Below are 111,837 nucleotides of genomic sequence, written 5' to 3' on the forward strand. Positions count from 1 at the left end.
TCATCGGAGCAGCACCGCCGGTCTCCACCCCGTACACGTCGCTGACCTGGCAGGAACGGCGAATCGCCGACCTCGCCGCCAGCGGCCTCACCAACAAGCAGATCGGCGCACGGCTACGCCTGTCACCGCGTACCGTCAGCTCCCATCTGTACCGGGTCTTCCCAAAACTGGGTGTCACCACCCGCGCGGCCCTCCGGGACGCCATGAACCGCCGCGACCGCGTCACGGCGTCGAAGGACTGATGCGCCGAACCGCGGCCTCGGGCGTTCAGGTGGCTGAGCGCGGGAGAGCCGAGCCCGAACCGGAAGATCGGGCAACGGCTGTACCTTTCCACCGCGCTGTCGGCACCCACCTGCACCGGATCTTCCCCAAGCTGGGGGGGTGAGCTCCCGGGCCGATCTCGCCCGCATACTCAACAGATCAGCAACTCCCACAACCGCTCGCGATAGGGTTCCGCCGTCGCGCGCGTCAGTTCGGCGATCGCCTCGACGCCCAGCCCGGCCGTACCGCCGTCGGCCAGGACGCCGCTCGAGACCCTGATCCGCCCCAGCAACCCAAAGCTCACCCCGGACAACGACTCCTTGAACCTGAGTAGTGACCGACCCTACTGACACGCTCTGTATGGCTTGCGCCGCCGGGGACCAAGGTCGCGCATGACGTACACGCACAGCGTCATGTGACGGCAGCCAGGTTGAACCCGGCGGATCCGCCTTCTGCGATCCGGGCATTCTCGCGAAAGAAGCGCCACGGGCAGGCGGGTGCGTCACCTCCACAGCTCGGCCACCGCCCGAGCGCGCGAACACCTCCAGCAGTTCGCAGAAGAACACCCCGGCGCGATTCTCCTCATCGACTCCTTCGAGGAACCGGGACAGATCGAACCGTGGCCACGGCCGCGGCGCGGCACCGCGCTGGACGGGCTCACGGCGCAGGAGCGTCAGGTCATCCGGCTGGCCGCGCAGGGGCTGGGCACCACCACCCGCGCCCAGCTACACGCCTTCGACCACGGATCAGTACATGGAAGAAGTCAATTGACGCAAGAGCAACGCGAAGTCCCAGACCTACCCTCCTGGAGGCAGAGCAACTCCCGAGGAAAGGGACTCCGATGACGTCATACCGAAGATGTCGCAGAACGGCAGCGGCCTGGAACAGGCTTTCTCCGACTACGGCCAGGACGGCTGCTACGCCACGGCGGCCCTCACCTTGCCGGGCTACGTCGACCCGGGCCTGCACCTAGGCGGCGCAGCTACTTCGACAAGGATCGGACCGTGGACGGCTGCGGCCACCGCCACGACATCGAGCACATCGTCGTGTGGGTGCAGAACAACGCAGAACAACACCGTCCAGTGCGTCTTACACCCGCGGCACGACTGGTGGGAGACCTACGGCCGCTTCGACCCGAGCGGCACCCACCACACCGGCTTCGGCCGCGCCACCATTCAGATCGGCACCGAGGTCATGAACCGTACAGGCCGAAAGGGATGCCCGCAGGCTTGGCCGCCGCGAGCCGGCCACCTCAGTGCGGGCGTCGCGACCGCCGGGTGGGGAGGCGATCGCCCCGCCCGACCTGGTGGCGACCGCCGATTGTGGCCGAAAGGGCCACGCAACGCTCATCCGCACCCGTGCGACCCGTACTCAGGACCCGGGTGCCGGCCGGGGGTCGTCACAGGCTCGACCCGATCCGGTCGGTGCGACGGTGAGCACAGTCAGAGTCTTTCAAGAAGGGGGTATGGCTCGTGAGCGAATCACTGAGCTTCGGAGCGGCGGGAACCGCCAGGCGCGACCGGACGCACACGCTGTTCGCGCAGACGATGGGATACGTGGCGGCCACGGCCGGGCTGTTCGCGCTCGGCGCCTACGCGGGCCGCGGCCTGCCGGGCGGCCTCGGCATCATCGCCCTCATCGCCGCGGTCGGCAGCCTGATCGGCATGCAGGTCACCTACGGAAATCGACGCCGTGGACGGTGACGCTGCTGGCCGCGTTCGGCCTGCTGGTCGGGCTGGCAACGGCACCTGTGCTCGCCACGTACGCCGGCGCGGATCCGCGGGCGCTGTGGCAGGCGGGCGGGGCGACCGCGCTGTTCGTCGCCGGGTTCGGCGCCGTCGGATACGCCACCCGGCGCGATCTCGCGAAGATCGGTTTCTGGGCGTTGCCGGCCCTCATTGTCTTCGGCCTCGTGCTCGTGTTCGTCGACATCCCGGACGGTGACCTGATCTACTCCATCCTCGGGCTGGTGATCTTCGCGGGCCTCACAATGGTCGACTTCCAGCGGCTGCGCCGATCAACAGACATCGATTCCGCGCCGCTGCTGGCGGCGTCGATCTTCCTCGACGTCCTGAACGTGTTCCTGTTCTTCACACAGATCTTCTCGCGCAATGACTAGCAGGGAGAGCATGAGCGTCCCCATCGCAATCGAGGACAGCCGCGCCGAGGCCAAGCTGATCACGGGCCTGCTGCGCACCAACGGCCTGGCGGCGCTCGTCTCGCCCAACGCCGTCAGCCGCCTGGAACCGCAGCTCCAACTCCAGGGAGTCCGGGTACCGGCGGCCCGCTCGCAAGAAGCCGCCGCCCCCGAACTACTGGCCGACCGCGCGGGCGCGTCATGAAGTGGATCCTTCTCCAAGCAATGCTCATGGCGAACGTCACCCCGCCGGTGGAACTGACCGGCTGGTTCCTCGACGGCACGGGGCCGACCCACGCTGACCGCTGGCTCATCGAGATCGCCTATGAGGTCATCGCCGCGGACACGGCATGCGAGGCCTGCGGCGCGCCACTCGGCACGGTGGTCGTGCGGTCAGGCCACTGGCCGGTCAAGGTCATCGCCAACTGCACCAACCCGGGACGGCACCGTCACCGCGCCCGCGTCCGGCGGTCCAGGAAGGGACTCCTGCTGCAGCCCCTGACCGCGAGGTGAGCAGGTCAGGCCGACAGGATCGCCGGCTCGTGCCCGGCTGGCGCGACGCCGGGCTCCCGGCGGGAGGCGATGCCGAACTTGCCGAGATGCCACTCGACGATCCTGGCACTGATGAACACCTGATGCCGATCTCCGCGTCAGCGTGGGCGTCACAGGCGAGGCAGGAACTTCCTGGCCAGAAGGGATCTCGACGCGGCCCTTCTCCTCTGGGTCCCGTTATGTGCCGCTCCAGGGATTCGAACCCTGAACCTCCGCCTCCTGGACGTGCGTGCGCTCGGGGGGAGTCGAACCCCCACGCTCCTTGCGGAGCACTGGATCCTGGGTCCAGCGCGTCTACCGAAGTTCCGCCACAAGCGCCTGAACCGGCCTACGCCGGCCGTTCTTGTGCCCCCGCGTCTCCGTCAGCATGTGGCAGTTAGCGCACAGGATCCGCAGGTTATCCAGCTCGTTGTTCATCCAGTCTCCGTCGATGTGGTCAACTTGCAGAGGTGCTGGCTGACCACACCATTCGGTGATACCGCACTCCTCGCACTGGGCCCGCTTCAACTCCGCCTTGATCAGACGATCACGCAGGTGCCCGATGCGCGGCCCCTTACGGAGAAGCGGTCGAATGTCTGCCTCGAATTCCTCGGGACGCTTCGCGGTGCCCTTGGACCACCCCTGGCCCCTGAAATGCGTGGTGTCGAGCCTCAGGCGTGCGATATGTCGGTCGATACCTGTTTTCGTGCCTCCAGCGGCCTTAAGCCCGAGACGGCGATGAACTTCAGCGGCAGGCTTCGACAGCGCTACAGCTTCGATGAGCGCTCGTCCGTCCAAGTGCGGCGAGCAGGCATACCCTAATTATGGTGCATTTTTAATGACGGCGCCTCTGCCTGTTGGGCCAGAGCGGCTGGGCCCCGGGCTTGGCTGGCGTAGGCCGGCCCGGGGCGGGGGCCGGGTCCGGCCGGGGGGCGCCAATCCCGCCGGTCAGGCCGTGGCCCGCGGCCCTCTTCATTCAGGACCGCTGTCCGAGTGGCAGGATTCGAACCTGCGGTGCTCCTGCTCCCAAGGCAGGCGGGCTGACCAAACTGCCCCACACTCGGTCGTCAACAAATAAGCCGCCTCGGTGCACTCCGAGACGGCTTTCCGATAATCGGTCGGTTATCCGGAAAGCCCTCGCCACAGTCGGGGGTAGCTCACTTCGCTGCCTTTCTTTCGTGCGGCTGGACAAGTCCACGGTAAAGGAGTGATCGACGACCGTGCCACATATTTATTTCTGCGCGCGCGATTCCGGGGTCTCCACGCGGAAGTGGGGCAGGGACTCGGGGTAGTTGTCCCTGACGTGGTTGACCAGGAACTCGCGTACGTCGCACTTGAGGTCCCACGAGGACGGCGAGTCCGCGGCGCTCATCAGGGCGCGCAGTTCCACCAGGCCGTTCGGCAGCACGTCGGTGACCTGGAGCGTCCAGTCCTTCTGGTCCCACAGCGGGTTGCCCTGCAGGAACTCGTACAGCGCCTCCCGGAGTTTGGGCACCGGCACCGACCAGTCCACGCGCAGGAACACGACGGCGAGGACGCGGCTGCCGTGCCGGGTCCAGTTCTCGAACGGGTTCTGGGTGAAGTACGACACCGGCAGGACCAGGCGGCGCTCGTCCCACAGGCGCAGCACCACGTAGGTGAGCGTCAGCTCCTCGATCCGGCCCCATTCCTTCTCCACGACGACCACGTCGTCGAGCCGGAGCGCGTCGCTGAAGGCCAACTGGAGGCCGGCGAGGGCGTTGCCGATGGTGGGCTGGGCGGCGATGCCGACGATGGCGCCGGCGATGCCCGCCGAGGCCAGGATGCCCGCGCCGAGCGCGCGGACCGCCGGGAACGAGAAGAGCATCGCGCCGATCGCGATGACGATGATGACCGCGGCGGCGATGCGGCGGACCAGCCCGATCTGCGTCATGAGCCGCCGCGCCCGGCGGTTGCGCTCCCCTTCGACCCGCACCAGCCGCTCGAGCACCACGTCCGTCAGCGCGTACGTGGCCTGCACGATGAGCCAGGTGACGGCGCCGATGGTGACGAGGCCGAGCACCCGGTTCACGGTCGCCGCGACGGCCTTCGCGTCCGGGGTCGAGCCGAACATGCCCGGCGCGAACACCAGGTTGAAGGCCACCACTGCCGCCACCGTGAACGCGGCCCACGTGCAGTGCTCCACCAGGTGCCGGGCGAGCGACCATTTGCGTCCGACCCTGTTCAGCACCCTCCGTACCACCTCAACCAGGAGGATCGAGCCGATCACCGAGATCACGAGAATCGGCCAGCCTGCTGGAGACTGCACGCCTATGCCCCCAATGTCTAGAAAGTCTCGTCAAAGGTCACATTGCCCTCAACTGCCACTTGATACGCAGAGACCCGCCGTTCGAAGAAATTGGCCAGCTCCTGCACGTCCTGCAACTCCATGAACGCGAAGGGGTTCGCCGAGCCGTACCTCGTGGGCAGGCCCAGCCTGGCCAGCCGCTGGTCGGCGACGTATTCCAGGTATTGGCGCATCTGTGCGACCCCCATGCCGGGCATGCCGTCCCCGCAGAGGTCGTCGGCGAAGGCCAGCTCGGCGGCCACGGCCTCCTCCACCATGAGGGTAACCTGTTTGCCCAGCTCCTCGTCGAAAAGGTCGGGTTCCTCGGCCCGCACGGTGTCCACCACGCTGAAGGCGAACTCCATGTGCATGGACTCGTCGCGGAAGACCCAGTTCGTCCCGGTGGCCAGGCCGCCGAGCAGGCCCCGGGAGCGGAACCAGTAGACGTACGCGAAGGCCCCGTAGAAGAACAGGCCCTCGATGCAGGCGGCGAAGCAGATGAGGTTGAGGAGGAAGCGCCGCCGGTCGTCCCGCGTCTCCAGGCGCTGCAACGCGTTGATCGAGTCGATCCACTTGAAGCAGAATTCCGCCTTGTCGCGGATCGAGGGAATGTGGTCGATCGCGGCGAAGGCCTTCACCCTTTCGGCGGGATCCGGCAGGTACGTGTCCAGCAGCGTTAGATAGAACTGGACGTGCACGGCCTCCTCGAACAGCTGCCTGCTGAGATAAAGGCGCGCCTCGGGGGCGTTGACGTGCTGGTAGAGGTTGAGCACGAGGTTGTTGGCCACGATGGAGTCGCCGGTGGCGAAGAACGCGACCAGCCGGTTGATCAGGTGCCGCTCCTGCGGCGTCATCTTGGCCAGGTCGGCGAGGTCGGAGTGGAGGTCCACCTCCTCGACGGTCCACGTGTTGCGGATGGCCGCGCGGTAGCGTTCGTAGAAGTCCGGGTAGCGCATGGGCCGCAGGGTGAGGTCCATGCCGGGGTCGAGCAGCACAACAGTCTCCTTACTGGCAGGCTTCGCAGGTCTCGGGGTTCTCCAGGGAGCAGGCGATCGCCTGCGCGGCAGCCTCCGTGGGGGCCGCCTGGACGGTGGTCTGGGCGATGCGGGTGGCGGGCCGGGAGCGCAGGTAGTACGTCGTCTTCAGGCCCCGCTTCCAGGCGTAGGCGTACATCGACGAGAGCTTGCCGATGGTCGGGCTGGCCATGAAGAGGTTCAGGGACTGGGACTGGTCGATGTACGGCTGGCGCGCGGCGGCCAGGTCGATCAGCGCCTTCTGCGGCAGCTCCCAGGCCGTGCGGTAGAGCACCTTGAGGTCGTCGGGGATGCCGGGGACCGTCTGGACCGAGCCGTCGGCCCGCTTGATGTCGTCGCGCAGCTGCTGCGTCCACAGCCCGCGCGCCTGCAGATCGGCCACCAGATACCGGTTGACCTGCAGGAACTCGCCCGACAGCGTCTCGCGCTTGAACACGTTGGACACCTGCGGCTCGATGCACTCGTAGCAGCCGGCGATGGAGGCGATCGTGGCGGTGGGCGCGATGGCGATCATGAGCGAGTTGCGCAGGCCGGTGCGGGCGACCTTCTCCCGCACGGCGTCCCAGCGCCGCGTGCTCGTGACGTAGTGGTCCGGGTGCAGCACTCCCCCGGCCGCCCGCGTCTCCGCGTACGAAGGGTGCCGGCCGCGCTCGGCCGCCAGGTCGGCCGAGGTGTCGTACGCGGCCAGCGCGATCTCCTCGGCGATCCTGGTGGACAGCTGCAGCGCCTCGGGCGAGTCGAACGGCAGCCGCAGCGTGAAGAACACGTCGGCCAGGCCCATGACGCCGAGCCCGATCGGCCGCCAGCGCTTGTTCGCCGCCTCGGCCTCGGGAGTCGGGTAGAAGCCCAGGTCGATGGTCCGGTCCAGGAAGCGGACGGCCGTGCGCACGGTGGTGCGCAGCCGGTCCCAGTCCACGCCGCCGTCGAGAAGGCAGGCGGCCAGGTTGATCGAGCCGAGGTTGCAGACCGCGGTCTCGGCGTCGCTGGTGACCTCCAGGATCTCGGTGCACAGGTTCGACAGGTGGATGACGTTCCCGGGGCGGCCGGTCTGGTTGGAGGTGCGGTTGGCGGCGTCCTTGAACGTCATCCAGCCGTTCCCGGTCTGGGCGAGCGTGCGCATCATCCGGCCGTACAGGGTCCTGGCCGGGATCTGCCGGACATGTCGCCCGGCGGCCTCGTACGCGCGGTACGCCTGCGTGAAGGCGTCGCCGTACAGGTCGGTGAGGTCGGGCACCTCCTTCGGGTCGAACAGCGACCAGACCTCGTCCGCCTCCACCCGGCGCATGAACTCGTCGGGCACCCAGTTCGCCAGGTTCAGGTTGTGGGTGCGGCGGGCGTCCTCGCCGGTGTTGTCGCGCAGCTCCAGGAACTCCTCGATGTCGGCGTGCCAGGTCTCCAGGTAGACGCAGGCCGCGCCCTTGCGCCGCCCGCCCTGGTTGACGGCCGCGACGGACGAGTCGAGCGTGCGCAGCCACGGGACGATGCCGTTGGAGTGGCCGTTCGTGCCCCGGATCAGGGAGCCGCGCGAGCGCACCCGGGTCCAGGAGACGCCGATGCCTCCGGCGTACTTCGACAGCCGCGCCACCTGCCCGTACCGGTCGTAGATCGCCTCCAGCTCGTCGCGCGGCGAGTCGAGCAGGAAGCACGACGACAGCTGCGGGCGGCGCGCGCCCGAGTTGAACAGCGTGGGCGAGCTGGGCAGGTACGACAGCGTGGACATGAGCGCGTAGAGCTCGGCGGCCTCGGCGACCGACTCCGACAGCCCGCAGGCCACGCGGAGGAAGAAGTGCTGCGGGCGCTCCAGCACCGCCCGCGTCTCGGGGTGGCGCAGCAGGTAGCGGTCGTAGACGGTGCGCAACCCGAAATACTCGAACCGGTCGTCCGCCTCCGCGGAGACCAGCGCGTCCAGCTCGGCGGCGTGCGCGGCCACGAACTCCGCCAGCCCGTCCTGGATCAGCCCGGCCGCGTGGGTGGCGGCGATGGACTCGGAGAACGTCCGCACCCCGTGCGCGGCGGCCTCGTCGGCGATCTCCTCGGCCAGGAGGCGGGCGGCGACCCGGGAGTTGGCCGGGTCGGCGATGACCCGGGCGGCGGCCTCCTCGATGGCCAGACGGCGGTCGACCTCGATGATCTGCGTCACGTGCTCTCTCCTCGCGAGCTCGTCCCCCGTGAGGGCGCGCGAGAGCACGGCGGCACGGATCATCCCCAGGCCGTTTCGCTCCCCGGCCCTCCCGCGAGGCCATGGTCACTTCGTGCCGGGCGGGCGGCCCGGGCACACCGCTGGCAGGTCTTCGGGCTCGCGGGCGCACGCAAATCGCTCCTACTGGCCGTCGCTTCCCAGATCGCTCCAGTGCACTTGACGGCGGTCGTTCCCGCTCACCGCTGCGGGGCAGCCCCGGAATCACACCGGGTTCCCTTTTGCTCCGCCTCCGGAGAGGCGAACCAGCGACGAGCAGGATCCTACATCTAGTGGCCGTTCCCGCAACTACCCCAGCATGTTGTGGCCTTGGTGGTGTCGAGCAGACCGAGATCCCGCAGGACGGCGCGGGTGCGCTCGACCTCGGAGCCCAGCCACTGCTTGAAGTCGGCGCCGCTGAGCGGGATCGAGATCCAGCCCGCGGACCGGCAGGCCTCCTCCCAGTCGGCCGAGCCGGTCACGTCCTCGCACATGCGGATGGCCGATTCGCGGCTCTCGTCCGGCATGCGTTCGGGCCCGAAGGCCGCCGCCCAGTCCACGAAGTCGACCCGTACGCCGGACTCCAGCAGCGTCGGCACGTCGAGGCCGGGCATCCGCCTGGCCGAGGACACCGCGAGCGCCTTGGCCCGGCCGGCCTTGATGCTCGCGCGCCAGTCGGCCAGCGGGCCCGTGGCCGCCGCGGCCTTGCCGGACAGCAGCGCGGTGACGGCCTCCTGGCTGCTGGGGTAGCCGGTGTAGTCGAGCTGGCGGGTGTCGGCGCCGAGCCCCCTGGCGATCAGGCCGAACAGCAGGTGGTCGGGCTCGCCCTGGGGCCCGCCCGCCAGCTGCGTCTGGCCGGGACGGGCGAGCAGGTGCGCGCCGAAGGCCTCGAAGTCCCCGAACGGTGACGGGATGGGCACGACCACGACCTCGACCTCGCCGCTGAGCCTGGACAGAGGCGTCGTGGTGTCGAGGAGGGTCTGGCCGTTGTTGAGCTCGGCGGCGGCCAGTGCGGGCAGGCCGGTCAGCATGATCCTGGTGCCCCCGCTGGTCTCGTATCCGGCCGCCCGGGCCGCGCCCGCGAACGCCTGCCCGACGCGCGCCCAGCGGCGCCCCTGAGGATTGATCGAGAACCGAGTGCGCACGCCCGCCGCGCTCCCTGCGAAGCGCTCCGTCCCGCAGCCGGCCGCGCACGCGGCCAGGCCCAGCCCCCATGCGAAGAACCGCCGACGGCGCATGTGCCTCTCCCCCGAGCTTCGCGAGCCATCGCTTACTCTAAGTTATCGACACAATGCGCAGAGATACACATACTTCTCAAAGTGGCTTCTTGCCGACCCCGGCCATCAGGGACGACGGCAGCGACCAGTCCCCCACCAGCTTGGGCCGGTCTGGACGCCAGTCGACGGCCTGCACCAGGCCCGGCGGCTCCAGCGGGAAGTCGCCGAAGAAGGCGCGGATCTCGGCGGGCGTGCGGTCGGTGCCGCCGCCCGGATCGTCCGAGGAGGCGCCCCGGTAGCGCTGCCCGTCCTCCAGGCGGCCCATCGAGGTGGCGTGGGTGATCACCAGGTAGCTGCCCGGCGCCAGCCGCTCGCGCAGGGCGGCCACCGCCTGCTGCGGCCGCGCCGAATCCCGCAGGAAGTGCAGGATCGACACGAGCAGCACCCCGACCGGCTCGCGCAGGTCCAGGAATCCGCCCGCCCGCGCCAGCACCGTGTCGGGGTCCAGGAGGTCCGCCTCCATGAGCGCGGCCCTGCCCGAGCGTCCGGGCCCTGAACGACCGAGCAGGGCCGTGGCGTGTGCGGCGACGACCGGATCGTGATCTATGTAGACGACCCGGGCCTCGGGCGCGACCTCGTGCGCGCTGCCCTGGGTCGGCAGCCCGCTGCCCAGGTCGAGGAACTGCCGTACCCCGGCGGCGGCCACATAGCGCACGGCACGCTGCAGGAAGGCCCGGTTTGCGCGGGCCAGCGGGACCGCCTCCGGGATCAGCTCGGCGAGCTGCTCGATGGCCTGGCGGTCGACCGCGAAGTTGTCCTTCCCGCCGAGCATGTAATCGTACATGCGTGCGAGATTGGGCCTCTCAGCGTCGAACTGCCGCACGTATCGAATTTATGTCGTCCGCAGCAAGATAACGAGGTTTGAGGCCAAATTAGCCTGTTTATTCAACCGTGACGCTCTTCGCGAGATTGCGAGGCTTGTCCACATCCCGGCCGAGCGCCACCGCAGCGTAGTACGCGAGCAGCTGAAGCGGGATCGTGAGCAGGATCGGGTCCAGCTCGATCTCGTTCTTGGGGATCACGATCACGTCGTCGGCCAGCTTGGCGTCGGGCTCGCGGTGGCCGACCATGAGCACCTGCCCGCCGCGGGCGCGGATCTCGCCCAGCGTGGTGAGGTTCTTGTCGAGCAGCTCGTCGTCGGGGACGATGGCGACCGTAGGCATGTCCGGGCCGATCAGCGCGAGCGGCCCGTGCTTCAGCTCGCTGGCCGGGTACGCCTCGGCGTGCACGTACGAGATCTCCTTGAGCTTCTGCGCGCCCTCCCTGGCCACCGGGTAGCCGCGCACGCGGCCCACGAACATCATGCTCGGGTGCTTGGCGTACTTCTGCGCCAGCTCGGCGATCTTGTCGCTCTGGGTGAGGATCTCCTCGATCTGCCCCGGCAGCCTGCGCAGGCCCTCCACGATGCGCCGCCCGTCGGCGGGCGACAGGTCGCGCACCCGGCCCAGGTGCAGCGCGAGCAGCGCGAACGCCAGCGACGTCGAGGTGAACGCCTTGGTCGAGGCCACCGATACCTCGGGACCGGCGTGCAGGTAGATGCCGCCGTCCACCTCGCGGGCGATGGCGCTGCCGACCGCGTTGACGATGCCGATGACGCGGCCGCCCTTGCGCTTGAGCTCCTGCACGGCGGCGAGCGTGTCGTACGTCTCGCCCGACTGGCTGATGGCGACGTAGAGCGTGTCGGGGTCGACGACCGGGTTGCGGTAACGGAACTCGCTGGCGGGCTCGGCGTCGGACGGGATGCGGGCCAGCTCCTCGATGAGCTGCGCCCCGATCTGCCCCGAGTAGTACGCGGACCCGCAGCCGATGATCTTCACCCGGCGGAAGCCGCGCGTCTCGCGGGCGTCCATGTTGAGCCCGCCCAGGTGGGCCACGTGGAAGCGCTCGTCGAGCCGGCCGCTCATCGTACGGGTGATCGTCTCGGGCTGCTCGGAGATCTCCTTGAGCAGGTAGTGCTCGTAGCCGCCGGTGTCGTAGTGGCCGGCGTCCCAGTCGACGGTCAGCGGCTCCTTGGCGGTCTCGCGGGCGTCGCTGGCGAAGGTGTGGAAGCCGTCGGCCTTGAGCACGGCCAGCTCGCCGTCCTCCAGGTGCACGACCTGGCGCGTGTAGCGGACGAGCGCGGCCACGTCGGACGCGGCGAACATCTCCTTCTCGCCGATGCCGAGCACGATCGGGCTGCCGTTGCGCGCCACGACCACCTCGCCGGGCCGCTCGCGGTCGATGACCGCGATGCCGTACGTGCCGACGATGCTCTTGAGCGTCTTCCTGACCGCCTCCTCCAGGGAGTCGTTCTCGTCGGCGGCGCGGGCGATCATATGCGCGAGCACCTCGGTGTCCGTCTCGGAGGCGAACACCACCCCGTCGGCCTCCAGCTTCGCGCGCAGCTCGCCGGCGTTCTCGATGATGCCGTTGTGCACGACCGCGATGCGCTCGTCGGCGGACAGGTGGGGATGGGCGTTCTCGTCACTCGGCACGCCGTGCGTGGCCCAGCGGGTGTGACCGATGCCCAGGGTGCCCTTGAACCTGGCCGGCACGACCTTGGCCAGGTCCGCGACGCGGCCTTTGACCTTGCGTAGCTTGAGCCCCCGGTTGGACACCACGACCCCGGCCGAGTCGTACCCCCGGTACTCCAAACGCTGCAGGCCCTCCAGCAGGATGGGCGCCGCGTCCCGTGGGCCGACATAGGCCACGATTCCGCACATCGAGGTCTCCTCTTCATCCGTAGACGATCCTGCGCAGCTGCCGCAGGGACAGCTCCGGTGCCGCGACCCGTCGACCGCGTAATTCGGCGGCGATCCTGGGGAAGATCTCGTCGTTGGTGTGGCCGACCGTTTTCAGCTCGGCGTGCCGGCGGCGGACGTACTCCTCGACGGACTCGGAGAAGTACGACAGCACGTCGGCGACCACCTTCGCCGCCTCACCCGGGCCCAGTGGGGTGGTCTCCGTGAGGTGGACGATGAGGTCTTCGTAGGGATGTCGTGCCGGGGACACAGACGAGGACACTACGCATCTGGAACGAGACACTTCAACATCCTGCCCGAAATCGGGCAGGATTTAACTCGAACGCCTGTCTAGAGCATGCTGCCGCGGCCCCAGCCCTTGCCGAAGCGCCACCAGGCGAAGGCTCCGGCGGCGAGACCGAGCCCGACGAGGACGGCCGCCGGGCGGGCCGTGCCCGCGACGTCACCCCTGACGGCGGCCTGGAGCATGGTGGTCGCCCAGTAGCCGGGCGAGATCGGCGCGATCGCCTGCGCCCAGGCGGGCATCATCGCGTACGGCACCAGCGCACCGCCCAGCGCGCTGACCGACAGCGCCGCGATGTTGCAGAGCGTGCTGAGCTCCCCCTGGCTGCGCACCACCCCGGCCAGGGCCGTGCCCACCCCGAGCAGCGCGAAACACCACGCCGCCACGGCCAGGGCCAGCGGCCACACCGTCCCGGCCGGCCGCAGCCCTACCGCGACCACCCCGTACGCGAGCAGCACGACCTGCTGGAGGACCAGCACGGCCAGCACCGGCAGGGCCTTGCCGATCATGATTTCCGGGACGCGGGCCCTGGTGGCCTTGAGCCGGTCCCAGGTGTGCCAGGTGCGCTCGGCGAGGCTGGCGGTGGCGACGTCGGCCATCGACAGGACCGAGAACATGACCAGCAGGCCCGTCACGACCTGGGCGGGCTCGCCCAGCATCGACTTGAAGACGAGCATGAGGACCATGGGCATGACCAGGTAGCTGACCAGGTGGGCCGGGTCACGCCGACGCAGGAGCACGTTGTGCGCGGCCAGCACGGCGATGCGGTGCAACGTCTCACGAGGCATCTGCGGTCTCCTTACTGAGACCTTTGTAGAGGTCGTCGAGCGACGGCTGGCGGATGTCGATGCCGCGGACCGGGCGGTCGAGGTCGCGTAGCAGGGCGGCCAGGGTGGCGGTGGGGTCGGTGGTCGCGACCGCGATCTCGTCGTCGTCCAGGGTGACGCGGACCTCGCCCGGCAGCCCTTTGAGCAGCTCGGCGCCCGTGCCCCTGGCGATCACCCGCCCGCTCCGCGCGACGGCGATCGTGGCCTTCAGCTCGGTGAGCTCGGGAAGGTAGTGCGTGCAGTAGACGACCGCCGCGCCGCCGTCCGCCCTGCGGCGCACCGCCGCCAGGAGCGCGGTGCGGGTCTCGGGATCGGCGCCCGCCGTGGGCTCGTCGAGCAGGAGCACGTCCGGGTCCGGCAGGAGGGCGGTGGCGGCCTGCGCGCGGCGCTGCTGGCCGCCGGAGAGCACGCTCACCCGCCGGTCGAGCACCCCGGTCAGCGCCAGCTCCTCCGCCACGGCGTCGACGGCCCCCGCCAGGGCGTGCCGCCGCAGCCCGGCCAGCCCGCCGAACAGCCGCAGCGTCTCCCGTACGGTGACGCCGGGGTAGAGGGCGAGCTGCTGGGGCGCCATCCCCACCTCGCCCCGCACCACGACACGCCCGGCGTCCGGGCGTGCCAGCCCCGCGGCCATCTCGAAGAACGTCGTCTTGCCTGCGCCGTTGTGGCCGACCAGCCCGACGATCTCGCCCGGCTCCACCCGCAGGTCGAAGCCGTTCAGCGCGGTGACGTCGCCGTACCGCTTGACCAGCCCGGCCGCGTCCACCAGCCCGTTCGTGTGCCTCATCGGCCCTCAGCCCTCTCTCAGTCTACGATGTAGACTGCTCTACACTGTAGACTGACGCGGTGCGGAAGCTCAAGACCTCCCGGCAGCCGGAAATCCTCGACGCGGCCCTCGCCATCGCCGACGAGCGCGGCCTGGACGCCTTGTCCATGCGGGCCGTCGCCGAGCGGGTCGGGGTGACGCCCATGGCCCTGTACGGCTATTTCCGCAACAAGGATGAGCTGCTCGACGGCCTCGTCGGCCGCCTGCTCGACCGGCTCGCGCCCGACGATCCCGGGCAGACCTGGCAGGAGCGCCTGGGCGCGATCGCCTGGGCCACCCGGCGGCTGGCCCGCGAGCACCCGTCGGTCTTCCCGCTCCTGCTGCTGCGCACCTCGGTGACACCCGACGGGGTCAAGGTGGTCGACCAGCTCTACCAGGCGCTGCTGGACGCGGGCGTGCCGGAGGCCGAGGTCCCCCGGATCGAGCGGCTGGTGAGCACGTTCGTGATGGGGTTCGCGCTCTCCGAGGCGAGCGGGCGCTTCTCCGACGCCTCCCGCGACATCAGGCTCAGCCGCGGGGCCGACGCGCCTGCCCACCGGCGGTTGGCCGAGCATCTGACGCCCGATGACTGGGATGCCGAGTTCGCTGCCGATCTGACGGATCTCATGCGTATCATCCGACCCGTCTGACCCATCCCTTTCTGGGAAAGGTTACGGTGAGTAGTCGTATCGTGACCTTCCTGGGGGAGATGTCATGCGCCTCTGGCTCGCCGCCGCCCTGACCGCCGGCACGTTCACCACGCCCGCGGCCATGCCCGCATCCGGCCCTGCCCCAGGACACCCGCCCGGCCTCACCCACGCCGGCCCACCCGGCCTCTCCTCCCGGGGCACGCGGACCGCCGCGCTCTCCCCGAAGCCTTCCGGGCGCCAGGCCGAGTTCGCCGCGGCCGCCCGGGAGTTCGGGGTGCCGGAGAGCGTGCTGCTCGGCGTCTCGTACCTGCAGTCCCGCTGGGACGCGAACGGGGGGTTCCCGAGCACGGCGGGCGGCTACGGCCCGATGCACCTGGTGGACGCGTTCCCCGCTGATGCGCTCAGCCCTTTGACCGGCGCCGCCGCCCCGGACGCGCACGCCTCGACGACCGGCGGCGGGCACGTGTGGCCGATCGGTGACGCGCTGGGCGACGCCCGGGGGGACGACGCCCGCCCGATGCCCCGTACGTACCCCGAAGCACCTCCCGCGTCGGCGCTGCGCACGCCGGCGCCGCCCGCCACGCTGCCCGAGGCCGGGCGCCTCATCGGCGCGGACCCCGCCCTGCTGCGCGCCGACCCGGCCGCCAACATCAGGGGCGGCGCCGCCCTCCTCGCCTCGTACCAGGACCGCCCGAGCGGCAACCCCGCCGACTGGTACGCGGCCGTCGCCCGCTACTCGGGCGCGGAGGACGCGGCCGCGGCCCGTGACTTCGCCGACGAGGTGTTCTCGGTGATGCGGGAGGGCGCGCGGCGGCGTACCGACGACGGCCACCTGGTGCGCCTCGAACCCGTGCCCAACCTCCCTCACCCCGTGGCCGCCACCGCCAAGGACGCCGCGGGGCCCGCCGCCTCCACGAACTCTGCCGCCGTCACGGGCCCCGTCACCGCCAAGGACGCCGCCAGCGTCACGGGCTCTGCCGGCCTCACCGGCGAGCAGGCGGAACCCCACGCCCAGAGGGACCCCGCCGCACCACCCGCAGTCGACGAGCAGACCGACAACGACCCACCGCCCCCGTACAACGAGCAGTTCGACACCGACCCGCTGTCCTTCTCCGGGGATGAGACCGGGACGGACGATCAGACCGACTCGGACGGAAACTGGGCGGAGACCGGGAATGTGGAGAAGACCGGAAACGGCGGCCAGGCGGAGTGCCCCAGTTCGCTCGCCTGCGAATGGGTACCCGCCGCCTACGAGCGCTTCGGCAGGAAGAAGAACCGCGACTACGGCAATCACGACCGCCTGAGCCGGTCCCGTTCCGTCGACTACATCGTCATTCACGACACCGAGGGCACCTATCAGGGCGTCCCGTCCTTGATCCGCAACCCGAGGTACGTGAGCTGGCACTACACGATCCGCTCCCGAGACGGACATGTCGCCCAGCACGTGGCGACCAACGACATCGCCTGGCACGCGGGCAACTGGGACGTCAACACCCGTTCGATAGGGATCGAGCACGAGGGCTACCTGGCCAAGGGCACCTGGTACACGGAGGCGATGTACCGCTCGTCGGCCAAACTGGTCAGATACCTGGCCGGCAAGTACCGCATCCCGCTCAACCGGGCCCACATCCTCGGCCACGACAACGTCCCCGGCACCACCCCGAAGATGGTCGCGGGCATGCACGAGGACCCCGGACCGTACTGGGACTGGTCCCACTACTTCGACCTGCTGGGCAGACCGCTCAATGGGGTGCAGAGCGGCAACTCCATCATGATCCGCCCCTCGTACGCCACCAACCGGCCCCGCTTCACCGGCTGCGTCTCCGTCAAGCCGGACAAGGCGTGCCCGCCGCACGGCGCCTCCACGGTCTGGCTGCACCAGGAGCCGCGCGAGGCGTCCCCCCTGGTCAACGACCCGGGCAAGCACCCGGGCAAGCCCAGCACGCACAGCGTGTACGACCACAGCGCCCGCGCCTCCACCGGCCAGCGCTACGCGGTGGCGGACCGGCAGGGCGACTGGACGGCCATCTGGTACCTCGGTCAGAAGGCCTGGTTCCACAACCCGCCGTCCAACCCCACCTCCGTCCCCGCCAGGGGCCTGCTGGTGACTCCGCTCAGGCCGAGGACCAGGGTGTACGGCCGCGCGTACCCGGAGCAGTCCGCCTACAAGCTGGCGTCGTACCAGCCGCTGGCCCCGCTCCAGTACAAGATCGGCCCCGGCCAGACGTACACGGTGGGCGACACGATCACCGGCTCCTACTACTCCGCCGGCGCCTTCAGCGCGGCCAAACACGTCACCACAACCGGACAGACCCGCTACTACCAGATCCAACTCGGTCACCGAGTGATGTTCGTCATGGCCAAGGACGTGCGCCTGATCCGCTGAATTTCGCCCCGCGGGCCTCTCGGTGCGCACGGGCACTCCGGGAAGACGATATGGTTTTCCCGTGGCCCGGCGCACGTCGCCCGGGGTTCACGCGGAAGTGGCTCAGTGGTAGAGCATCACCTTGCCAAGGTGAGGGTCGCGGGTTCGAATCCCGTCTTCCGCTCGGAGCAAGACTCCAGGGTGGAGTGGCCGAGAGGCGAGGCAGCGGCCTGCAAAGCCGTCTACACGGGTTCAAATCCCGTCTCCACCTCGGCCGACCGGTGGACCCCTCGGGATCCGCTAAAGTAAAGGCAGCACCACGCGGAAGTGGCTCAGTGGTAGAGCATCACCTTGCCAAGGTGAGGGTCGCGGGTTCGAATCCCGTCTTCCGCTCTGAGTTCTAACTCAATATGGACGATTAGCTCAGCGGGAGAGCGCTTCCCTGACACGGAAGAGGTCACTGGTTCAATCCCAGTATCGTCCACCAGGCTCGCAGTTGAAGCCCCAGCTCACGGCATGTGCCGGGAGTCTGGGGCTTCTTGCCGTCCCGGCGACGACGTTGATCGGGAGCCGAGCTCCTGTCCGGCCTGACTTCCAGGATCCTCGAAATGGGTCACCCTCGTGCGCCGGGTCGGATATCTCTGAAAACGGAACGGAATCAGCCGAGCAATCGATGGGGGATCGAATGTCCGTAATCAAGCGCGGCCTCGGCGCACTGACCGTCGCGGCCGCGTTGTCGGCCGCCACGGGGGTGCTGGCGGCCATGCCGGCGAATGCCGCACCGGCCCAGGCGCAGGCGTGGACCTACGTCAGAAGCTATTTCCCGGCCAACGACGCGACCTGGCGGCAGTGCAATGCCGACGGCCAGTATTACGCCGACGGTTCCACCGGTTACGAATGCAGGTATTTCCCCAGCAGTTGGCAGACCCACACGCCGCACTACGAACTGTACGTGGGGCCGTAACCACCTGCCCGCCAGAATGACGGCCCGCACCGGCAACCGGTGCGGGCCGTTCTGTTCGGAGCCGTCACCGCGGCGCTCCCCCATGGCCGCCCTCACCCACGGCATCCCCGGAACGGCCAGGTGAAAGATGATCATGGTTCGAGTCGACGAGCGATCCCCCGCCTCCGGCCCCGCCGGCTGACCAACCCCACGCCCTGTTGCGTCAGAGCCGATGCTGCTCGAGACTTCCCAGGTCGTCCCGATCCGTCGAGGCGGCTCAACCAGATATGTACGTGATGGAGCCGGTCCAGCGGTGGGCGGCGTCCCGGTAGACCAGGAAGAGCTCGGTGTCGAAGTACGGCGAGATGCCAGTGTCGTACCGGTTGTCACCGTCGGTGTCGGCGACGCTGATCGTGAGGCCGTTGAGATAGCCGGTACGGGTGTCGCTCGCGTACCCGGTCACCCACGCCGACCCGAGCGAGCCTTCACCGGTGAACGGCGAGTCCACGCCGACGGGCCGGTCCGCGGGCAGGCCCGTCGTCTTTGTCGCGAACGTCGATCCGGCCGACCGTTCGAGCGTCCGGCCCGTGTAAGGGCCGGTGCCGTCGGGGTGGGTTCCGGCGGGGTAGCCGAAGACGTCGGCCGTTGGCGGGAGCGGCTGGTTGACCGCGAGGCCCTGGCAGCCGACCTTGTCGCCCAGCCTGCCGAGGTTCGTCAGCACGTCCGGGGAGGAGAGGACGACTCCGCTGTAGACGGTGACGAAGGCGTAGTCGCGATCGTAATCCCGGATGTCGTCGAAGTCGTAGTGGATGATGCCCTGTTTGCCGACGTACAGGCCGAACGGGGTGGCGCCCTCGGAGTAGGCCGGGACGAAGACCCACTTGCCGAGCCCGCCGGCCGGAGCCTCGGTGTCGAGCATGCAGTGACCCGCGGTGGCGACGAGGTTGCGGTACTGCGACTGCACGGAGGTGCCGGTGCACCAGTGCGGCCGGCCGTCGCCGCCGATGAAGAACACCTTGCCTGAAGTCATGGGCAGGTCCCCGGCCACCGGGTTTTCCGCCTCGACCGGCGGGACGCTGTGCGGAGTGCCGTCCGGGACGATCTCGGTGGACAGGCGTTCGCCGCCCGCCACGGTCCGCAGGGCGTACGGGGTGGCGTTCCGCAGGTTGGCGGCGTCGTCGGCGAGCCAGAACCTGGCGACCTCCTGAGCTGTCGCCACGGCGGGGGCCAGCGGGACCGCCACCACGGTCGCGGCCTGCGCGGGAGACGTGACGACAGTGGAGCTCAGCACGCTCAGGCCGACGCCTAACGCGATCATTGCACGCTTCAAGGGCATTCTCCGTCTGGTAGGGCCGGCTGATCAGCACGGCCGGCGAGTACCAAGATCGTAACCACGCCCCGAAGCCTGGAGCCACCATTTATAGATCACATGTTCGATACAAGGAGCCCGAGCAGTGCCGCTCGAATGCGGCGAGATACCTGTCGCCCCTCTCGCTCGCGCCGCTTCAGGGTCAGAATGCGACGGCGGCTGACGGGGAGGGCGACGCGGTCTCTTCAGGCATGGTGACGGGTACGGGTTGCGCCCGGGCGGCCCAGCGGCCGTCGTCGCTGCGGACGATGCGTACCGGGTGGTCGAAGCACGCGCTGACCAGCTCGCTCGTCAGGACCTCCGCGACCGGCCCGGCGGCCAGGCAGCGCCCCTCGCACAGCAGCATGGAGTGCGTCGTGGTGGCCGGCAGTTCCTCCAGGTGGTGGGTGACCAGCACGGTCGCCAGCGACGAGTGCCGGGTGCGCAGCGCGTCGATGCTGGCCAGCAACTGCTCGCGGGCGGCCAGGTCGAGCCCCGTGGCGGGCTCGTCGAGCAGCAGGAGCCGGGGCTGCGGCATGAGGGCACGGGCGATCAGCGCGCGACCGCGTTCGCCCTGGGACAGGGTGGGCCACGTCGCCTGCGCTCTGTGACCCATCCCGAGCATGGTGATCAGCCGATCCGCCCGCTCGGCCTCCTGCTCGCCGGGCGTCCAGCGGGGCACGAGTGCGGCGGTGTTGGTCAGCCCTGTCAGCACCACGTCGCGGACCCGCAACGGACCGTCGGGGGTGTGACGCGGGTTGACGTGCCCCAGGTACGAACGCAGCTCGCGGACGTCGACCCGGCCCAGGGTCCGGCCGAGCACCTCGACCACGCCGCGGGTCGGGTGGGTGACGGCTCCGAGCAATCCGAGCAGGGTGCTCTTGCCCGCTCCGTTGGCGCCGAGCAGCGCCCAGTGTTCCCCGGGACTGACGGTGAGCGAGATGTCCTGCAGCAGGTGACGGCCGTCGCGTACGAGATCCACGGCGTCGGCCCGCAACACGTGCCCTGTGTCGGCCGGACGGGAGATGACCGTCATCGGGCCGCCTCCGCGCACTCCGACAGCCGCGACCCCACATGCCCGTTCCGCAGCCAGGTCACCACATCCTCCTTCTCATCTTGCGGGCCACCAACTTATCAGGTTCTCAGACATCTGATGTCTGCGAAATACTCGTCGCTCGTCGGGTCAGCCTGATGAAGGCCGCAGCTCGGCCAGGCTGTCGAGGACGCGGTGGAGGAGCGGGTCGGTGTTGTCGGCCCGCCACACCAGGTGGAGCGTGGTCCTGGTGTCGGCCAGCCGGCGCGGCGTCACCCCGACGCGGCGCAGCACCCGGTGCGAGTCGGCCAGCACGGCGGCGCCGAACCCGGCCGCGACCAGTGCCAGCAGCGTCTGGCTGCTGCGGCCTTCGGCGCCGATGCGTGGCATGACGGCGGCCTGGTGGCACAGGGCGATGATCTCGTCGTAGGAGCGGGGCGAGACCTCGCGCGGCCAGATGACCAGCGGGATCTGACCGAGCGCGGTCAGCGGGGCGGGCTCGGGCCCGTACGCGAGCGGGTGCCCGGCGGGCAGGAACAGCGTGAGCGGCTCGTGCCACCACACCTGCGCGGTCAGGCGGGCGTCCCGGGCGGGCAGCCGCTGGACGGCCAGGTCGCACTGGCCGCTGAGCACGGAGTCGGACATCTCGGCGTCGTTGAAGCTCTCTTGCAGCCGCAGGTCCACGCGGGGCAGCTCGCGGCGCAGCCGCCCCAGCGCCGCGCCGAGCGGGCCGTTGATGCCGGAGCCGGCGAAGGTGACGGTGAACCGGCCCGACAGCCCCTGCCCGGCCAGCCGCGCGTCGTCGAGGGCGGCCTGCGCCTCGGCCAGGACCGTGCGGGCCCGCCGTACGAGGGCCTGACCTGCCGGGGTGGGACGCAACCCGCGTCCGGTACGCAGAAACAGCGCGCCACCCACCTGCCGCTCCAGCTCACGCAGCTGGCGGCTGAGGGTCGGCTGCGTCATGTGCAGCCGACGGGCGGCGCCGCTGAGGCTGCCTTCCTCCTCGATCGTCACCACGTACGTGAGCAGCCGCAGCTCCATGCCATACCTCCCAGGCATGGCAAGTATAAGGAAGATGCGCGGTCAGGCAGGCCTCGGCTGGTCTCGGTAGCAGGATGAAGTCATCCGATCCACCCCAGAGAGGAAGAAAGCCGATGAACCGCCACGAACGCTACGAACACGGCATGAAGGTGCTGGAGCAGGTCGACGGCGAGGCCGGGCAGCGGGTCGTGGACTCGCTCGCCGACGTCTCCCCCGAGCTGGGCCACCAGGTCGTCGCGTGGGCCTTCGGCGACATGTACGCCCGCCCCGAGCTGCCGCCCCGCGACCGGCAACTGGTCACCCTCGGCGTGCTGACCGCGCTCGGCGGCTGCGAGATCGAGCTGGAGGTGCACGTCAACGCCGCGCTGAACGTCGGGCTGACCCCGTCGGAGATCTCCGAGGCGCTCCTGCACTCGGCCGTCTACTGCGGCATGCCGCGCGCGATCAACGCGACCCTCGTGGCCAAGAAGGTGTTCGGCCAACGCGGCCTGCTGCCGATCACCAACGCCGGCTGAGGCGCTCCCACGGAACGGCCGGAACCGGCGTTTCAGGCGTGGGCGGGTTCGATGACACCGAACCACCGCTGCAAGGCTGCCCGGAGTTCTTCCATTTCCGTGGGATCTGGGTGGGGCGATGCGGAGGCCCAGGCCACGTAGCAGTCCGGTCGAAGGAGCAGGGCGGTGAGCGCTGAGGTCGGGGGCCGCGCGGTGACGATATCGACTCGGTCGTGCCGCAGGGCGGGCGACTTCGCCAGCGACGCTTCCTCGGTCAGGTCAAGCAGCAGGGGACGTGCGGTTCTGGTCAGCTCGGCCAGCCGGACCGGCCCGGCCGGAGTGTGCAGTTCCATGTCCGGGGCGAACCGGCCGATCAGCGGGTGCGCCGCAGATTCGCCCATGTCGTAGCGGACGTCGGCGCCTGCGACGAGTTCGGCGAGGCGCTGCACGGTGCCCTGGTCGCGGAGCAGTTCGGTGAACAGTTCACGCAGTCCGGTGACGTCGCCGCCGGGGGCGATCAGAGCCGACTGCGCCTGCGCGTTCAGTATCATGCGGCGGGCGGCCCGCCGCCGCTCCGTCTCGTAACTGTTCAGCAGTCCGGGCGGGGCGCTACCGCGGATCACGGCGGCGAGTTTCCAGCCGAGATTGACCGCGTCCTGCAGCCCGAGGTTGAGCCCGGGCCCTCCCCCTGTGGCGGCGTACACGTGGGCGGCATCACCGATCAGGAACACTCGGCCGTCGGCGAACCGTTCGGCGATCCGGGTGTTACCCCCGGTCAGCCGGCGCAGCACGTGCGGCCCTTCGCCGTCGGGCGGACCGAGTGGCACGTCGGCGCCGAGCACGCGGCGGATGCTCGCCCGCAACTCGTCGAGGCTCATCGGAGCGTCGGTCCTGGGCCGGTCCCACTCTGTGGTGCTGACCAGCGGCGGGTGGCCGGGCATCGGTGCGTAGGAGAACCCGCCGTGCTCGGTGCGGTGGGGCAGGAACGGCAGAACAGCGCCGTAGCCGGGCACGTTCAGCGCACCGGTCGCAGGATCGACCCAGTCCGCCGGGACCGTCGCGTGCGCCGAGCAGACCGTCATCCGGTCGTAGGTGATGCCGGGGAAGTCGATGCCGGAGAGCCTGCGCGTGGTGCTGTGTGCTCCATCCGCGCCGATGAGGTACCGGGCCCGCAGCCGGTATGCCCCGCTCGGACTCGCGACGTCGACCGTGACCGCGTCGTCGTCCTGCGACAGGCCGACGACCTCGTGTCCCCGCCGGATCTCCACGCCCAGTTCGATGGCGCGCTCCTGCAGGACCTGCACTATGCGGCGCTGCGGCACCGGCAGGGCATGGACGGGGCTGTCCTCCAGCAGGCTCAGGTCCAGGCCCATCGCACCGAACATGAAGTACGCGGAGTTCGGCTGCGGTGGTTCCGGGCTACCGCTGAGGCGTTCGTACAGCCCCCGGTGGTCGAGCATTTTCACGACCTGGCCGAGCAGTCCGTTCGCTTTCGGTTCCTCGCTCGCCTCCGGTAGCCGCTCCAGCACCACCGGCCGGACCCCTGCCAGGCTCAGTTCGCAGGCCAGCATCAGCCCGTTCGGACCGCCGCCGGCGATGACGACATCTGTGATCACGTGTTCTCCTTTGTTCGCGCGGAAAAGGGGGCGCTGAAGCGCAGGGCCGGTGGGCCGTGCCGGTGCGGCTCGCTTCGGGTTGCGGTCTTCGTGACGTGGTCAGCCGCGGTAGTGGTCGGCGACGGTGGTGAAGGCGGCCTTGGGTTCCCAGGGCATGTCGGGGTAGGTGGCCCCGAGGCGGTCCTCGTAGACCTTGACGATGCCGTAACTGGCCAGGTCCAGGTCCTCGTGAGGAGCGCCGTCGGGGCGGTGTACGTGGTCGTACAGCGCGAAGGTGAACACGAACGCGCTGTCGATGCCGCCGGCGTCGAATGCCTCCAGCAGCTCACGCACATAGGCGGCCTGACCGGCCTCGTCCCGGGCGTACTCACCGTTCAACCGGACAGGGCCGTCCTTGTCGTACTCGACGATCTCCAGACCGAGAGCACCCTTTTCGCCGGCACCCTGGTAGCCGGCCGCGCCGAACTCCGTGATCGCGACCGGCTTGCCCTGCGCGACCAGGCCACGGACGCCTTCGGCGAAACGGTCGGCGATCTCGGCCGACCGATAGAGATCCACGGACACGATGTCGAAGAGTGCCCAGTCGACGCGCTCGAGCGGTACGGAGGCGTAGGTCACCTTGCCGCCGAAGCGCTCACGGACGAGCGCCACGGCCCTGCCGAGAAATTCGTTGACCCGTGCGCTGAGCTCGCCGATCTGCTCCCGCACGCGAGATGGCCGGCGCAGGAACGCGACCCGCTCGTCGGTGCTGTCGCCGGGCAGGAACCCAGGATTCATCAGGCTCAGCTCGGCACCGGTCACGAACACCACCTCGGCGCCCCGCCGCCTCAGCCGCTCCGCGCGTTCGGCGCAGTCCGCGAACAACGACAGCGTCTCCTCTGCGGTCAGTTCGAGCGGGTAGGGGGAGAACCAGACCTCCAGACCCAGGTCGGCGGCGTACGTCGCCGCCAGGTCGATCCGTTCCGGGTCACCGCCCATGATGCGGACCGCGTTGCAGTGCAGGTCATCGCGGATGATCCGCAGCTCGCGCTCGACCATCTCCGGGTCGAAGCGCTTACGGGAGATCGCCCCGTCTTTGACGAAGCCGGTGTCGTAGCTGATGCCTTTGGCGCGCACGTGTTTCCCCTTCGAGCCGTTACGGTACTGGACGTACCCTAGTTGCTGTCCTTCAGCGGCGACAACCAGAATGAGAAGGTACGATCAGTACCGTCCTTGGGAAGGGGTCATGGAGGAGAATCCGACGCGGCGGCCGGCTGCCGGACAGACGCGGCGGCGCGGAGCGGCCCTGGAGGAGGCGATTCTGCAGGCTGCGGTGGACGAGCTCACCGCGTCCGGATACGCCGGGTTGACCATGGACAAGGTCGCCGCTCGCGCCGGCACCAACAAGAACGCCATCTACCGCCGCTGGCCGAACCGGCTGGCGCTCGGCATCGCCGCCTATCGGCAACTGACCACGACGGTCCCGCTCCCGGACACCGGCAGCCTGCGCGGCGACGTCCTGGAGTTGCTACGCCAGGCCAACCGTCTCTGGAGTTCTCCGCTCGGCGCGATCCTGCGCGAGCTGTTCGCCGCGGCCGGCGGCACGTCAGAACTCCTGGCGCAATTGCAGGACCAGTCCGGCGACGCCGCGGCCGCCCCCTGGTTGACGATCCTGGGGCGCGCGGTTGCACGCGGTGAGGCAGATCCCGAGACACTCCATCCACGGGTCGCCACCGTGGCCGTTGTCCTGTTGCGCAATGAATTCGTCGTACGTGGAGTCCCTACCGCACCCGACGACGTCCTCGTCGAGATCGTCGACGAGGTGTACCTGCCTCTGGTGCGGCGACGAGGCCCGACCCCGCGCCGGCCTGCGAAGTAGGACCACGAAGCCGCTGACATCGTCACTGCACTTGACGATGTCCAGAGTCAGCTGGATGCGCTTTTGGCTGGGCTCCGGCTCGCGGCCATCGGCCGTACCGGCCCGAGCCGGACCCGCGTCACGCCATCAGCGCTGCAGTGTCAGCACCCCCGGCCGGTAGGGCAGGAGGCCGTAGTCGCCGCCGGAGTTGGGGTTGCGTCCCTGGTAGAGCAACTGCAGATTGCAGGGATCAACGGTCATGGTCTGATCGGGGTTACTGCGAACGAGATCGCCGTGGCTGATGTCATTGGTCCACGTGGCGCCACTGTTTGCCTTGCCGGCGAAGGGATTGCTCTCGGTTACGGCCTGCGGTGTCCACGAACCGCCCAGACTGGTGGCCGTGAACGAGCGGAAGTAGCGACCCTGCGAGCCGATCGCCTCGACGATCATGAGGTATCGGTTCTGGCCCTGGAGCTTGTAGACCTGAACGGCTTCGAACAGATTGTTCGTCGTGTCGCTCATGACCACCGTCGATGTCGCACCGAAACTGCCCGGGAAATTTCCGATAGGCATACTGGCCCGGTAGATCTTGCCATTGTCCCCGGCGAAGAACAGATACATGTTCGCGCTGTCACCGATGAGTGTCTGGTCGATGGGTCCTGTTCCGGAGCCGGAGATGCTTCCGGAGAAGAGCACCTGCTGCGATGACCAGCCATTCGGATTGGTGGGGTCGCTCGACGTCCTGTAGGAGAAAGCGGTCGCGCCCCACTGGTAGGCGAGCACCCAGATGTTCTTCGGGGCGAAGTAGAAAAGCGTGGGCGCGACAGTGGAAGAGGACATCGTGTTCTGGCTGGCCGAGGCCATGTCGGACCAGTTGGTGAAGAGGCCGAAGTTCATCGAACCCCATCTCGTCCCCGTGTCGTGCGTCGTCCCATAGACGAGATGCCTGCCGTTGTAGACGACGGTGGTGAAGTCCTTGAGCGAGACCCACCCCGACTTCGGGTTCGCCAGCGGGCCCGTCGATGTCCAGCGGTACGTCGACGGAAGATCGCACGTACCGGTCGGGGTGGGCGTCGGGGTCGGGGTGGGGTTGGGCGTGGGAGTGCCGGGGTTGCCGCAGGTCACGCCGTTCAGGGCGAACGACGTGGGCACCGGGTTGCTGCCGTTCCACGAGCCGGTGAACCCGAAGTTGGTGCTGCCGCCGGAGGGGATGGAGGCGTTGTAGGAGACGTTGGTGGCGGTCACCGACGAGCCGGACTGGGTCTGGGTGGCGTTCCAGATCTGGGTGATCTGCTGGCCGGCGCCGAAGGACCAGGTAAGCCGCCAGCCGTTGACCGCGTCACCGAGGTTGTTGATGGTGACGCCGGCGTTGAAGCCGCCCGGCCAGCTCGAACTGATGGTGTAGTCGACCCGGCAGGCGACGGCGGCCTGGGCAGGCTGTACGGTCAGCAGGCCGGCTCCGGCCAGCAGGACCGCGATGGCGCCGATCACGAGGCCTCGGCGCGAGGCCCGCCGGGGCGGCGCCCCGGTCGTGACGGCGGAGGAGCGCGGCGACCACGCTCGCCAGGGCAGACGCATCTGTATTCTCCTCATCATCATGTCCGACCGCCGTCAAGGGCTGGTGCAGGTAGCGGTCGGGGTGGCCGCGGTGCCGTTCGCGGTGAACCCGAAGGTCGTGGAGCCACCGGCGGCGATGGAGCCGTTGTAGGCGGCGTTGCGTACGGTGACGCTGGAGCCGGACACGCTCTGCTGGCCGTTCCACAGGCTGCTGATGCTCTGCCCGCCGGGCCAGGTCCACCGCACGGTCCATCCGCTGATCGCCGCGCCGCCCGCCTGGACGGTCACCGTCGACTGGAAGCCACCCTGCCAGCTGTTGGTCGTCGTGATCGTCGCCGCGCACCCGTCCGGGATCGGTGTCGGGGTCGGCGTGGGTGTTGGAGTGGGGGTGGGGGTGGGGCCCGGCGTTGCGGCGTTGAGGGCGTTGAGGACCGCGTCGTAGGCGGGCTTCTTGTTGGCGCCGCTGAACAGTAGCGGGGTGTCGCCCGAGCGCCAGGAGTCCTGGTCGCGCACCCCCCACACGGTGATGCCGGCGCAACGGGCCACCGCCAGGCAGTCGTTGGTCACGGCGGCGTACGTTTGCGCGGAGGCGCCCTGGATGTCCAGCTCGGTGATCTGCACGTCCACCCCCAGGGCGGCGAAGCTGGAGATGGTGGTGCGGTAGTTGCTGTTGTACGGGCTGCCGCTGTTGAAGTGCGACTGCAGGCCCACGCAGTCGATCGGCACGCCGCGCTGCTTGAAGTCGCGGACCATGTTGTAGACGCCCTGCGTCTTGGCCCACGTCCAGTTGTCGATGTTGTAGTCGTTGTAGCACAGCTTGGCCGCCGGGTCGGCGGCGCGCGCGGTACGGAACGCCACCTCGATCCAGTCGTTGCCGGTCCGCTGCAGGTTGGAGTCACGCCGCCCACCGGAGTTGCCGTCGGCGAACGCCTCGTTCACCACGTCCCAGGCGTAGATCTTGCCCTTGTAGTGGGCCATCACGCCGTTGATGTGGTCGATCATCGCCTGACGCAGGCTGCTGCCCGACAGCGACTGCATCCAGCCGGGCTGCTGGGAGTGCCAGGCCAAGGTGTGGCCGCGCACCCGCTTGCCGTTCTGCACGGCCCAGTTGTAGACGCGGTCGCCGTTGGCGAAGGTGAACTGGCCCCGGTTCGGCTCGGTGGCGTCGATCTTCATCTCGTTCTCGGCCGTCACCATGTTGAACTCGCGGTTGGCGATGGTGGTGTACTGCGAGTCGCCGAGCTTGCCGGCGGCGATGGCGGCGCCGAAGTAACGCCCGCTCTGCGCGGCCGCCGCGCCGAGCGTACTCGCCGCCGCACCGGCCGGCGTGGTCGGTACCGTCACCGCGGTGACCACGCCGAGCACGCCGACGGCGGCGGCGATCAGAACCCGCGGGCTCCTGCGAGGCCGCGGCGGAAGTATGGCTTTGGTGCCCATGACTGAGTGCTCCAGACTGAATCACGGAAAGCGGACACGCGGGGTCATCCCGCGCGATCGACGCCGCGTCCCGTGATGATCAGGGAACGCACACCACCAGGGCATCGCGAACGGCGGTCCTCACCGCGCGCCACCACTTGGCAGGAGGAAACCGCCTCGGGGACACAGTCTGAAAACCGCGCCGAAAGTTGTCAAGTTCTGGCGAAAGTTTCAGAGTGACGCTGTCGCCGTCACGGCCGGCGGCCCTGATAACGCCTGATGAGCCGCACACCCGCCCGCCGCCCTTCCCTGGGCGCGAGGCGCCGTCCTTGACGTCGCCTCTTCGCCTCGTATTGGCTCGACCTGCCACCACAGCCATCCGACAGAGAAGGAACCGCAACAGGGAAAAGGCATGTGAGCGCTAACAGCCAACCCGGGACCATCATGCGGGGCGGTCCGGCGGACAGACACCACGTCCCTGGAGCCGCCCTCTCGGAGAGTCACCGATGAGGAGGTTCACGGCGGCAAAGACGAACATCCCGAACGGTCGCCTTCGTCGGATCGTGTCATCCCCGGCGCAGCCGCGGGCCGTCCGGTGCCCGCACGCGGATACGTCACGCGACTGATCCCCCGGACCCACGCCGGCGGCGTACGGTCGTGGGGTTCGTGTGCTCGCCAAGCGCGGCGAGGTGGTCGTGCAACTCGGCATGCCGGAACGGGTGGACCGGTCCGACGCCTCAAGCCGATGCCGCCGAGAAGTAACAGCACCCGAAGGCTTGCGGTGGGACATTGATGCGCTCCGCGCGACGAGGCGTACCCGTCAAGCGTGACGAGCGGACCGTCCAGGTCCGGCAACGCCGGTCAGGTCGCAGGTCCCGCGAGCGTCTTGATCGTGAAGTCGATAGCCGTGGCCAGCCGTTGGGCATCGTGTCCGGCGCGTTCGCGCACGCGGAGCCCCAGCACCGTCGTGAAGAGCGACTCCACGGCAGCGTCGACGTCCAATGTGGTGGGCAGGTCGCCGTCGCGGATGCCGCGGCGCAGGAGCGACGCAAGGGTCTTCCGGGTGCCTTCGAACGCAGCCTCGGTCCTTTGCCGGACTGCGGGGTCGGTGGTGCCGAGCTCGGTGGCCGTGTTGACCACGAAGCAGCCACGACCGGCCTCGTGGTCGACCATCCAGGTCAACCACTCCCGCAGGGTCTGGAGGCTGGAGCCGGGGAGGCTCAGTTGCTCTTCGGCTTGAGCGGACTCGGTAGCCCGATAGTGGTCCAGCGCCCGCAGGAACAGCGTGTGCTTGTCGTTGAAGGTCCGATACAGGCTGCTCTGCTTGAGGTTGAGCTCGGCGCCCAGGTCGCGGACGGACGTGGCGTTGTAGCCGCGGCACCAGAACAGGTGGGTCGCCTTGGCGATCACGTCCTGCTCATCGAACTCCCTGGGACGTGCCATAGCCCCAGCCTACCAAAGTTGTGGAGCGATCGCTCCCGTATTAGGGTATGCCGCCATATGGGAGCGATCGCTCCCAAATTGGAGAGGGGATTCAACGTGACGGCAACGGACCCGACCCTGAGCGAGCGAGACACGTCACCGAAAAGTCATTGGATCGCGGTGTCCGCCGTAGCCTTCGGCACATTCCTCCTGGTCACGGCAGAGCAGCTCCCCATCGGACTGCTCACCCCCGTCGGATCCGCACTGTCGGTGTCAGAGGGCGCAGCGGGGTTGATGGTCACGGTCCCCAGCATCGTCGCCGCCGTCGCGGCGCCGGCGGTCCCACTGCTTGTCGGCAGGATGGACCGCAGGCTCCTGCTCGTCGCCCTGATGGGACTCATGACGCTCGCCAACCTGGCATCCGCCATGGCCCCCGGCTATCCGCTCCTGATCGCTGCCCGTGTGCTGGTCGGGGTGGCCATCGGCGGGTTCTGGGCCATCGCCGGAGCCTTGGCCGTCCGGCTCGTCCCGGCCTCACACGTGCCACGGGCTACTGCGATCATCTTCGGCGGCGTCGGTGCCGCGAACGTCTTCGGCGTCCCCATCGGCACGATGATCGGCGGGCTGGCGAACTGGCGGATCGCGTTCGGCGCGCTGAGCGCCCTCGCGCTTGCCGTGCTGGTCGCCTTGCTGGCCGTGCTGCCACCGTTGGCGGCGGTTCAGCCCGTCGGCCTGCGGCGGCTGGCCGGCCAGTTCCGCAACCAGGGTGTCCGGGTCGGCATCCTGGCGACCTTCCTGATCGTGACGGGTCACTTCTCGGCCTACACGTTCATCAGCCCTGTGCTGCGGGATCTGTCCGGCATCGACGAGCGCCTTGTCGGGCCGCTGCTGTTCGGATTCGGCGTGGCGGGCATCGTGGGAAACTTCCTTGCGGCTGCCGCCGTGGCCAAGAGGCTCCATCGCACCGTCCTGTCCATCGCCGCCGCCTTGGGGGTGACCGTACTGCTCTACCCCGTGGCAGGACTTACCGGCGCGGGCGGGGTGACGCTGCTCGTGGTCTGGGGCCTGGTGTACGGCGGGGTCTCCACGAGCCTCCAGACATGGATGATCAAGGCCGCGCCACAAGCGGTCGAGGAAGCCTCCGCACTGTGGGTGGCGGTGTTCAACCTCTCGATCGGTCTCGGCGCGCTGGCCGGCGGCGCGGTCGTCGATGCCCTGCCACTTCAGGGGATCCTATGGCTCGCCGGGGGTCTCGTCTTGGCCGCTGGGCTGGTCGTGTGGGGTGTACGCCGAAACGAGAGTCTGCGATGACCTCAGGTCGGACGTTGAGCTCGTGCCATCGAGGTCCCACTATCGTCGTACTTGATCGACGACAACAGCGCCAAGGATACGACCGTGAGGATGGCCGATGGCGCGCCGTACAGACAAGGAAACCGTATGACCACCACTGCGCTCATCGTCGGCGACCTGCAGGCGGGCATCGTGGACAACTACCCCTTCGCCGCCGACGTGCTCCCCGTCGTGGAAAAGGTCATCCACGCGGCCAGAGCCTCCGGAATCCCGGTGATCTTCATCCGTTTCGGGCTCCGGGCCTCAGGCCTTGACGTGGCAGCGGGAAACCAGTTGATCAGTGGCCTGCACGGGGCAGGGACGCTGTTTCACGAAGAATCTCCCGAGACGTTCGTGCATCCGCGCATCGAGCCGTTGCCGGGTGAGGCCGTCGTTCTCAAGCGCCGCGCCAGCGCCTTCGCGGCGACCGACCTCGATCGGCTCCTGCACGCCCAGCATGTCGACTCGATTGTGCTGACCGGTGTCGCGACCGGGGCGATGATCGCCGCCACCCTCTACGACGCCTCCGACCGCGACTACCACGTGACCGTGCTCAGCGACGCCTGCGCCGACGCGGAACCGGACGTGCACGACTTCCTGATCAACCGCGTCTTCCCGGCCAGGGGTGCCGACGTCCTCACAGGCCAAGAGTGGACCGCCCGCCTGTGACCAGCCGTCAGCCGCTGCTGCTTGTCGCCAGCACAATCACCCAACCCTCGGTCTGACACAGGCGGACGCTGTTTCCCTTCGAAACCTCCCCGCTTCGCTTCACCCCTGGCCCGAAGACGGGAGTACTGCGGGCGAATCGGGGAGCTCAGCCCTGGTTATCGGGGGGAGCGAGCGCCTTTGGTTCGGGGCGGGCTCCAGCAGATTGACCACTCAGAACCCGGCCCGCCGGAACACCGGCCGGCTGGGATGGACGCTCAGGTCGCGGTGCTCTGTAAGAGCCTGCTGACAAACGATTTTGGTCGCAGGGGCTGAGGTGGAGATGCCTTGCTCGAGGCCATTTGCGTGATGTGCCCGCGGACAGGAGCGGGCTCCTGATAGCTGAGGTGTTGTCTACGCAACTCGGCGACCAGGAGCCCGTGGTTGTCTGTCTACGCCCGCATCCTCGGGCGCCAGCGATTGCGCCTCACCGGGGTGCCGATGTCATACCCAAGGCCGGCACCGCGAGCACGTCCCGGCGAGGGCGTACTCGCGAACCGGTCATGATCGGAACACGTTTACAGAATATGCATCGATTTCTCGCGGTTCTCGCGCTCGCCGTGACCCTCTGCGGTTGCCAGGGCGAGCAAGAATGCACGCTGATCGGCACGCGCGTGGGCGTCCAGGTGGACGTCGCCGCCCCGCTAGCCAGCCGGGTGATAGCGGCGAAGCTGGAGGTGTGCCAGGCGGGTAGATGCACCGAGCCCAAGCTGGAGCTCTTCCCCTCCGACCAGGGCGGCAAGTACGGGTTCGGCGACGTCGGGGGGCTGCGCAAGGAACGGGCCACCGTACGGCTGAGGCTCACGGACGCCGCCGAGAAGGAGGTGCTCGACCGCACCATCGACGTCACCCCCAAAGGCCGCTTCCCCAACGGCCCGCAGTGCGGCGAGGGCGGCCCGAACGCGCGGATGGAGGTCGACGGCGAAGGCCGGATGCGGGAACGGCCCTGACGCATTGACCGCACGTCGCGCCGCGCCTACTGTAGCGTCCCCCCGTAATAGGATTTTGAGTCTAAGCGCCAAGTGGCAAAGGCTTAAGTGCTTGCGGGGATGGGTCCGTAGAGGGCTGGTCCGATCTTGTTGATGTAGCCCTGGTGCGACCATTGGGACAGCTGGACGCGGAAGCTGTTGATGTTCTCGATCTCGAGGATGGCGGCCAGTTCCGTGCCTTTCCAGGCCCGCCAGGGCTGGCTGGCCATGGCTTCATGGTGTTCAGGCTTGCGTTCGTAGATCCGTACCAGCCGCCGGTAGCGGGCCAGCCAGGCCAACGTTCGCTCTGCCACCCACCTGCGGGGCAGGACGACGAAGCCACTCATGTCGTCGGTGCGCTTGACGATCGTGATGGCCAGGCGCAGCACATAGCGTGCCCAGGTGACCAGCCGTCCGGCGTAGCCACCATCAGCCCACACCAGATTGATAGTGGAGTACTTCTCCCGCAGCAGCGCCAGCAGCGGGTGTGCGCCGTCACGGTCTTGGACGGAGGCAGCGGTGACGATCAGGCACAACAGCAGCCCGAGCGTGTCGACCGCGATGTGCCGTTTCTGTCCCTTGATCTTCTTGCCTGCGTCGTAGCCGCAGGCCGCAGCCCCGACGGTGTCGGCGGCCTTGACCGTCTGGGAGTCGATACATCCTGCCGTCGGCAGCTCGCCCCGCCTGGCCATGACCCGCAGCCTGCCGCGTAACCGCCCGGCCAGTCGCTCCGGCACACCACGCCGGGACCGTACCGGGCCACATAGCCGATCGCGTCCAGTACCGCCCGCAGATCGTGCACCATCGGCCTGCCCGTCGCTTTGACCAGCCCGGCCATCACCGCCCGCGCCTCGCTCTCCAGCACCACCCACTCGGCATCGTTCAGATCCGACGGATATGCCGGCCTGCGGTCATGACATCGGCACCCAGGTGAGGCGCAATCGCTGGCGCCCACAGCCGCGGGCGTGTAAACAGACACCGCCGAGATGCGTAGACAACACCTCAGTTACCAGGAGCCCGCTCCTGTCCGCGGACGAATCACTCGAAGATGGCCTCGACCCGGGCGTCCAGGTCCTCGCCTCAACGGCCAAATCCTTTGTCCGCAGGCTCTAAGACGTCCGGATCGAGCAGTTGGTCGCGCTCGACGTCCCCGGCCGGATAGCCGCCTCAACCGCGCCGGGCTCGACCAGGCCCTCGTAGGCGTTGTGGACGGCGCGGCCTTCAATGTCGTCAGATTGGATGCACGCTGGTTGAACTGTGCTTGAACGCTGATGATCTTCCCTGGCGGAGGCCCCGCATGTATCCCTAGCCTTTGAGGCCATGGACTTTCTGGATGAGTTCGTGGCGGTGCGGGAGACCGCCACCGCGGCGGGCGGGCTGGTAGCCGTGGAGGTGGACGGCACCTCCGACCTCACTGGGCTGAAGCTCGACCCGCGAGCCCTGCGTTTGCCTGCGGCTGAGCTGGCCGAGGCGATCAGGGAGGCGTTCGGCAAGGCCCGCGCGGCCGCCCGGCAACGCGCCGGCCAGGCCATCCCGGAAGTGCTGAAGCAGGACTCGCTGGAGCTGAACAGCCTGATCGACAAGGTCAAGGCCGACTCCCAGGAGGGCATGAGCGAGCTCCTGTCCACCGTCAACGAGCTGACCCAGCGTCTGGATCGGTTGAGGCGGCGGTGAGCGAGGAGTTCGACGGCATCCTTCAGATCCTCATCGGTAGGAGCCTGGCCGAGGTCACTGACCGCCTTGAGCGGCCAGCCGGCGGCGCGCTGCCGAGTATGTCTGGGACGGGGCGTGGTGTCGCGTTCACGGCGAAGACGAACTCCCCTACCGTGAGGTCAAGCTGTTCGACCTCGGTTGAAGAGGACATCCCCGGTGTTAGCCGGCGTTCACGTCCACCCTCTTCACCGCGAGGAGGGCGATCCGCCTTCTCCCCCCGCATGAACGGCAGGTTCTGATGGGGCTGGAACTGCCGGAAGCGCTCCGCCCACTTGTACCGCTGACCGGCCACACCTGGACCGACAGCGACGAAATGGGCCTGGCCGCCAGCGGTATCCGGATGGCACGGTTCGGCGATGACTCCACGCGCACCGCCGGCGAGGCCGACGACCTGACGACTTGGGTGCACAGCCGCAACGACAGCGAGGGCGTGCGCGCCTTTCACGACGACTGGCGAGACGAGACGACCGGTCTGGCAGCCGAGGGAGAGTCGGTCTCCGGGACGACCGTGCTCATCGGGCTCGCGCTGTTGGCCGCCGCCGTCATCGTGGTCGTCTACAAGCTGGCTGTCATCTACTCACTCATGCGGCTGGTGATGCGGCTGTCAGCGATGATATTCGTGCCGGGCGCCGGAGCAGCGGCGTTCGAGGCCGAGAAGATCGTGGCGACCAAGCTGCGCGGCGCCTTCGGTGAGATGTTCGCACGCATGGTGCTGCGTCCCTTGGCGAAGGCGAGCGAACGCCTCGGCGCTCCCATGGTACGAAAGCCGGGCCGGTGGCCGGCGTCCTTCCGCGGCGACCCCCTGCACGCCGCCGCGCGCCATGTCGACCTCAGCAAACTCGACGTGTCGAACCCGTTGTGGCGGACCGACCGCCGATTCCTGTGGCGCGGCGATGACCGAGCCCCCGACGAGATCTTCGAGAAGGGATTCCAGCCGAAGGGCGACCGCGCGTCTTTGGCGATGCAGCAGGGCGACCCCTGGGATTCCGCATTCGTGTCGACAACGAGGAGCCCTAACTTGCGCCTCCTCCGACGGCGCGATTACCGGTATCTCATCGACGCCCCTGGGGGCGTCTACATGAACCGGACGTTACGCCGGAACAAGATTGAGAATCTCTATCCGGAAGAGCGGGAAGTAAGCTTTCTCGGCGGCATCGACCGCCGCTACATCGTCGGCGCGCAGGAGGTCCGCAGGGGCCGCCGCGGCTACAACAGGTTCGTCCCCAACCCGCACTACGACCCCGGGAGCTGATCGTCGATGATGGAACCGCCGCCGATCAGCGACGAGTTGCGTGCGGCGGCCCGCGCCAAGCCTGCCCAGTGGCTCTACGTCATCGACGAGTACTTCGACCCCGATGGCGAGGTGCCGCCGTTCGGCGTGATCGGCGCCTGGCAAGCGGACGAACACGGAGAGATCGGAGAGTACCGCCCGAATCCGAACTATCGCCCTTCACCCCTCACCCTCGGCTACCCCGAGCCGACCGACGAACTGGACGCCGCGATCCAGCTCGGCTCCGCCGACTACCTCGACGACGCCAGGATCGCCCCGCTCTTCCTGGACGCCGAGGTGCTGACCGGCATCGGGGACGATGACGGCATCCCGCTGTTCGGCGACCCTGACGACCAGGTCGCGCACGCGTACACGGCCCGGGAGCACCTTCCGGCGACGCTCCCGGACGGCGTACGAGAGTGGCGCGGCATCCGCGGCGGCGAGTTGATCGCCCTGCTCCCCCCAGGGGCCGGCGTGGCGATCAATCCCGCAACGTTCGGCGTCCACCTTCCCCGCGCCGATTTCGACCGGCTCCGTCCCTGATCATGGGACCGCGACGGGTCACAGCAGGCGTTCGACGGCCTCGGACGACTGCTCGGAGATGCGCTCGGCGCCCCTGTGGTTGCCGGACATGGTCAGGACCTGTTCCGACACCGTGCCGTACCCATCGGCGACGCCGTGCCCCTTCGCGAACAGCCGCTCGACGAGGTCGCGGTAGATCGCCCCAGCCTGGGCCCCGAAGTCACCGCTACCCCACGGGTCCTCCGCGGCGGACAGGTCAGCCTGCAGGGCGGTCACATGGCCGCGCATGGTGTCGGACAACCGGCGGAACTCTGACACCGCCGTGGCGAGATCGCTGTACGAGACGTCCACCTCGCGCATGGCGACACCTCCCGAACCCTGGGGACTGATCAAGTTTGGGGCCCCGTGGTGGACACCAGTTTTCCTTCACCGGAACTTTGGTTGTCGTACGGGAAACGTGCACCATTGGTGACTCTCGTGGCCGTACTGGGATCTAACCCCTCGCGTCTTCACCGGCCGCGAGGTGGTCATGCAACTCGGCATGCCGGAACTGGTAGATCGGTCCGACAGCGCGCAGGAGCCCGAGGCGGTGGGCATCATCGAGGAACGGCATGAGCCGGCGCGGTAGCCGACGAAGCATGGCCAGCCGGAGAACGGCAATGGTGAAGACGAACCACGCATGATGCCTGCCCGTCACAAGCCCGCCGGCGAGTCCGACGATCAGCCCCTCCACAAGTCCATCTACAAGCGCGAACATCGGTGCCACATCGACAACGGCCACAGAGGTGAGCAGGATCACGGCCCCGAATATGGGAGCCGTCGCCAGCCCAGAAAAGATCGCCTTGACGAAAGTCAGTGCCTTATCAGCGCCCCAACTGGACATTGCGCTGCTGGCGCCACGGGTCAGGGCCGGTCGCTCCGCCCATGCCACGAGCCCGAACGCGAGCCCACCGGAAATCGCGAACAAGACCCCGTTCACGACCATGTTTATGAAAGTCTCTCGGAGCGCAACTCCCGGAGAAGGAAAAGAAGCGCCAGACAGAAGCTCTATTCGAGGGACCAGGGAGAGTCCGAAACCGATCCCGATCAGAAGACCGAACCAGGAACCAAAGATGATCTGCCTTCGAACATGGTGAGCACCAGGCGCCATTCGCCTGCGGAGACGGAGATGGGCACGTCCAGGGGTGTCCTTGAGCCACCCCTTGGCAGAGAAACTGGAGACGAACCCGACGGGGAGCCCTGTCATCAGCACAAAGGCGGCCGCCGCCTTGAGGTCATACCCGAGCTTTAGGATCAAGAGGCCATATAGGAGTCCGCCCAGCAGCCCTGTGACGATCCCGACCACGAGCCGCACCGCGCCGGGGCAAAGGGTGTAGTCGGCCAGGCGCCACCAGGCGAGGTCGCGTGTCTCACGGGTGAGGCGGGCGAGGTAGGCGAGCCAGCGTCTCACCTGATCGGGATTCCATTCCCGGCGTGGCCTGAAGTGCTCCGCGGGATCGTCCGACGGCCGGCGCGATTCGATGAGGGCGGGGATGAGCAGATCGAGCAGATGGGCGCGCAGCGAGGGCGGATCGCGCAGCCGGGGGTCATGCAGGAGCGGACCGGGGTCGCGTCTGGCAAGGATGTACGTGGCGTGGATCAGCCAGAGGCCCAGCGGGGTGGAGGTGATTCCGACCAGGGCCGGCGCGGTCTCTTTGCGCAGCGCGTTGAGAACCTCCGTCCAGGTGGGCCGGGGCTTCGGCGGTAGGCAGTCCTCCAGGTAGTCGGCGGCCACATCGGGGGTGAGTGGCTGGGGTTCGATGAGCGCCGCCGCGGTGAGAACGTCTTCGTGCGCCTCGACCGCCTGTCTGAACTCGGTGGAGCGGCTGGTGAGGATCAACTGGTCGGACTCGTCCATCGAGCTGTTGAGCGCGGCCAGCATCTTGGTGCGGGCGTCCTCGCGCAGTTCGTCCAGCCCATCAAGTATGGGCAGGATCTCGCTGGCCGCCGCCAAGGCGCGTGGCGCGTCTGAGCCGGGATTTTCGACGCGTAGATCTGGATAGTCCATGCTGAGGCACTTGCCCAACCAGTCGTGAAGTCGTGGGTAGGTCTCGGTGTTCCAGCGGGCTGCGGACAGCAAGACCGGGATGGGCTCGCCCGGTTGGCGAGTCCGGATGAGTTCCCGCAACAGTTGCATCGCCAGGGTCGTCTTTCCTGCGCCCGGGCCGCCGAGAATCACCAGACGTCGACACCGAAGGGCACGAAAGCCACTGGTCAGGGTGGCGATGTCGGCGCCCTGGCCGCTGAACGCCAGTACGCCGCCGGCGATCAGGCGGGGATGGTCCATGAGCTCGTCGTGTTCGGTGAGCCGCCACGGCACGGGGATCGGCTCCGGGTCGCCGAGCGAGCGCAGAGCGGCCTCGTGTTTCCACTGTGCGCCCACCTGCCGCGCCAGGATGTCCTTGGCCCGTTCGATATCGACGCCTGCCAAGGGCAGGAGCGGCTTTCTCCCCTGCCGCCACCAGGCGATGAACTTGAGCGCCAACATCAATATCGTGAGCAGAAGCGCGGCTACCGATCCGACCTTCTCGGCCAACTCTGGGCCGTGCATTATCCAGGTGACGACGACGACGGTGATCAGCACGACGAGCGATGCCAAGCCTGCCACGAGCACCGCCGTCGGCCACCGAGAGCCCCGTTGGCGTCCCATATCCCCATCGTGCGAACGTTCGGCGTCGCCGCGTAACTGTGCAGCCCCAATCGAAAGGTTGATCATTAGGAAAGCGTCACGCCCGGGTTCACGGGTAGGTCACGGCTGCGCACGGTTACTGCCACAGCCGGAGACTGGGCTTCGGCGATGTCTCTGGGATCAGCGGGCCGGCATTACCGTCGCAGTCTGCCCGTGTCGGCCTCGCCGAGATGCTCCGCCTTCCCGTCGGGCAATCAGGGAGCGATAGCGCTTGGAAGGCGCCCGAGCGGAGCGAGGACGAACAGGGGGCGGGCTTCAGCCCGCCTGGGAGAGCGCGCGAGCGAAGCGAGCACCTTTGGTTCGGGGCGGGTGTCAGTCGCATGACCACCCAGTAGGGCAACGGGCGGGTGGAGCTGCCGCACCTACTCGGGGGTTACGACGATGGTTTGGATGCCCTTGGTGGTGAAGGGGTTGAGGGACTCGTTGGTGGCGGAGGAGTCGGTGACGAGGGTCCAGGTTTCGGGCATGCGGGCCCAGGCGTGGAAGGGGCGGCGGCCGAGTTTGGCGGCGTGGACGAGCAGGTAGACGTGGCGGGAGCGGGCGATCATGAGCTCCTTGAGGCGGGTCTGCTGCAGGCTGGCCTCGCAGATGCCGTCCTCCGCCGTCACCCCGTCGGCGCCCAGGAAGACCCGGTCGAAGGTCATCCGGCTCAGGGCCGCCTCCGCCAGGGGGCCGATGAAGCCCTGGCTCACGTGGCGGAGGGTGCCGCCCAGGCATTCGACGTGGACGCCCGTCGCGCCCGCGAGCTCCTGGAGGGCGTTCAGGCCCGTGGTGGCGACGGTCAGGTCCACGGCGGTACGCAGTTCGTGGGCCAGGGCGCCCGTGGTCGAGCCGGCGTCCAGGAGGATGGTCTCCCCCGGGCGGATCTGGGACGCCGCCCAGGCGGCTATCGCCCGTTTCGCCTCGAAGGCCTCGCCGATGCGTTGCCTGAGTGAGGCCTCCGGGTGGGTGACCACGGCCATGGCGCCGCCGTACGTGCGGGCCAGCAGGCCCGCGGCCTTGAGGTGGGCCAGGTCGCGGCGGATGGTGGAGGCCGTCACGCCCAGCTGGGCCGACAGCTCCTCGACGCTGGCCAGGCCGGTGGTGGTGGCCAGCCGGACGATCTCGTCGCGGCGAACCTGTGCTGCGCGGCCCATGGACGGTCCCTTCCCCTCACACGCCCTGCGCGGACGACAGCTCGGCCGCCTGGCGGAGGGCTTCGATCATGCTACCGGCGTCCGCCACGCCCTTTCCCGCGATGTCGAAAGCGGTGCCGTGGTCCACCGACGTACGGATGACCGGCAGGCCCACCGTGATGTTGACGCCCGCCTCCAGGCCCAGGATCTTCACCGGGCCGTGGCCCTGGTCGTGGTACATGGCGACGATCAGGTCGTAGTCGCCGCGGCCGGCCAGGAAGAACGCCGTGTCGGCCGGGAGCGGGCCGTGGACGTCCATGCCCTCGGCCTGGAGGCGCTCCAGCGCCGGGACGATCTTCTCCTCCTCCTCGCCGTACCCGAACAGGCCGTTCTCCCCCGCGTGCGGGTTGATGCCGCAGACGCCGATCTTGGGGCGTTCGAGGCCGGAGCCGCGCATGGCCGCCTCGCCGCGCCGGACGGTCCGCTCCACCAGGCCGGGCTCGATGCGGGCGACCGCGTCTATCAGGCCGACGTGGGTGGTGACGTGGATGACCTTGACCTTGGGGGTGGACAGCATCATCGACACTTCCTCGGTCCCGGTGAGGTGGGCGAGGAGTTCGGTGTGGCCGGGGAAGATGTGCCCGGCCGCGTGCAGGGCCTCCTTGTTCAGGGGCGCCGTGCAGATCGCCTGTACGTCCCCGGCCATCGCCAGCTCGCTGGCCAGCCGTACGTACTCGTAGGCCGCATGGCCCGCGACCGGCGACACCTCGCCCCACGGCAGGTCCTCGGGGAGGATTTCGGGGTCGATGACGTTGATCCGCCCCGCCTCGAACGCCGCTCCGGCGACGCCGTCCACCGTGACCACGTCCGGCCGGACGCCGAGGAAGGTCGCGGCTAGACGCAGGCGGGCGGCGTCACCGATGACCACCGGGCGGCAGAACGCGGAGGTCTCGGGGGCGAGGAGCGCGCCGACGATCACCTCCGGCCCGACGCCGGCGCCGTCTCCCATGGTGAGGGCGATGAGAGGAGTACTGCTCATGTCAGCCTTTCGAGTCAGAGTCGGAGTCGGAGTCAGGGTCAGAGGTCCGGGTTGAGGTGGGTGGCGATGCGGAGCAGGCTGTCGGGGTCCCCGAAGCTGCCCGGTCTGGTGACCACCGAGTGGCCCTGAGGGGTGCGGCTGTGCACGGCGCCGTGGTGGACCTGGTCCAAGGGGATCAGCTCGCGTACCCCCAGCGCGTCCAGGACCCGCCTGGCGGTCTCGCCTCCGGTGAGGACCAGGTCGGCGGGGGTCTCCTCGAGCGCCCCGCGCACCACCTCAGCGAGGGCGAGGGTGAGGGACGGACCCGTGGCGCGCGTCAGGGCCGCCTCATCGCCCACGGTCAGCACGACGGGGCCTGAGGTCAGTGCGTCCCGTACGCGTCCCGCGGTGGCGCGGTCGGCCGCCGACAGTGTCACGTGTGCGAACCCGTGGTCCACGAGCAGCCCGACCTGCTCGGCCGCCACCGGCTCGGCCGTCCCGACCACCACCAGCAGCCGGCCGTTCCCGGGAGCGGTGGCCGCGTCCGCGCGGGAGCCCCCCGCGCAGATACCCGCGCCCCCGCCCAGGGCGCCGCCGCGAGCGGTGGCCGCGTCCGCGCGGGAGCCCTCCTCGCAGGTACCGGCGCCTCCGTCCAGGGCGCGGCCGAGGGCGGTGGCGAGGCCGCCCGAGCCGATCAGGCGGGCGGGACCCCCGAGCGTGGCGGCCACGATGGCGTCCAGGTCGGCGTCCGTCTCGGCGTCGCAGACGGCCACCCGCCCGGCCGCGAGAGCCGCGAGGGCCTCGGACAGGTCGGCACCCACGGGCACGTGGACCCACGGGACGTCCCCCAGCGCCTCGGCCACGGTGGCGGGAGCGGGGCGGGGTTCTGCGCGCCATGCGCGCGTTTCGCGCAGCGGCACGCCATGGAGGTACGGCACCCCGCCCACGACCGTGCGACCGGCGGAGGGCAGCGCCGGGGCGAAGACGACCGGGGCGTCGAGGCAGGCGGCGACCGTGGCGGCCACGTTGCCGCGCAGCAGCGAGTCGACCTTGACGAAGACCCGCCGGTCGCCCGCATGAGCGAGCGCCTCCCGTACCAGGTCGAAGGTCCTGGGGTGGTGCCGGCTGTCCAGGTCCGCCACCACCACCGGAGCGGCCGCGACGGGGGCGGACAGCGCGATCCGCGCGGGACGGGCGGGAGACATGAGCGCCGCCGCCGTCTCCGCTGCCCCCGTGAGGTCGTCCGCTAGGACGAACATGCGCCCTCACCTCGGCTTGCGTAAATCACGCGGCGAGTATTGCACGAAACGCGCAAGCTATGCCACAGTTGCCGGAAAGTAACGCGGAGGTTTCCCGCACTCCCTACAGGACGACACCCCCCGTTCGATGGAGGGCTGAATGACTCAGTCCACACCCCCCGAGATCTCACGCCGCGCCTTCCTCTGGACCGGCGCGGCGATGGGCCTGGGCCTCGCGGCCGGCTGCGCGGGCCCGACCGGGAGCCCGGCGCCGGGATCGATGGTCCTCGCGCTCAACCGCTCCCTGGTCTCCCTGGACAACAAGCTCAACCAGTTCGAAGCGGCCGTCACCGTGCAGCGCGGCGTGCGCCAGGCGCTGACCAGAATCGGCCCCAAGCTGACCCCCGAGCCGGTGCTCGCCGAGAGCTTCCGGCTCACCGCCCCCACCGAGTGGACCGTGCGGCTGCGGGCGGGCGCCCGCTACTCCGACGGCTCCCCCGTCACCCCCAAGGATGTGGCGACGGCGCTGGAGATGTACCAGAAGGTGAACGGCTCGTTCATCGCCTCCTTCTTCCCCGAGTGGCCGCGGGTGGAGCAGGACGACGAGCGCACGTTCAGGCTGCGCAGCGACAAGCCGCTGCCGGTGCTCGACTACCTGATGGCCAACATCCTCATCACCCCGTCGTCGGCCAACCAGCCGGCCGAGCTGCAGAGCGGGATCGGCAGCGGGCCGTACACGGTGGTGCAGTCCGACCGCGGCGCCGGCGTCTACACCCTGCGCGCGAACCCGGCCTACTGGGGGCCGAAGCCGCGGCTGAGCACCGTGCACGTGCGGTTCATCCAGGAGGAGTCCAGCCGCGTCGTGGCCCTGCGCAGCGGCGAGATCGACGTGATCGACACGATCTCGCCCGACTCGGCCGAGCAGTTGCGCAACCTGCCGGACGTCGCGCTGACCTCGGCCGTCGGCACCCGCATCAACCAGCTGTTCTTCAACTTCCGCAAACCGCCGGGCCACCCGCTGGCCGACGCGCGGGTGCGCAGAGCGCTGACGTTCGCCGTGGACGGCAAGCGGCTGGCCGAGGACGTGCTCCAGGGCACCGCGATCCCGGCCGACGGCGTGGTCAGCGGCATCCTGTCCGGCGCGGTCAAGACCGGCCAGTACGTCCACGACCCGGCCATGGCCACCAGGCTCCTGGCCGAGGCCGGGGTCAGGCCGGCCGACCTGAACCTCAAGATCATCTGGGAGACCGGCGAGTTCCCCAGCGACAGCCTCCTCATGGAGGGCGTGCAGCAGATGCTCGAACAGATCGGCGTGCGCTGCTCGTTGCAGCAGTTCGAGCCGGGCGGCGACATCTCCAAGTGGCGGCAGGGCCGCGCCGGCGACTGGGACATCCTGGGCAACGGCTTCTCGGTCCCGACCGGGCTGGCGTACTCGGCGCTGCAGGGCATGTTCGGCGGCACGCCCGAGAAGGAGAAGACCCGCGACACCTACCAGGGCTACGTCCAGCCCCAGGTCGTCGAGCTGCTCGGGCGCGCCGCGGAGGAGGTGGACGCGCAGGCCAGGGCGGCCGTGGTGGCCAAGGCCCAGCAGGCGGTGTGGGACACCTGGCCGTGCCTGTGGGCGTTCGTCCCCCGCACGATGCTGGCGCACCGCAGGCGGGTGGGTGGCCTGGCGCTGGAGCCGACCAATTCCTACGACCTCGCCGCGCTGCGGCTGGACGGGTGAGCCATGATCGGTTACGCCGTGCGGCGGCTCGGGCAGAGCGTCCTGACCGTCTTCCTCACCGTGTCCACCGTCTTCGTGCTGATCAGGCTCGCGCCCGGCGACCCGGCCACGTCCTTCGCGGGGCCGCTGGCCACGACGGAGGACCTGGCGAAGGTGCGGGCCATGTTCGGGCTGGACCAGCCCCTGCTCACGCAGTACGGGCTGTTCCTGAAGAATCTGCTGACCGGGGACTTCGGCACCTCCTACTCCTTCCAGGCCCCGGCGCTGGACGTCGTGCTCAGCCGGCTCCCGTACACGATCACCCTGGCCACCTCGGCGATCCTCGTGACGGCGCTGGTCGCCATTCCCCTGGGCGTGTGGATGGCGCGGCGCGCCGACACCCGCAGGGAGCTGGCCGCGAACGTGCTGACGATCGCCGGCCAGTCCATGCCGGAGTTCTGGACCGGCGTCATGCTGCTGACGTTGTTCGCGATCGTGGTGCCGGTGCTGCCCGCGTCGGGGTTCGCCACGTGGGGCGGGCTGGTGCTGCCCACGCTGACGGTCGCGATCCTGCAGATCGCGCTGATCTCGCGGCTGGTCAGGCGTGAGATGTGCGCGAACCTCGCGGCCCCCTACCTCACCGTCGCTCGCTCGCGCGGCGTGTCCGCCTTCGGCCTGACCTGGCGTTACGCGATGGCGAACTCGGCGATCCCGGTGCTGACGGCGCTGGGCACGAGGTTCGCCGCCATGGTGAACGGCGTGGTCGTGGTCGAGGTGGTCTTCGCCTGGCCCGGCGTCGGCTCGCTGGTCGTGCGCGCGCTGGAGACCAGGGACTACCCGCTGATCCAGGCCACGGTGCTGGTCACGGCCGCCGCGGCGGTGCTGGTGCAGTTCCTGGTGGACCTGGCCTACTCCGTACTCGATCCCCGCATTCGCCTGGGAAAGGCGGTCAGCCGATGATCACAGCCGTCACGCCCGCGCGGCTCAAGCGGGCCGCCACCACCAGGCGGCGCCGGAGCCGGCGGCTCAAGCTGGTGGCCGGCACGGTCTGCACGGCCGTGGTCGTGCTGCCGGTGGCGCTGGCGAACCTGCTGCCCGTTCCCGGCCCCAACCTGCAGGACCTCGGTCAGCGGCGGCTGCCGCCGCTGACCGGCGGCCACCTGTTCGGCACCGACCAGCTCGGCAGGGACCTGCTGGCCAGGGTGCTGCACGGCGGGCAGGTGTCGCTGCTGATCGGCGTGCTCGCCGTGCTGGTCTCCGGGATCGTCGGCATCCTCGCCGGCTCGGCGGCCGGGTATTTCGGCGGCTGGGTGGACGCGGTCGTCTCCCGCCTGCTGGAGGCGCAGCTGTCGCTGCCGCTGCTGATGATGCTGCTGCTCGTGGTGGCCCTGTTCGGCGCCTCGGTGCCGGTGATCACGGTGGTCATCGCGCTCGCGCAGTGGCCGGAGGTGGCCCGCATCTCCAGATCGCTGGTGCTGGTCGAACGCGAGAAGCCGTACGTGGACGCCGCCCGCATGCTCGGCCTGCGCCGGGCCGGCGTGCTGGCCGTGCACGTCATCCCGAACATCATCCGGCGCGCCGGGCTCGTCGTCCTCCTGCTGCTGGCCCAGGCCGTGCTGCTGGAGAGCGCGCTCAGCTACCTGGGCGCGGGCCCGCAGCGGCCGTTCGCGACCTGGGGGCGGATCATCTCCGACGGCCAGGACTACATCACCACCTCCTGGTGGCTCGTGACGCTGCCGGGACTGGTGATCGTGCTGCTGGTGGTCGGCGTCAACCTCGTCGGCGACGCCCTGTACGAGCGGAGGTGACGGCGAGATGAGCATGCTTGACGTCGAGGACCTGCGGATCGAGTTGATGACCGATCGCGGCGTGGTGCGGGCCGTGGACGGGGTGTCGTTCTCCATGAACCCGGGCGAGACCGTGACCATCATCGGCGAGTCCGGCTCCGGCAAGTCGACCACCGCGATGGGGGTGCTGCGGCTCCTGCCGGACGACGAGGCGGTCGTGTCGGGACGGGTGGAGATCGACGGCCACGACGTGGTCGGCGACGCCCGCGCCGCGGCCCGGCTGCGCGCCGAGACGGTCGCGCTGATCCCGCAGGACCCGATGACCGCGCTCAGCCCGGTGCACACCATCGGCGGCCAGCTGCGCGAGGCCGTGCGGCTGCGCGACCCGGGCCTGTCCAGGAAGGCCGCGGCGGAGCGCGCCGCCGACCTGCTGGCCCAGGTCGGCATCCCCGAGCCGGGCAAGCAGCTCGGCCGCCACCCCCACCAGTTCTCCGGCGGCATGCTGCAGCGGGTGCTCATCGCCATCGCGCTGGCCGGGCGGCTCAAGCTGCTGGTCGCCGACGAGCCCACCAGCGCGCTCGACGTCACCGTGCAGGCGGGCATCCTCGACCTGCTGCTGAGGCTCCAGGAGGACACCGGCATGGGAATCCTGATGATCACGCACGACCTCGGGGTGGCGCGGCTGGTGTCCGACCGCGTCCACGTGATGAAGGACGGGAGATTCGTGGAGAGCGGCGAGGTGGAGCAGATCGTGGACGCGCCGGGCGAGGAGTACACCCGCTCGCTGCTCGGCGCCGTGCCCCGGCTGGGTGAGTTCCGGTGAGCGGGCCGCTGCTGGAGGTGCGCGACCTCGTCGTCGAGTACGCCACCGCGAACGGCAAGGTCCGGGCCGTGGACGGCGTCGGCTTCTCCGTGGCCAAGGGCGGCTGCCTGGCCGTGGTCGGCGAGTCCGGCTGCGGCAAGTCCACGATCGCCAGAGCGCTCGTGCGCCTGCTCACCCCGACCTCGGGCGAGGTGCTGCTGGACGGCCAGGACCTGGCCCGCATGAACGAACGGCGGCTGCGCCCGATCCGGTCGCGGATCCAGATGGTCTTCCAGGACCCGTACGGCTCCCTTGACCCGCGCATGACGGCCGCCGACATCGTGGCGGAACCGCTCAAACTACGCGGTGTGCGCGCCAAGGCGGACCGGGAGCGCGCGGCGGCCGAGCTGCTCGACCGGGTGGGCCTGCCGTCGAGCGCGCTCCAGCGGCGGCCCGCGGAGTTCTCCGGCGGGCAGCGGCAGCGCATCGGCATCGCCAGGGCGCTGGCCAGCCGGCCGGAGGTGCTGGTCTGCGACGAGGCCACCAGCGCGCTCGACGTGTCCGTGCAGGCCCAGGTCCTGGCGCTGCTCAACGAGCTGCGCCGGGAGAGCGGCCTGACGTACGTGTTCATCTCGCACAACCTGGGCGTGGTGCGCGAGATCAGCGACGAGGTGCTCGTGATGCGGGCGGGCCGGTTGATCGAGCACGGGCCGACGGAGACGGTGCTCGCCTCGCCCCGCGAGCCGTACACGCGGGCGCTGCGCGCGGCGGCGCTCGATCCGACGACGATGCGGGGGCGCAAGCCGCGCGGCGTCCTCGCGACAGCGAAAGGAGCCCCTTGATGAGCCCCGAACCGGTCCTCGGGACCATGACGTTCGGTGACACCGTGGACGCCGGGACGGCCGGGCGGATGCTCGACCACGCGCTCGACGCCGGGGTGACCGGCGTCGACACGGCCAACGGCTACGCGGGCGGGGCCGCGGAGGAGATCCTCGGCGAGCTGCTGCGCGGCCGCCGCGACCGCGTCGTGCTGGCGACCAAGGCGGGCATCCCCCACCCCGACGCCGGCGAGCACGCGCCCCTCTCCCCGGCCGGCCTGCGGGCCGCCCTGGAGGGCAGCCTGCGGCGGCTCCGGACGGACCACGTGGACCTGTTCTACCTGCACCAGCCCGACCGGGCGACCCCGCTGGCGGACACCCTGGCCACGGTCGCCGAGCTGAAGGACGAAGGCAAGATCGGCAGCCTGGGCGTGTCGAACTACGCCGCCTGGCAGATCGCCGGGATCGACCCGCCGCCCGTGGTCGCCCAGCAGCTGTACAACCTGCTGGCCAGGCGGATCGAGGACGAGTACGCCGAGTTCGCCCTCACCGGCGGGCTGCGGACGATGGTCTACAACCCGCTGGGCGGCGGGCTGCTGACCGGGCGGCACCGCTTCGACCGGGCGCCGGACGGCGGGCGGTTCGGTGACTCGCGGCTGGCCGAGATGTACCGGAAGCGGTACTGGGACGCCGACCTGTTCAAGGCCGTCGAGGCGCTCGACGCGATCGCCCTGGAGGCTGGAGTGCCGCCGGCCGAGCTGTCGCTGCGCTGGCTGGCCGGCAAGCCGGTGGTGAACGCGGTGCTGCTCGGCGCGTCGAGCCTCGACCACCTGCGCGCGAACCTCGCGGCGCTGGCCGCCGGGCCGCTGCCCGCCGACGTGGCCGCCGCCTGCGACGCCGTGGGTGACACGCTGCGCGGCCCGATGCCTGCCTACAACCGATAGGGAGCCGATGAATCTGCTACCCGCCCCGACTGTCCAGGCGCACGCGGCCAATCTCATGCCGCTGCCGGGCGGCGACCTGGCCTGTGTCTGGTTCGGCGGTACCCAGGAGGGCATGCCCGACATCTCCATCTGGTTCTCCCGGCTCCGCGACGGCGCCTGGTCGCCGCCCGTACGGCTCTCCGACGACGGCACCCGTTCCGAGCAGAACCCCGTCCTGTTCCCCACCCCGGACGGCGAGCTGTGGCTGCTCTACACCGCCCAGCACGCGGGCGACCAGGACACCGCCGAGGTCCGGCTGCGGGTCTCCGCGGACGGCGGCGACTCGTGGGGGCCGGTGCGCACGCTGATCCCGGCCGACCCCGACGGCGGCGTCTTCATCCGCCAGCCGATCGTGGTGCTCCAGGACCGGTGGCTGCTCCCGGCCTTCCGCTGCAAGCGCCCGGCCACCGGCAAGTGGGCGGGCGACGACGACACCAGCGCCCTGTACGTCTCGGAGGACCGCGGCCGGACCTGGCGCGCCCAGGAGATCCCGGACAGCACGGGCTGCGTGCACATGAACGTGCTCCCCCTGCCGGACGGCGCCCTGCTGGCCCTGTTCCGCAGCCGCTGGGCGGACCACATCCACGAGTCCAGGTCGCACGACGGGGGCCGGACGTGGAGCGCGCCCGTGCCCACCGCGCTGCCCAACAACAACTCCTCCATCCAGGCCACCCCGCTCGCCGACGGCCGCCTGGCCCTGGTGTTCAACAACAGCAGCAGGCTGGACGCGACCGAGCGCCGCGCCTCGCTCTACGACGAGATCGAGGGCCACGGCCAGTCCACGGGCAAGGCGTTCTGGGGCGCGCCCCGGGCCCCGCTGACGCTCGGCCTGTCGTCCGACGGCGGCCGCACCTGGCCCGACCTGCGCGATCTCGAAACGGGCGACGGCTACTGCATGACCAACAACTCCCGCGAGGGGCTCAACCGCGAGCTGTCGTACCCCTCAATCGCGCAGACCCCCGACGGCGGCCTGCACGTCGCCTACACCTATCACCGCAAAGTCATCAAGCACGTCCACATCCCGGCAGAGGAGATCGATCGCGTATGACCGCAGCCGAGTTCGCCAGAAGGATCCGCGAGCGCGAACGGTGCGTCGGCTACTGGGTGGTGCTGGACGCCCCCGTCGCCACCGAGCGCCTGGCCAGGCTGGGGTACGACTACGTCGCGCTGGACGCCCAGCACGGGCTGATCGGGAACGCGGGGCTGCTGTCCAACCTCATGGCCATCGACGCGGGCGGCCGCTCGGTCGGGCTGGTGCGCGTCGAGTCCGGCGAGGCGGCCGCTATCGGCAGGGCGCTCGACTTCGGCGCCGGCGGCGTGATCGTGCCGCTGGTCGACACCGCCGAGGACGCGGCCCGCGCCGTGTCCGCCGCCCGCTACCCGGCCAAGGGCCGCCGCTCGTACGGGCCCATGCGCTCCATGCTCAGGATCGGCCCCACCCCGGCGGAGGCCGACGAGAGCGTGCTGGTGCTGGCCATGATCGAGACGCCGGACGGGCTGGCCAACATCGAGGAGATCTGCGCCACGCCCGGACTGGACGGCGTGTACGTGGGCCCGTCCGACCTGTGCCTGGCCGTGGGCGGCAGGTTCCCGAACGACCCCGAGGTCGCCGACGTGTTCGAGGCCGCGCTGGTGAAGGTCAGCACGGCGGCCAGGGCGGCCGGGATCGCGGCCGGGATCCACAACCCCTCCGGCGAGCTGGCCGCGCGCCGCCTGGCCGAGGGCTTCACGTTCGCCACCGTCGCCTCCGACCTCGTCCACCTCGAGCAGGCGGCCGCCGCGCACCTGAAGGCCGCGAGGGGCGAATGAGGGTCCTGGTCACCACGCCCACGTTCGCCAGGCACTCCGGCGAGCCGCTGCGCGTGCTCCGCGAGGCGGGCTGCCTGGTCGAGACCGGCGGCCTGGACCGGATCGCCGAGGCGGAGGCGATGATCGTCGGGATGGACGCCGTCACGGAGGAGGTCATCGCGGCGGGCCGGCGGCTGCGGGTCATCGCCAAGCACGGCGTCGGCGTGGACACCATCGACGTCGAGGCGGCCGGCGCGCGCGGCATCCCCGTGGTGTACGCGCCGGGCAGCAACTCCAGGGCCGTGGCCGAGCTGGCCTTCGGCCTGCTGCTGGCCGCCGCCAGGAAGATCGCGCGATCGGACGCGGAGGTCCGCGCGGGCGGCTGGCCCAAGCTCTTCGGCCCGGAGCTGGCCGGCCGGACCCTCGCGATCATCGGGTACGGCCGCATCGGCCGCCTGGTCGCCGGCTACGCCCGCGCCTTCGGCATGACGGTCCTCGCGCACGACCCGTACGCGACGATCGAGGACGTGCGGTCGGCCGGGCTGGCGGAATGCCTGGCCGAGGCCGACTGCGTGAGCCTGCACCTGCCCGGCACGCCCGGCGCGCCCCCGCTGCTGGGCCGGGCGGAGCTGGAGTCGATGAAGCCGGGCGCGATCCTGGTCAACACCGCCAGGGGCGGCCTCGTGGACGAGGCCGCGCTGGCCGCGCTGCTGCGCGAGGGGCGGCTGGGCGGGGCCGCGCTGGACGCGTTCGCCGACGAGCCGCCCGCCGCCGACAGCCCGCTGCGCGACGCCCCGAACACCGTGCTGAGCGCCCACGTCGGCGCCTGCACCTACGAGGCCAACCGGGACATGGGCGTGATGGTCGCCGAGGACGTGCTGCGCGTGCTGCGGGGCGAGCCGCCGGTCAACGAGTGGAGGAGCACGTGAAAGCCCCCGAAGAAGCCCACGAAGGGAGCGGACCCATGACCGTCGCCCAGGTCGCCGACCCGTACGCGCTGCGCGCCGAGGACGTTCAGGAACCCCCGGCCACCCTGCGCGGGCGGCTGCGCCGGCTCGGGCCGGGCATGGTCCTGTCGGCCGCGGTCATCGGCTCCGGCGAGCTGATCGTGACCACCTCGATGGGCGCCCGCGCGGGGTTCGCGCTGCTGTGGCTGGTCATCCTCAGCACCGGCGTCAAGGTGTGGGTGCAGATGGAGCTGGCCCGCTGGACGATCCTGAACGGCCGCCCGGCCCTGGAGGGCTACAGCCTGGTGCCGCCCAGGATCGGCAGGATGGGCTGGATCAACTGGCTCTGGATCGGCATGGACTTCGCGAAGATGTTCCAGCGCGGCGGCATCATCGGAGGGACCGCCGCCGCCTGCTCGATCTTCTTGCCCATCGTCGGCGAGCCGCTGGGCGGCGCCTCCATGGCGATCTGGGTGATCATCGTGACCCTGAGCGGCGTGCTGCTGCTGCAGTCGGGCAAGTATCCCGTCGTCGAGAGCGCGGCCGTCATCTCGGTGGCGATCTTCACGCTGACGACCGTGGGGCTGGCGCTGGGGCTGCCGCTGACCGAGTTCGGGTGGGGGCCGGGCGACCTCGGCGAGGGGCTCAGCTTCACGATCCCGGCGGGGACCCTCGGCATCGCCCTGGCCATGTTCGGCGCCACGGGCGTGGGGGCCGACGAGATGACCACGTACACGTACTGGTGCATCGAGAAGGGGTACGCGCGCTGGACCGGGCCCGACGACGGCTCGCCCGAGCGGGTCGCGCGGGCCGAGGGCTGGCTGAAGGTCATGCGGCTGGACGTGCTCGCCTCGTGGATCGTCTGCACACTGTGCACGCTGTCGTTCTACGCGATGGGCGCGTCCGTGCTGCACCCGCAGCGGCTCGTGCCCGAGGGCAACGAGATGATCGTCACCCTGTCCCGCATGTACACCGACACGATGGGGCCCTGGGCGCAGTACCTCTTCCTCATCGGCGCCATCGCGGTGCTCTACTCCACCTACATCGGCTCCACCGCCAGCGTGCCGCGCCTGTGGACCAACACGCTCGGCCTGCTCGGCGTGGTCGACTGGGCCGACCCGGCCGCCCGTACGAAGGTCGTCCGGCTGCTCACCTGGTGCCTACCGCCGATCTGGGCGCTGTTCTACCTGTTCGTCCAGTCGCCGGTCCTCATGGTGCAGATCGGGGCGGTGGGCGGCGGCGTCTTCCTGCTCGGCGTCGTGATCGCGGTGTGGCGGCTGCGCTCCACCGGCGTGGACCCGCGCTACCGGGGCAACCCGCTGCTGACCGTCGCGCTGGTGCTGAGCAGCGCGGCCATCACGTTCCTCGGCGTGTACGCGCTGCTGGAGGTCTTCGACCTGAACCCGTTGTGACCCCGGGTCAGGGCCAGGCCTTCGCCTCCGCCTCGAACCGGTCGCTCTCCACGGGCAGCACGCAGAGCACGTGCCCGCCGGGCGCCCGCAGGATGCGGCACTCCTGCCATCGCGACACCTCCGTCGCCCCGAGCGCCACCAGCCGCCGGGTCTCGGCCTCGATGTCGTCCGTCTCGATGTCGAGGTGGAACCTCGGCGCGTCGTCCACTGCCTGGACCGCCACGGCGAGGCCGGGAACGGCGTCGTGCAGGGAGGTGAACTGCTCGTACCCGGGAAGCGGGCTCGCGGTGACCCCGAGTGCCGCTGCCCAGAACGCCGACGCCTGCTCGGCCTCGGATGCGGGGGTGTCGATCAGGAGGGCATAGACCCGGCTGCGATGCATGCCGATCATCCTAGCTTGGACTACCCTGGCCGAAATGTCGCCTTATGCGAAGTTTCGAATGCTCTGTGTGCATACACGGCGTCTGTACGGGTAGCGCCGTTGCAGTGGCTCCTCGAAGGAGGAAACCGTGGACATCGACATAGGCCAGGGCCTCACGGATGCCTGGCGGCAGATAGCGACATTCGTTCCCAAATTGGCCGCGTTCCTGGTCATACTCATCATCGGATGGATCGTGGCCAAGGCGCTGCAGAAGATCGTCGACAAGGTGCTCGAGCGCGTCGGCTTCGACCGGGCGGCGGAGCGCAGCGGCGTGCGGCGCTGGCTGGAGCGGAGCAAGTACACCGCCCGGAGCCTGCTGGCCAAGATCGTCTACTATGCGATCCTGCTGGTGACCCTCCAGATAGCGTTCAGCGTGTTCGGGCCCAACCCGATCTCGTCGCTGCTGAACAGCGTGGTGGGCTGGCTGCCCATGGCCCTGGTCGCCATCGTGATCATCGTGGTGGCGGGCGCGATCGCCATGGGGGTCAGGGAAATCCTCGCCGGCGCGCTCGGCGGGCTCTCCTACGGTCGCTGGGTGGCGACCGCCGCGGCGGTCTTCATCTGGGCGCTGGGCATCATCGCCGCGCTCAACCAGATCGGGGTGGCCACCACGGTCACGACTCCGGTGCTGATCACGGTCCTCGCCACCATCGGCGCGATCGCGGCGATCGGCATCGGCGGCGGGCTCGTCCGCCCGATGCAGCAGCGCTGGGAGCGCTGGCTGGGTCGCATCGAGATGGAGGCACCGCAGGCCAGGGCGCACGCGGAGGCGTACCAGCGGGGTCGTGAGGACGCCCGCGCGATGACGGGGGAGCCCGTGCGCACCACGCCGACGACCCCGGGCGCTCCTCCGACCACCCCGGGCACTCCGGGCGCCCCGCCGCGCTCCGGGATGCCTCCGGACTGAGCGCCGTCCGCCCGCCTGGCCCAGAAGGTCAGGCGGGGCGGCCGTCTTCCAGGAAGCCCTGTTCGCGGGCCAGCCAGCAGACCGCCGTCAACCGGAGCGCCGCCGCGTCCGGCTCGCCGGTGAAGACCCAGGCGCGCTCCCGCAGTTCATCGAGGAAGCCCAGCAGGTAGTCGCCCAGGGTCTCCCGGTCCAGCGGGATCGCGTCGCGCAGCACCGCCGCGTGCTGGTCGACCGCGGCGACCAGCCCGGGGTCGCCGCCCATCCGGGCGAGCTGGGCGTCGCCCAGCGTGTTCATCAGCCAGCGCAGGGGCGAAACCGCCCATCCCTCCTCAAAGACCACCAAACAACCTTAAAGCATCTCTCAAGGTCAGCGACCCTCCGCGTCGATGTCGGCGAGCGTGCGGCGGGCCACCGCGAAGGCGGCGTTGGCGGCCGGAACCCCGCAGTAGACGGCCGTCTGGAGCAGCACCTCCTTGATCTCCTCGCGCGTGAGCCCGTTCCGTAAAGCCGCGCGGACGTGCATGGCGAGCTCCTCCATCTGCCCCCTGGCCACGAGCGCGGTGAGCGTGACGCAGCTGCGGGTGCGCCGGTCCAGGCCGGGCCGGTTCCAGATCTCGTCCCAGGCGTAGCGGGTGATGAGCTCCTGGAAGTCGCGGGTGAAGTCGGTGGTGGCGGCGACCGCCCGGTCGACGTGCGCGTCCCCGAGCACCTCCCGCCTGGTGCGCATGCCCGCCGCCAAGGCGTCCTCGGCGGGTTCGTCGGCCCGCAGGTGGCCCAGGACCGCGGCGGTCACCGCGTCGGGGCGCTCCACGTTCGCCAGGTGCGAGGCCCTGGGCACCACCGTCAGGGACGCGCCCGGGATGTTGCCGGCCAGCGTGAGCGCGTGGTCGAGCGGCGTGGCCGGGTCCTCGGAACCGGCGATCACCAGCGTGGGCGCGGTGATCTCCTCCAGGCGGCGGGTCAGGTCGAAGCCGGCGATGGCCTCGCAGCAGGCCGCGTACGACTTGGCGTCCACCTCCACGAACCGGTCGAACACCCACTGGCCGTCGAAGCCGGGGGTGAACCAGCGGGCCTTCAGCGTCGGCACCAGCGCCGCCATGCCCTTGCCGCGCACCAGCGCCGCCCGCCCCAGCCACGGCCCCGGCTCGCCGAACTTGGCCGACGTGCAGCACAGCACCAGCTTGCGCACCCGGCGCCCGGCCCCGTTGGTGAGCATGACGGCGATCGTGGCCGCGATCGCGCCGCCGAGCGAGACGCCGCCGACCGTGAACCGCTCGTCCTCGACGAGATCCAGCACGGCCCGAGCCAGGTCGTCGACGGTGAACCCGGCCGCGACCGGCCCCGAGCCGCCGTGGCCCGGCAGGTCGTACCTGAGGACCCGCCAGGACTCGGTGAGCGCGGGGAGCTGGGGCTGCCAGATCTCCATCGTGGTGCCGAGCGAGGGCCCGAGCACCAGCAGCGGCGCGTCGGCCGGGCCGTCGATGCGGTGGTGGAGTTTCACGATTGCTCCCGGTAGGTGGCGAGGATGCGATCAACGAGCTCGGGGGCCGCCCCCAGGTAAGCCGCCGGATCGAGCAGTTCGGCGTGGCCCTCCAGCGGGCCGTCCGCGGACAGGGCCTCCTCGAGCGCCTTGCGGTCGAGGTGGGCGGCCAGGCGCTCGGCGAGCAGCCGGCCGCCGGTCAGCTCGGTGTTGGCCCGCATCCGGTCGGGGAACACCTGCAGCCCGGCCACCAGCTCGGCGGCCGTCTCGGCCGCGCCGCCCGTCAGGCGCAGGGCCTCGCGCAGGGGCAGCCACTCCGCCTGCCAGGCCCCCGCGGCCCGCTCGTGCTCGCCGACCTGCCCGAGGACCTGCGCGTACGCGGGCACCTGGAACGCGGCCGACCTGACCAGGACGGACAGGGCGGGATTGCGTTTCTGCGGCATGGCCGACGAGGAGCCGGCCGACGACTCGGCCACCTCCCCCACCTCGGTCTGGGCCATGAGGACGATGTCGGTGGCCGGTTTGGCCAGCGCGCGGGCCGTGGCGGTGAGCGCCGCGCCGAGCTCGGTGACGGGAGAGCGCTCCGCGTGCCACGGCATCGGGGGCGCCGCCAGCCCGATCTCCTCGGCGAACACCTCGGCCAGCAGCAGCGCGGTGCCCGGGTCGGCGCCCCGCGCGTCCGCGTGCTCGGCGAACGCGGCCAGGGTGCCGGCCGCGCCGCCCAGCTGGGCCGGCAGGCGCAGCTCGCGGAGCCGGGCGCGGGCGCGCATGAGACCGGCCAGCCACCCCGCCGCCTTCAGCCCGAACGTGGTCGGCACCGCCTGCTGCCCCAGCGTCCGCGCGGCCATGACGGTGTCCCGGTGCCGCTCGGCCAGCTCGCTGAGATCCCGCATGATCGCGCTCAGATCGCCCACGATGGCACGGATCGCCCGCGTGGCCACGAGCATGGCGGCGCTGTCCAGGATGTCCTGGCTGGTCGCCCCCCGGTGCACGGACGAGGCCGCGCCCGGCACGGCCCGCCGCAGGTCGGACACCAGGGGCACGACCGGGTTGGCCGACTGGCGGGACCGCCTGGCCAGGTCGGCCGGGTCGAGCACCAGCGTGGCGGCCGTCCGGTCGATGGCCGCGGCCGCCTCCGACGGGATGAGCTCCAGCCGCGCCTGGGCGCGGGCGAGCGCCGCCTCGGCCTCCAGCATGGCCCGCAGCCAGGCCGCGTCCGAGGTGATCGCCTCCGCCCGCGTCCCCGCCCAGACCGGGGCGAGCAAGCCGCCGTCAGAACCCAACGCAGTCCACCTCCTCAGTCAGGCCATCATTCACGGCAGGCCCACGTAGTTCTCGGCCAGGGTCGTCGCCGCCGCCTCCGACGAGGTCACGTAGTCCAGGTACGACAGCTGCAGCCGCCGCGCGTACGGGTCCTCGTCCTCGAACGTGTGCAGCAGCGTCGTCATCCACCACGAGAAGTGCTGCGCCCGCCACACCCGCTTCAGGCACGCGGCGGAGTAGCCGTCGAGCAGCCCGGTCGAGCCGTCGGCGAAGTACGCGGCCAGCGCCTCGGTCAGCACGCGGACGTCGGCCACGGCCAGGTTGAGCCCCTTGGCGCCGGTCGGCGGCACGATGTGGGCGGCGTCGCCGGCGAGGTAGAGGCGCCCGTACTGCATGGGCTCGGCCACGAACGCCCGCATCGGCGTGACGCCCTTCTCCGTGATCTCGCCGGTCGTCAGCGTGAAGCCGGGCACGCTCTCCAGCCGGGCCCTCAGCTCGGCCCAGATCCGCTCGTCCGGCCAGTACTCGACGCACGTATCCGCCGGGACCTGCAGGTAGAAGCGGCTGACGGTGGGCGAGCGCATGCTGTGCAGGGCGAAGCCGCGCTCGGTCCTGGTGTAGATCAGCTCTTCCGACGAGGGCGCCACCCTGGCCAGGATGCCCAGCCAGGCGAAGGGATAGTCCCGCTCGTAAACGCTCAGAACGCCCTCGGGGATGGCCGGCCTGGACACGCCGTGGAAGCCGTCGCACCCGGCGATCACGTCGCAGTCGAGCCGCTCGCCGCCGAAAGTCAGGTACGGGCCGGACTCCAGGGAGTGCACCTCCACGTCCTCGACCTCGAACCTGATGTCGCCGCCCGCGGCCAGCCTGGCCGCGATCAGGTCCTTGACCACCTCCTGCTGCCCGTACACGGTGATGGACCTGCCCGGCACCAGCTTCTCGAACGCGATGCGGTGGCCCGCGCCCCCGTACCTGAGCTCGATGCCGTGGTGCGGCAGCCCCTCGCGCAGCAGGCGCTCGCCGACGCCCGCCTCGACCAGCGTGTCCACCGTGCCCTGCTCCAGCACCCCGGCCCGCACCCGCCGCTCGACGTAGTCGCGGCTGCGCTTCTCCAGCACCACGGAGGAGATGCCGCGCAGGTGGAGCAAGTGGGAAAGGAGCAGCCCGGCGGGGCCTGCCCCGATGATCCCGACCTGAGTTCGCATGAGGGAAGCATCCTGCCTCGACCCCGGTTCAGCCGAGGTCTCCCTTCCGCTCAGTGGAAGAACCGTGCAGGATTGGCGCATGGCAGGCGGAGCCCGGGAGGTCGGGCGCTCGGTGACGTCCAAGGTGCTGGCCATCCTGGGCGCGTTCGACTCCGCGCATCCGCAGCTCAGCCTGACCGACGTGGCCCGGCGCAGCGGGCTGCCGCTGAGCACGGCCCACCGGCTGGTCGCCGAGCTGGAGGAGTGGCAGGCGCTGAGCCGCGCGCCCGACGGGCGGCTGCGGGTCGGGCTGCGGCTGTGGGAGCTGGGCCAGCTCGCGCCCGGCCGGCTCCACGACCTGGCCCACCCGTGGCTGCAGGAGCTGTTCGCGACCACGCGCGAGAACGTGCACCTGGCCGTGCGCGACGGGCTCGAGGTCCTGTACGTCGACAAGGTGTACGGCCGGCGGGCGGTGCCGATCGTGTCGCGGACGGGCGGCCGGCTGCCGATGCACCCGACGGGCGTGGGCAAGGCGCTGCTGGCGTACGAGCCGGACTGGTTCGTGAAGTCCTACCTCGCGCGCAAGCTCGAGCGGCCCACCTCGCACACGATCACCGAGCCGGGCCGGCTGGCCAGGGAGCTGGGCGTCGTGCGGGCCCAGGGTTACGCGCTGACGTACGAGGAGATGACCCTGGGCACCTGCTCGGCGGCGGCGCCGATCCTGGTGGACGGGCGGCCCGTGGCGGCCTTGGGCATCGTGCTGTCCTCGCGGCGCGCCCGCGAGCTGCCGCAGCTGATCGACCCCCTGCTGAGCACCGCGGCGGCGATCGCGAGGGCTATTCCCCCAGCCGCTGGATCCGGTCCTTGAACAGGGTCGTGGCGATGGCGGCCTTGTGCGGCTGCCCCTTGAGGAACGCCTGCGCGAAGTTCTTGGCCTGCTCGTAGGAGACCTTGGCCGGCATGGGCGGCTCGTTCGGGTTGACGTCCACGTCCACCAGCGCCGGGCCGTCGTGCGCGAGCGCCTGCCCGATCGCCATGGCGACGTCCTCCGACTTGGTGACCTTGGCCCCGAACCCCCCGCACGACCTCGCCCAGGCCGAGAAGTCGGCCTCCGGCTGGGGGTAGCGCACCCCGTGCTCCGGATAGCCGAGCACCATCTGCTCCCACAGGATCTGGCCGAGCGAGTTGTTGTTGTTGATGATCACCTTGACCGGCAGCCGCTGCTGGACCGCCGTCAGGAACTCGCCCATCAGCATCGTGAACCCGCCGTCGCCGACGTACGCGATGACCTGCCGTCCCGGGTAGGCGTGCTGCATGGCCAGGGCGTAGGGCAGCCCCGGCGCCATCGTCGCCAGCGTCCCGGACAGGTAGAACTCGCGCTCGCCGCGGATCGTCCAGTGCCGGGCGGCCCAGGTGGCGATGGTGCCGCTGTCGCAGGTCAGGATGGCGTCGTCGGTGGCGAGCTCGTCCACGATGGACACGACGTACTGCGGCGCGATGGGAGCCCGGTCCGGGTTCTCCAGCGCGTCCATGTCGGCCCGCCACTTGGTCATCATCTGCTGATATTTCTTTAGATGGGCGGTGCGGTCCCGGGCGGTGAGCAGCGGGAGCAGCGCCCGCAGCCCCTCCTTCGCGTCGCACACCACGGGCACGTCGGTCGCGATCCGCGCCCCCGCCCTGGTCGGCTCCGCCTCGAACTGCACCACTCGCGCCTGCTCCGGCAGGAACTTGGAGTAGGGGAAGTTCGTGCCGACCATGAAGAGCACGTCGGCCTCGTCCATCAGCTCCTCGCTCGGCCGGGTGCCGAGCAGCCCGATCCCGCCGGTCGTGTACGGCGAGTCGTCCGGGATGACCGCCTTGCCGGGCAGCGTCTTGGCCACGGGCGCGCCGAGGGCCTCGGCCACGGCCAGCACCTCCTGCCGGGCGTGCAGCGCCCCCTGCCCGACGAGCATGGCGGGGCGCTGGGCGTTGTTGAGCACCTCGGCCGCCCATTCGACGTCCTCCTGGCGCGGCAGGCCGGAGGGCCGCAGGTAGACGGGCGCGGTCTCCGGCAGGCGTGCCGGGGACACGGCCCGGTACGGGGCCATCCCCGCCTCGGCCACCTGCAGGTCGTTGGGCAGCGTGAGATGGGCGACCCCGCGCCGCGCGTAGGCGGTCCTGATCGCCAGGTCCACCAGCGAGGGCAGCTGCACCGGGTTGGTGATCATCATGTTGTACTCGGCCACGTCCTCGTACAGCCGGTCGAGGTGAACCTCCTGCTGGTAGCCGGTGCCCAGCACGGACGTCTCCTGCATGCCCGTGATCGCCAGCACGGGCACGTGGTCCAGCTTGGCGTCGTAGAGCCCGTTGAGCAGGTGGATGCCGCCGGGCCCCGAGGTGGCCAGGCACACGCCGATCCGGCCGGTGGCCTTGGCGTAGCCGGTGGCCATGAAGGCGGCCGCCTCCTCGTGGTGGACGAGGACGAAGCGCACCCGGTCACGGTGGCGCCGCAGCCCCTCCATGATGCCGTTGATGCCGTCGCCCGGCATGCCGAAGACGGTGTCGACGCCCCACTCGGCAAGCCGTTCTACCAGCGATTCCGCTGCGATTCGAGCCATGGGAGCCGCCCTACCCCGCTCCACAGGTCGCAGACGCTTTTACCAGATTCCTTGTCATTTCTGGGCATTCGCGGGTAGTGGGGCGTCATGCGCATTCTGGTCACGGGAGCCACGGGCACGCTCGGCGGCGCCCTGGTGCCCGCACTGCTCAGGTCGGGACACCGGGTGCGGGCGCTGAGCCGTACCAAGCGCGAGAGCCGCGGGAACGTCGAGTGGATGTGGGGCGACCTCGTCTCCGGCAACGGCCTCGCGGAGGCCGTGCGCGACGTGGACGTCATCGTGCACCTCGCCACCGGCGGCCGCAAGGGGCGCGGCGCCGTGGACGTGGCCGGCACACGCAAGCTGGTCACCGCCGCCCGCCAGGCGGGCTACCCGCACCTGCTGTACACCTCATGTGTCGGGTCCGACAGCGTGGCCAGCGGCCACCTCCGGCACAAGCTGGAGGCCGAACGGCTGATCGCGGAGAGCGAGCTGGGCTGGACGATCCTGCGCGCCACCCACTTCCAGCAGGCGCTCGACCGGCGGCTGAGCGACTTCGAGTCGCTCCCGGTACTCGCCGTGGACCGCTCGGTGCCCTGGCAGCCGATCCACACGGGCGAGGTGGCGGGCCGCCTCAACGAGCTGATCGCCGAGGGCCCCGCGATGGACGAGATCGAGTACGGCGGCCCCCAGGTGCTCACCACGGAGGAGCTGGTCAGGACCTGGCTGGAGGCCAAGGGCCTGCACCGCCCCTGCCTGCCCGTGCGCTTCCCCGGCAGCCTGTACGCGGCCCAGCGCGCCGGCGAGCTGCTGACCGACGCCGAGCCCAAGGGCCGGATCACCTGGCGCGACCACCTCTTCCCGCCGCCGATCGAGCTTTCCGACGACTTCGCCTCGGAGCACACCGCCTCGCCCACCAGCCCCGCCAACCAGCCGGAGCAGGACCCCGACCTGCACGTCTACGGGGGCGACGAGGGCTACGAGCGCCCCACTCGCGGCTGACTCCTTTACGTAGTCGTTACGTAACTCCCTCTTGATGGGCATTCGGCTACCTATGTACGGTCCTTTCATTGCCACTTAACAACTTGTTCAGTGCAGCCAATCGAGAGGTTCGATGACGGAGTCGGAGAACGCCCGCTTGGGTGCGCGAATCCGTGCCTACCGCAACATGCGCCGCATGACCGTGCGCGCACTCGCGGCGGAGGCCAGGGCCAGCGCGAGCTTCATCAGCCAGCTGGAGCGAGGGCAGACCAGCTCCAGCATCGGGATGCTGAGGCGAATCGCCTCGGCTCTCGGCCTCACGGTCGCGGATCTGTTCAACGAGGAGGACGAGGTCGGCCACCGGGTGGTGCGCCGAGACGCGCGTCCGGAGCTCCGTACGGCTCCCGGCACCCGCAAGTTCCTGATCTCCCAGCGCCCGCTCCAGAACGTGGAGGTGTACGCCGGGGAATTCGATCCGGGCTCGTCCACCGGGGACGAACCGTACACCCACGGCGACTCCCAGGAGATCTTCCTGGTCATCCGCGGGCGGATCACTCTCTGGCTCGGACCCAACGGCTCGGCCGCCGCACACGTGCTGGAGCCCGGGGACAGCGTGGAGTACCGCACGTCGGTCCCCCACCGGATCGTCAACGAGAGTGACGAGACCGCCGAGGTCCTCTGGGTGGTCGCCCCGCCTACTACATCCTCCTGAACCCCAGCTGTACCTGCCAATTAGGGGGTAACCCATGCCGAAGCACCCAGCGCGACCGGCCGCCATGGCCGCTGTCGCGGCTTCGCTCCTGCTAGCGACCGCCTGTGGAGCCGGCTCGGCGGCGCCCGCCTCGATCGACCTCGGGTCGGGGCCCGCCAAGTCGGGCACGATCAAGAAGGACGCCCTGAGCGGCCTCAACATGACCTTCGTCTCCTACGGAGGCGTATACCAGGAGGGCCAGCAGAAGGCGGCGGTGGACCCGTTCGCCCAGGAGTCGGGCGCCAAGATCCTCCAGGACGGCCCCACCGACTACGCCAAGATCAAGGCCCAGGTCGACTCCTCCAACGTCACCTGGGACGTGATCGACACCGACTCCATCTGGGCCGAGGCCCAGTGTGGCAAGCTGCTCCAGCCGCTGGACTACAAGATCATCGACAAGTCCAAGGTCCCCGAGGGCCTGTCCACCGAGTGCAGCGTCCCGGCGATGCAGTACGGCATGGTGCTCGTCTACAACAAGGACAAGTTCGGCGCCAACCCGCCCAAGGGCTGGAAGGACTTCTTCGACACGACGAAGTTCCCCGGCAAGCGCGCCATCTCGGGCAACCCCGGCGACTCGGCGCCCGGCCCGTTCGAGGCCGCGCTGGTCGCCGACGGCGTGGCGCCCGACCAGCTCTACCCGATCGACGTCGACCGGGCGACCAAGAAGCTGCAGTCGGTCCGCGCCAACCTGGTCTTCTGGAAGACCGGCGCGGAGGCCCAGCAGCTGCTGGAGTCCGGCGAGGTGGACATGGGGATGGTCTGGAGCGGCCGGGCCTATGCCGCCGTCAAGAACGGCGCGCCGTTCCAGATCGCGTGGGACCAGTGGATGCCCGTCATGGACTCGTTGACCGTGCCGAAGAACGCCAAGAACCCGAAGGCGTCGATGGCGCTGATCAACTACTACCTGGGCGCTCAGCAGCAGGCCAAGCTGACGGAGCTGACCTCGTACTCGCCGATCAACACCGACGCCAAGCCGAGCCTCGACCAGACCGGCCAGGCGTTCCTGACCACCGCTCCGGGCGTCCCGGAGAAGGCACTCAAGATCGACTCCAAGTGGTGGGCCGAACACCAGCCGGAGATGATCGAGAAGTGGTCGGCCTGGCTCGGCGGCTGATCGCGCATGGCCTCCACCCTGCAGGCGGTCGCCCCGCCCGCCGCCGCCAGGCAGCCGGCGGACCCTGAGCGCCGCCCGGCGCTCCTGGTCCTGCCGGCGCTGGTGGCGCTCGCCGTCTTCTTCCTGCTTCCGCTGATCTCGATGATGATCAGCGCGTTCACCGACCCGGTGCCCGGTCTGGGCAACTTCACCTGGTTCTTCAGCGAGGCCCAGAACCTGCGGGTGCTCGGCCGCACGTTCACCACCGCCCTGTGGGTGACGGTGATCGCGCTGATCCTGTCGTACCCGTACGCGTACGCCATGACGATCGCCGGCACGCGGGCCAGGGCCGTGCTGACGCTGCTGGTGCTGGTGCCGTTCTGGACCAGCCTCATGGTGCGGACCTTCGCCTGGGTGATCCTGCTGCAGGACACCGGCGTGGTGAACGACCTGCTGGGCACCATCGGGCTGGGCCCGTTCAGCCTGATCCGCACCCAGGCGGGCGTCGTGATCGGGATGGTGCAGCTGCTGATGCCGTTCATGGTGCTGCCGCTCTACGCGGTGATGAGCGGGATCGACCGGCGGCTGCTCACCGCGGCGGGCAGCATGGGAGCGCGGCCCGTCAAGGCGTTCCTGGACGTCTACGTGCCGCTGTCGCTGCCCGGGGTGTCGGCGGGGTGCCTGACCGTGTTCATCAGCGCGCTCGGGTTCTACGTCACCCCCGCGCTGCTCGGCTCCCCCACCGACGCGCTGCTCTCGCAGCAGATCTTCACGCAGGTCAACGGCCTGCTGAAATGGGGGCGCGGCGGCGCGATGGGCGTGGTCCTGCTCGGGCTCACGCTGGCCATGATCGCGCTGCTGGCGGTCACGCTGCGCCGCGCCGGGAAGAAGGTGACCGGATGAGCGCCCGTGTGGGCCGCGGGGTGCTGTGGGCGTTCTGCGCGCTGGTCGGCGTCTGGCTGGTGGCTCCCGCGCTGATCGTGGTGCCGCTCAGCTTCACCTCGAAGGCGTCGCTCAAGTTCCCGCCGGACGGCTGGTCCACCCGCTGGTACGAGCACTTCTTCGGCGACCCGGCCTGGATGTCGGCCTTGTGGACCTCGATAGAGGTGGGCCTGCTGGTCACCGTGGTCGCCACCACGCTCGGCACCGCGGCGGCGCTCGGCCTGACCAGGGCCAGGATGCGCGGGCTCGCGCTGGTCCAGGGGTCGATGCTGGCCCCGATGATCGTGCCCGGGGTCGTGCTGGCCATCGGCGTCTACGCCGTGTTCCTGAAGCTGCAGCTCGTCGGGACGCTCATGGGCTTCGTCATGGCGCACACCGTGCTGGCGCTGCCGTTCGTGATGATCCCGGTGACCGCGTCGCTGAGCGGGTTCGACCGGCGGCTGGAGAGCGCGGCGGCCAGCCTGGGCGCGGGCCGCTGGACCACCTTCCGCACCGTGACGCTGCCGCTGGTCGCGCCCGGCGTGGCCGCGGGGGCGCTGTTCGCGTTCGTCACGAGCTTCGACGAGGTGGTCGTCTCGCTGTTCATCCAGAGCCCCTACCTGCAGACCCTGCCGGTGAAGATGTACGCGAGCGTCACCCGCGAGACCGACCCGACCATCGCCGCGGCGGCCACGATGATCATCGTGCTGACCACGAGCCTCGTCCTGATCGCCACCTTCTTCGTCGCCAGGAGGTCACGTGCCCACCAGTAACGATCTCGCCGCCCGCGGCGCCGGCATCGAGCTGACCGGACTGACCAAGCGCTACGGCGACTTCGTCGCCGTGGACGACGTCTCGCTGTCGATCAAGCCGGGCGAGTTCATCACGCTGCTCGGGCCCAGCGGCTCGGGCAAGACGACCACGCTGAACATCATCGCCGGCTTCGACCAGCCCACCACCGGCGAGCTGACCGTGGACGGGACCGCCATCGCCGCGACGCCCGCCCACAAACGGGACATGGGCATGGTCTTCCAGCACTACGCCCTGTTCCCGCACATGACGGTCGCCGAGAACATCGCGTACCCGCTCAAACAGCGCAAGGTGCCCAAGGCACGGCGCGCCGAGCTGGTCGCGGCCGCGCTGGCCACCGTCCACCTCGGCGAGTACGGCCACCGCTACCCGCGCGAGCTGTCCGGCGGCCAGCAGCAGCGCGTGGCCGTGGCCCGCGCCATCGTCTACAGCCCGCGCGTGCTGCTGATGGACGAGCCCCTGGGCGCACTGGACAAGAAGCTGCGCGACTGGCTCCAGCTCGAGATCAAGCGCATCCACGGCGAGCTCGGCACCACGTTCGTGTACGTCACGCACGACCAGGACGAGGCGCTGGTGCTGTCGGACCGGATCGCGGTCTTCAACCGCGGCCGCATCGAGCAGGTCGGGCCCGCCGAGGAGCTGTACGAGCGGCCCGCCACGCTGTTCGTGGCCCGCTTCCTCGGCGAGTCGACCATCCTGCGCGGCGACGTCACGCCCGACGGCATCGGGGTGTGCGCGCGGCTGCTGCGGGCGCCGGGCAGCCTGCCCGACAGGGCGGGCGCGCTCGTCGTACGCCCGGAGCGGCTGGCCGTGCGGGAGGCGGGTTTCTCCCCCGGCTCGGAATGGAACGCCCTGCCGGCCACCGTCACCGGCGAGATTTACCTGGGCTCCAGCAGGAAGCTGGAGCTGAGGCTGCCCGACGGCTCGTCCGCGCTGGTGCGCGAGCAGGCCGGCAACCTCAGCGACGCCCGCGGCGGCGACGAGGTCACGCTGACGTGGCGCGTCGCCGACTCCGTCCTGCTGCCCGACTCGCCCGATGTGGAGGCTGTGCTCACGTGAAAGGCATCCCGCTCACCAAGGATTTCGCCAACGGCGGAGTCTCGTTCTGGTACCGCCAGATCGGCCTGCCGGACCGGCGTCCCCCGCTGCCGGGGTCGCGCTCGTACGACGTGGCCATCGTCGGCGGCGGTTACACCGGCCTGTGGACCGCGTACTACCTGAAGAAGGCCGAACCGGGGCTGCGGATCGCGATCCTGGAGAAGGAGTTCGCCGGGTTCGGGGCGTCGGGGCGCAACGGCGGGTGGCTGTCGGCGGAGTTCGCCGGGTCGCGCAAGCGGCACGCCAAGGCGCGCGGCCGGCAGGCGATGATCGACCTGCAGCACGCGATGTTCCACGCCGTGGACGAGGTCATCGAGGTGACCCGCGAGGAGGCCATCGACGCCGACATCCACAAGGGCGGCCTCATCCACGTCGCGACGAACCCGGCCCAGCGGCGCCGGCTGCGCGAGGAGCTCGACGACCTGCGTACCTGGGGGTACGGCCAGGACGACCTGCGGCTGATGGACCGCGACGAGCAGCGCGAACGCGTGCAGGTGGCGGGCACGCTGGAGGCCACCTACTCGCCGCACTGCGCCCGCATCCAGCCCGCCAAGCTGGCCGTCGGCCTGGCCGAGGCGGTCGTCCGGCTCGGGGTGGACATCTTCGAGGACACCACGGTCACGAAGATCATCCCGCGGCGGGACGGCAGCCAGGCGGCGGCGGTCACCACGCGCGGGGCGGTCACGGCGGACTACGTCATCCGCGCCACCGAGGGCTTCACCGCCTCGCTGTCCGGTCAGCACCGGCAGTGGCTGCCCATGAACAGCTCCATGATCGTCACCGAGCCGCTGCCGCCCGAGGTCTGGAAGCACATCGGCTGGCAGGGCAACGAGCTGCTCGGGGACGAGGCGCACGCCTACATCTACGCGCAGCGCACCGCCGACGACCGCATCGCGATCGGCGGGCGGGGCGTGCCCTACCGGTACGGCTCGCGTACCGACGTCCGGGGCGCCACGCAGCCGCAGACGGTCGCCCTGCTGTGGCGGATGCTGGTCAAGCTCTTCCCCGCGGCGGCGGACGCGCGGATCCAGCACTCCTGGTGCGGCGTGCTGGGCGTGCCGCGCGACTGGTGCTCGACGGTGCACCTGGACCACGCGACCGGCCTCGGCTGGGCGGGCGGCTATGTGGGCAGCGGCGTCACGACCACGAACCTGGCCGGCCGCACCCTGCGCGACCTGGTGCTGCGCCAGGACACCGAGCTGACGGCCCTGCCCTGGGTGGGCCGCCAGGTGCGCCAGTGGGAGCCCGAGCCGCTGCGGTGGACGGGCGTGCAGCTCATCTACGCGCTCTTCCGCGCCGCCGACCGGCAGGAGAACGACCACGGCACCACCACGTCGCCGTTCGCGCGGATGGCGAACCTGATCTCCGGCCGCTGACGCCTCTCCCCCGGAGCGTGCTCAGCGCTCCGGGGAACCGGCGCCGCGCCAGGGATCGTAGTCGACCTCCAGCGGCTCCTGCGGCGGCCGCTCCGCCTCCGGCACGTGCTGGAGGTTGACCCTGATGCGATACCACACGCTGCTGCGCCCCCGCATGCCGTCGACCAGCACGTCGGCGGGCTCCAGCAGGGCGGCGACCGCCGGGTGGCGGGCCTTCCACCGCTCGAACCCGGCCAGCGCCTCCTCCTTGTGCTCCGCCCGCGCGATCTCGATGACGGGCATCGTCTGCTGCCTGCGCCCGCTGCCCTTGGGCGGCTTGGGCGCCGGGCCGAGCTCCTCGGCCAGCTCCAGCAGCGAGTCGAGCGAGCCCGGGTGCAGGTCCATGTCCTCCCACGGGTCGCCGGACTCGGCCAGCCGCTTGGCCACGGTGTCGATCGTGAACGTCTCGGGGCGGCAGCGGGGCACCTCGTCCCAGGTCAGCGGCGTCGAGACCCGGGCGTCGGACACGGCCCGCACGGAGTAGGCGGAGGCCACGGTGCGGTCGTAGGCGTTCTGGTTGAAGTCGACGAACACGCCGTGCCGCTCCTCCTTCCACCACCGGCTGGTGGCCAGCTCGGGCGCGCGCCGCTCGACCTCGCGGGCCACCGTCTCGGCCGCCTTGCGCACCTTGGCGAACGGCCAGCGCCGCTCGATGCGGGCATAGACATGGAACCCCCGCGACCCGGACGTCTTGGGCCAGGCGACCAGCCCGTGGTCGGCCAGCACCTCGCGCGCCACCTGCGCGGTGGCCAGCACGTCGGCCCACTCGACACCGGGCACCGGGTCGAGGTCGATGCGCAGCTCGTCGGGCCTGGACAGGTCGTCGGCGCGCACCGGATGGGGGTTGAGGTCGACGCACCCGAGATTGACCACCCACAGCAGCTGGGCCAGGTCGGTGCAGACCACCTCCTCCGCGCTCAGCCCTGAGCGGTATTTCAGCTCGGCCACCTCGATCCAGTCGGGCCGCTTGGCCGGGGCGCGCTTCTGGAAGAACGCCTCCTGCTCGATGCCGTGCACGAACCGCTTGAGCACCATCGGCCGCCCGTGGACGCCCCGCAGCGCCGCCTCGCCCACGGCCTGGTAGAAGCGGATCAGGTCGAGCTTGGTGTGGCCGGACTGCGGGAAGACCACCTTGTCGGGGCTGGTGATGCGGACCTCGCGACCCGCGACCTCGATGTCAGGCATACGGTCACGATACGCGGGGCCACCGACAAGACTCAGGGCTGCAGCTCGGCGCGGCGGGCGCGGCTGCGCGACTCCAGGTAGGCCAGGCCGAGCCGCTGATGCCTGGTGATGGCCGCCTGGTTGTGCTCCAGCGCCTGCTCGGTGCGCCCGAGCCGGAGCGCCAGCTCGGCCAGCACGTCCTGCACGCAGCCGAGGGCCGCGCTGCCCGTGCCCAGGACGATGGGCTGATCGGCGATCGGCAGCAGCCGCTCGTACATCTCCCCGGGGTCGGGGGTGCCGAGCTGGGCGGCCACGAGACCCCAGACCGGGAAGAAGAAGTCGGCCGACCAGTCCTCCCGCAGGTCCACGCCCCACCGTTGGAGCAGCCGCCGCGCCTGTCCGGTGCGGGCCACGTCCAGGGAGGCCAGAATGGCGAGCGGGCGCACCAGGCTCATGAGCGGACGGTCACCCGCGGCCACCAGCTCGTCCAGCAGCTCCGCCACCCGGCCCTGGCCGCGCCGGCACGTGTACAGGACGCCGAGGCGGCGGGCCTCCTGGCCCCACAGGCTCGCCCCGAAGGAGATCTTGGGGAAGTGCTCGGCCAGCGCCTCCGCCTCGGCCCACCGGCCGTGCAGGGCGTGGTCGGCGGTCTGCGCGACGCGGACCATGGCCTCCAGCTCGGGCCGGGCGACCTCGTGCAGCAGCTGCTCGCAGCGGGCCAGGTCCCTGCTCCACTCGGCCAGCTCGCCCGCGCGCAGCAGGCACGACATGCGCAGCACCCGCGCCACCAGCCTGGCCTCCCTGGGCAGGCCGGGGACGGCCAGCATCTCCTCTGCCGCCGCCAGCCGCTCGGGGTTGCGGCCGGGTACGAAGCTCGCGATCAGGTAGTTGTTGAGGGCCTTGGCCAGCAGCATGGGGTCGCCGGAGCGGCGGGCCAGGCCGACCGCGTCGAGCGCCAGCCGCTCGCCCTCGGCGCGCCGGGGGCCGTAGTGCAGCTCGATGCCGAGCGTGCCCAGGAGCGCGGCCCTGGAGCGGTCGTCGAGGTCGCCCGCCAGGAGGTCCTCCAGGATCGCGACCATGTCCTCGTCCACGACGCCGTACGGGCGCCAGTTCCACACCGACAGGCCGCCGAAGACCGAGACCGCCGCCACCAGCGCGTGCCGGTCGCCGAGCCGCTGGGCCTGGGCGACGGCCTCGGTCAGGTCGCGGTAGGCGCCTTCGGCGTCACCCGTGGTGCGGCGGGCCTGGCCCAGCTCGGTGAGCACGCGGCAGCGCTCGGGCGAGTCGCCGGGCGGCAGGTGGTCGAACGCCAGCTCCCACAGCTGCACGGCCTCCTGGTAGCCGTGGCGTTCCGCGGCCTGTCCGGCGGCCCGGATGGCGTAGGTGACGGCCTTGGGCGCGCCGCCCAGCCGGGCCGCGGCGGCGAAGTGGCCGGCCAGGATCGCCGGGTCGGCGCCGGGCAGGGTCTCCAGGTGCCCGGCGGCCCGCAGGTGCAGGCGGGCGCGGTCCAGCCGGGTGAGGCCCTGGTCGAGCGCCTGCCGTACGAGGGCGTGGGAGAAGCGGTAGTCGGCGGCCCCGGTCGGCAGCTGGGCCAGCAGCCCGGCGGCCAGCGCGGGCTCCAGCTGCGACATGACCTCCTCGACGGGGCGGTCCACGAGGGCGGTCAGCAGGTCCAGCTCCACCTCCCGGCCCGCGACCGCGGCGGCTCTGAGCAGGTCGCGGGTGGGCTCGGGGAGGCGGGCCAGGCGGCGTTCGATGACGTCGCGGGCGCCGGGCGGGACGAGGTGGCGCTCGGGTTCGGGCAGGCGGAGCAGCTCGGTCAGGTAGAACGGGTTGCCGCCCGAGCGGTCGAGCAGCTCCTGCGGGTCGGCCGCCACGTCGCGCAGGCGCAGGTAGTCGCGCACGCCCGAGGCGTCGAACGGCGCCAGCGGCAGCCTGCGGCCCTCCCTGGCCAGCGCGCCCAGGGTCTCGCGCAGCTGCTCGGGGTGGTCGCCCGGTTCGGGCCTGAGCGTGGCCACGACGAGCGCGGAGGTCCTGGCCAGCTCGCCGGCGACGTGGCCGAGCAGCTTCAGCGAGGAGGCGTCGGCCCAGTGCAGGTCCTCCAGCACCACGAGCAGGGGGCCGGTCCGCAGCTCCGCCAGCACGGCGTCGTACAGGTCGAACAGCTCGGCCTGCGGGGACGGCGGGATCAGGCCCGCGCGGGTCCACGGCCAGAACGCGGGGGCCGTGCCGCCGTCGAGGCAGCGGCCCCACTCCACCCGGAAGCCCCTGGCGGTGGCCAGGTCGGCGACCGCCCTGGCCAGGCTCGTCTTCCCGATGCCGGCCTCGCCGGTGACCAGCGCCAGCCCGCCCCTGCCGTGTCTGGCCTGCGACAGCAGCTCCTCCAGGACCCGCAGCTCGCCCTCCCTGGCCACGAGCCTGTCGGACCCCGGCCCCGCGGGGACGGGCGCGGGAGCGGGTTCGGGGGCAGGGGTGCTGCCCGGGTCGAGCTCGGGCGCCTGCTCGAACACCGCCTGCTCCAGCCGCCTCAGCTCGGGCCCCGGCTCGATGCCCAGCTCGTCGGCGAGCAGGGCGCGTACCTTGCGCAGCGCCGCGAGCGCGTCGGCCTGGCGGCCCGCCCGGTACAGCCCGAGCACGAGCAGTCCCCACGCCCGCTCCCGGTACGGGTGCGCCTCCGTCAGCGCCTCCAGGTCGGGCAGGCTGGCCTCGCCGAGCGCCAGCCGGGCCTCCAGCCGGTCCTCCTCGGCCGCGAGCCGCAGCTCGTCCAGCCGCGCGGACGCCGCCGGCGCCAGATCGGGGAACTCGGCCAGCGGCTCCCCCCGCCACAGCGCGAGCGCCCGGTCGAGCACCCGCGCGCCCTCCGCGTGCCGCCCCTGCCTGACCAGGCGCGCCCCGTCGGCGGCCCACGCGGCGAAGCGGCCCACGTCCGTCTGGCCGGGCGTGACGTCCAGCACGTAGCCGGGCTCGCGGGTGAGCAGCACCCGGGGCGGCGTGCGCGGCTTGCGGTCCGGCTCCAGCACCCGCCGGAGATGCGAGACGTACGCCTGCAGCGTCGCCGTGGCCTTGGCCGGCGCCTCTCCCGCCCACAGCTCCTCGATCAGCCGGTCGAGCGGCACGACGCGGCCGGGTTCGAGGGCCAGCCGGGCCAGGACCGCACGCTGCTTGCGGGTGCCGAGGTCGAGCCGGTTGCCGTCGCCGTCGTCCACCTCAAGCGGACCGAACAGTCTGAACTCCACGGACCCCAAGTCAACCTCAAATACTTCTCAAGTGCCGAAACGCATGCTTGATCCATGAACGAACTGAAGAACTTGACGACCGGCCGCGTGCTCCTCCCCGGCGACGAGGGTTTCGACGAGGCGCGCAGGCCGTGGAACCTGGCCGTCGACCAGCAGGTGCGCGCGGTCGTCGAAGCGGCCGACGCCGACGACGTGGCGGCCGCGGTCGGCTACGCCCGCCTGCACGGGCTGTCGGTGACCGCGCAGCCGAGCGGCCACGGCGCCTCCGGCGACACCGAGGGCACGATCCTGCTGCGGACCGGCGGCCTGGGCGGAGTGGAGATCGACAACGGGGTGGCGCGCGTCGGCGCGGGCGTGAAGTGGGGCGAGGTGCTGGCGGCGGCGAGCCCGCTCGGGCTGACCGGCCTCGCGGGCAGCTCCCCCGTGGTCAGCGTGACCGGGTACACGCTGGGCGGCGGGCTGAGCTGGTTCAGCAGGAAGTACGGCTTCGCCGCCGACAGCGTGCGGGCCTTCGACGCGGTGGACGCCGAGGGCCGGCGGATCCGGGTGACGGCCGAGCGGGACCCCGAGCTGTTCTGGGCGCTGCGGGGCGGCGGCGGTGACTTCGCGGTCGTGACGGCGATGGAGTTCGAGCTGCGGCCGGCCCCCTTCCTGTACGGCGGGCGGATCATGTGGCCGATCGAGCGGGCGCCCGAGGTGCTGGCCGCCTACCGCGAGGTCACCGCGAGCGCGCCGGACGAATTGACGGTCTGGTTCGACCTGCTGCAGATCCCCGGCGGCCCGGGGTTCGTCATGATCGACAGCACGTACCTGGGCCGGGACCCGGGCGCGCTGCTGCGGCCCTTCGAGCTGATCGGCGGCGCGATCAGCGACAACCGGCGGCTGCTGCCGGTGGCCGAGCTGGGCTCCATCTGCGACGAGCCCACCGATCCCCAGTCCGGCACCAGCCGCTGCGAGCTGCTGACCGGGCTCGACGACCAGGTGGCCGGGGTGCTGCTGGGCGAGCCGATCGACCCGCTGATCAGTGTGCAGATCCGGCACCTGGGCGGCGCGCTGTCCAGGCCCGCCGACGGGGGCGGCGCCTCGGGGCACCTGGACGAGCCGTACCTGATCTACGCGATCGGCCAGCCCACCGAGGCCACGGCCGAGCGCCTCGAACGGCTGGGCAAGGCGCTGGTGCCGTTCAGCAGCGGGCGCAGGCCGTACACGATGCTGCACGGCGGCGAGCAGGCCGCGGCGGCCTTCCCGCGCGAGTCGCTGGCCAGGCTCCGCGACCTCAAGCGGTCCCGCGACCCGCACGGCGTCATCCGGGCCAACTTCCCCGTGCTGGCATAGAGCCGGTTCCAGCGGGACCGGCGCCGCCCGGACACGGCCCCGGCGACGTCCAGCGCCCCGTCCTGCCATCGTCACCGCCGGGAGAGGCACGACAGCGTCTCTCCCGGCGGTGACGCTCAGGGCCGGATCTGGAGCGTGATGGACGGGTCGGTGATCGCGGTGTCGGCGGCCAGGAGGAACGCCTTCGACAGGACGATCGACAACATGCCGCCGTCCTCCTCGAAGGGCAGGAGGACCGGGTCGCCGGAACCGCGGCGGGGGACGATGCACAGGTAAGCGTCGTTGGGCTCCATGAGGATGTTGCCCGAACCGAGGTGGATCTTGTAGGTGCGCAGGTCACCGCGGACGCGCAGGAACCGGTCGGCGATGGTGCAGCGGTCGGCGATGACCAGGCGCGGCAACAACCGGGCCAGCGCGTCACGGCGGACGCGGGCGGTCTCGGTCAGGTCGCCGAAGCCGTAGGAATGCCAGTACTCGCCGTCCCCCTCGGGGTCCAGGCCGGTGGAGGTGACGCCGACGGCCAGGTCAGCGTCACGCAGCACCTCCGACAACGTCAGCGGGGCCACCTCGGTCAGCGGGACTCGGCGCCCGCTGTCGTCGGTGAAGTGGAGATCGCCGCTGACGCAGATGGACACCGTGCCGAGGTCATCTCGCTCGAACGAGCCCTCATCCAGGTGAAAACCCCAGTGGGCGACCAGGCCGCCGGGGAGCTCCTTGGCGGCTTCGGCCTGGTCTGAACCGTACTCCCAGCCCCAGTGGCCCAGTGACATCCCGGTCCAGCCGCGTCCGGTCAGCAACGCCTTCGCCTGACCGTACCGCAGCAGATGACCGGTGAAGCGGCGCGAGTGATCGAGAGTCTCCTCCTCGGCGGGGGTGAGCAGGTAGACCTCGCGGAAGGCCTGCTTGAACGGCTGGCGCAGGCCGTACTCCATGAGGTGATCGCGCCAGGCGCGTACCTCTTCCATGCTGTGGGAGATGGGGTGCCAGAGGAGCACCGGGGTGTCGGGGTCGGGCTGGATGCGGCGCCCGGCCGGGTCGGTCAGCTCCCAGGTGCCGTCCACGAGCACCGGGCGCCCGGCCGGTCCCTGGAGGATCTCCCAGATCAAGGCTCTGCCGAAGGAGCCGGTGACCGGGTGGTCGAGGTAGTGCTCGCACACCTCACTCCAGCGCCAGACGCGTTCGGTGGCCAATGCGCGCTCGATCCGGAAGCGCTCGGCCGGCAAGACCTTCTTGATCTCCTTGGCGGTGGCCTTGAGCTCGGCCAGCAGGTCCTTGTGCTCCTCGCGGACGGCCTTGGGGATCGTCTTGCGGATCTTGCCGGAGGGGTCGACGAAGCCCACGACGCCATCGAGGGTCAGCCGCAGGCCGTGCTCGGCGCGAGTGCCGTCGGGACCCAGTCCGAAGGTCGGGACCGTGCGCTCCAGCAGTTGCTCGGGCGACAACCCGCTCTGAACCGCGACCGCGTCCAAGGTCTTGGCCACGCCTGCCAGGATGGTCTTCTTCCGTACCTTGGCCTGCACGCGGGCCAGCTGGGCGACCACCTCCAGGCCGCCGCGCCGGGCCAGCACCCCGATCGCAGCGTTGGCGAGCATCTCACTGCGCGCGTTGGCGCCGGAGCCGCCGATCCCGGTGCCGGTCGCCACGGCGACGTCCCCCAGCAGGGCGGTCACCCACGGCTCGCCGATCAGCTCGCAGGTCCACACCATGCCGCGCAGCGGTACGGCGGTGCGCTCGCGCAGGAAGACGGTCTCGGTCCACTCGCCGCCGTGGATGGGGTGCCGGAGCGTGACCTCACGGTGGGCGATGACCTGGCCGAGGATGTCTTTGATCAGTTCGGCGGCCTGCGGGGTCAGCGACTCGGCGGCCCGCCTGGTCCACCTTGCGCTGGGTTTGGAGGCGGTGGCGGTGGTCCAGTGCCGCAGCAGTGGCAGGACCTCGGGAGCGGTGAGGCGGGAGGCGTGATCGGCGATCATCCGGGTGGCGAACGCGTCGTCCTCCCACATGATGTTGCGGACGGTGGCGCCGGGATCGTCGGTCTCCGGTTCGGTGAGCAGCGCCTCGACCGGCTCGCGCAGGACCTCCCAGGCGGGCTTCCAGTACCGGGCGAACCACCCGGGCATGGAATTCAGCACGACACGCCGCTCGTGGTAGGGAAGCCGGGCGGTGGCGGCCAGCGGCAGCCGGTACAGCTCGGCGTAGTTGGTGTGCCGCCAGGTCATCAGGCCGTTGGCCGCGCTCCACAGCTGGGTGACCACCGCCATGGGAACCTCCGGCAGGTGGCCGATCGCCTCGCGGATGACGTCGAGCCGGCGTTCGTCGTGATCGTGGCCGCCGTCCCAGCCGAGGCTGAGCCGCATCTGTGCCCACACGGCGAAGAGGCGTAACTCGCTCTCGTCGTACTCCTCCGCATTGAAGGCCTCATGAGCAGCGAAGGCAGAGTCGAACCGCTCGAACATCTCTTTGTGGTCGTTGGCCAGATAGACCAAGTCGTAGTGGTTGTTGAGGGGAGAGTCACGAAGAATGTCGTAGTTCACGTCAGCCCCCGACCAGGGGGACGAGCTTGACGAAGGACACCACCGGATCGACGGTCAGATCGATCTCGGCGTCGCCCGGCTTGACCAGGCCGCGGAAATGATGCGACGGGGCGGCGTTGTGGCGGGCCACCGCCTCGCGTACGCGCAGCCGTACCAGCTCCCGGGCCGAGATCCGCTCAGGGAGGCCAGGCAGAGAGAACGCCCCCAGCTCCCGGCCCATCGCAGTCTCATCGCGAAACGTCACTGATGCCATCGAACGCCCTGTGTCTAGAAATGTCGGATGATGACGCCATCTATAGCAACGCAGGGCGACAAACTTCGGCGAAGGTGGACTCCGAGCATCCTCGAGACGCGGGCGCGAACCCCCGAGGGCCCCTGCTGCGTCTTCGAGGTCGCCGAAGCCTCCGCGAGCGCGTTAGAGATCGCCGAAGTCTCCGTGGCGGCCCGCGCCCGCCCCGAAGCGGGCGGCGCCGCCCACGGCGTCGGGCAGCGAGACGAGCCCGTGGCGCAGCTCGTTGCGCATCGCCTCCTCCTCGCTCACCCCCTCCTGCTCCAGCGCCGACAGCCGGTCGCCGCGCAGGCAGGTCTGCGGGAAGCGGGCGATCTCGCGGGCCAGCTCCTCGGCGTGCCGCCGTGCGGTGCCGGTGGGCACGAGCCGGTTGGCCAGCCCCCACTCGTACGCCTCCCGCCCCTCGACGGGCCGGCCGGTGAGGATCATGTCCATGGCCCGCGAGGCGCCGACGAGCCGGGGCAGCCGTACGGTGCCGCCGTCGATGAGCGGCACCCCCCACCTGCGGCAGAACACCCCGAAGACCGCCCCCTCCTCGGCCACCCGCAGGTCGCACCAGAGGGCCAGCTCCAGCCCGCCCGCGACGGCGTGCCCGGCCACGGCGGCGATGACCGGCTTGGACAGCCGCACCCTGGTCGGTCCCATCGGCCCGTCGCCGTCCTCGCCGACGTGGTTGTCGAGCGCCTTGAGGTCGGCGCCCGCGCAGAACGTGCCGCCCTCGCCCCACAGCACCGCCACGGCGGCGTCGGAGCCCTCGAAGTCACGGAACGCGCTCGCCAGCGCGTCGGCCGTCTTGCGATCGACCGCGTTACGCGCCTCCGGCCTGCTGATCACCACGGTGGTGACCGGTCCCTCGCGCTCCACGCGTACGGTCATGCGGCCCTCCTCGGGGAAGTCCTCGGGGAACGGGCCGAGCGTACGTCCAAGCCGGGGTTCCCTGCCAGCAACTCACCGTCAGTGATTCCCGGGATGCCGCCTCGAACCGGCCTGGCCGGGCTCTACGCGGCGCAGGTCGCCTTGGTCAATCCGTGCTCGTTGCTTGGCGGCGGTGGTCCGGCAACCGCGCAGTGGTCTGCCGATCATCGGGCCTCTCCGCGCAGGATCTGCTCGAAGATGCGTCTGGCGGTCGCGGTCAACGTCCACGCGGTTTCCCGGACGGTCCGCTTCGCGCGGTCGGTACGGCGGACAAAGCCCTGGCCGGCGGCGGCGCACAGTTCGTACGTCCTCTCGCGGCATTCACAGGTGTGTGAGATCACCCGGATACGCGGCGCCCGAGGAGTGGGCTCGTACCAGGACAGCTTGACGTGGCCGGGCAGGGGTGGCTCGACGTGCGGACCATGGAAGTCGGGGATCTTCGACATGTCACGCGGTCCTTTCCTCAAGTTCTCGACGAGGTTCCTGCACGTGATGTCGATGCGGGACATCCGCGATGTCCACCGCGGCAGGGGCCTGGACAGGCAGTTCGAACCAGACGGTTCGGCCGAACGAGCGCCTTCTGACTCCCCATTTCGTCGCCACGGCCGCCAAGATCTGAAGTCCACGTCCGCCGGTCTCGAATGTGTCGTCACGAAGTCGCGGCCCCGACCACCACCCCTGGTCCATCACTTCGATACGGATCCAGTCGGCGCCGAGCCACAGGCGGACTCGAAATGACCCCCATTTCCAGCGACCGGACATAGTGTGCTTTATCGCGTTGGCGGCGAGCTCGGTGACCAGGAGCCGCAGATTGTCCAGAAGATTCGCATCGTCAGCAGTCTCCGGCAGTGCCATAACGAGCCAATGAGCAGCATAAATCCGTACATCACGGATTATCTGAGGGCACCCAGGAAACCGCATTGCGCCGACGAGTTTCATTCCGAGTGAAGACATATTTATCACCCATACCCCTATTAGCCCGGCATAACGATGTCAGCATTGATCCTGCTGGGCTCTGTTATGAGCGCTTGCGAATCATCCATCTCCGCAAGCCCCTTCAAACAATGCCTGCGACGCGCTACATTGTCTTGCGAAACAATCCCAGAGCGGTCCCAGACTTCAACTGGCAGCAAACCAGAAGAGCTGGAATGGACTTGGTTACGGGAGGCGTGATGCCAGCACCCAAGGAGCTTGACCCAACCGCCAGCCCAGCGGCACATTTCGGTGCCGATCTGCGCAAATACCGATATGCCGCTAAATGGACTCAGGAACAGCTCGCCGAGCGCATCGGCTACAGCAAGAGCCGCATCGGCAACGTAGAACGCGGAGACGAGAACCCCACGCGCGAGTTGATCGAGCTCTGCGAAGAGGCACTTGGCCTCAACGGCCCCCTGCTCTCCCACTGGCCAGCCATCAGCGGCAACCGGATGCCCGATTGGTTCCGGCAGTGGCCACCGATCGAGAGGAAAGCCGATCAGCTCCTCACCTGGGCCCCACTCATCGTGCCCGGACTGGTACAGACGGAGGAGTACGCGCGTGCGATCTTCGAGGGCGAGCCTCACGCGACCCCGCAGCAGGCCGAAGAAGCGGTCGAGGCCCGGATGGAGCGACAATCCATATTCAATCGGCCGAATCCCCCTCAATTCCTTGCTGTGATGGACGAGGGCATCCTGTATCGTCCGGTTGGAGACGAGTTCGTAACCCACCGCCAGCTAGAGCACCTGATCACTTTGGCCGAGAACAAGTGGTTCACCGTCCAACTACTCCCGTACGCGGCCCGGTGTACGGCAGTGCTGGTGGGCCCAGCTCTCTTGGCGCAGCAGAACGGAGTGCCGATCGCCGCCTACGTCGAATCAGCCGTCCAAGGTCGCGTCGTTGACTCCACCAGCGAGATCAAGCGACTCGTGGACCGACTCGAACTCATACGCAGCGCGGCGCTCCCTGAGTATCTGTCAGTGCAGCGGATCAAGGAGAGAGTGCAGCGTGGAGATGAATGAGGAAGTCGCGAAGGAGATTGCAACCCCGACCGGATGGATCACCGCGTCGAGCGGTCAAGGCGGCGACTGCCTGGAGGCCAAGCATCTGTCCGACGGCCGCATCGCGTTGCGCGACACCGAACAGCCGGATACCGAGCCATGGGTGGTCCGTCGGGCCGTCTGGGACAAGTTCGTAGCAGGCGCGAAGAACGGCATATTCGACTTCTAGCGTCATCAACCAAGCAACAGCCCCGCGGGAACCTTCCTGACCTCCTGCGGGGACTCGGCTTTCGCCCGGGTCGCAGCAGGACTCAGGCGAGCCCGTACTTCCGCCCGATCGAGGCGGCCTCCTCCTCGGGTACCTCAATGGGCGTACGACTCAGAGCCTGGCGCAACTCGTCCATGATCGCCTGCGCGGAAGTACGGGCACGGGCGCCTCCCGACCCGCCGGCCGGACCCTTGCCCGGCCCGGACGGCTGGAGAGTGGCCCGGCAGGCACGAGTGAACGGGCCCTCGAAGCCCTGATCCGACGCACATGGATCGGCAGCGAGCTTGTCCGCAACCTCGCCACTTAGAGTGATCATGCGGCTACGATTCATCCGTGAGCAGCTACGTCCGAATCATTCGCGAGCACATGCGCCAGCAACCGTCCCCAACCTGGACAGAACTGCCGCTGGCGGGCGAACGACTCTCGGAGATCATCCTTTTTGGTCATGGGAAGGATGCCGATGTCATGGTGGAGCTGCTTGACGGGCGGCAGTTCGTCTTGGGTTTGGGCGGCACCCTGCGAGTACACGGCTGCCCTGGGCTGGAAACCGAGGTAACCAGATGGGATGACCGTTCGCTGGTCATCCGGTATTTCGGCCAGAATCTGAAAGTGGCTGCCGTACAGCTTGGCGTTCCGGACCAGGCCGACGCAGAGAAGCTTGCCACTGATGTTCAGGAATGGCTGGCTACGAACGGTGTTGACCACCTGCTTTGGGGAGTATCAATCGAGATTGAGGTCGTGCCGATCCTCGAAGCCGCCGATTGAGGTCAGCGGGCTGTCACGAGCGAAGCGGCGCCCTTGCGCATACCGCAGTATGCTTGCTTCATGGCGGATACGACACGCATCACGGTGACGCTGCCGAGTGACCAGGTTGCTGAGCTCAGGAAGCTCACCGACAACGTCTCCGGCTATGTCGCCGAGGCGGTGGCGCGTCAGCTGCGGCACCAACTCCTCGGCGCCGACCTGCTGCGTTACCAGGAGGAGCACGGAGAGTTCACCGAGGAGGAGCTGGCTCAGGCCCGCTCCAGGATATTCGGGGCGGCGGGCCTCGGTGGTTCAGCGGGCGCGGCGTGATCGAGCACGTCGAAACCGTCGTCCTGGACTCCCAAGGGGTCTCCGCCTGGATCGCACAGGATCGCAAGATTCTCGCGATGTTCCAGGTATTCCAGACCATGGGCACCGATTTCGTCATCAGCGCCAACACCATCGTGGAAGTCAGCCACGCGCGGGTGAACATGCCTCGACTGCAGTGGGCGCTCTCCCGCGTCAAGGTCGAGCCGGTAACCGAGAGCGCGGCGAAGGCGGCCGCGAAGCTGCTCAAGGGAGCAGGTCTGCACGGCCACAAGTACGCGATCGACGCGACCGTTGCCGAGGTGGCACTGCGCCAGCCGGGCCCGGTGGCCATACTGACCTCCGATGTCGACGACATGGCCCGACTGTGCGGGGACCGGGTCCGACTTATCGGCATCTGAGCTCATCGGCCGCCCATCCTTGCTCCTGCCTCACCGTCGCCAATAGTCGTGCAGGCGTACCGTGCCCAGCACGCCTCCAATACTCAGCACGAGGTCGGCGGTCTCGACGCGGAATCTCACAACTGACAGAGCGCGCGATGGCAGAATGTGACCGTGCGGCCACTCGGAGCGAAGTACTTCAACGCCACCGGCCCGTGCGATCCGCGGCGCCACTACATGCTTCCCCCCACGCAGCGGCTCCCGCAGGCACGGACACTCATCGACATGGACCGTTACTTCGTGCTGCATGCACCCCGACAGACCGGGAAGACGACGTCGTTGCGGGCGCTGGCGTCTGAGCTCACCGCCGAGGGTGACATCGCCGCCCTGATGTTCTCCTGCGAGCGTGCCGTGGTGGCCGGTGACGACTACGCCGCTGCGGAGTCGATTCTGCTGCATTCCATCCGCGAGGCCGCCGAGCGGTCGGAATGGCCGGACGAGCTGCTGCCGCCGGATCCCTGGCCGCAGGTCACACTGGGCAGCCGCTTGGGTGCGGCGCTGAGCGAGTGGTGCCGCCAGTGCCCGCGCCCGGTAGTGCTGTTTCTCGACGAGATCGACGCCCTGCAGGGCGATAGCATGATCAGTATCCTCCGCCAGCTCCGCGACGGCCACAACGCGCGGCCGGAGGGCTATCCGTTCCCCACGTCCGTGGTGCTGTGCGGGTTGCGCAACGTGCGTGACTACAAGGTCGCCTCGGGCGGCGACCCCGGCCCGTGGAATCCGGCCAGCCACATCATCGCCGAGTCGCTGCGGCTGGGCGACTTCACCGCCGGTCAGATCGCCGAGCTCTACGACCAGCACACGCGAGCGACCGGCCAGCAGTTCACCAAAGACGCGGTGGATCTGGCCTTCGAGCTAACCCAGGGACAGCCGTGGCTGGTCAATGCCCTCGCCGATGAGATCATCTCGGAGATGGGAGTGACCGGCGCCATCACTGGCGAGCACGTGGAGGAGGCGCAGGAGCGGTTGATCCAGACGCGTGACACCCATCTGGATTCGCTGATGGCTCGGCTGCGCGAGGCCCCGGTCAGACGGGTGATGGAGCCCGTGGTGGCCGGGACCTTCCCCGACATCGACCACACCTTCTCCGACGACCTGTCCTACGTCCGCGATCTGGGCCTGGTCAAGCAGAAACCTCCGCTAGAGGTGGCGAACGCCATCTATCGGGAGGTCATCTTGCGAGTTCTGGGCGCTCACACGGAGCGGTTCGTGATGGCCGATCCGCGGAGCTTCGTGCTGCCGGACGGGCGTTTCGACCTGGACCGGCTGCTGGAGGAGTTCGTCGTGTTCTGGCGCGAGCACGGCGAGGTGCTCATCCGGCAGGAGGGTTACCACGAGGCCGCCTGCCAGATCATCCTCATGGCCTTCCTGCATCGCCTGGTGAACGGCGGAGGCTATCTCGATCGGGAGTACGCCGCGGGCACCAAGCGCCTGGACGTGCTGGTCCGCTGGCCCTACACCGGTCCGGGGGGAGAGCGGCTGATGCAGCGGGAGGCGATGGAGCTGAAGGTCTGGCGGGCGGGCAGGGACGACCCGTTGCCCGACGGTCTCGCGCAGCTCGACCGCTATCTGGACCGGCTCAGCCTCTCCACCGGCGTGCTGGTGGTCTTCGACCGGCGCCCGGAGGCCCCGCCCTGGAAGGAACGAGGCGCTTTCGAGCAGGCGACCACGCCGTCCGGCCGCCAGGTCACCGTCCTGCGGGTGTGACGGATTCCCTGCTCGAACACAGGCGCGACAGAGCAGGGAAAGGGATACGACAGCCGTCCTTGGTTGACTCGATGCGTCGGTTCCGCGATCAGGAGGAAGGACGGACATCGTATGCTTACCCGGATTCGCCGTCGAGGGCTGGTCCTCGCGCTCGCCACGGGGCTGGTCACGGCTCAGGTCGTCGTCGCCGGGGCATCCCCCGCCGCCGCGTCGCCGCAGGAGTGTGAGCGGGGCGCCAACGGCTTCGTCGACATTCCCGACACCCTGCGGGGCACGCAGGCGCCGGTGACACCGGTCGGCATCTTCGGGCGGACCGCCACCCTCTACTACGGCAGGATCGGTGGTGTCACCCGCGGTTGGGCTCACCTGGGTGGGACCACTCAGTGGGGTGACAGCGTCTGGATGGACTGGACCCGGGACGGCGGCAGGACCTGGCTCCAGTGCGGTCCGTTCGAGGTGAGCTCCGGCGGGCAGACGAAGACCAGCGCGGCACAGCGCACCAGCTCCGACTCCAACTGGAGATTCCGGGCCTGCTTGAGGTGGGGTCGCCACGAGCCGGCGGCCATCAAGTGCACCGATTGGTGGTAGTCGCCGGGTCACGGCTGGAAACGCTGTGGTGGGCGGATCGAGGGCCCGCCCACCACCCGTTCGTCAGAGCGTGGCAGCTCCCGAAACGAGGTCGTCGAACAGCTCCGAGCCCTCCGCCGGGCGGTCGATCCCGCGCAGCGGGCCGTGGTCCACGAGGTGGGCCTCGGCGTAGAGGCGGGCGACCAGCGCCTTGCGGCCGTCGTCGAGCCCCCAGGTGGCCTGGTCCTCCAGCAGGGCGGCGGCGTACACGTCGGCCATGAACTGCGCCAGCGGATACAGCCGCTCCTCCGCCGCCGAGGGCTCCAGCGCGGCCCACGCCGAGACGGCCTTGGCGAGGTCGTCGATGCGGGCGTGCACCAGGTCGGAGGTGGCCAGGTCGCGCAGGCGGTCGAGGAAGGGCAGGTGGGCCTGCTCCTTCACCATGGCCCGCCGCACGTCGAGGCAGAGGATGTTGTCGCCGCCCTCCCAGATGGGGTTGACCTGGGCGTCGCGCAGGAGGCGGGCCACCGGCCACTGCTCGATGTAGCCGTTGCCGCCGTGCACCTCGATCGCGTCGCCGGCCGCCGTCACCCCGAGGCGGGCGGCGCGCAGCTTGATCAGGGCGGGGGCGATGCGCAGGCGGGGGCCGGCGAGGCCGTCGAAGGCGAGCGCCTGGGCGGCCTCGACCTCGACGATCAGCTCGCTCAGCTTGCGGCGCATGAGCGGCTGGTCGATGAGCGGCCGTCCGAACGCCTCGCGGGCCCGGGCGTAGCAGATCGACTCCACGAGCGCGCGCCTGGCCACGCCGACGCCCATCATGGCCACCCCGAGCCTGGAGGCGTTGGTGAGCTTCATCATGGTCCCGAGCCCGGAGCCGGAGCCCTCGCCCGACAGGGGGAACGCCTCCGCGTCGGCGAACTCGACCTCGGCCGAGGCTACCGACCTGGTGCCGAGCTTGTCCTTGAGCCGCCTGATCCGCACGCCGTTGCGGCTTCCGTCCCGCCGGTCCCACAGCACGAGGAACGGCGACACGTTCCCGTCAGGGCGCCTGGCCAGCACCACGAACGCGGACCCGTTGGCGTTGGAGGCGAACCACTTGAAGCCGGTCAGCAGCCACGCGTCGCCGGCGGGCACCGCCACGGCCTCCAGTGCGGCCAGGTCCGAGCCGCCCGTCCGCTCGGTGAACATCTGAGCGGCCTCGCCGGAGTAGTAGCCGTTGGCGAAGATCTCCCGCACCCGATCGCGTACGTCCTCGGGCGCGTACTTCTCGGCGAGGGAGACCACCATGTCCCCTCCGGTGCCGAGCGCGCAGCCCATCCCGATGTCGGCCTGATCGAGCAGGTACGTCCAGGCGGCGGCGAGCGCGGCCGGGTTCGCCCCGTGCGCCCGCGCCTCGGCGGCGAAGGACGGCGAGGTGAAGTTGTCCTCCATGAGCGCCCGCCGGGCCGCGTGGAACGACGGCGGCATGACGACCTCGCTGACGTCCCTGCCCCACTTGTCGTACTTCTCCAGCCGCGGCGGGTTGCGGTCGGTCTCCTCGGCGCACTCGGCCACGAGCCCGCCCATCAGCGCGCCCAGCCGGTCCAGGCGCGGCTCCGCCCAGGCGAAGCCCTCGCCCAGGTGGCGCCGCATGAGCAGGCGCAGCGTGGGATCGCAGGTCCACCAGTTGCGCCCGGCGGCGCCCTGGTAGCGCTCGGTGGCGTAGCGGTCGCTGCGGTCGAAAGGTTCGATGAGATAGCGCCCCATACTCGCGAGTGTTACATATACTCGACACGCGATGGAAGAGCGTAACACCCTGAGTGCCAGATCGGCCGTGCTGAGCGCGCTGCTGGGCAGCCACCCGCCGCGGCTGCCGGCCCGGCAGCTGGTGCGCATCGGCGCGCTGTTCGGCATCGCCGAGGGCACCGTACGGGTGGCGCTGTCGCGCATGGTCGCGGCCGGCGACCTCCTCCAGGACGGCCGCTTCTACACGCTGTCGGGGCGGCTCGTCGAGCGCCAGGCCAGGCAGGACGAGAGCCGCGACCCGCACACCAGGCCCTGGGACGGCACGTGGGAGGTCGCCGTGGTCACGGCGGAGCGGCGCGCGCCCGCCGACCGGGCCGCGTTCCGGGCCACGATGTCCGCGCTGCGCCTGGCCGAGCTGCGCGAGGGCACCTGGATGCGGCCCGCCAACCTGGTGCGCGAGTGGCCGGAGGCCGTCACGGCGCAGTGCACCCTGATCGACGGCCGCCCGCACGACGACCCCACTCCCCTGCTGTGGGACCTGGACGGCTGGGCGGCCGAGGCGCGCCGGCTGGAGCGGGCCCTCGACCGGGCCGGCGGCCTGGCCGAGGGCTTCCTGGTCTCGGCCGCCGTGCTGCGCCACCTCCTGGCCGACCCGCTGCTCCCGCAGGAGCTGCTGCCGGCCGGCTGGCCGGGCGCGGAGCTGCGCGCCCGCTACGACGACTTCGACCGCCACTACCGCGAGGTGCTGTACGAGCACCTCAAGGGCTGAACGGCGGCTACAGGGGCACGCCGAAGATGATCCGGCGGTTCCTGAACTCGGTGACGCTCCACAACTTGCCGCCCTGCACCGTCAGGTCCTCCGGCCCGATGGGGAACCCCCGCGTCTCCAGCTTGCCGTCGGTGTGGACAAGCAGCTTGCCGTTGGCGTTCGCGCCGGCCGCCTGGCTCAGGTACCACTTGCCGCCCCATGAGATGGCCCCCTGGATCTTGGGCTGTCCCATGATGAAGGCGTCCTCCGGCTCGCCGCCGGACAGGCCCAGGGGCCAGCGGCCCACCCAGCCGCCCGGGTCGCTCTCGCGGTACTCGCCGGTGACCAGCCGCGGCGTGCCGCCACTGCGGTCGATCGAGACGAACGAGAAGAGCGGCCCCGGCTTCGCGACCTTCCAGAAGTCGGTCTGCGGCATCACGTACCGATAGCCGAAGGCGTGGAGCTTGCCGCCGTGCCGTCCGACCCGCGTGGGGTCGCCCAGGTCGTTCTGGGCGGTGCGCAGGTCGAGCACGTGCTTCAGGTCGAAGACACGCAGCCCCCTCTTGGTGTCGGCGATGTAGACCAGGTCGCCGTCGCACGCGATGCCGCCCGCGTGGATGTTGATCGGCCCGTACGAACCATCAGGCTTCGCCTCGACCAGCAGCGCATGCTGATATTTCAGGGTTTTGGGGCTGAGAAAGGACACCCTGATGCCCCGCTCGCCCGCCTCCGGCTTGAAGTACCAGGACGCCAGGAACGCCGGCACCCCGATGGAGCCCGACTCGTCCGAGCATGTCAGCCCCTGCGGGTACCAGTCGACCGTGTCCTGGTCCTTGCCGTCGAAGGCGTACCACTCGGCCGGTTTCGGGCTCATCGCCCCCAGCGCGCCCGATGCCCCCTTCCGGGTCGCCACCCGGTTGGCCTGCGCCAGCACCGCCTCGACACCGGCGCTGCCGATCTCCCCCGCCAGCTTCGCCGCCCCTTCGGCCAGATCGCCCGCTTCCCGACGCAAGGCGAAGGGTGCCTTGTTCGTGGGTGCCATCCCCGTTGCCGCCATAACTTCCTCGCTTTGCCGTCCCTTGACCTAGTTTGACGGACGGAGTGCGATAGAAGTTTGCGATCAGGGCCACAAATGCACCGGAAGTCCCGACAGTGACAGCTCGCGATAACGCCGTACGAGCCGTTCCCTGTCGCCTTGAAAGCGTTCCAGAGCCTCCCGCTGCCAGGCCGCGCCCGTGCGGCGCAGCCGGGTGCGCTGCGCGATCACGCCCAGCGCGCGGTCGGCGTCCGAGGGCGTCACCCCCGCCGCGAGCAGCCCTTCCCGCGCCTCGGGCAGTAGGCGGAGCACCAGGTCGGCGGCCTCGAAGTCGGCATCGGAGCCGGGCCAGGAGAGCTTGGCGTCCAGCCCGTGCATGGCGGCGCGGTAGAAGTTCTGGTACGCCTCCCCGAACCGGTAGCCGGTCAGGTCCCGCTCCGCCTGCGACAACGTGAGCCCGAGCAGGAACGCGGTGTTGGCCGCCATGTCCGCGCACGAGGGCCCCGCCGGCAGCGCCCGCATCTCGATCCGCAGGTGGCCGCCGTCGGCCGGGTCGTAGACGGGCCGGTTCCACTGCCAGATCGTGCCCTGGTGCAGCCGCAGCTCCGGCACCTCGTACGGCTCCGCGTCGTCGGTCAGATCGGGCACCACGGGGTCGTAGTCCCGCACGTACCGCTCGAACAGCTCGTACGCCCCCTCGCGCACCCAGTCGGAGCCGAACGTGACCCGCCCGTCCCTGCGCTCGCGCCGCTGCACGTCCCGGTCGTCGGCGGCCTCCTCCATCAGCGCGATGCGCGTCTCCTCCCACAGCCGCCTGCCGAGGAAGAACGGCGAGTTCCCGCAGGCGGCCAGCACCGGGCCGATGGCGAGCTGGGCGGCGTTGAACAGCCGGGCGAAGCGCTCGGGCGGCGTGCGGATGTGCACCTGCCAGGAGGTGTTGGCGCTCTCGAGGATCACGTCCTCCACCGACAGCTCCAGATCGTCGATCTTGACCAGGAACGGCTCCAGCCGCAGCCGCCTGATGCCCCTGCTCATGGCCCGGTAGCGGTTCTGGTCGCTCATCGCGCCAACCGTGAAGTCCTCGGCGTCGAGCGTGGGCAGGATGCCGATGGGCAGCGCACCCCCGTCCTCCACCGCCCCGTCCACCTTGACGATCGTCTCCTGGACCTCCCCGCTCAGCCGCTCGAAGGGCTCGCCGGCCAGCGGCGTGGGGGTCAGGTTCACCTCGATGTTGTAGCGGCCCAGCTCCAGCACCACGCGGGGGTCGCCGAGGGCTTCGAGCACCTGGCTGTTGTGGGGCAACGGCCGGCCCCGCTCGTCGATCAGGAACAGCTCCAGCTCCGCCCCGACCGTGGCCGGACCCTGGCCGAAGCCGGGGGTCGCGAGCAGCTCGCGCAGCACGCCGAGCTGCTCCCGGATCCGCTCCCCGAAAGCGGCGTACTCCGCCTCCGTGAACCGCTCCTTATCTAGATCTCGTCCCATCACCCCCTTCTGTCCGATTCACCAGGCTTGACACCTCACCAGTGGATAGATCCCGCGTCCTCCAGATACGCCCCGGTTGGGCCGTCGGCGTCGAGGGTCGCGAGCCGTACGGCGATGGCCGCGCCCTGCTCGGCGGTACGGAACCCGCTGTGCCCGTTGAGGTCGGTGGCGCAGTAGCCGGGGTTGGCCGCGTTCACCTTGATCGGGGTGTCCATCAGCTCCTTGGCGTAGGAGACGGTCACCATGTTGAGCGCGGTCTTGGAGGAGTTGTAGGCCATGATGTTGACGTCCCAGAAGGGGCTCTCCCGGTCCATCGCCATGGTCAGCGAGCCCAGCTCGCTCGTCATGTTCACGATCCGGCCGGCCTCCGACTCCCGCAGCAGCGGCAGCATCGCGTTGGTGACCGTCACCACGCCGAACACGTTCGTCTCGTAGACCTCCCTCAGCACCCCGGCGGGAGTGGCGCTGGGGCGCGGGTCCATGAAGGAGCCGGTGATCCCGGCGTTGTTGACCAGGATGTCCAGCCGGCCGTACTCCTGCTCGACCCACTTCGCGGCGGCGGCCGCGCTCGCCTCGTCGGTCACGTCGAGCCGCACGTACGGCTGGCCCAGCCGCTCCGCGGCGGCCCGCCCGCGCTCCTCGTCGCGCGCCCCCACGATCGTGGTGACACCCTGCTCGGCCAGCAGTCGAGCGATCTCGTAGCCGATGCCCTTGTTGGCGCCCGTGATGAGGGCAATCTTCGTCATGCCGTCCACGTTCGCGCAGGTCACAGCGGGTTCGGGAGAGGTCTGGCGAGGCTGGTATCAGCGGTACCACCCACGCACGACCGGACATCACTAAAGATGGAGGCATGAACCGCGACGAACTCGCCGATTTCCTGCGCAGCAGGCGCTCCCGTGTCACCCCCGCCGAGGTCGGGCTGCCGGGCGGCGAGCGACGCCGCACGCCGGGCCTGCGCAGGCAGGAGGTCGCGCAACTCGCCGGCATGTCGATCGACTACTACATCCGGCTGGAGCAGGGCCGGGGCCCGCACCCGTCCAGGCAGGTGCTCAACGCGCTGGCCAGGGCGCTCATGCTGGGCCGGGACGAGCGCGCCCACCTGCTCCACCTGGCCGGGCACGCGGTGGAGACGCCCCGGATCAGGGAGGACCTGCCCGAGAGCCTGCTGCACCTGATCGCGTTCATGGAGGAGGTGCCCGCGTACGTGCTGGACGCCAGGTACGACATCCGCGCCTGGAACCCCCTGGCCAACGTGCTCATGGGCGGCCTCGACACCGTGTCCCCGGACGACCGCAACGTCATCCGCTGGGTCTTCATGTCCCCCGACATCGCCGAGTACCTCAGCGACGAGGAGAAGGGCCGCTTCGCCCGCGCCTCCGTCGCCGACCTGCGCGCCGCCGCGGGCCGCTACCCCGACGACCGCAAGATCCAGGCGCTGGTCGCCGAGATGCACGCGCTCAGCCCGCACTTCGCCGAGCTGTGGGCCAGGTACGAGGTCGAGATCCGCAGGGAGCAGCGCAAACAGGTCACGCATCCGCTGGTCGGCACCATCGACGCGATCTGCCAGGTCATGCCCGTGCCCGACCGCGACGATCTCCGCCTCGTCCTCTACACCACCGAACCGGGTTCGCCCTCCCACCAGGCCTTGCGCGACCTGCGGCAACTGACCCTAAGCTCATGAGATGCGAGCGGTTGCGTTTGACATCTTCGGTGGTGAGCTCGACGTGCGCGAGCTGCCCGACCCGTCCCCTGCCCCGCACGGAGCGGTGATCAGGGTCGAGGCGACGGGGCTGTGCCGGTCCGACTGGCACGGCTGGCAGGGGCACGACCCCGACATCAAGGTCCTGCCCCACGTGCCCGGCCACGAGCTGGCGGGCGTCGTCGAGGCGGTCGGCTCCGACGTGCGCGGCTGGCTGCCGGGGGCGCGCGTGACGGTGCCGTTCATCTGCGCCTGCGGCTCGTGCCCGTCCTGCGCCACCGGCGACCAGCAGGTGTGCGAGCGGCAGACGCAGCCCGGCTTCACCCACTGGGGCTCGTTCGCCGAGTACGTGGCCATCGACCACGCGGACGTCAACCTGATCGCGATCCCCGAGGACATGGCCTACGTCACGGCGGCCGGGCTCGGCTGCCGCTTCGCCACCGCCTTCCGCGCCGTGGCGCAGGTCGGCGAGGTGCGGCCGGGCGAGTGGGTCGCGGTGCACGGGTGCGGCGGCGTGGGCCTGTCTGCCGTGATGATCGCGACGGCGGCCGGGGCCCGCGTGGTGGCCGTGGACATCAGCACCGACGCCCTGCACCTGGCCGAGCGCGCGGGCGCCACGCACTTCGTCAACGGTTCGGCCGGCGACGCGGCGGCTCAGGTCAGGGAGCTGACCAGGGGCGGCGCCCACGTGTCGATCGACGCGCTGGGCAGCCCGCAGACCTGCGCCGCCTCCATCGAGAGCCTGCGGCGCAAGGGTCGCCACGTGCAGGTGGGGCTGCTGCCGGGAGGGCCGACGCCGGTGCCGATGGCCCGCGTGATCGGCCATGAGCTGCGGCTGCTGGGCAGCCACGGCATGGCCGCGCACGCGTACCCGCCGATGCTGGAGATGATCAGGGCCGGGATCCTGCATCCCGACCAGCTCGTCACCCGCACGATCGGGCTGGCCGACGCCGGCAAGGCGCTGGCCTCGATCGGCTCGGTGCCGGGCGTCACGATGATCACTCCTCGAGTTCCACTCTGAGCGTCCTGAGCACGAGCGCCAGCATCGTGTAGTGGGCCACGAGCACGACCAGCTCGATCCTGGCCGGCTCGTCGTAGCGGTCGCAGAGCGCCGACCAGGTGGCGTCGGTCAGGTCGCCGGCGTAGTGGAGGTCGTCGGCGACCTGCAGCACGAGCTGGTCCTCCACCGGCCAGAGGGCGTCCGGGTGGCTCACCGACGCGATCTCCTGGTCCGTGAGCCCGGCCTCGCTGCCCAGGCGCGCGTGGTGGGCCCACTCGTAGGCGCTGCCGGTGTGGTAGGCGGTGCGCAGGATGGCCAGCTCCCGGTCGCGGGCGGGCAGCGTGCCGTCGAGCAGCGCGCCGCCGAATCCCAGCCACTTCTTGTAGAGCGCGGGGTGGCGGGCCAGCGTGGTGAACACGTTCTGCGGGTTGGCCTTCGTGAAATCGTCCCATTCTTCGGGCGGGAGGGGGCGAACGCGTGGTTCCATGTCGGTGTCCATTCCCCAAAAGCGCATGTTTGGTCTGACGGTTATTTGGCAGGACTTTTCACACTCGGGTCAATAAGTCAGGATTAGGGCACTCCCAGACGTTGCAAGCCGGCCGACCGCAAGGACGCATGGTGATTCGAACGTTGCTCGCTGAGGACATGAACCTGGTACGCGGGGCGCTCGTGGCGCTGCTGGCTTATGAGGAGGACATCGAGGTCGTGGCCGAGGTCTCCAGGGGAGATCGCATCCTGGCCGCGGCCAGGGCCTCCCGCCCGGACGTCGCCGTGCTCGACATCGCGTTACCCGGCAAGGACGGGCTCACCGCCGCCGGCGAGCTGCACGCGAAGCTGCCCGAGTGCGGGGTGCTCATCCTGACCGGCGTGGGCACGCCGGGCCTGCTCAAGCGGGCGCTCGACGTGCACGTACGGGGCTTCATGGCCAAGGACGCCCCGCCGGACCGGCTGGCGGACGGGATCCGGCGAGTGGCCGGGGGAGAGCGGGTCATCGACTCGGAGCTGGCCATCGCGGCCATGCGACCACCCGAGGCGCCGCTGACGCCGCGCGAGCTGGACGTGATCGGGGCCGCGGCGGACGGGGCGTCGATCGGGGAGATCGCGGCGTCGCTCTTCCTGTCGGAGGGCACGGTGCGCAACTACCTGTCCAAGACGACGGCCAAGCTGGGCGCCCGCAGCAGGATCGACGCCATCCGCATCGCCAGGGAGTCAGGCTGGATCTAGGCCCGTGTGCGCGGCCAGGAAGGCGAGGGCGTCCGCCGCCAGGGCGACCGACCTGCTGGCCGCCCGCGCGCCGTGGCCCACGTCCGGCTCGTGCCGGAGCAGGATCGGCCGGTCCCCGCCCGCGGCCCACTGCAGGGCGGCGCACATCTTGCGCGCGTGCATCGGATCGACCCGCGTGTCGCCCGCCGAGACCGTGAACAGCGTCGCCGGGTAGTCCGTCCCCTTCCTGACGTGGTGGTAGGGCGAGTAGGCGAGCAGCCAGCGGAGCTGTTCGGGGTCGTCGGGGTCGCCGTACTCACCGGTCCAGGAGGGGCCGAGGCCGCCGAGGTGGTAGCGGGCCATGTCAAGCAGGCCCGCCGAGCACACCGCCGCCGCGAACAGGCCGGGCCGCTGGGTGAGGGCCGCCCCGACGAGGAGGCCGCCGTTCGACTCGCCCCAGATGCCGAGCTGCTCCGGTGTCGTCCAGCCGTCGGCGATGAGCTTGCCGGCGGCGGCCGCGAAGTCGTCGAAGACGTTCTGTTTGCGTTCCAGCATGCCGTCCCGGTGCCACTCCTCGCCCTCCTCGCCGCCGCCTCTGAGGTTGGCGACGGCCAGCACGCCGCCCGCCTCGACCCAGGCCAGGGAGTCGGCGGCGTAGCCGGGGCGCAGGGGGATGCCGAAGCCGCCGTACCCGGTGAGGATCGTGGGGCGCGGGCCGCCCGCCGACGGGCCCGCCACCACGACCATGCGGACGCGGGTGCCGTCGGCCGAGGCGTACTCGATGTGGTGGCTGCGCACGGCGGGCCGGCTCACGCGGCCCGGCGGGGCGGACCAGAGGGTGGTCTCGCCGGTGCGGACGTCGTGGCGCCAGACCTCGGGGGGCGTGACGGCGTCGGTGTAGGCGAACCACGCCTCGGAGCCACCGCCGGGGCGGGAGGTCAGCGAGGCGATCGTGCCGCTGCCGGGCAGCGGCACGGAGCCCAGCCGCTCCCCCGTGCGGGCGTGGTGGACGGCGATCTCCCCCACGGCGTGGCGGGTCCTGGCGACGAGCAGCCGGTCGCCGTCGAGCACGGTGAACGCGCCCAGCACCGCCTCCGGGTCCTCGGGGATCAGCTCCCGCCACGCGCCGGGCTCCGCCGGATCGGCCACGCAGAGCCGGCGCCGGGGCGCGTCCCGGTCGGTGACCAGGTAGAGGCGGCCGTCGCAGGCCACCGCGGCCGCCAGGGCGTCCGGTACGGGGCGGGGCTCGCCCTGGCCGCCCGGCTCGGCGAGCCAGAGCGAGCCGCCCGCCGAGATCGTCAGCCAGCGGCCGTCGGCGCTGATCTGCACGCCGTACCGGACCGGCCCGCGTGTGAAAACGGGGACGTCCGCCGCGTCGCCGATCCTGTGCAGGTAGACGCCCTCGTGGAAGCGCACGTAGTAGAAGGCCGCGCCGCCCGGCAGCCAGGCGACCGCGGAGTAGCGGCAGCCGCCGATGGGCCCGTCCACGACGGCCCCGGTCTCGACGTCCCTGACGTACAGGTCCGCCTTCTCGTCGCCCCTGCGCGAGATCTGGTACGCCAGGAGGCGCCCTTCCAGGTCGGGCTGCCAGTCGTCCAGCGTCGTGAGCCCCGTGGGGTCGAGGTCCATGGGGTCGAGGACGACGCGGTCGCCGCAGTGGAGGACCGGGTGTTCCTGGGAGGTGGTCTGGCGCAGGTGGAAGCTCCGCTCGCCGCGCCAGACCGGCGGGGTGACCAGGCCCGTCTCCCTGAGCTCGGTGAGCCGGGCCAGGAACCGCTCGCGCTGGGGCAGCCGGGCGGCGCTGTCGCGCCACAGCCGGTCCTGCTCGGCCAGCCAGGTCTTGGTGCCGGGGTCGCCGGGGTCTTCGAGCCGGCGGTACGGGTCGTCGATCTCGCTCGGGCTGCCGGGGAGGCGCTCGGCGCGCGGGTACTTGTCCAGAAATTTCATGACACGGGCTCCGGGTGCCAGTGGCCGGCCAGGTCGGCGTAGAGCGGAGAGGTCCTGATCAGTTCGTCGTGGGTGCCGATGCTCACCCGGGTTCCGTCCATGAGGAGGATGCGGCGGGCGCGCAGCGCGGAGGTGAGGCGGTGCGCGACGACAACGAGCGTGCCGCCGCGCCGCGCGAACGCGTTCTCCGCACGGGCCTCGGCGGCGGGGTCGAGGTGGCAGGTGGCCTCGTCGAGGATGACCAGGGGGGCGGGGGCGAGATAGGCGCGGGCGAGCGCGACGAGCTGGCGCTGCCCGGCCGACAGCGCCGCCGGGTCCAGCCGGGCCCCGTAGCCGCCCAGCTCGTCCACCAGCTCCCGGGCGCCGACGGCCGCGACGGCCTCGTCCAGCCTCCCGACGAGGTCGGGGCACGTCCCCTGGGCGCCCGCCGCACCCAGGGGCGTGCCGTCCTGTGTGCCGAGGGCGATGAGATTCTCTATGAGGGTGCCGCGGAAGACGTACGCCTCCTGGGGGATCAGCACGCGGGCGGCGGGGTCGAGCCGGTCGGCGGGGACGCCGCCGACCAGCGCCTCGCCCGTGCCGGGCCGGAGCATGCCGCTGACCAGGGCCGCGAGCGTGGACTTGCCGGCGCCGCTGGGCCCCACGACCGCGAGGTGGTCACCCTCGGGGATGGAGAGGTCCAGGCGGTCGACGACGGGGGCGGAGTGCGGGCCGTACGCGAAGGTGACGGCGGAGAGCCGCACGTCGCAGCCGCTGGGTCGGATCCTGGGCCGGGGCGGCGCGGCGGGCGGGGCGGAGGAGACGATGCGGCCGAGCGTGGCGGCCAGCCGGATGCCGCTGACCCCGAGGCCCTGCACGAGGCCGCCGAGCGCGGGGGCCAGGGACTGCGTGACGTACGCGAGCGTGCCGGCGATCACGCCGGGGCCGAGGCCGCCGTCCAGCAGCCGTGGGGTGCCGGCCAGCACGAGGACGACCGGCAGCCAGCCGCCCACGGCCAGGGCCGCGGTGCGGGCGGCGGTCACCCCGGCGAGCGCGCGGGCGGCGGCGGCCTGCGCGCCGACCTGGCGTTCCAGCCGCTCGGCCACGGGTTGGCGCAGGCCGCACGCCTCGATGTCGCGCAGCCCGCCCGCGGTGGCCGTCATCTCGTCGGCCAGCCGTTCGTCGGCCAGCAGGAACGCCCGCTGCCTGCGTGCGAGGGCCGGCAACGAGGCCAGGAACAGCCCGAGCCCGGCGGCGAAGGGCGGCAGCACGAGGGCGAGCGCCTGCGGGGCCAGCGTCGCCAGCCCCAGCACCACGCCGGCCACCGTGAACACGAACCCCCTCACGGTGGTGACGACGGACGCGAAGGCGTCCCTGGCCAGCTCGACCTGGAGCGTCGCCCTGGCCACCGCGGCGCTGTCGCGGCTGGTGCCCCGGTTCAGGGTCCCCTCGACGACGTGCGTCAGGAGGTCGTCCCTGAACGGCTCCGCCACCCCCGCGACGGCCAGCACCACCTGCCGCGCGGCCACCGCCCCGACCAGCCACGCGACGCCGAGCGCGGCCAGCCACGCCAGCCCGGTCGCGGGTTCGGCCCTGGCGAACCCGTCCTCGATGGCGCGGGCGACCGCGTGCCCGATGAGGAACGCGGGCGCCGCCTCGAGCACGGACCAGAACCCGATCCAGGCCAGCCGCCGCGGCTCCCGCCCCAACGCCCGCCAGAACACACCCCGCGCAGGCCCGCCGCGCCCCCTGGTCCGCCCTGCCCCCACCGGCCCGCCACTCCCCGAAGCCGGCGCCGCCTGCCGCCGTCGGGCGGGCACCTTCATGGCGTCGCCCCCTGGAAGACGGCCCGGTAGGCCGGGTCCCGCCACAGCACGTCGTGCGGCCCCCGGGCGCGCACCCTCCCGCCCTCCAGCCAGACGACCTGGTCGGCGCGGGCGGCCGTGGCGAGCCGGTGGGCCGCGATCAGCCGGGTACGGCCCCGCCGATCGATGGTGAGCGCCCGGCCGACCTCGCGCTCCGTCACGGTGTCGAGGCTGGAGGTGGCGTCGTCGAGCACCAGCAGCCGCTCCCCCTGCGCGAACGCCCTGGCCAGGCCGATCCGCTGCCGCTCGCCACCGGACATCGGGGCCTCGCGGAGGGGCGTGCCGTAGCCGAGCGGCAGCCGCCGGACGAACGCGTCCGCGCACGCCGCCTTCGCCGCCTCGACGGCGGAGGGACCGGCGGCCGTCGTAATGGCCTCCGCCACGGTCTCGCCCACCAGGACCGGGCGCTCGAAGGCGTACCCGATGGCTTTGCGCAGTTCCTCGCGCGACAGCTCCCGCAGCGGGACCCCGTCGAGCAGGACGGCACCGCGCTCCGGGTCGGTCAGGCGGCCCGCCAGGGCGGCCAGCAGGGACTTGCCCGCGCCGGAGCGTCCGACCACGGCGGTCACCGAGCCCCCGGGCAGCGTGAGGTCGCCGACGGTCAGGCCGTCCACCGCCACGTCGCGGAACTCGACCGTGCCCGGGCCGGGCGGGAGCGTCCGCGTGCCGTGCGTGACGGGGACGAGTTCGAAGACCTCGGCCACCCGTCCGGCGGCCGCCCGTGCCCGGGCCAGCCCGCCGACGTAGCCCAGGGCGGTGCTCAGGGACGCCCCGAGCACGGCGTAGCGGGCGGCGGCGTACAGCTCCCCGACCGAGAGCCGGCCGGAGGCGAGCATGAACCCCCCGGCGATCAGCACCGCGACCTCGAGCAGCGGCACCACGAGCCCCGACTGGACCGCGGCCCCGGCGTTGGCCCGCCACAGTGACATGCCGTGGGCCCGCAGCCGGGGCAGCGGCTCCAGCACGCGCCGCGCTTCCTGGGCGGCGGTCCCCGCCGCGGCGATCGTGCGCGCCCCCTCCATGGCGTCCACGAGCCGGGCGGCGATCTCCCCCTGCACCTCCTGGTATCCGCCCGAGATGACCGTCGTCGCGCGGAGGAAGGCGCGCAGCACGAGCAGGATGACGACGATGCCCACCCCGAGGGTCAGCGTCAGGACGGGCGCGATGAGCGTGAGCGCGACGAGGGCGCCTGCCGTGGGGACGAGCAGCGCGAGCGCGCCGGTGACCGTCTCGGGGGCCCGGCCCGCCTCCTCGGCGTTCAGCCCGGCCCGGGTGACCAGTTCGCCTTCAGGGAAACGCCGGGTGGCCGCCGGTCCGGCGCCGAGCACGTGGCGCAGGACCCCCAGCCGCAGCCTGGCAGCGGCGAACGCGCCGCAGGCGCCGCGGGCCCAGACGCCGAGGCTCTCGCAGAGCACGACGGCGGCGACTGCGCAAGCGGAGAGCGTCAGCCAGAAGGTGCCGTCCGGGCCGCGCAGGACGAAGGTGTCCACGGTGCGCCCGACGAGGTACGGGACCGCCAGCTCACCGGCCGCGCCCACGAGCGCCGTGACGGCCAGGACGGCGGGCCAGGGGCCGCTGCGCCGTACCGTGCCGATCACCAGCCGGTCTCCCGCTCGCACGCGATGGCTCCCTTCGGCTCGGTATCGGCGATCCCCGCGCCGTGTGGAACGGCGCGGGGATCGATATCGCGATCAGTGGCAAAGCGCAACGCTGAGGTTGCTGGGCTTGCCTGAGTGACACGACAGAACCGTCAGCGTGCTGCCACCACTGGCGACGTCGCTGGCCGCGGGCGCCTCGAGACCCTGCAGGTCGAGAAGAACCATTCGTTACACCTCCTTCCGGGACTTGTCGGGGGCGGGCCGCCCGGGAGCGGCCGCCAGGAACGGCAGGTGGCCCGGCTGGTCGCCCAGAGCCGTGCCCAGGGCGAAGAGCACGCCCGCCGTCCCGGTCGCGAAATCCATGGAGAGGCGCAGCAGCTGGTCGCCGGGGAACGCCAGTCCCCCGCCGTACGGCAGCGCGTGCCATCTCAAGCCCTTGACGTGCTCCCGCGGGTCGCCCGCGCGGGCCGCGAGCATGCCCGCGCGGCCGGTGAACAGCCCCGACTGGACGAAGAAGCCGGCGTGCCCGGCCAGCCGCAGCTCGGCCAGCGCCGTCGCGAGCTCCTCGTCGTGGTGGTGCGCGAGGTAGCGCTCCAGCACGAGGGCGATGCCTGCCGACCCCTCGTCCAGGTACGGCAGCAGCCGCCAGCCCTGGTTCACCTGGAGCGAGCCGTCCACGGAGTGCCGGCAGCGCCGCAGGTCCTGCCGGAGCGCGGTCGCCGCCAGGTCGAGCAGGGCGCGGTCGCCGGTGTGCTCGTACGCGTGCAGGAACAGCAGCGCGGGCCCCGACGAGCCGTACATGAGCCCGGCCCTCGGGTGGGAGCCGCCGCTGAGCTCGGGGACGGGTTCGGCGAGCCGCTCGGCGCAGATGTCCACGGCGCGCAGGGCGAGGTCGGCGCGGCCGAAGCGGAGGAGGTTCAGCCCGATGCCGGACAGGCCGGAGAACAGCGCCGACTCCATCCGCTCCCATTTCTCACGCAGGCAGACGTCGACCAGCTCGTGCGCGGGCTCGTGGTGTCCGAGGAGGTCGAGGACGTACGCGATGCCGTGCAGCCCTTCGTACAGGCCGAGCCCGGAGCCCTGGACGGGGCGCAGCGCGCGGTCGCGTAACCAGCGCTCGTACTCGGGGAACGGCCCGAGGCCGGCACGGTGGAGCGCGAAGAGCACGCCGGCCGCGCCGTAGGCCAGGTTGAGCCCGCCGCCCGGCTGGAACTGGGCCACGTCGCCGGGGAAGAGCCGGTCGTCGCGCGCGGGCGTGGCGCTGGCCACGATGGCCCGGCACATCGCGTCCCGCAGCTCGGGCCAGGTCTCCGGCATGGTCACGGGGTCGCCGTCCCCGCCGATGGCCGCGACGGCGGCGTCCACCGTCGCCGGCGGCACGGGGAACGTCTGCTTGACGATCTCCCCCAGCTGGGCGGCCTTCGCCCGGTGCAGCGGCAGCATGATCGTGCACTGCGGCGCGAACAGGCCGAGCCGCAGGCAGGCCAGCGCGTACCGGTCCACGTCCACGCCCTGGCGGTCGGGGGGTGCGATGAACGCGGGGTGGGCCAGCGCGGCGCGGCCCCCATTCTCGACGAGGGTGGCGACCTCGTAGTCGATCAGCGCCACCCTGCCCTCTTCGGTCAGCAGGATGTTGTCCGGATGCAGGTCGCCGAAGACGACGCCGCGCTCGTGCAGCGACTCGACGGCCCGCTCCACGTTCTCCAGCGTCTCGACCGCCCACGCCGTGTAGTCGGCGAGGTCCGGCTCGGTGCGGTCGGCGCGGGTCAGCGGGTAGCGCTGCACCAGCCGCCGCTGCAGGGGCGTCCCGTCCACGAACTCCTGCACGAGGAATTCGTGCTCGCCCAGGCTGAAGTAGTCGAGCAGCGCGGGCGCGGCGGGCAGGCCGGCAAGGCGCCGGAGGATGTCGCGTTCGTGCCGGAGCCGGGTGACGGCGTCGCGTCCGGCCGCGTCCAGCCCGGCGTGCGGCCTGGCCTCCTTGAGAACGACCCGCTCCTCCGTACGCGTGTCCCGCGCGAGGTAGACGCCGCCGCCGTTGGAGAAGTGCAGCACGCTCTCGACCCGGTACGGCAGCCCGGTCGTCGTCACGGCGTTGCGCGCGGCCAGATGCGGCTCCAGGAACCCGGGCAGCGTCGTCCACGGCGGCACCGAGAACGTCGCGCCGCGCACGTCGGGCACCAGCCGCCCGTCGCCGTCCTCGACGGCCAGCACGCGCTCGCCGGAACCGGACAGGCAGTGCCGCTCGGCGAACCCGCCATACCTGACGAACAGCGGGCCGGCGCCGTAGCGCAGGTCGCTGAGGATGTACGGGCCTTGGACGTCGCGCAGCAGCTCGTCGAGCTCCTTCAGGACGAGCTCCAGCTGGTCCTCGTCCCTCGGGTAGACGGTGATCAGCTTGCCGCTGGACGCCCGGGAGGCGGCCTTGGAGTTGACCATGACGAGTACGGGGGTGCCGCGCAGGAACTTGAACGCGATCCCGCGCGGGACGCAGTAGTCCCACACGGCGGCGATGGCCTGCTCGGCGTCCTCCACGCGGGCGGACACGTGGATCTTCCAGCCTTGGGCGGGCAGGGGCGGCTCGTTGTCGGGGGCGAAATAGCACCACGTGTCGGTCAGGGCGGTCGACCAACCGTTGGGCAGGGGTTCACGCAAAATGGGAAAGTCGGCGTCTTCGGCCGTGCCGTGTTCGAGCGAGTCGTAGAAACGCGGATCCACCAGGCAGTACAGCTCGTACTTGTCCATCTGGCGCCGACCTCCAAGGCGATGTCCTTTAGAGATTGCCGCCGGGAACCTGTTTCGGTCTAGTTACACGTAACAACACCCAAATGTGGTTATTGAAAGTGCGTTTGTGAGTTTTTCACAATTGGCTATTTTTTTCGTGGGACGTACGCGCTGAAGGTGAACTGCCCGGTCCGGGAGGACGTGGCCTCGAGCCAGCCGCCGAGGTCGGAGACACGTTCGGCCAGGTTCAGCAGGCCCTGTCCCGTGTCTCCCGGGCGGCGCGGCGGGCGCACCCCGTCGTTCCTGATGGTCAGGCGGACGAGTTTGTCGCGTTCGAGGAGCTGGATCGAGCACTGGCGGGCCTCGGCGTGCCTGAGGACGTTCGTCACGCCTTCGCGCAGGGCGTGCGTGAGCGCCTCCTCCACATCGCCCGGGAGGTCGCGGCAGGACATCTTGATCTGGCAGCGGACCCGTACCGACTCCAGGAGCGAGCGCGCGGAGCCCAGCTCCGCCGCCAGGGAGGAGCTGCGCAGGCCGTGGGCGACGGCCCGGACGTCGGCGGACAGGCTGCGCAGCAGCTCCACCGTCTCGTACGCCTCGTCCTGCGCCCGCTTGTCGCCCTCGGTCACGAGCCGCTCCAGGAGCTGCGACTTCAGCACCAGGACGGTGAGCCGGTGGCCGACCAGGTCGTGCAGGTCACGGGTGAAGCGGCGGCGCTCCAGGGCGACGGCCTCGCGCATGACGTCGGTACGCGCCTTCGTCAGCCGCGCGACCCGCTTGCCCAGCGTCACCAGCGCGTACTCGACGACGCCGAGCAGCGGGGCGGCGAGCGCCCAGGCGGGCTCGATCATCGCCCGCTCCGGCGCGGCCAGCATCACCGGGCCGCAGGCCAGCGCCAGCGCCACCAGCACGATCGAGCGGATCCGGCCCGCCATTTCCAGCAGCGCGCCCGACAGCAGGGCGCACACCGGGGTCCACGCCGCGCCGAACACCGTCAGCGGCAGGTACGTCAGCCACGCCTGCACGGCCACGATCCACCACGCGCCCGCCCGCCGTACGGGGGTCTCCATGATGAACTTGACGTGCAGCGTCAGCAGGACGAACAGCGTCACCCCGCCGGCGATCCCCATCCCCGACCGCACCAGCCCGATCTGGACCGGCACCGTCACGCCGACCATCCCCACCGCCAGCCCGAGGCCGCCCAGCCAGCCGGGGTCCTTCAGTTTGGAACGTGCCCACGACACGAGTGCACGATGTGTGCCTTCCACCTCACCCCCGGTATGCGGTTGGAGCGCCGGATCCGGCCGTGTCGCGAGAGCCCGCCCGCCCGTTGTCTCGCTTCTCCCTAATCGACCCGATAGGGCACGCCCCTGTAAAGGTCGTTGCCGCTTTTGGACACCCATGACTTCCCGTCGGGCCGCCGGTTAACCAGACCAATCCGTTCCCTCCTGCGGGGCGGCGAACCACCGCAAAGCCCACTCTATGGTGGGCATATGGAATACACCCGACTTGGTAACACCGGCTTGAAGGTCTCGAAGATCTGCCTGGGCATGATGAGCTACGGCGACCCCGCCAGGCAGGAGTGGGCTCTGGCGCGCGAGGAGGCCGAGCCGATCATCCGCAGGGCCGCCGACGCGGGCGTGACCTTCTTCGACACGGCGGACGTCTACAGCCAGGGCGCGAGCGAGACCGTGACGGGCGAGGCGCTGCGCTCGATCTTCCGCCGCCGCGAGGACTACGTGCTGGCCACCAAGGTCTATTTCCCGATGGGCAGGGGCGTCAACGACCAGGGCCTGTCGCGCAAGCACATCCACGCGGCCGTCGACGCCTCGCTCCAGCGGCTCGGCACCGACTACGTGGACCTGTACCAGATCCACCGGTGGGACGACGAGACGCCCGTCGAGGAGACCATGGAGGCGCTGAACGACGTGGTCAGGGCGGGCAAGGCCCGCTACATCGGCGCGTCGAGCATGTGGGCCTGGCAGTTCTCCAAGGCGCAGCACGTGGCCGAGAAGAACGGCTGGACGAAGTTCGTCTCGATGCAGAACCACTACAACCTCCTCTACCGGGAGGAGGAGCGGGAGATGCTGCCGCTCTGCGCCGACCAGGGCGTGGGCGTGATCCCGTGGAGCCCGCTGGCGCGCGGCGTGCTGGCCAGGGCCGGCTCCTCCACGACGACCGCGCGGACCGGGTCGGACGAGCGCATCGACTTCCTGTACGACCCGGAGAACGACAAGACGATCCTCGACCGGGTGGCGCACGTGGCCGCGGAGCGCGACCTGCCGGCCGCCCAGGTGGCGCTGGCCTGGCTGCTCCACCAGCCGGCCGTGACCGCGCCGATCGTGGGGGCCACGAAGGACCGGCACGTGGACGACGCGGTGGCGGCCGTGTCGGTGTCGCTCTCGGAGTCGGAGCTGGCCTTCCTCGGCGAGCCGTACCGGCCCCGTGAGGTGCGTTTCTGACGGTCCTGGATTGTCGGGGCCGACCTTTAGGGTTGTGCCATGCGGGCAAATGAGGAGGCGGCGTCGGCGCTGCAGGAGTACGCGGAGCTGTTCGCGCTCTGCGGCGGCGACGCCTTCCGGGTGCGGAGCTACCAGAAGGCGGCCAAGGCCATCGCGGGGTTCCCCGAGGACATCTCGGTGGTCGACGTGCGCAGCGTCCCCGGGGTCGGCGAGGCGATCGCCAAGAAGATGGAGGAGTTCCTGCAGCGCGGGAGCTTCCGGCAGCTCGACGACCTGCGCGGCCGGGTGCCCGAGGGCGTGCGCGCGCTGACCCGGGTGCCGACGCTGGGGCCCAAGACGGCGATCATGCTGTTCGAGGACTACGGCATCGACTCCACGGTGGCCCTGCGCGAGGCGATCACCTCCGGCCGCCTCGACGGCGTCAAGGGCCTCGGCGCCAAGACGCTGGCAAACCTGCTCAAGGGCATCGAGCAGCTCGAGCAGTCGGGCCGCCGCGTCCACGTCGGGGTCGCCATGTCGCTGGCCGAGCAGGTGATGGCCTCGCTGGAGGCCGAGCGCATCGCGTACGCGGGCTCGCTGCGGCGGATGAAGGACACCATCGGTGACATCGACATCCTCGCGGTCGCGCCCGAGTCCATCATGGCCGGCTTCCGCGCCCAGCCCTACGTCGCCGAGGTCATCGCGGCGGGCGACAAGAAGACCTCGATCCGCACGACGTCCGGCATCCAGGTCGACCTGCGGGTGGTGCCCGCCGAGTCGTGGGGCGCGGCGATGCAGTACTTCACGGGCTCCAAGGAGCACAACGTCGCCATCCGCGAGATGGCGGTGAAGAAGGGCTGGAAGCTGTCGGAGTACGGCCTGTTCGAGGGCGAGCGGGTGATCGCCGCCGCCTCGGAGGAGGACATCTACGCCGCGCTCGGCATGCAGTACGTGCCGCCGCCGATGCGCGAGGACGGCGGCGAGGTCAAGGCGGCCCTGCGGGGCGAGCTGCCGGAGCTGGTGGAGCTGCACGACCTGAAGGGCGACCTGCACACCCACACCGACCTGACCGACGGCATCGCCTCGCTGGAGGACATGGTGGCGGCCGGGCACGCCCGCGGCTACGCCTACTACGCGGTGACCGACCACGCCCCCGACCTGGCGATGCAGCGGATGACGCTGGACAAGGCGCTGGAGCAGCGGGGGCAGGTGGCCGAGCTCCAGCAGAAATATCCCGACATGCGGATCCTGCACGGCACGGAGCTCAACATCGCCCCCGACGGGTCGGTCGACTGGCCCGGGGAGGTGCTGGCCGCGTTCGACGTGTGCGTGGCCTCGGTGCACTCGCATTTCGGGATGTCGCGCGACGAGATGACCCGGCGTTTCATCGCCGCCTGCGAAAACCCGTACGTGGACATCATCGGGCACCCGACGACCCGCAAGATCGGCAAGCGTCCGCCCGTGGACGCCGACTGGGACGCGATCTTCCGGGTGGCCGCCCGCACCGGGACCGCCATGGAGATCGACTCCTTCCCCGACCGGTCCGACCTGCCGTCCGACCTGGTGCGGCTGGCCAAGCACCATGGGGTGAAGTTCTCGATCGACAGCGACTCGCACGCGATCCCGCACCTGGCCAACCAGCGGTTCGGGGTGGGGCTCGCCCAGCGGGCCTGGCTGACCACGGACGACGTCATCAACACCTGGCCCTTGGACCGGCTCCTGGCATTCCTCGGCCGCTGACCACCACCCGCGCTGCCGTCCGGTCGGCTGGGCGCGGGCGGCTTTCCGGCGCGCCTGGCTTTCCGACGCGCCTGGCTTTCCGCGCGCCTGGCTTTCCGGCGCGCGGCAATGCGGCGCGGGCGCTTCGGGACCGGAGGGTCGGGGCCGGAGGGTCGGGGCCGGCGGGTCAGCCGGGGCGTTCGCTCAGGCCGGTGAGCCGGACCAGTGCGGCGAGCCCGTCCGCGCTGCCCGGCCAGTGCCGCTCCACAGCCGCCATCCCGGCCCGGCGGACGACCGACCGCAGGACGGCGGCGACGATGATGGCGTCGTCGGCGTACCCCAGCACGGGGATGAAGTCAGGGATGAGGTCGAGCGGGAAGGCCAGGTAGGCCAGCAGCAGGCCGAGCCGGATCCGTACGCCGCGCGGCAGGGTCCGGTCGGCGGCCAGCCGCCGGACGAGCCACACCATGTCCGGCAGGAGCCGCAGAGACTCGCGCAGCAGCCCGCCACGCGGACGGACCACGGCCAGCGCGACCACCAGCGCCAGCCACGACACCGCCAGCGCGACCACCAGACCGATCACCAGGTCCCACCACCACGTACCGGTCATGACCTCTCACCTTCCCCGGCGGAAACCATCAGGAAACACCCGCCGCTCTACAAAGGATCCCGCACCTCACGAAGGGATCATCACCATGAACCACGCCATTACGGCACGCCTCGCCGGCCTGGCCTGCGCGATGCTGACGTTCGCCGCCGCCGCCGCGCCCGCGACCGCCGCCACCTCGGAGATCGGTGACGTGCAGCAGGCGCTGGACGTACTCGCCCGCACCAGCGGGGTGGTGGGGACGATCGGGGAGGTGTACGTGGACGGGAAGCGGGTCGGGCAGGGCTCGGCGGGTTCGCGGCTCCTCGGCGGCAAGGGCGGGCGCGTCCCCGCCGGCTCCCGCTACCGGATCGGTTCGCAGACCAAGCTGCTGACGGGGACGGTGGTGCTCCAGCTGGTCAAGGAGGGCAAGCTGGGGCTGGAGGACAAGCTGAGCGACCTCCTGCCGGAGGTGGCGAGCCAGGACATCGTGGAGCGAGCCGACGAGATCACGGTACGGCAGCTGCTCCGGCACACGTCCGGCATCCCGAACTGGTTCACCCCCGACCTGGTCGACATATACGACTTCACCACCTATTTCCCGCCGATCGACCTGGTGAAGAAGTCCCGCAGCCAGCCGCGTACCGGGGAGCCGGGCGAGAAGTTCTCCTACTCCAACACCAACTACACGCTGCTCGGCATGATCATCGAGAAGGTGACCGGCCGCTCGCTGGCCGCCGAGTTCGCCCGCCGGTTCTTCGCCCCGCTCGGGATGAGCCGTACGTACCAGGCGGTCAAGCCGCCGCAGGCCATCAAGGGCCCGCACGGGCACGGCTACAGCACCGACGCCGAAGGCAAGGTGCACGACATGGACCGGCTCAACGCCAGCTACGGGAACGGCGCCGGAGGCGTGATCTCCACCTCGCGCGACATCAGCGCCTTCTACCGCGCCTTCAACCAGGGCAAACTCCTCCCGCCGACCCTGCAGAAGCTGCTCACCGACCCGCCCGAGAACACCCCTTCCCAACCGCCCCTGTGCGGAGGCGACCCGCAGCTGCGGGTGACCTCGGGCGGCACCGCCAGCTTCACCTCCTTCACCTTCAGCTCCACTGACGGCCGCATCCAGTTCGCGACGTCCACCACGACGAACACCAAGGACCCGGCCGCGATCAGCCGAGCCATCAACCATGCAGCGGAAGCCGTCCTCTGCCCGGGCAAGTAGAACGAACCACCTGCCGCCCACGTCCCCCCGCCAAAGCCGAGACCCGCCGGACGCGGGGGCCACCCCACGCGACACCGCACCCAATCCAACCGACGACGAGCCACGACTCGAGTTGGAGGCCGCAGCAAGCCGACACCCATGCGACATCGCCGGCCGGACACGAGACGGCGGACGCGAGACGGCGAGCGCGAGACGGCCGGGCGCGGCGGACGCGGTGCTGGCGAGCGCAAGCCGACGGGGCGCGGGGCGGACGCGGTGCTGGCGAGCGCAAGGCGGCGGGGCACGAGGCGGCGAGCGCGGCGCGAGGGGCTCGGGGCGGCGGGCGAGTGGGCCGGCGGAACGGGCCCGGCTTGCGACACCGCCAGTCGACCTCCGCTCTCGCACACCGCCGCCTCCGACCTTAGTGAGCCGTCCAGGCGCAATCCGGCCATGCGCGGCGCTGGCCGGGCGCGGTGCTGGCCGGGCGCGGTGCTGGCGGGGCAAGCCGGCTGGACGCGAGGCGGCGAGCGCGGCGCGAGGGGCGGGACACGAGGGGCGCGGGGAGGCGGGTGGGTAGGTCGGTGGAACGGGGCTGGCTGAGGGTAAGGGCCCGGGTGGAGGGTTGGAACGTTCCTGGGCTGGTCGGACAGAATTCGGCAACGAGGGACGCCATAGGAAAGCCTGAAGGGATTAAATGGTTTACAGGTAGGAAATAGCTCTTACGGAGGCGGTGTCCATGAAGCAAGCACTGGCGACGATCGTGAAGCCGCTGCCCGACCACCTGTTCCGGGTGCACGGCGCGAGCGCGGAGATGCGGTGGGAGGCCATGTCGGGCCAGGGATACCACACTCCGACCGACCGGTTCTTCGTGCGCAACCACACCGCCACGCCGATCATCGACGTCACCACCTGGCGGCTGCGGCTGCACGGGGCGGGCGTGCGATGTCCGCGCGAGTTCAGCTACGACGAGCTGCGGGCCATGCCGTCCCGGACGTTCGACGTGGCGATCGAGTGCGCCGGGAACGGGCGGCGCTTCTACGGCACGCAGCAGCACGACGCCGCGCCCGGCACGCAGTGGGGGCTCGGGGCGATCGGGGTGGCGCGCTGGCGCGGGGTGCCGCTGAAGTACCTGCTCAAGCAGGCCGGGGTGCTGCCGGGCGCGGTGGATGTGCTGGCCACGGGGCTGGACGCGCCGTTCGAGGGCTACGGGCACGTACGCAGGCCGCTGCCGATCGACAAGGCCATGGACGACGTCCTCGTCGCCTATGAAATGAACGGCGAGCAACTGCCCCCCGACCACGGATTTCCGGTGCGGCTGGTGGTGCCGGGATGGGTGGGAATAGCGTCGATCAAATGGCTGGGTGAAATAGAAGTTTCAACGAAAGAACTCTTCACGCCGTGGAACACGGTCTTTTACCCGGACGTCACGGCGCAGCCGGTGAAGAGCGCGTTCGAACTCGCCTGGAATGCGCGCCTGCCCCGCTACGGCCCGCACATCGTGCGCGGACGGTCATGGTCGGGGAGCGGCAGGATCGTCCGGGTGGAGGTCAGTCTCGACGCCGGGCTGAGCTGGCGGACGGCCGACCACCACGGACAGCACCTGGTCAGCGCCTGGCTGCCATGGCACATTTCATGGGCCCCCCGGCGCACGGGGGCGCACGTGCTCATGGCGCGCGCCACCGACGAGACCGGAACCACCCAGCCCCTGGTCACGCCGCGTCATCCGTTCGGGTATCACTTCGACGCGGTCGTGCGGCATCCCGTCGAGGTCGTCAATGGATAGGTAATTGTCACCGACCGAGGCTGAGCTGGACATTCGCTAAAAGCTGGTACGGCGCACCTGAATTCATCTGAAAGACTCGCGCGGAAACCTTCCAGAAATCCCGTCATGCGATGCTGCACAGATCACGGGAAAAGGAGAGCAGATGCGCCAGCTGACCGCACTCGACGCCCAGTTCCTCAATGTCGAGACCGCGACCACCGCCGCGCACGTGGCCGGGCTGGCGATACTCGACCCGGCCGACGGCGCGGTCAACAGGGCCGCGCTGGCGGAGCTCCTCCTCGAACGCCTGCACCTGTCGCCCGCACTCAGCCTCCGGCTCGCCGAGGTGCCGCTCCGGCTGGACCATCCGTACTGGGCGGAGGACCCCGAGTTCGACCTCGGCAACCACCTGTTCGAGCTGACGCTGCCCGCTCCGGGGGACGACTGGCAGCTCGCGGACGCGGTGGCGGAGATCCACGCGCGGCGGCTGGACCGGGCGCACCCGCTCTGGGAGATGCATCTGATCAACGGGCTGACGGACGGGCGGGTGGCCGTCTACACCAAGGTCCACCACGCCGCCATCGACGGCGTCTCGGGCGCGGAGACGCTGGCCACCCTGCTCGACCTCACCCCGGACGGCCACCTGAAGAGGCGGGACATCCCCACCGCGAGCGCCGACCGCCTGCGCCGCCCCGGCCCCCGCCCCACCACCGCCCCCATCCACGCCGCGAACGACACCCGCCCCACGACCGCCGCCGTTCAGGTCGCGGACGACACCCGCACCCCGGAGGGCGTCCCCGGGCTGGCCGCGATGCTGGCCGGGGCGGCCATGCGGACGGCGACCCACCCCGTGCGGGCCGTCCAGTCGGTGGTCAGGGCGGCCGAGGACCTCGACGCCATCCCGCTGGCGGCGGGCATCCCGGGCGCGAAGCTGATCGCCAAGGCCGCGCGGCTGGTCGCCGGTGACCGGCACCACCGCCCCGAGCTGCCCAGCCTCGCCGTCCCGCGCACCCCGTTCAACGGCCCGATCAGCGCCCGCCGCCACCTGTCGTTCGGCTCGCTGTCGCTCAAGGACGTCAAGAACGTCGCCAAGGCCCACAGCATGAGCGTCAACGACGTCGTCATGACCCTGTGCGCCTCGGCCCTGCGGTCATGGCTGCGGGAGCGCGACGCGCTGCCGGAGACGCCGCTGATCGTCGCCGTCCCCGTGGCGATCCGTACGGCCGGCGCCAAGGACCTGGTCGGCAACCAGATCTCCGCCATGGTCGCCCCCATGCCCACGAACGTTCCCGACCCCAAGGAGCGCCTCCAGGCCGTCGGCTCCGTCATGGGCCGGGCCAAGCGGCGTTTCGCGCTGGCCCCGGCGACCTGGCTGAGCGAGCTGTGCTCGGTGCTGCCCGCCCCGCTCACCAGCCTGGCCACCCCGGCGATCTTCCGCCTGGCGGGCATGGCGTTCCCGCCCATCAACCTCATCATCAGCAACGTGCCGGGCCCGCAGTTCCCGCTGTATCTGTGCGGCGGCAGGGTGCTGTCGTACTACCCGCTGTCCGTGCTGACCGACGTGAGCGGCGGCCTCAACATCACCTGCTTCTCCTACGACGGCATGCTCGACTTCGGCATCGTGGCCTGCCCCGAGCGCATGGACGACGTGTGGGGCCTGCTCGGCCATCTGCGCACGGCGCTGGACGAGTTGTTAGACGAGCGAGTGGGCGATGAGTTCCGCGACGGCGTCGGGATCGATCTGGTGGCCGGTTAGCTGGCAGAGATTTTCCTGGTAGAGCAGCACGGCGGCGAACGTGGCCGCCGCCACCTCCAGCCTGGCCGCGTCCCCGCGCGCCCCGGGCAGCGCCAGCTCCAGCGCGAACCTGGCGCGCCTGATCAGCTCGCCGTTCAGCCGCCCGAGCCGTTCCTTGACCGAGCCGTGCGTGTCGGCCTCCCTGAACAGGATGCGCCGCATCGCCGGCGAGGCCCGCAGCGGCAGGCCGCGGGCGAGCTTGGACAGCGTCCGCGCCGGATCGCCCGGCACGGCGTCGACCTCCCGCCCCTCCTCGACCAGCGTGCGCTCGTCGACCAGGGCCACCAGAACGTCGATCTTGCGCGGGAAGTAGTGGAAGATCAGCCCTTTGGGCACTTTCGCGAGCCGCGCGATGACCGCGGTCGGGGTGGCCTCGTAGCCGCCGCCCGCGAAGAGCTCCTCGGCCGCGTCCAGGATGCGCGTGCGCGCGTCACCGATCACCACAGCTCGCACCATAGCGTCACCCGCGACCGCCCCGCCATCCCGCGGAAGCGAGACCCACGTGTCCACCCGCCGCCGATCGGGGGGTGCCATCGGGCCTGCTCAGGGAAGGTGCGGATAATGGCGGAATGAGATCGATAGGCACCACGGAGCTGTCCGTTTTCCCGATATCGCTCGGTACGAACGTCTTCGGCTGGACCGCCGACAAGGAGTCCTCTTTCGCCGTCCTGGACGCGTACGTCGAGGGCGGCGGCAACTTCATCGACACCGCCGACGTCTACCCGTACTGGGTGACCGGCGAGTCCACGTCAGAAATGATCATCGGCGAGTGGATGCACGTCCGCCGCAACCGCGACTCGCTCGTGCTCGCCACCAAGGTCGGCATGCTGGAGGGCCTGACCGGGTTGGCCCCGGCGACGATCCGGACGGCGGTCGAGGACTCGCTGCGCCGGCTGCGTACCGACTACATCGACCTCTACTGGGCACACGTGGACGACCACGACACCCCGCTGGTGGAGTCGCTGGCGACGTTCGACGCGCTGGTCCAGGAGGGCAAGATCCGGTACGTCGGCGCGTCCAACTACGGCGCGGACCGGCTGGCCGAGGCCCTCAAGATCTCCAGCGACGAGGGGCTGACCCGGTACGTGGCGTTGCAGCAGCAGTACAACCTGGTCGAGCGCGGCTACGAGAGCGAGCTGCGGGACGTGGTGGCCCGGGAGGGGCTGTCCAGCACGCCGTACTTCGGGCTGGCCCGCGGCTTCCTGACGGGCAAGTACGCGCCCGGCGTGACGATCGACAGCCCGCGGGCCGGGATGGCGGCCGAGTACCTGCAGAAGGAGCACGGGCGCCGGGCGCTGGAGGCGCTGCTCAAGGTGGCGGCCGAGCAGGAGGTGGCCCCGGCCACGGTGGCGCTGGCCTGGCTCGCCGCCCAGCCGACGATCGCGGCCCCGATCGCCAGCGCCCGGGACGTGACGCAGCTCCAGCCGCTGCTGGCGGCCGCCGAGCTGACGCTGACGGAGGAGGAGCTCGCCCTCCTGAACGAGGCCTCCCGCGCCTGACACAACAGGGCCGACGGGCCGTGCCCGCGCGCCGTCAGCGGGCGCGGTCCGACAGGGAGACGCACAGGGCGCGCAGGTCGGCGGCGTCCGGCAGGTGCTCGTCCATCACCGCCACCGCCGCCGCGACGTACCGCTCCGCCTGGGCCTGCGCGGCGGCCCGGCCGCCGGCCTCCTCGACGAGGCGGGCGGCGTGGTGCACGGAGTCCTCGTCCGAGAACCCCTCTGCGAGCAGGTCGGAGAGCTCGCGGGCGGCGGGGTGGTCGGCGGCGAGGGCCGCGAGGACGGGAAACGTCTTCTTGTCGCGCCGCAGGTCGGAGTAGACGGGCTTGCCCGTGACGCGCGGCTCGCCCCAGATGCCCAGCATGTCGTCGACGATCTGGAACGCCACCCCCAGATCGCGCCCGGTCTCCCACATGAGGTCGCCGAGCTCGGGAGCGCCGCCCAGGGCCACCCCCGCCGCCGCGGCGGCCGCCAGCAGGCCGCCC

Annotated in this window: 107 protein-coding genes, 6 tRNA genes and 1 riboswitch (2 of these 114 running past the window's edge); of the genes, 58 read left to right on the forward strand and 55 right to left on the reverse strand. The window is 70.5% G+C overall.

Annotated elements, in window-relative coordinates:
- A protein-coding gene (locus ACIBI9_RS06290) for an ATP-binding protein (RefSeq protein ID WP_397220881.1) crosses the window boundary here: on the forward strand, positions 1–242 show its 3' end. 2,422 nt of this gene lie to the left of the window's left edge; only the last 242 of its 2,664 coding nucleotides appear in the window; its start codon lies off the left edge, out of view; it ends in the stop codon at positions 240–242.
- A gap of 170 nt (positions 243–412) precedes the next feature.
- Here the strand turns inward: ACIBI9_RS06290 and ACIBI9_RS06295 are convergent, their stop codons facing one another.
- Entirely contained in the window at positions 413–565 is a 153-nt protein-coding gene (locus tag ACIBI9_RS06295) for a hypothetical protein (RefSeq protein ID WP_397220882.1), read from the reverse strand.
- Positions 566–1,175: 610 nt separating this feature from the next.
- On the opposite strand from ACIBI9_RS06295, the gene ACIBI9_RS06300 reads away from it, so the two are divergent.
- From ACIBI9_RS06300 to ACIBI9_RS06320, 5 genes are read left to right on the forward strand one after another with little or no spacing between them, the layout of a single operon-like run.
- On the forward strand, positions 1,176–1,697 hold the full coding sequence (locus tag ACIBI9_RS06300) for an NPP1 family protein (protein ID WP_397221810.1): 522 nt from the start codon (positions 1,176–1,178) through the stop codon (positions 1,695–1,697).
- Between the two features lie 36 nt (positions 1,698–1,733).
- Positions 1,734–1,964 (forward strand): hypothetical protein, encoded by a 231-nt coding sequence (locus tag ACIBI9_RS06305; RefSeq protein ID WP_397220883.1) that lies wholly within the window; start codon positions 1,734–1,736, stop codon positions 1,962–1,964.
- Positions 1,961–2,380 (forward strand): Bax inhibitor-1 family protein, encoded by a 420-nt coding sequence (locus tag ACIBI9_RS06310; protein WP_397220884.1) that lies wholly within the window; start codon positions 1,961–1,963, stop codon positions 2,378–2,380. The genes ACIBI9_RS06305 and ACIBI9_RS06310 overlap by 4 nt, the downstream gene beginning before the upstream one ends.
- A gap of 10 nt (positions 2,381–2,390) precedes the next feature.
- Positions 2,391–2,603, forward strand: coding sequence for a hypothetical protein (locus tag ACIBI9_RS06315; RefSeq protein ID WP_397220886.1), 213 nt, complete (start codon positions 2,391–2,393; stop codon positions 2,601–2,603).
- A gap of 26 nt (positions 2,604–2,629) precedes the next feature.
- Complete coding sequence (locus ACIBI9_RS06320) at positions 2,630–2,911, forward strand: hypothetical protein (protein WP_397220887.1); 282 nt, start codon at positions 2,630–2,632, stop codon at positions 2,909–2,911.
- 269 nt (positions 2,912–3,180) lie between these two features.
- Here the strand turns inward: ACIBI9_RS06320 and ACIBI9_RS06325 are convergent.
- From ACIBI9_RS06325 to ACIBI9_RS06380, 12 genes are all read right to left on the reverse strand, one after another.
- Positions 3,181–3,268: transfer RNA gene (locus ACIBI9_RS06325), tRNA-Leu, on the reverse strand.
- Complete coding sequence (locus tag ACIBI9_RS06330; RefSeq protein ID WP_397220888.1) at positions 3,245–3,727, reverse strand: HNH endonuclease; 483 nt, start codon at positions 3,725–3,727, stop codon at positions 3,245–3,247. The genes ACIBI9_RS06325 and ACIBI9_RS06330 overlap by 24 nt, the downstream gene beginning before the upstream one ends.
- Before the next feature lie 190 nt (positions 3,728–3,917).
- Positions 3,918–3,993: transfer RNA gene (locus tag ACIBI9_RS06335), tRNA-Pro, on the reverse strand.
- Between the two features lie 167 nt (positions 3,994–4,160).
- A complete protein-coding gene (locus ACIBI9_RS06340) occupies positions 4,161–5,216 on the reverse strand; it encodes a mechanosensitive ion channel family protein (RefSeq protein ID WP_397220889.1) in 1,056 nt (351 codons plus the stop codon).
- A 17-nt stretch (positions 5,217–5,233) separates the two neighbouring features.
- Positions 5,234–6,229 carry a ribonucleotide-diphosphate reductase subunit beta gene (locus ACIBI9_RS06345; protein ID WP_397220890.1) on the reverse strand — a complete coding sequence of 332 codons (996 nt, stop codon included), beginning with the start codon at positions 6,227–6,229 and terminating at the stop codon, positions 5,234–5,236.
- Positions 6,230–6,239: 10 nt separating this feature from the next.
- Complete coding sequence (locus tag ACIBI9_RS06350) at positions 6,240–8,408, reverse strand: ribonucleoside-diphosphate reductase subunit alpha (RefSeq protein WP_397220891.1); 2,169 nt, start codon at positions 8,406–8,408, stop codon at positions 6,240–6,242.
- Between the two features lie 124 nt (positions 8,409–8,532).
- Positions 8,533–8,730, reverse strand: a riboswitch (cobalamin riboswitch).
- A gap of 4 nt (positions 8,731–8,734) precedes the next feature.
- Positions 8,735–9,682 (reverse strand): Bug family tripartite tricarboxylate transporter substrate binding protein, encoded by a 948-nt coding sequence (locus ACIBI9_RS06355; RefSeq protein WP_397220892.1) that lies wholly within the window; start codon positions 9,680–9,682, stop codon positions 8,735–8,737.
- A 76-nt stretch (positions 9,683–9,758) separates the two neighbouring features.
- Positions 9,759–10,544, reverse strand: coding sequence for an SAM-dependent methyltransferase (locus ACIBI9_RS06360; RefSeq protein ID WP_397220893.1), 786 nt, complete (start codon positions 10,542–10,544; stop codon positions 9,759–9,761).
- 58 nt (positions 10,545–10,602) lie between these two features.
- Positions 10,603–12,423 (reverse strand): glutamine--fructose-6-phosphate transaminase (isomerizing), encoded by a 1,821-nt coding sequence (glmS, locus tag ACIBI9_RS06365; RefSeq protein WP_397220894.1) that lies wholly within the window; start codon positions 12,421–12,423, stop codon positions 10,603–10,605.
- Positions 12,424–12,436: 13 nt separating this feature from the next.
- Entirely contained in the window at positions 12,437–12,712 is a 276-nt protein-coding gene (locus tag ACIBI9_RS06370; protein WP_364830033.1) for a hypothetical protein, read from the reverse strand.
- Between the two features lie 80 nt (positions 12,713–12,792).
- On the reverse strand, positions 12,793–13,533 hold the full coding sequence (locus ACIBI9_RS06375; RefSeq protein ID WP_397220895.1) for an ABC transporter permease: 741 nt from the start codon (positions 13,531–13,533) through the stop codon (positions 12,793–12,795).
- Positions 13,523–14,356: an ATP-binding cassette domain-containing protein gene (locus ACIBI9_RS06380; RefSeq protein WP_397220896.1), complete on the reverse strand. Its 834-nt coding sequence runs from the start codon at positions 14,354–14,356 to the stop codon at positions 13,523–13,525. The genes ACIBI9_RS06375 and ACIBI9_RS06380 overlap by 11 nt, the downstream gene beginning before the upstream one ends.
- A 59-nt stretch (positions 14,357–14,415) precedes the next feature.
- Here ACIBI9_RS06380 and ACIBI9_RS06385 point away from each other — a divergent pair, with 59 nt between their 5' ends.
- From ACIBI9_RS06385 to ACIBI9_RS06415, 7 genes are all read left to right on the forward strand, one after another.
- Entirely contained in the window at positions 14,416–15,024 is a 609-nt protein-coding gene (locus tag ACIBI9_RS06385; protein WP_397220897.1) for a TetR/AcrR family transcriptional regulator, read from the forward strand.
- A 64-nt stretch (positions 15,025–15,088) separates the two neighbouring features.
- Positions 15,089–17,410 carry an N-acetylmuramoyl-L-alanine amidase gene (locus ACIBI9_RS06390; RefSeq protein WP_397220898.1) on the forward strand — a complete coding sequence of 774 codons (2,322 nt, stop codon included), beginning with the start codon at positions 15,089–15,091 and terminating at the stop codon, positions 17,408–17,410.
- A gap of 91 nt (positions 17,411–17,501) precedes the next feature.
- A tRNA-Gly gene (locus ACIBI9_RS06395) sits at positions 17,502–17,573 on the forward strand.
- 16 nt (positions 17,574–17,589) lie between these two features.
- Positions 17,590–17,660, forward strand: a tRNA-Cys gene (locus ACIBI9_RS06400).
- Between the two features lie 50 nt (positions 17,661–17,710).
- Positions 17,711–17,782, forward strand: a tRNA-Gly gene (locus ACIBI9_RS06405).
- Positions 17,783–17,801: 19 nt separating this feature from the next.
- Positions 17,802–17,876: transfer RNA gene (locus ACIBI9_RS06410), tRNA-Val, on the forward strand.
- A gap of 198 nt (positions 17,877–18,074) precedes the next feature.
- Positions 18,075–18,353, forward strand: a complete 279-nt coding sequence (locus ACIBI9_RS06415) for a hypothetical protein (RefSeq protein ID WP_397220899.1) — start codon at positions 18,075–18,077, stop codon at positions 18,351–18,353.
- 256 nt (positions 18,354–18,609) lie between these two features.
- Here the strand turns inward: ACIBI9_RS06415 and ACIBI9_RS06420 are convergent, their stop codons facing one another.
- The 3 genes from ACIBI9_RS06420 to ACIBI9_RS06430 form a co-directional block, all read right to left on the reverse strand.
- Positions 18,610–19,650 carry a hypothetical protein gene (locus ACIBI9_RS06420; protein ID WP_397220900.1) on the reverse strand — a complete coding sequence of 347 codons (1,041 nt, stop codon included), beginning with the start codon at positions 19,648–19,650 and terminating at the stop codon, positions 18,610–18,612.
- A 193-nt stretch (positions 19,651–19,843) separates the two neighbouring features.
- The gene (locus tag ACIBI9_RS06425) at positions 19,844–20,716 is read right to left on the reverse strand and encodes an ABC transporter ATP-binding protein (RefSeq protein WP_397220901.1); all 873 of its coding nucleotides are present in this window, start codon (positions 20,714–20,716) and stop codon (positions 19,844–19,846) included.
- A 147-nt stretch (positions 20,717–20,863) separates the two neighbouring features.
- Positions 20,864–21,772 (reverse strand): LysR family transcriptional regulator, encoded by a 909-nt coding sequence (locus ACIBI9_RS06430; protein WP_397220902.1) that lies wholly within the window; start codon positions 21,770–21,772, stop codon positions 20,864–20,866.
- A 95-nt stretch (positions 21,773–21,867) separates the two neighbouring features.
- Between ACIBI9_RS06430 and ACIBI9_RS06435 the strand changes: the two genes are divergently transcribed.
- Positions 21,868–22,269, forward strand: coding sequence for a carboxymuconolactone decarboxylase family protein (locus tag ACIBI9_RS06435; RefSeq protein ID WP_397220903.1), 402 nt, complete (start codon positions 21,868–21,870; stop codon positions 22,267–22,269).
- Between the two features lie 32 nt (positions 22,270–22,301).
- Here the strand turns inward: ACIBI9_RS06435 and ACIBI9_RS06440 are convergent, their stop codons facing one another.
- Both ACIBI9_RS06440 and ACIBI9_RS06445 read right to left on the reverse strand, forming a co-directional pair.
- Positions 22,302–23,864, reverse strand: coding sequence for an FAD-dependent oxidoreductase (locus ACIBI9_RS06440; protein WP_397220904.1), 1,563 nt, complete (start codon positions 23,862–23,864; stop codon positions 22,302–22,304).
- 99 nt (positions 23,865–23,963) lie between these two features.
- A complete protein-coding gene (locus ACIBI9_RS06445) occupies positions 23,964–24,980 on the reverse strand; it encodes a hypothetical protein (RefSeq protein ID WP_397220905.1) in 1,017 nt (338 codons plus the stop codon).
- A 109-nt stretch (positions 24,981–25,089) separates the two neighbouring features.
- Here ACIBI9_RS06445 and ACIBI9_RS06450 point away from each other — a divergent pair, with 109 nt between their 5' ends.
- Positions 25,090–25,722: a TetR/AcrR family transcriptional regulator gene (locus tag ACIBI9_RS06450; RefSeq protein ID WP_397220906.1), complete on the forward strand. Its 633-nt coding sequence runs from the start codon at positions 25,090–25,092 to the stop codon at positions 25,720–25,722.
- A 126-nt stretch (positions 25,723–25,848) separates the two neighbouring features.
- Here the strand turns inward: ACIBI9_RS06450 and ACIBI9_RS06455 are convergent, their stop codons facing one another.
- The 3 genes from ACIBI9_RS06455 to ACIBI9_RS06465 form a co-directional block, all read right to left on the reverse strand.
- Positions 25,849–27,279 carry a non-reducing end alpha-L-arabinofuranosidase family hydrolase gene (locus ACIBI9_RS06455; RefSeq protein WP_397220907.1) on the reverse strand — a complete coding sequence of 477 codons (1,431 nt, stop codon included), beginning with the start codon at positions 27,277–27,279 and terminating at the stop codon, positions 25,849–25,851.
- Between the two features lie 33 nt (positions 27,280–27,312).
- A complete protein-coding gene (locus tag ACIBI9_RS06460) occupies positions 27,313–28,695 on the reverse strand; it encodes an endo-1,4-beta-xylanase (protein ID WP_397220908.1) in 1,383 nt (460 codons plus the stop codon).
- A gap of 840 nt (positions 28,696–29,535) precedes the next feature.
- Entirely contained in the window at positions 29,536–30,117 is a 582-nt protein-coding gene (locus ACIBI9_RS06465) for a TetR/AcrR family transcriptional regulator (protein WP_397220909.1), read from the reverse strand.
- A 57-nt stretch (positions 30,118–30,174) separates the two neighbouring features.
- On the opposite strand from ACIBI9_RS06465, the gene ACIBI9_RS06470 reads away from it, so the two are divergent.
- The 3 genes from ACIBI9_RS06470 to ACIBI9_RS06480 all read left to right on the forward strand — a co-directional run bounded on the left by ACIBI9_RS06470 (position 30,175) and on the right by ACIBI9_RS06480 (position 33,080).
- Positions 30,175–31,407 (forward strand): MFS transporter, encoded by a 1,233-nt coding sequence (locus ACIBI9_RS06470; RefSeq protein WP_397220910.1) that lies wholly within the window; start codon positions 30,175–30,177, stop codon positions 31,405–31,407.
- 51 nt (positions 31,408–31,458) lie between these two features.
- Positions 31,459–32,094, forward strand: a complete 636-nt coding sequence (locus ACIBI9_RS06475; RefSeq protein WP_397220911.1) for a cysteine hydrolase family protein — start codon at positions 31,459–31,461, stop codon at positions 32,092–32,094.
- 563 nt (positions 32,095–32,657) lie between these two features.
- On the forward strand, positions 32,658–33,080 hold the full coding sequence (locus ACIBI9_RS06480) for a hypothetical protein (RefSeq protein ID WP_397220912.1): 423 nt from the start codon (positions 32,658–32,660) through the stop codon (positions 33,078–33,080).
- 83 nt (positions 33,081–33,163) lie between these two features.
- Here ACIBI9_RS06480 and ACIBI9_RS06485 read toward each other — a convergent pair whose 3' ends face one another.
- Entirely contained in the window at positions 33,164–33,970 is an 807-nt protein-coding gene (locus tag ACIBI9_RS06485; RefSeq protein WP_397220913.1) for an IS5 family transposase, read from the reverse strand.
- A 448-nt stretch (positions 33,971–34,418) separates the two neighbouring features.
- On the opposite strand from ACIBI9_RS06485, the gene ACIBI9_RS06490 reads away from it, so the two are divergent.
- The 3 genes from ACIBI9_RS06490 to ACIBI9_RS06500 all read left to right on the forward strand — a co-directional run bounded on the left by ACIBI9_RS06490 (position 34,419) and on the right by ACIBI9_RS06500 (position 36,624).
- Positions 34,419–34,772 carry a YbaB/EbfC family nucleoid-associated protein gene (locus tag ACIBI9_RS06490; RefSeq protein WP_397220914.1) on the forward strand — a complete coding sequence of 118 codons (354 nt, stop codon included), beginning with the start codon at positions 34,419–34,421 and terminating at the stop codon, positions 34,770–34,772.
- A 277-nt stretch (positions 34,773–35,049) separates the two neighbouring features.
- Positions 35,050–36,063 (forward strand): hypothetical protein, encoded by a 1,014-nt coding sequence (locus tag ACIBI9_RS06495; RefSeq protein ID WP_397220915.1) that lies wholly within the window; start codon positions 35,050–35,052, stop codon positions 36,061–36,063.
- Positions 36,064–36,069: 6 nt separating this feature from the next.
- Positions 36,070–36,624, forward strand: coding sequence for a type VII secretion system-associated protein (locus ACIBI9_RS06500; RefSeq protein WP_397220916.1), 555 nt, complete (start codon positions 36,070–36,072; stop codon positions 36,622–36,624).
- An 18-nt stretch (positions 36,625–36,642) separates the two neighbouring features.
- Here ACIBI9_RS06500 and ACIBI9_RS06505 read toward each other — a convergent pair whose 3' ends face one another.
- The 5 genes from ACIBI9_RS06505 to ACIBI9_RS06525 form a co-directional block, all read right to left on the reverse strand.
- Positions 36,643–36,963 (reverse strand): hypothetical protein, encoded by a 321-nt coding sequence (locus tag ACIBI9_RS06505; RefSeq protein WP_397220917.1) that lies wholly within the window; start codon positions 36,961–36,963, stop codon positions 36,643–36,645.
- Between the two features lie 133 nt (positions 36,964–37,096).
- Entirely contained in the window at positions 37,097–39,241 is a 2,145-nt protein-coding gene (locus ACIBI9_RS06510; RefSeq protein ID WP_397220918.1) for an NACHT domain-containing protein, read from the reverse strand.
- Positions 39,242–39,693: 452 nt separating this feature from the next.
- Complete coding sequence (locus tag ACIBI9_RS06515) at positions 39,694–40,467, reverse strand: DeoR/GlpR family DNA-binding transcription regulator (RefSeq protein WP_397220919.1); 774 nt, start codon at positions 40,465–40,467, stop codon at positions 39,694–39,696.
- A 16-nt stretch (positions 40,468–40,483) separates the two neighbouring features.
- Positions 40,484–41,485, reverse strand: coding sequence for a 4-hydroxythreonine-4-phosphate dehydrogenase PdxA (pdxA, locus tag ACIBI9_RS06520; RefSeq protein ID WP_397220920.1), 1,002 nt, complete (start codon positions 41,483–41,485; stop codon positions 40,484–40,486).
- Positions 41,486–41,523: 38 nt separating this feature from the next.
- Complete coding sequence (locus ACIBI9_RS06525) at positions 41,524–42,723, reverse strand: four-carbon acid sugar kinase family protein (protein ID WP_397220921.1); 1,200 nt, start codon at positions 42,721–42,723, stop codon at positions 41,524–41,526.
- Between the two features lie 139 nt (positions 42,724–42,862).
- On the opposite strand from ACIBI9_RS06525, the gene ACIBI9_RS06530 reads away from it, so the two are divergent.
- Genes ACIBI9_RS06530 through ACIBI9_RS06575 form a run of 10 tightly spaced genes read left to right on the forward strand, consistent with a single transcriptional unit; the run spans position 42,863 to position 52,944 of the window.
- A complete protein-coding gene (locus ACIBI9_RS06530) occupies positions 42,863–44,428 on the forward strand; it encodes an ABC transporter substrate-binding protein (protein WP_397220922.1) in 1,566 nt (521 codons plus the stop codon).
- 3 nt (positions 44,429–44,431) lie between these two features.
- Positions 44,432–45,367: an ABC transporter permease gene (locus ACIBI9_RS06535; RefSeq protein ID WP_397220923.1), complete on the forward strand. Its 936-nt coding sequence runs from the start codon at positions 44,432–44,434 to the stop codon at positions 45,365–45,367.
- Positions 45,364–46,215, forward strand: a complete 852-nt coding sequence (locus ACIBI9_RS06540) for an ABC transporter permease (protein ID WP_397220924.1) — start codon at positions 45,364–45,366, stop codon at positions 46,213–46,215. The genes ACIBI9_RS06535 and ACIBI9_RS06540 overlap by 4 nt, the downstream gene beginning before the upstream one ends.
- Positions 46,216–46,222: 7 nt before the next feature.
- Positions 46,223–47,017, forward strand: coding sequence for an ABC transporter ATP-binding protein (locus tag ACIBI9_RS06545; RefSeq protein WP_397220925.1), 795 nt, complete (start codon positions 46,223–46,225; stop codon positions 47,015–47,017).
- Complete coding sequence (locus tag ACIBI9_RS06550) at positions 47,014–47,838, forward strand: ATP-binding cassette domain-containing protein (protein ID WP_397220926.1); 825 nt, start codon at positions 47,014–47,016, stop codon at positions 47,836–47,838. The genes ACIBI9_RS06545 and ACIBI9_RS06550 overlap by 4 nt, the downstream gene beginning before the upstream one ends.
- On the forward strand, positions 47,838–48,758 hold the full coding sequence (locus tag ACIBI9_RS06555; RefSeq protein ID WP_397220927.1) for an aldo/keto reductase: 921 nt from the start codon (positions 47,838–47,840) through the stop codon (positions 48,756–48,758). Before ACIBI9_RS06550 ends, ACIBI9_RS06555 begins: the two co-directional genes overlap by 1 nt.
- A 7-nt stretch (positions 48,759–48,765) precedes the next feature.
- Positions 48,766–49,845: an exo-alpha-sialidase gene (locus ACIBI9_RS06560; protein WP_397220928.1), complete on the forward strand. Its 1,080-nt coding sequence runs from the start codon at positions 48,766–48,768 to the stop codon at positions 49,843–49,845.
- Positions 49,842–50,606 carry an HpcH/HpaI aldolase/citrate lyase family protein gene (locus ACIBI9_RS06565; protein WP_397220929.1) on the forward strand — a complete coding sequence of 255 codons (765 nt, stop codon included), beginning with the start codon at positions 49,842–49,844 and terminating at the stop codon, positions 50,604–50,606. Before ACIBI9_RS06560 ends, ACIBI9_RS06565 begins: the two co-directional genes overlap by 4 nt.
- Positions 50,603–51,514 carry a phosphoglycerate dehydrogenase gene (locus ACIBI9_RS06570; protein ID WP_397220930.1) on the forward strand — a complete coding sequence of 304 codons (912 nt, stop codon included), beginning with the start codon at positions 50,603–50,605 and terminating at the stop codon, positions 51,512–51,514. Before ACIBI9_RS06565 ends, ACIBI9_RS06570 begins: the two co-directional genes overlap by 4 nt.
- A gap of 35 nt (positions 51,515–51,549) precedes the next feature.
- Positions 51,550–52,944, forward strand: a complete 1,395-nt coding sequence (locus tag ACIBI9_RS06575) for an Nramp family divalent metal transporter (protein ID WP_397220931.1) — start codon at positions 51,550–51,552, stop codon at positions 52,942–52,944.
- A gap of 7 nt (positions 52,945–52,951) precedes the next feature.
- On the opposite strand, the gene ACIBI9_RS06580 is transcribed toward ACIBI9_RS06575, so the two are convergent.
- The gene (locus tag ACIBI9_RS06580; RefSeq protein WP_397220932.1) at positions 52,952–53,326 is read right to left on the reverse strand and encodes a VOC family protein; all 375 of its coding nucleotides are present in this window, start codon (positions 53,324–53,326) and stop codon (positions 52,952–52,954) included.
- Between the two features lie 133 nt (positions 53,327–53,459).
- Here ACIBI9_RS06580 and ACIBI9_RS06585 point away from each other — a divergent pair, with 133 nt between their 5' ends.
- A complete protein-coding gene (locus ACIBI9_RS06585) occupies positions 53,460–54,272 on the forward strand; it encodes a hypothetical protein (RefSeq protein ID WP_397221811.1) in 813 nt (270 codons plus the stop codon).
- A gap of 28 nt (positions 54,273–54,300) precedes the next feature.
- On the opposite strand, the gene ACIBI9_RS06590 is transcribed toward ACIBI9_RS06585, so the two are convergent.
- The 4 genes from ACIBI9_RS06590 to ACIBI9_RS06605 are packed head-to-tail and all read right to left on the reverse strand — an operon-like array spanning position 54,301 to position 58,220.
- Positions 54,301–54,612, reverse strand: coding sequence for a DUF6401 family natural product biosynthesis protein (locus tag ACIBI9_RS06590; protein WP_397220933.1), 312 nt, complete (start codon positions 54,610–54,612; stop codon positions 54,301–54,303).
- Between the two features lie 27 nt (positions 54,613–54,639).
- The gene (gene pcaC, locus ACIBI9_RS06595) at positions 54,640–55,773 is read right to left on the reverse strand and encodes a 4-carboxymuconolactone decarboxylase (protein WP_397220934.1); all 1,134 of its coding nucleotides are present in this window, start codon (positions 55,771–55,773) and stop codon (positions 54,640–54,642) included.
- Positions 55,770–57,035 (reverse strand): lyase family protein, encoded by a 1,266-nt coding sequence (locus ACIBI9_RS06600; RefSeq protein WP_397220935.1) that lies wholly within the window; start codon positions 57,033–57,035, stop codon positions 55,770–55,772. Before ACIBI9_RS06600 ends, pcaC begins: the two co-directional genes overlap by 4 nt.
- Before the next feature lie 30 nt (positions 57,036–57,065).
- Complete coding sequence (locus ACIBI9_RS06605; protein WP_397220936.1) at positions 57,066–58,220, reverse strand: 4-hydroxybenzoate 3-monooxygenase; 1,155 nt, start codon at positions 58,218–58,220, stop codon at positions 57,066–57,068.
- Between the two features lie 79 nt (positions 58,221–58,299).
- On the opposite strand from ACIBI9_RS06605, the gene ACIBI9_RS06610 reads away from it, so the two are divergent.
- A complete protein-coding gene (locus tag ACIBI9_RS06610; RefSeq protein ID WP_397220937.1) occupies positions 58,300–59,067 on the forward strand; it encodes an IclR family transcriptional regulator in 768 nt (255 codons plus the stop codon).
- Here the strand turns inward: ACIBI9_RS06610 and ACIBI9_RS06615 are convergent.
- Complete coding sequence (locus ACIBI9_RS06615; RefSeq protein WP_397220938.1) at positions 59,036–60,796, reverse strand: thiamine pyrophosphate-dependent enzyme; 1,761 nt, start codon at positions 60,794–60,796, stop codon at positions 59,036–59,038. The genes ACIBI9_RS06610 and ACIBI9_RS06615 overlap by 32 nt on opposite strands.
- Before the next feature lie 87 nt (positions 60,797–60,883).
- On the opposite strand from ACIBI9_RS06615, the gene ACIBI9_RS06620 reads away from it, so the two are divergent.
- The 7 genes from ACIBI9_RS06620 (at position 60,884) to ACIBI9_RS06650 (ending at position 67,805) form a co-directional block, all read left to right on the forward strand.
- Positions 60,884–61,777 carry an SDR family oxidoreductase gene (locus ACIBI9_RS06620; protein WP_397220939.1) on the forward strand — a complete coding sequence of 298 codons (894 nt, stop codon included), beginning with the start codon at positions 60,884–60,886 and terminating at the stop codon, positions 61,775–61,777.
- A gap of 112 nt (positions 61,778–61,889) precedes the next feature.
- Positions 61,890–62,468 (forward strand): helix-turn-helix domain-containing protein, encoded by a 579-nt coding sequence (locus ACIBI9_RS06625; protein WP_397220940.1) that lies wholly within the window; start codon positions 61,890–61,892, stop codon positions 62,466–62,468.
- 34 nt (positions 62,469–62,502) lie between these two features.
- The gene (locus tag ACIBI9_RS06630) at positions 62,503–63,621 is read left to right on the forward strand and encodes an ABC transporter substrate-binding protein (protein ID WP_397220941.1); all 1,119 of its coding nucleotides are present in this window, start codon (positions 62,503–62,505) and stop codon (positions 63,619–63,621) included.
- A gap of 6 nt (positions 63,622–63,627) precedes the next feature.
- Positions 63,628–64,503: an ABC transporter permease gene (locus tag ACIBI9_RS06635; RefSeq protein WP_397220942.1), complete on the forward strand. Its 876-nt coding sequence runs from the start codon at positions 63,628–63,630 to the stop codon at positions 64,501–64,503.
- The gene (locus ACIBI9_RS06640) at positions 64,500–65,294 is read left to right on the forward strand and encodes an ABC transporter permease (RefSeq protein WP_397220943.1); all 795 of its coding nucleotides are present in this window, start codon (positions 64,500–64,502) and stop codon (positions 65,292–65,294) included. Before ACIBI9_RS06635 ends, ACIBI9_RS06640 begins: the two co-directional genes overlap by 4 nt.
- Positions 65,281–66,390, forward strand: coding sequence for an ABC transporter ATP-binding protein (locus ACIBI9_RS06645; protein WP_397220944.1), 1,110 nt, complete (start codon positions 65,281–65,283; stop codon positions 66,388–66,390). Before ACIBI9_RS06640 ends, ACIBI9_RS06645 begins: the two co-directional genes overlap by 14 nt.
- On the forward strand, positions 66,387–67,805 hold the full coding sequence (locus ACIBI9_RS06650; protein ID WP_397220945.1) for an NAD(P)/FAD-dependent oxidoreductase: 1,419 nt from the start codon (positions 66,387–66,389) through the stop codon (positions 67,803–67,805). The genes ACIBI9_RS06645 and ACIBI9_RS06650 overlap by 4 nt, the downstream gene beginning before the upstream one ends.
- Before the next feature lie 21 nt (positions 67,806–67,826).
- Here ACIBI9_RS06650 and ligD read toward each other — a convergent pair whose 3' ends face one another.
- A complete protein-coding gene (gene ligD, locus ACIBI9_RS06655) occupies positions 67,827–69,029 on the reverse strand; it encodes a non-homologous end-joining DNA ligase (protein WP_397220946.1) in 1,203 nt (400 codons plus the stop codon).
- 32 nt (positions 69,030–69,061) lie between these two features.
- A complete protein-coding gene (locus ACIBI9_RS06660; protein WP_397220947.1) occupies positions 69,062–72,244 on the reverse strand; it encodes a BTAD domain-containing putative transcriptional regulator in 3,183 nt (1,060 codons plus the stop codon).
- A 54-nt stretch (positions 72,245–72,298) separates the two neighbouring features.
- Between ACIBI9_RS06660 and ACIBI9_RS06665 the strand changes: the two genes are divergently transcribed.
- Positions 72,299–73,579 (forward strand): FAD-binding oxidoreductase, encoded by a 1,281-nt coding sequence (locus ACIBI9_RS06665; protein ID WP_397220948.1) that lies wholly within the window; start codon positions 72,299–72,301, stop codon positions 73,577–73,579.
- 116 nt (positions 73,580–73,695) lie between these two features.
- On the opposite strand, the gene ACIBI9_RS06670 is transcribed toward ACIBI9_RS06665, so the two are convergent.
- The 5 genes from ACIBI9_RS06670 to ACIBI9_RS06690 form a co-directional block, all read right to left on the reverse strand.
- A complete protein-coding gene (locus tag ACIBI9_RS06670) occupies positions 73,696–76,113 on the reverse strand; it encodes a DUF4132 domain-containing protein (RefSeq protein WP_397220949.1) in 2,418 nt (805 codons plus the stop codon).
- Between the two features lies 1 nt (position 76,114).
- Positions 76,115–76,366: a hypothetical protein gene (locus tag ACIBI9_RS06675; RefSeq protein ID WP_397220950.1), complete on the reverse strand. Its 252-nt coding sequence runs from the start codon at positions 76,364–76,366 to the stop codon at positions 76,115–76,117.
- Between the two features lie 162 nt (positions 76,367–76,528).
- Positions 76,529–77,278, reverse strand: a complete 750-nt coding sequence (locus ACIBI9_RS06680) for a crotonase/enoyl-CoA hydratase family protein (protein ID WP_397220951.1) — start codon at positions 77,276–77,278, stop codon at positions 76,529–76,531.
- A gap of 203 nt (positions 77,279–77,481) precedes the next feature.
- A complete protein-coding gene (locus ACIBI9_RS06685; RefSeq protein WP_397220952.1) occupies positions 77,482–77,763 on the reverse strand; it encodes a hypothetical protein in 282 nt (93 codons plus the stop codon).
- A 1-nt stretch (position 77,764) separates the two neighbouring features.
- Positions 77,765–78,172, reverse strand: a complete 408-nt coding sequence (locus ACIBI9_RS06690) for an ATP-binding protein (RefSeq protein ID WP_397220953.1) — start codon at positions 78,170–78,172, stop codon at positions 77,765–77,767.
- A gap of 317 nt (positions 78,173–78,489) precedes the next feature.
- Here ACIBI9_RS06690 and ACIBI9_RS06695 point away from each other — a divergent pair, with 317 nt between their 5' ends.
- Together ACIBI9_RS06695 and ACIBI9_RS06700 are read left to right on the forward strand one after the other, a co-directional pair.
- Complete coding sequence (locus tag ACIBI9_RS06695) at positions 78,490–79,314, forward strand: Scr1 family TA system antitoxin-like transcriptional regulator (RefSeq protein WP_397220954.1); 825 nt, start codon at positions 78,490–78,492, stop codon at positions 79,312–79,314.
- The gene (locus ACIBI9_RS06700) at positions 79,307–79,522 is read left to right on the forward strand and encodes a DUF397 domain-containing protein (protein WP_397221812.1); all 216 of its coding nucleotides are present in this window, start codon (positions 79,307–79,309) and stop codon (positions 79,520–79,522) included. Before ACIBI9_RS06695 ends, ACIBI9_RS06700 begins: the two co-directional genes overlap by 8 nt.
- Positions 79,523–79,604: 82 nt before the next feature.
- Here the strand turns inward: ACIBI9_RS06700 and ACIBI9_RS06705 are convergent, their stop codons facing one another.
- Positions 79,605–79,877, reverse strand: a complete 273-nt coding sequence (locus tag ACIBI9_RS06705) for a hypothetical protein (RefSeq protein WP_397220955.1) — start codon at positions 79,875–79,877, stop codon at positions 79,605–79,607.
- Positions 79,878–79,894: 17 nt separating this feature from the next.
- Between ACIBI9_RS06705 and ACIBI9_RS06710 the strand changes: the two genes are divergently transcribed.
- From ACIBI9_RS06710 to ACIBI9_RS06730, 5 genes are all read left to right on the forward strand, one after another.
- Positions 79,895–80,326 carry a hypothetical protein gene (locus tag ACIBI9_RS06710; protein ID WP_397220956.1) on the forward strand — a complete coding sequence of 144 codons (432 nt, stop codon included), beginning with the start codon at positions 79,895–79,897 and terminating at the stop codon, positions 80,324–80,326.
- 60 nt (positions 80,327–80,386) lie between these two features.
- Positions 80,387–80,635 (forward strand): hypothetical protein, encoded by a 249-nt coding sequence (locus ACIBI9_RS06715; protein ID WP_397220957.1) that lies wholly within the window; start codon positions 80,387–80,389, stop codon positions 80,633–80,635.
- On the forward strand, positions 80,632–81,033 hold the full coding sequence (locus ACIBI9_RS06720; protein WP_397220958.1) for a DNA-binding protein: 402 nt from the start codon (positions 80,632–80,634) through the stop codon (positions 81,031–81,033). Before ACIBI9_RS06715 ends, ACIBI9_RS06720 begins: the two co-directional genes overlap by 4 nt.
- Positions 81,034–81,186: 153 nt before the next feature.
- Entirely contained in the window at positions 81,187–82,779 is a 1,593-nt protein-coding gene (locus ACIBI9_RS06725; RefSeq protein ID WP_397220959.1) for an ATP-binding protein, read from the forward strand.
- A gap of 111 nt (positions 82,780–82,890) precedes the next feature.
- Positions 82,891–83,367 (forward strand): hypothetical protein, encoded by a 477-nt coding sequence (locus tag ACIBI9_RS06730; protein WP_397220961.1) that lies wholly within the window; start codon positions 82,891–82,893, stop codon positions 83,365–83,367.
- Between the two features lie 63 nt (positions 83,368–83,430).
- Here the strand turns inward: ACIBI9_RS06730 and ACIBI9_RS06735 are convergent, their stop codons facing one another.
- A complete protein-coding gene (locus ACIBI9_RS06735) occupies positions 83,431–85,092 on the reverse strand; it encodes an acyl-CoA dehydrogenase family protein (RefSeq protein WP_397220962.1) in 1,662 nt (553 codons plus the stop codon).
- Positions 85,093–85,123: 31 nt separating this feature from the next.
- Here ACIBI9_RS06735 and ACIBI9_RS06740 point away from each other — a divergent pair, with 31 nt between their 5' ends.
- Entirely contained in the window at positions 85,124–85,840 is a 717-nt protein-coding gene (locus ACIBI9_RS06740) for a PaaX family transcriptional regulator C-terminal domain-containing protein (protein ID WP_397220963.1), read from the forward strand.
- A 7-nt stretch (positions 85,841–85,847) separates the two neighbouring features.
- On the opposite strand, the gene ACIBI9_RS06745 is transcribed toward ACIBI9_RS06740, so the two are convergent.
- The 3 genes from ACIBI9_RS06745 to ACIBI9_RS06755 form a co-directional block, all read right to left on the reverse strand.
- The gene (locus ACIBI9_RS06745; protein ID WP_397220964.1) at positions 85,848–86,831 is read right to left on the reverse strand and encodes a hypothetical protein; all 984 of its coding nucleotides are present in this window, start codon (positions 86,829–86,831) and stop codon (positions 85,848–85,850) included.
- Between the two features lie 108 nt (positions 86,832–86,939).
- Positions 86,940–88,337, reverse strand: a complete 1,398-nt coding sequence (locus ACIBI9_RS06750; protein ID WP_397220965.1) for a glutamate--cysteine ligase — start codon at positions 88,335–88,337, stop codon at positions 86,940–86,942.
- A 35-nt stretch (positions 88,338–88,372) separates the two neighbouring features.
- Positions 88,373–89,083: an SDR family oxidoreductase gene (locus ACIBI9_RS06755; RefSeq protein WP_397220966.1), complete on the reverse strand. Its 711-nt coding sequence runs from the start codon at positions 89,081–89,083 to the stop codon at positions 88,373–88,375.
- A 104-nt stretch (positions 89,084–89,187) separates the two neighbouring features.
- Between ACIBI9_RS06755 and ACIBI9_RS06760 the strand changes: the two genes are divergently transcribed.
- Positions 89,188–90,018, forward strand: a complete 831-nt coding sequence (locus ACIBI9_RS06760; protein ID WP_397220967.1) for a helix-turn-helix transcriptional regulator — start codon at positions 89,188–89,190, stop codon at positions 90,016–90,018.
- A 1-nt stretch (position 90,019) separates the two neighbouring features.
- Entirely contained in the window at positions 90,020–91,057 is a 1,038-nt protein-coding gene (locus ACIBI9_RS06765; RefSeq protein WP_397220968.1) for a zinc-dependent alcohol dehydrogenase family protein, read from the forward strand.
- Here ACIBI9_RS06765 and ACIBI9_RS06770 read toward each other — a convergent pair.
- Positions 91,035–91,523 carry a carboxymuconolactone decarboxylase family protein gene (locus ACIBI9_RS06770; RefSeq protein WP_394490969.1) on the reverse strand — a complete coding sequence of 163 codons (489 nt, stop codon included), beginning with the start codon at positions 91,521–91,523 and terminating at the stop codon, positions 91,035–91,037. The genes ACIBI9_RS06765 and ACIBI9_RS06770 overlap by 23 nt on opposite strands.
- A 131-nt stretch (positions 91,524–91,654) precedes the next feature.
- Here ACIBI9_RS06770 and ACIBI9_RS06775 point away from each other — a divergent pair, with 131 nt between their 5' ends.
- Positions 91,655–92,260 carry a DNA-binding response regulator gene (locus ACIBI9_RS06775; RefSeq protein ID WP_397221813.1) on the forward strand — a complete coding sequence of 202 codons (606 nt, stop codon included), beginning with the start codon at positions 91,655–91,657 and terminating at the stop codon, positions 92,258–92,260.
- Here ACIBI9_RS06775 and ACIBI9_RS06780 read toward each other — a convergent pair.
- From ACIBI9_RS06780 to ACIBI9_RS06805, 6 genes are all read right to left on the reverse strand, one after another.
- On the reverse strand, positions 92,246–94,186 hold the full coding sequence (locus tag ACIBI9_RS06780; RefSeq protein WP_397220969.1) for a prolyl oligopeptidase family protein: 1,941 nt from the start codon (positions 94,184–94,186) through the stop codon (positions 92,246–92,248). The two genes, ACIBI9_RS06775 and ACIBI9_RS06780, sit on opposite strands and share 15 nt — an antisense overlap.
- Positions 94,183–95,991, reverse strand: a complete 1,809-nt coding sequence (locus ACIBI9_RS06785; RefSeq protein ID WP_397220970.1) for an ATP-binding cassette domain-containing protein — start codon at positions 95,989–95,991, stop codon at positions 94,183–94,185. The genes ACIBI9_RS06780 and ACIBI9_RS06785 overlap by 4 nt, the downstream gene beginning before the upstream one ends.
- Positions 95,988–97,649 carry an ABC transporter ATP-binding protein gene (locus ACIBI9_RS06790; protein ID WP_397220971.1) on the reverse strand — a complete coding sequence of 554 codons (1,662 nt, stop codon included), beginning with the start codon at positions 97,647–97,649 and terminating at the stop codon, positions 95,988–95,990. Before ACIBI9_RS06790 ends, ACIBI9_RS06785 begins: the two co-directional genes overlap by 4 nt.
- A 72-nt stretch (positions 97,650–97,721) precedes the next feature.
- Positions 97,722–97,853 (reverse strand): SapB/AmfS family lanthipeptide, encoded by a 132-nt coding sequence (locus ACIBI9_RS06795; RefSeq protein WP_103955008.1) that lies wholly within the window; start codon positions 97,851–97,853, stop codon positions 97,722–97,724.
- Positions 97,854–97,856: 3 nt separating this feature from the next.
- Entirely contained in the window at positions 97,857–100,370 is a 2,514-nt protein-coding gene (lanKC, locus tag ACIBI9_RS06800) for a class III lanthionine synthetase LanKC (RefSeq protein ID WP_397220972.1), read from the reverse strand.
- Positions 100,371–100,495: 125 nt separating this feature from the next.
- On the reverse strand, positions 100,496–101,593 hold the full coding sequence (locus tag ACIBI9_RS06805; protein ID WP_397220973.1) for a sensor histidine kinase: 1,098 nt from the start codon (positions 101,591–101,593) through the stop codon (positions 100,496–100,498).
- 249 nt (positions 101,594–101,842) lie between these two features.
- On the opposite strand from ACIBI9_RS06805, the gene ACIBI9_RS06810 reads away from it, so the two are divergent.
- Positions 101,843–102,811 (forward strand): aldo/keto reductase, encoded by a 969-nt coding sequence (locus ACIBI9_RS06810; protein ID WP_397220974.1) that lies wholly within the window; start codon positions 101,843–101,845, stop codon positions 102,809–102,811.
- 39 nt (positions 102,812–102,850) lie between these two features.
- On the forward strand, positions 102,851–104,530 hold the full coding sequence (gene polX, locus ACIBI9_RS06815) for a DNA polymerase/3'-5' exonuclease PolX (RefSeq protein ID WP_397220975.1): 1,680 nt from the start codon (positions 102,851–102,853) through the stop codon (positions 104,528–104,530).
- Between the two features lie 166 nt (positions 104,531–104,696).
- Here the strand turns inward: polX and ACIBI9_RS06820 are convergent, their stop codons facing one another.
- Complete coding sequence (locus ACIBI9_RS06820) at positions 104,697–105,119, reverse strand: YkvA family protein (protein WP_397220976.1); 423 nt, start codon at positions 105,117–105,119, stop codon at positions 104,697–104,699.
- An 85-nt stretch (positions 105,120–105,204) separates the two neighbouring features.
- On the opposite strand from ACIBI9_RS06820, the gene ACIBI9_RS06825 reads away from it, so the two are divergent.
- From ACIBI9_RS06825 to ACIBI9_RS06835, 3 genes are all read left to right on the forward strand, one after another.
- Positions 105,205–106,317 carry a serine hydrolase domain-containing protein gene (locus ACIBI9_RS06825; RefSeq protein ID WP_397220978.1) on the forward strand — a complete coding sequence of 371 codons (1,113 nt, stop codon included), beginning with the start codon at positions 105,205–105,207 and terminating at the stop codon, positions 106,315–106,317.
- 715 nt (positions 106,318–107,032) lie between these two features.
- Positions 107,033–108,079 (forward strand): sulfite oxidase, encoded by a 1,047-nt coding sequence (locus tag ACIBI9_RS06830; RefSeq protein ID WP_397220979.1) that lies wholly within the window; start codon positions 107,033–107,035, stop codon positions 108,077–108,079.
- 142 nt (positions 108,080–108,221) lie between these two features.
- Positions 108,222–109,814: a wax ester/triacylglycerol synthase family O-acyltransferase gene (locus ACIBI9_RS06835; protein ID WP_397220980.1), complete on the forward strand. Its 1,593-nt coding sequence runs from the start codon at positions 108,222–108,224 to the stop codon at positions 109,812–109,814.
- On the opposite strand, the gene ACIBI9_RS06840 is transcribed toward ACIBI9_RS06835, so the two are convergent.
- Positions 109,752–110,297, reverse strand: a complete 546-nt coding sequence (locus tag ACIBI9_RS06840; protein ID WP_313047253.1) for a TetR/AcrR family transcriptional regulator — start codon at positions 110,295–110,297, stop codon at positions 109,752–109,754. The two genes, ACIBI9_RS06835 and ACIBI9_RS06840, sit on opposite strands and share 63 nt — an antisense overlap.
- Before the next feature lie 125 nt (positions 110,298–110,422).
- On the opposite strand from ACIBI9_RS06840, the gene ACIBI9_RS06845 reads away from it, so the two are divergent.
- Positions 110,423–111,352: an aldo/keto reductase gene (locus tag ACIBI9_RS06845; protein ID WP_397220981.1), complete on the forward strand. Its 930-nt coding sequence runs from the start codon at positions 110,423–110,425 to the stop codon at positions 111,350–111,352.
- A 34-nt stretch (positions 111,353–111,386) separates the two neighbouring features.
- On the opposite strand, the gene ACIBI9_RS06850 is transcribed toward ACIBI9_RS06845, so the two are convergent.
- Positions 111,387–111,837: the 3' end of a polyprenyl synthetase family protein gene (locus ACIBI9_RS06850; RefSeq protein ID WP_397220982.1), read on the reverse strand. Its footprint extends 560 nt past the window's final position; 451 of the gene's 1,011 nt are visible here — the last part of the coding sequence; its start codon lies beyond the right edge, outside the window; its stop codon occupies positions 111,387–111,389.

The organism is Nonomuraea sp. NPDC050451, assembly GCF_044458585.1.

Excerpts from the sequence above, each read along its gene's own strand:
- ACIBI9_RS06320 (WP_397220887.1), top strand. The coding sequence starts at position 2,630 with ATGGCGAACGTCACCCCGCCGGTGGAACTGACCGGCTGGTTCCTCGAC.
- ACIBI9_RS06470 (WP_397220910.1), top strand. The coding sequence starts at position 30,175 with ATGGGAGCGATCGCTCCCAAATTGGAGAGGGGATTCAACGTGACGGCA.
- ACIBI9_RS06500 (WP_397220916.1), top strand. The coding sequence starts at position 36,070 with ATGATGGAACCGCCGCCGATCAGCGACGAGTTGCGTGCGGCGGCCCGC.
- ACIBI9_RS06705 (WP_397220955.1), bottom strand. The coding sequence starts at position 79,877 with ATGATCACTCTAAGTGGCGAGGTTGCGGACAAGCTCGCTGCCGATCCA.
- ACIBI9_RS06685 (WP_397220952.1), bottom strand. The coding sequence starts at position 77,763 with ATGTCGAAGATCCCCGACTTCCATGGTCCGCACGTCGAGCCACCCCTG.
- ACIBI9_RS06490 (WP_397220914.1), top strand. The coding sequence starts at position 34,419 with ATGGACTTTCTGGATGAGTTCGTGGCGGTGCGGGAGACCGCCACCGCG.
- ACIBI9_RS06780 (WP_397220969.1), bottom strand. The coding sequence starts at position 94,186 with ATGAAATTTCTGGACAAGTACCCGCGCGCCGAGCGCCTCCCCGGCAGC.
- pdxA (WP_397220920.1), bottom strand. The coding sequence starts at position 41,485 with ATGAGCAGTACTCCTCTCATCGCCCTCACCATGGGAGACGGCGCCGGC.
- ACIBI9_RS06535 (WP_397220923.1), top strand. The coding sequence starts at position 44,432 with ATGATCGGTTACGCCGTGCGGCGGCTCGGGCAGAGCGTCCTGACCGTC.
- ACIBI9_RS06555 (WP_397220927.1), top strand. The coding sequence starts at position 47,838 with ATGAGCCCCGAACCGGTCCTCGGGACCATGACGTTCGGTGACACCGTG.
- glmS (WP_397220894.1), bottom strand. The coding sequence starts at position 12,423 with ATGTGCGGAATCGTGGCCTATGTCGGCCCACGGGACGCGGCGCCCATC.
- ACIBI9_RS06575 (WP_397220931.1), top strand. The coding sequence starts at position 51,550 with ATGACCGTCGCCCAGGTCGCCGACCCGTACGCGCTGCGCGCCGAGGAC.
- ACIBI9_RS06630 (WP_397220941.1), top strand. The coding sequence starts at position 62,503 with ATGCCGAAGCACCCAGCGCGACCGGCCGCCATGGCCGCTGTCGCGGCT.
- ACIBI9_RS06750 (WP_397220965.1), bottom strand. The coding sequence starts at position 88,337 with ATGGGACGAGATCTAGATAAGGAGCGGTTCACGGAGGCGGAGTACGCC.
- ACIBI9_RS06565 (WP_397220929.1), top strand. The coding sequence starts at position 49,842 with ATGACCGCAGCCGAGTTCGCCAGAAGGATCCGCGAGCGCGAACGGTGC.
- lanKC (WP_397220972.1), bottom strand. The coding sequence starts at position 100,370 with ATGGACAAGTACGAGCTGTACTGCCTGGTGGATCCGCGTTTCTACGAC.
- ACIBI9_RS06835 (WP_397220980.1), top strand. The coding sequence starts at position 108,222 with ATGCGCCAGCTGACCGCACTCGACGCCCAGTTCCTCAATGTCGAGACC.
- ACIBI9_RS06770 (WP_394490969.1), bottom strand. The coding sequence starts at position 91,523 with ATGGAACCACGCGTTCGCCCCCTCCCGCCCGAAGAATGGGACGATTTC.
- ACIBI9_RS06605 (WP_397220936.1), bottom strand. The coding sequence starts at position 58,220 with ATGCGAACTCAGGTCGGGATCATCGGGGCAGGCCCCGCCGGGCTGCTC.
- ACIBI9_RS06635 (WP_397220942.1), top strand. The coding sequence starts at position 63,628 with ATGGCCTCCACCCTGCAGGCGGTCGCCCCGCCCGCCGCCGCCAGGCAG.
- ACIBI9_RS06525 (WP_397220921.1), bottom strand. The coding sequence starts at position 42,723 with ATGTTCGTCCTAGCGGACGACCTCACGGGGGCAGCGGAGACGGCGGCG.
- ACIBI9_RS06735 (WP_397220962.1), bottom strand. The coding sequence starts at position 85,092 with ATGGGGCGCTATCTCATCGAACCTTTCGACCGCAGCGACCGCTACGCC.
- ACIBI9_RS06545 (WP_397220925.1), top strand. The coding sequence starts at position 46,223 with ATGAGCATGCTTGACGTCGAGGACCTGCGGATCGAGTTGATGACCGAT.
- ACIBI9_RS06695 (WP_397220954.1), top strand. The coding sequence starts at position 78,490 with ATGCCAGCACCCAAGGAGCTTGACCCAACCGCCAGCCCAGCGGCACAT.
- ACIBI9_RS06480 (WP_397220912.1), top strand. The coding sequence starts at position 32,658 with ATGCATCGATTTCTCGCGGTTCTCGCGCTCGCCGTGACCCTCTGCGGT.
- ACIBI9_RS06740 (WP_397220963.1), top strand. The coding sequence starts at position 85,124 with ATGGAAGAGCGTAACACCCTGAGTGCCAGATCGGCCGTGCTGAGCGCG.
- ACIBI9_RS06380 (WP_397220896.1), bottom strand. The coding sequence starts at position 14,356 with ATGAGGCACACGAACGGGCTGGTGGACGCGGCCGGGCTGGTCAAGCGG.
- ACIBI9_RS06430 (WP_397220902.1), bottom strand. The coding sequence starts at position 21,772 with ATGCCTGGGAGGTATGGCATGGAGCTGCGGCTGCTCACGTACGTGGTG.
- ACIBI9_RS06515 (WP_397220919.1), bottom strand. The coding sequence starts at position 40,467 with ATGGGCCGCGCAGCACAGGTTCGCCGCGACGAGATCGTCCGGCTGGCC.
- ACIBI9_RS06615 (WP_397220938.1), bottom strand. The coding sequence starts at position 60,796 with ATGGCTCGAATCGCAGCGGAATCGCTGGTAGAACGGCTTGCCGAGTGG.
- ACIBI9_RS06465 (WP_397220909.1), bottom strand. The coding sequence starts at position 30,117 with ATGGCACGTCCCAGGGAGTTCGATGAGCAGGACGTGATCGCCAAGGCG.
- ACIBI9_RS06825 (WP_397220978.1), top strand. The coding sequence starts at position 105,205 with ATGAACCACGCCATTACGGCACGCCTCGCCGGCCTGGCCTGCGCGATG.
- ACIBI9_RS06785 (WP_397220970.1), bottom strand. The coding sequence starts at position 95,991 with ATGAAGGTGCCCGCCCGACGGCGGCAGGCGGCGCCGGCTTCGGGGAGT.
- ACIBI9_RS06795 (WP_103955008.1), bottom strand. The coding sequence starts at position 97,853 with ATGGTTCTTCTCGACCTGCAGGGTCTCGAGGCGCCCGCGGCCAGCGAC.
- ACIBI9_RS06665 (WP_397220948.1), top strand. The coding sequence starts at position 72,299 with ATGAACGAACTGAAGAACTTGACGACCGGCCGCGTGCTCCTCCCCGGC.
- ACIBI9_RS06455 (WP_397220907.1), bottom strand. The coding sequence starts at position 27,279 with ATGCGTCTGCCCTGGCGAGCGTGGTCGCCGCGCTCCTCCGCCGTCACG.
- ACIBI9_RS06375 (WP_397220895.1), bottom strand. The coding sequence starts at position 13,533 with ATGCCTCGTGAGACGTTGCACCGCATCGCCGTGCTGGCCGCGCACAAC.
- ACIBI9_RS06495 (WP_397220915.1), top strand. The coding sequence starts at position 35,050 with ATGGGGCTGGAACTGCCGGAAGCGCTCCGCCCACTTGTACCGCTGACC.
- ACIBI9_RS06715 (WP_397220957.1), top strand. The coding sequence starts at position 80,387 with ATGGCGGATACGACACGCATCACGGTGACGCTGCCGAGTGACCAGGTT.
- ACIBI9_RS06460 (WP_397220908.1), bottom strand. The coding sequence starts at position 28,695 with ATGGGCACCAAAGCCATACTTCCGCCGCGGCCTCGCAGGAGCCCGCGG.
- ACIBI9_RS06610 (WP_397220937.1), top strand. The coding sequence starts at position 58,300 with ATGGCAGGCGGAGCCCGGGAGGTCGGGCGCTCGGTGACGTCCAAGGTG.
- ACIBI9_RS06675 (WP_397220950.1), bottom strand. The coding sequence starts at position 76,366 with ATGGCATCAGTGACGTTTCGCGATGAGACTGCGATGGGCCGGGAGCTG.
- ACIBI9_RS06820 (WP_397220976.1), bottom strand. The coding sequence starts at position 105,119 with ATGACCGGTACGTGGTGGTGGGACCTGGTGATCGGTCTGGTGGTCGCG.
- ACIBI9_RS06730 (WP_397220961.1), top strand. The coding sequence starts at position 82,891 with ATGCTTACCCGGATTCGCCGTCGAGGGCTGGTCCTCGCGCTCGCCACG.
- ACIBI9_RS06845 (WP_397220981.1), top strand. The coding sequence starts at position 110,423 with ATGAGATCGATAGGCACCACGGAGCTGTCCGTTTTCCCGATATCGCTC.
- ACIBI9_RS06435 (WP_397220903.1), top strand. The coding sequence starts at position 21,868 with ATGAACCGCCACGAACGCTACGAACACGGCATGAAGGTGCTGGAGCAG.
- ACIBI9_RS06690 (WP_397220953.1), bottom strand. The coding sequence starts at position 78,172 with ATGGCACTGCCGGAGACTGCTGACGATGCGAATCTTCTGGACAATCTG.
- ACIBI9_RS06580 (WP_397220932.1), bottom strand. The coding sequence starts at position 53,326 with ATGCATCGCAGCCGGGTCTATGCCCTCCTGATCGACACCCCCGCATCC.
- ACIBI9_RS06830 (WP_397220979.1), top strand. The coding sequence starts at position 107,033 with ATGAAGCAAGCACTGGCGACGATCGTGAAGCCGCTGCCCGACCACCTG.
- ACIBI9_RS06570 (WP_397220930.1), top strand. The coding sequence starts at position 50,603 with ATGAGGGTCCTGGTCACCACGCCCACGTTCGCCAGGCACTCCGGCGAG.
- ligD (WP_397220946.1), bottom strand. The coding sequence starts at position 69,029 with ATGCCTGACATCGAGGTCGCGGGTCGCGAGGTCCGCATCACCAGCCCC.
- ACIBI9_RS06390 (WP_397220898.1), top strand. The coding sequence starts at position 15,089 with ATGCGCCTCTGGCTCGCCGCCGCCCTGACCGCCGGCACGTTCACCACG.
- ACIBI9_RS06315 (WP_397220886.1), top strand. The coding sequence starts at position 2,391 with ATGAGCGTCCCCATCGCAATCGAGGACAGCCGCGCCGAGGCCAAGCTG.
- ACIBI9_RS06355 (WP_397220892.1), bottom strand. The coding sequence starts at position 9,682 with ATGCGCCGTCGGCGGTTCTTCGCATGGGGGCTGGGCCTGGCCGCGTGC.
- ACIBI9_RS06755 (WP_397220966.1), bottom strand. The coding sequence starts at position 89,083 with ATGACGAAGATTGCCCTCATCACGGGCGCCAACAAGGGCATCGGCTAC.
- ACIBI9_RS06450 (WP_397220906.1), top strand. The coding sequence starts at position 25,090 with ATGGAGGAGAATCCGACGCGGCGGCCGGCTGCCGGACAGACGCGGCGG.
- ACIBI9_RS06765 (WP_397220968.1), top strand. The coding sequence starts at position 90,020 with ATGCGAGCGGTTGCGTTTGACATCTTCGGTGGTGAGCTCGACGTGCGC.
- ACIBI9_RS06530 (WP_397220922.1), top strand. The coding sequence starts at position 42,863 with ATGACTCAGTCCACACCCCCCGAGATCTCACGCCGCGCCTTCCTCTGG.
- ACIBI9_RS06625 (WP_397220940.1), top strand. The coding sequence starts at position 61,890 with ATGACGGAGTCGGAGAACGCCCGCTTGGGTGCGCGAATCCGTGCCTAC.
- ACIBI9_RS06700 (WP_397221812.1), top strand. The coding sequence starts at position 79,307 with ATGAATGAGGAAGTCGCGAAGGAGATTGCAACCCCGACCGGATGGATC.
- ACIBI9_RS06420 (WP_397220900.1), bottom strand. The coding sequence starts at position 19,650 with ATGATCGCGTTAGGCGTCGGCCTGAGCGTGCTGAGCTCCACTGTCGTC.
- ACIBI9_RS06540 (WP_397220924.1), top strand. The coding sequence starts at position 45,364 with ATGATCACAGCCGTCACGCCCGCGCGGCTCAAGCGGGCCGCCACCACC.
- ACIBI9_RS06640 (WP_397220943.1), top strand. The coding sequence starts at position 64,500 with ATGAGCGCCCGTGTGGGCCGCGGGGTGCTGTGGGCGTTCTGCGCGCTG.
- polX (WP_397220975.1), top strand. The coding sequence starts at position 102,851 with ATGCGGGCAAATGAGGAGGCGGCGTCGGCGCTGCAGGAGTACGCGGAG.
- ACIBI9_RS06760 (WP_397220967.1), top strand. The coding sequence starts at position 89,188 with ATGAACCGCGACGAACTCGCCGATTTCCTGCGCAGCAGGCGCTCCCGT.
- ACIBI9_RS06415 (WP_397220899.1), top strand. The coding sequence starts at position 18,075 with ATGTCCGTAATCAAGCGCGGCCTCGGCGCACTGACCGTCGCGGCCGCG.
- ACIBI9_RS06505 (WP_397220917.1), bottom strand. The coding sequence starts at position 36,963 with ATGCGCGAGGTGGACGTCTCGTACAGCGATCTCGCCACGGCGGTGTCA.
- ACIBI9_RS06620 (WP_397220939.1), top strand. The coding sequence starts at position 60,884 with ATGCGCATTCTGGTCACGGGAGCCACGGGCACGCTCGGCGGCGCCCTG.
- ACIBI9_RS06810 (WP_397220974.1), top strand. The coding sequence starts at position 101,843 with ATGGAATACACCCGACTTGGTAACACCGGCTTGAAGGTCTCGAAGATC.
- ACIBI9_RS06560 (WP_397220928.1), top strand. The coding sequence starts at position 48,766 with ATGAATCTGCTACCCGCCCCGACTGTCCAGGCGCACGCGGCCAATCTC.
- ACIBI9_RS06680 (WP_397220951.1), bottom strand. The coding sequence starts at position 77,278 with ATGACCGTACGCGTGGAGCGCGAGGGACCGGTCACCACCGTGGTGATC.
- ACIBI9_RS06425 (WP_397220901.1), bottom strand. The coding sequence starts at position 20,716 with ATGACGGTCATCTCCCGTCCGGCCGACACAGGGCACGTGTTGCGGGCC.